The sequence below is a fragment of the Cognatiyoonia sp. genome (genome assembly GCF_965661665.1).
Classification (GTDB): Bacteria; Pseudomonadota; Alphaproteobacteria; order Rhodobacterales; family Rhodobacteraceae; genus Cognatiyoonia.
The window spans coordinates 1-84788 of the sequence record NZ_CBFIEO010000014.1 but is presented as its reverse complement, the minus strand read 5'-3'; the positions used below and the strand labels follow the sequence as shown (position 1 = coordinate 84788).

Annotated in this window: 89 protein-coding genes, 3 tRNA genes and 1 pseudogene; 37 read left to right on the top strand and 56 right to left on the bottom strand. The window is 54.3% G+C overall.

The features are described 5' to 3' along the window. Positions 1-123: 123 nt before the first annotated feature. The 5 genes from ACTF5F_RS10555 to ACTF5F_RS10535 form a co-directional block, all read right to left on the bottom strand. A complete protein-coding gene (locus ACTF5F_RS10555) occupies positions 124-1188 on the bottom strand; it encodes a hypothetical protein (RefSeq protein ID WP_438956834.1) in 1065 nt (354 codons plus the stop codon). An 11-nt stretch (positions 1189-1199) separates the two neighbouring features. Continuing rightward, the gene (locus tag ACTF5F_RS10550) at positions 1200-2330 is read right to left on the bottom strand and encodes a hypothetical protein (RefSeq protein ID WP_438956833.1); all 1131 of its coding nucleotides are present in this window, start codon (positions 2328-2330) and stop codon (positions 1200-1202) included. A 17-nt stretch (positions 2331-2347) separates the two neighbouring features. Continuing rightward, on the bottom strand, positions 2348-3931 hold the full coding sequence (locus ACTF5F_RS10545) for a glycosyl transferase (RefSeq protein ID WP_438956832.1): 1584 nt from the start codon (positions 3929-3931) through the stop codon (positions 2348-2350). 343 nt (positions 3932-4274) lie between these two features. Beyond that, positions 4275-5033 (bottom strand): ABC transporter ATP-binding protein, encoded by a 759-nt coding sequence (locus ACTF5F_RS10540; protein ID WP_438956831.1) that lies wholly within the window; start codon positions 5031-5033, stop codon positions 4275-4277. Positions 5034-5047: 14 nt separating this feature from the next. Continuing rightward, positions 5048-6565 carry a hypothetical protein gene (locus ACTF5F_RS10535; RefSeq protein ID WP_438956830.1) on the bottom strand — a complete coding sequence of 506 codons (1518 nt, stop codon included), beginning with the start codon at positions 6563-6565 and terminating at the stop codon, positions 5048-5050. Between ACTF5F_RS10535 and ACTF5F_RS10530 the strand changes: the two genes are divergently transcribed. From ACTF5F_RS10530 to ACTF5F_RS10515, 4 genes are all read left to right on the top strand, one after another. Beyond that, positions 6564-7475 carry an ABC transporter permease gene (locus tag ACTF5F_RS10530; protein ID WP_438956829.1) on the top strand — a complete coding sequence of 304 codons (912 nt, stop codon included), beginning with the start codon at positions 6564-6566 and terminating at the stop codon, positions 7473-7475. The genes ACTF5F_RS10535 and ACTF5F_RS10530 overlap by 2 nt on opposite strands. A 223-nt stretch (positions 7476-7698) precedes the next feature. Beyond that, a complete protein-coding gene (locus tag ACTF5F_RS10525) occupies positions 7699-8433 on the top strand; it encodes a sulfotransferase family 2 domain-containing protein (RefSeq protein ID WP_438956828.1) in 735 nt (244 codons plus the stop codon). A 397-nt stretch (positions 8434-8830) separates the two neighbouring features. Next, positions 8831-9607, top strand: a complete 777-nt coding sequence (locus tag ACTF5F_RS10520) for a hypothetical protein (protein WP_438956827.1) — start codon at positions 8831-8833, stop codon at positions 9605-9607. A 17-nt stretch (positions 9608-9624) separates the two neighbouring features. Further along, positions 9625-10728, top strand: coding sequence for a GSCFA domain-containing protein (locus ACTF5F_RS10515; RefSeq protein ID WP_438956826.1), 1104 nt, complete (start codon positions 9625-9627; stop codon positions 10726-10728). A gap of 32 nt (positions 10729-10760) precedes the next feature. Here ACTF5F_RS10515 and glf read toward each other — a convergent pair whose 3' ends face one another. The 4 genes from glf to ACTF5F_RS10495 all read right to left on the bottom strand — a co-directional run bounded on the left by glf (position 10761) and on the right by ACTF5F_RS10495 (position 15025). Beyond that, positions 10761-11918, bottom strand: a complete 1158-nt coding sequence (gene glf / locus ACTF5F_RS10510) for a UDP-galactopyranose mutase (RefSeq protein ID WP_438956825.1) — start codon at positions 11916-11918, stop codon at positions 10761-10763. 18 nt (positions 11919-11936) lie between these two features. After that, positions 11937-12620, bottom strand: a complete 684-nt coding sequence (locus ACTF5F_RS10505) for a sulfotransferase (protein ID WP_438956824.1) — start codon at positions 12618-12620, stop codon at positions 11937-11939. Positions 12621-12962: 342 nt separating this feature from the next. Beyond that, entirely contained in the window at positions 12963-13994 is a 1032-nt protein-coding gene (locus tag ACTF5F_RS10500; RefSeq protein ID WP_438956823.1) for a glycosyltransferase, read from the bottom strand. 443 nt (positions 13995-14437) lie between these two features. Continuing rightward, positions 14438-15025: a TetR/AcrR family transcriptional regulator gene (locus ACTF5F_RS10495; RefSeq protein ID WP_438956822.1), complete on the bottom strand. Its 588-nt coding sequence runs from the start codon at positions 15023-15025 to the stop codon at positions 14438-14440. A gap of 360 nt (positions 15026-15385) precedes the next feature. Here ACTF5F_RS10495 and ACTF5F_RS10490 point away from each other — a divergent pair, with 360 nt between their 5' ends. After that, positions 15386-16450 (top strand): DUF418 domain-containing protein, encoded by a 1065-nt coding sequence (locus tag ACTF5F_RS10490; RefSeq protein WP_438956821.1) that lies wholly within the window; start codon positions 15386-15388, stop codon positions 16448-16450. A gap of 72 nt (positions 16451-16522) precedes the next feature. Here ACTF5F_RS10490 and ACTF5F_RS10485 read toward each other — a convergent pair whose 3' ends face one another. Continuing rightward, complete coding sequence (locus tag ACTF5F_RS10485; protein ID WP_438956820.1) at positions 16523-17131, bottom strand: hypothetical protein; 609 nt, start codon at positions 17129-17131, stop codon at positions 16523-16525. 163 nt (positions 17132-17294) lie between these two features. Here ACTF5F_RS10485 and ACTF5F_RS10480 point away from each other — a divergent pair, with 163 nt between their 5' ends. Both ACTF5F_RS10480 and ACTF5F_RS10475 read left to right on the top strand, forming a co-directional pair. Beyond that, positions 17295-17717: a hypothetical protein gene (locus ACTF5F_RS10480; RefSeq protein WP_438956819.1), complete on the top strand. Its 423-nt coding sequence runs from the start codon at positions 17295-17297 to the stop codon at positions 17715-17717. Then, complete coding sequence (locus ACTF5F_RS10475; protein ID WP_438956818.1) at positions 17717-18574, top strand: alpha/beta fold hydrolase; 858 nt, start codon at positions 17717-17719, stop codon at positions 18572-18574. The genes ACTF5F_RS10480 and ACTF5F_RS10475 overlap by 1 nt, the downstream gene beginning before the upstream one ends. Here the strand turns inward: ACTF5F_RS10475 and ACTF5F_RS10470 are convergent. The 18 genes from ACTF5F_RS10470 to ACTF5F_RS10385 form a co-directional block, all read right to left on the bottom strand. Continuing rightward, positions 18540-19145: a hypothetical protein gene (locus ACTF5F_RS10470; protein WP_438956817.1), complete on the bottom strand. Its 606-nt coding sequence runs from the start codon at positions 19143-19145 to the stop codon at positions 18540-18542. The genes ACTF5F_RS10475 and ACTF5F_RS10470 overlap by 35 nt on opposite strands. Continuing rightward, positions 19114-20394, bottom strand: coding sequence for a cytochrome P450 (locus tag ACTF5F_RS10465; protein ID WP_438956816.1), 1281 nt, complete (start codon positions 20392-20394; stop codon positions 19114-19116). The genes ACTF5F_RS10470 and ACTF5F_RS10465 overlap by 32 nt, the downstream gene beginning before the upstream one ends. Next, complete coding sequence (locus ACTF5F_RS10460; protein WP_438956815.1) at positions 20352-21107, bottom strand: alpha/beta fold hydrolase; 756 nt, start codon at positions 21105-21107, stop codon at positions 20352-20354. The genes ACTF5F_RS10465 and ACTF5F_RS10460 overlap by 43 nt, the downstream gene beginning before the upstream one ends. A 2-nt stretch (positions 21108-21109) precedes the next feature. Continuing rightward, positions 21110-21943 carry a hypothetical protein gene (locus ACTF5F_RS10455; protein WP_438956814.1) on the bottom strand — a complete coding sequence of 278 codons (834 nt, stop codon included), beginning with the start codon at positions 21941-21943 and terminating at the stop codon, positions 21110-21112. 588 nt (positions 21944-22531) lie between these two features. Next, entirely contained in the window at positions 22532-23596 is a 1065-nt protein-coding gene (locus ACTF5F_RS10450; RefSeq protein ID WP_438956813.1) for a hypothetical protein, read from the bottom strand. Between the two features lie 434 nt (positions 23597-24030). Further along, positions 24031-24120, bottom strand: a tRNA-Ser gene (locus tag ACTF5F_RS10445). Positions 24121-24178: 58 nt separating this feature from the next. Next, on the bottom strand, positions 24179-24760 hold the full coding sequence (locus tag ACTF5F_RS10440) for a M35 family metallo-endopeptidase (RefSeq protein ID WP_438956812.1): 582 nt from the start codon (positions 24758-24760) through the stop codon (positions 24179-24181). A 32-nt stretch (positions 24761-24792) separates the two neighbouring features. Further along, a complete protein-coding gene (locus ACTF5F_RS10435; RefSeq protein ID WP_438956811.1) occupies positions 24793-25512 on the bottom strand; it encodes an alanyl-tRNA editing protein in 720 nt (239 codons plus the stop codon). Then, positions 25509-27782, bottom strand: a complete 2274-nt coding sequence (locus ACTF5F_RS10430; RefSeq protein ID WP_438956810.1) for a DUF3772 domain-containing protein — start codon at positions 27780-27782, stop codon at positions 25509-25511. The genes ACTF5F_RS10435 and ACTF5F_RS10430 overlap by 4 nt, the downstream gene beginning before the upstream one ends. Next, on the bottom strand, positions 27782-28816 hold the full coding sequence (locus ACTF5F_RS10425) for a cysteine synthase A (RefSeq protein WP_438956809.1): 1035 nt from the start codon (positions 28814-28816) through the stop codon (positions 27782-27784). The genes ACTF5F_RS10430 and ACTF5F_RS10425 overlap by 1 nt, the downstream gene beginning before the upstream one ends. Positions 28817-28987: 171 nt before the next feature. Then, positions 28988-29356, bottom strand: coding sequence for a TrgA family protein (locus ACTF5F_RS10420; protein ID WP_438956808.1), 369 nt, complete (start codon positions 29354-29356; stop codon positions 28988-28990). Positions 29357-29393: 37 nt separating this feature from the next. After that, positions 29394-30602 (bottom strand): class I SAM-dependent methyltransferase, encoded by a 1209-nt coding sequence (locus ACTF5F_RS10415; RefSeq protein ID WP_438956807.1) that lies wholly within the window; start codon positions 30600-30602, stop codon positions 29394-29396. A 107-nt stretch (positions 30603-30709) separates the two neighbouring features. Further along, positions 30710-32140, bottom strand: a complete 1431-nt coding sequence (locus ACTF5F_RS10410) for a cryptochrome/photolyase family protein (RefSeq protein WP_438956806.1) — start codon at positions 32138-32140, stop codon at positions 30710-30712. A 101-nt stretch (positions 32141-32241) separates the two neighbouring features. Continuing rightward, a complete protein-coding gene (locus tag ACTF5F_RS10405; protein ID WP_438956805.1) occupies positions 32242-33459 on the bottom strand; it encodes an aminotransferase class V-fold PLP-dependent enzyme in 1218 nt (405 codons plus the stop codon). A gap of 356 nt (positions 33460-33815) precedes the next feature. After that, entirely contained in the window at positions 33816-34802 is a 987-nt protein-coding gene (acuI, locus tag ACTF5F_RS10400; protein ID WP_438956804.1) for an acryloyl-CoA reductase, read from the bottom strand. Positions 34803-34859: 57 nt separating this feature from the next. After that, entirely contained in the window at positions 34860-35960 is a 1101-nt protein-coding gene (locus ACTF5F_RS10395; RefSeq protein WP_438956803.1) for a dimethylsulfoniopropionate demethylase, read from the bottom strand. Between the two features lie 22 nt (positions 35961-35982). Then, a complete protein-coding gene (locus ACTF5F_RS10390) occupies positions 35983-36693 on the bottom strand; it encodes a DUF1326 domain-containing protein (RefSeq protein ID WP_438956802.1) in 711 nt (236 codons plus the stop codon). Between the two features lie 13 nt (positions 36694-36706). Then, on the bottom strand, positions 36707-37483 hold the full coding sequence (locus ACTF5F_RS10385; protein ID WP_438956801.1) for a DUF2182 domain-containing protein: 777 nt from the start codon (positions 37481-37483) through the stop codon (positions 36707-36709). 65 nt (positions 37484-37548) lie between these two features. Between ACTF5F_RS10385 and ACTF5F_RS10380 the strand changes: the two genes are divergently transcribed. Further along, positions 37549-38304 carry a FadR/GntR family transcriptional regulator gene (locus tag ACTF5F_RS10380; protein WP_438956800.1) on the top strand — a complete coding sequence of 252 codons (756 nt, stop codon included), beginning with the start codon at positions 37549-37551 and terminating at the stop codon, positions 38302-38304. Positions 38305-38324: 20 nt separating this feature from the next. Continuing rightward, positions 38325-38672 carry a DUF4345 family protein gene (locus ACTF5F_RS10375; protein WP_438956799.1) on the top strand — a complete coding sequence of 116 codons (348 nt, stop codon included), beginning with the start codon at positions 38325-38327 and terminating at the stop codon, positions 38670-38672. A 3-nt stretch (positions 38673-38675) separates the two neighbouring features. Here ACTF5F_RS10375 and ACTF5F_RS10370 read toward each other — a convergent pair whose 3' ends face one another. Then, positions 38676-39146 carry an outer membrane protein assembly factor BamE gene (locus tag ACTF5F_RS10370; protein ID WP_438956798.1) on the bottom strand — a complete coding sequence of 157 codons (471 nt, stop codon included), beginning with the start codon at positions 39144-39146 and terminating at the stop codon, positions 38676-38678. Positions 39147-39230: 84 nt separating this feature from the next. Here ACTF5F_RS10370 and ACTF5F_RS10365 point away from each other — a divergent pair, with 84 nt between their 5' ends. The 6 genes from ACTF5F_RS10365 to ACTF5F_RS10340 all read left to right on the top strand — a co-directional run bounded on the left by ACTF5F_RS10365 (position 39231) and on the right by ACTF5F_RS10340 (position 43188). Next, entirely contained in the window at positions 39231-39791 is a 561-nt protein-coding gene (locus tag ACTF5F_RS10365; protein ID WP_438956797.1) for a YceD family protein, read from the top strand. Positions 39792-39944: 153 nt separating this feature from the next. Further along, complete coding sequence (gene rpmF / locus ACTF5F_RS10360; RefSeq protein ID WP_438956796.1) at positions 39945-40151, top strand: 50S ribosomal protein L32; 207 nt, start codon at positions 39945-39947, stop codon at positions 40149-40151. Between the two features lie 15 nt (positions 40152-40166). Continuing rightward, the gene (gene plsX, locus ACTF5F_RS10355; protein ID WP_438956795.1) at positions 40167-41264 is read left to right on the top strand and encodes a phosphate acyltransferase PlsX; all 1098 of its coding nucleotides are present in this window, start codon (positions 40167-40169) and stop codon (positions 41262-41264) included. A gap of 26 nt (positions 41265-41290) precedes the next feature. Then, positions 41291-42262: a beta-ketoacyl-ACP synthase III gene (locus ACTF5F_RS10350; protein ID WP_438956794.1), complete on the top strand. Its 972-nt coding sequence runs from the start codon at positions 41291-41293 to the stop codon at positions 42260-42262. A gap of 77 nt (positions 42263-42339) precedes the next feature. After that, on the top strand, positions 42340-42642 hold the full coding sequence (ihfA, locus tag ACTF5F_RS10345; protein ID WP_438956793.1) for an integration host factor subunit alpha: 303 nt from the start codon (positions 42340-42342) through the stop codon (positions 42640-42642). Between the two features lie 12 nt (positions 42643-42654). Continuing rightward, the gene (locus ACTF5F_RS10340) at positions 42655-43188 is read left to right on the top strand and encodes a MerR family transcriptional regulator (protein ID WP_438956835.1); all 534 of its coding nucleotides are present in this window, start codon (positions 42655-42657) and stop codon (positions 43186-43188) included. Between the two features lie 5 nt (positions 43189-43193). On the opposite strand, the pseudogene ACTF5F_RS10335 reads toward ACTF5F_RS10340, so the two are convergent. After that, positions 43194-44261 (bottom strand): annotated as a pseudogene (locus ACTF5F_RS10335) (PA0069 family radical SAM protein); the annotation flags it as partial. 148 nt (positions 44262-44409) lie between these two features. Here ACTF5F_RS10335 and ACTF5F_RS10330 point away from each other — a divergent pair. The 4 genes from ACTF5F_RS10330 to ACTF5F_RS10315 all read left to right on the top strand — a co-directional run bounded on the left by ACTF5F_RS10330 (position 44410) and on the right by ACTF5F_RS10315 (position 46390). Then, positions 44410-45114: a corrinoid protein gene (locus ACTF5F_RS10330; RefSeq protein ID WP_438956792.1), complete on the top strand. Its 705-nt coding sequence runs from the start codon at positions 44410-44412 to the stop codon at positions 45112-45114. A gap of 80 nt (positions 45115-45194) precedes the next feature. Continuing rightward, entirely contained in the window at positions 45195-45452 is a 258-nt protein-coding gene (locus ACTF5F_RS10325; protein ID WP_438956791.1) for a hypothetical protein, read from the top strand. After that, positions 45453-45728, top strand: coding sequence for a YbjQ family protein (locus ACTF5F_RS10320; protein WP_438956790.1), 276 nt, complete (start codon positions 45453-45455; stop codon positions 45726-45728). A 35-nt stretch (positions 45729-45763) separates the two neighbouring features. After that, positions 45764-46390, top strand: a complete 627-nt coding sequence (locus ACTF5F_RS10315) for a DUF1638 domain-containing protein (RefSeq protein ID WP_438956789.1) — start codon at positions 45764-45766, stop codon at positions 46388-46390. Here the strand turns inward: ACTF5F_RS10315 and ACTF5F_RS10310 are convergent. Next, positions 46377-46787, bottom strand: coding sequence for a SufE family protein (locus ACTF5F_RS10310; RefSeq protein ID WP_438956788.1), 411 nt, complete (start codon positions 46785-46787; stop codon positions 46377-46379). The genes ACTF5F_RS10315 and ACTF5F_RS10310 overlap by 14 nt on opposite strands. Before the next feature lie 119 nt (positions 46788-46906). On the opposite strand from ACTF5F_RS10310, the gene ACTF5F_RS10305 reads away from it, so the two are divergent. Further along, on the top strand, positions 46907-47392 hold the full coding sequence (locus tag ACTF5F_RS10305; protein ID WP_438956787.1) for a hypothetical protein: 486 nt from the start codon (positions 46907-46909) through the stop codon (positions 47390-47392). Here the strand turns inward: ACTF5F_RS10305 and rnd are convergent. From rnd to purM, 3 genes are all read right to left on the bottom strand, one after another. Continuing rightward, positions 47389-48549 carry a ribonuclease D gene (gene rnd / locus ACTF5F_RS10300; protein ID WP_438956786.1) on the bottom strand — a complete coding sequence of 387 codons (1161 nt, stop codon included), beginning with the start codon at positions 48547-48549 and terminating at the stop codon, positions 47389-47391. The genes ACTF5F_RS10305 and rnd overlap by 4 nt on opposite strands. Positions 48550-48638: 89 nt before the next feature. Continuing rightward, positions 48639-49244, bottom strand: a complete 606-nt coding sequence (purN, locus tag ACTF5F_RS10295) for a phosphoribosylglycinamide formyltransferase (RefSeq protein WP_438956785.1) — start codon at positions 49242-49244, stop codon at positions 48639-48641. Continuing rightward, on the bottom strand, positions 49241-50281 hold the full coding sequence (gene purM, locus ACTF5F_RS10290; protein ID WP_438956784.1) for a phosphoribosylformylglycinamidine cyclo-ligase: 1041 nt from the start codon (positions 50279-50281) through the stop codon (positions 49241-49243). Before purM ends, purN begins: the two co-directional genes overlap by 4 nt. 172 nt (positions 50282-50453) lie before the next feature. On the opposite strand from purM, the gene ACTF5F_RS10285 reads away from it, so the two are divergent. The 5 genes from ACTF5F_RS10285 to typA all read left to right on the top strand — a co-directional run bounded on the left by ACTF5F_RS10285 (position 50454) and on the right by typA (position 53673). Beyond that, on the top strand, positions 50454-50591 hold the full coding sequence (locus ACTF5F_RS10285; protein ID WP_438956783.1) for a hypothetical protein: 138 nt from the start codon (positions 50454-50456) through the stop codon (positions 50589-50591). 84 nt (positions 50592-50675) lie between these two features. Further along, a tRNA-Ile gene (locus tag ACTF5F_RS10280) sits at positions 50676-50752 on the top strand. A 188-nt stretch (positions 50753-50940) separates the two neighbouring features. Further along, on the top strand, positions 50941-51435 hold the full coding sequence (locus ACTF5F_RS10275) for a YitT family protein (RefSeq protein WP_438956782.1): 495 nt from the start codon (positions 50941-50943) through the stop codon (positions 51433-51435). Positions 51436-51443: 8 nt separating this feature from the next. Next, complete coding sequence (locus tag ACTF5F_RS10270; protein WP_438956781.1) at positions 51444-51779, top strand: DMT family transporter; 336 nt, start codon at positions 51444-51446, stop codon at positions 51777-51779. 73 nt (positions 51780-51852) lie between these two features. Then, the gene (typA, locus tag ACTF5F_RS10265) at positions 51853-53673 is read left to right on the top strand and encodes a translational GTPase TypA (protein ID WP_438956780.1); all 1821 of its coding nucleotides are present in this window, start codon (positions 51853-51855) and stop codon (positions 53671-53673) included. Here the strand turns inward: typA and ACTF5F_RS10260 are convergent. From ACTF5F_RS10260 to recA, 4 genes are all read right to left on the bottom strand, one after another. Next, a complete protein-coding gene (locus ACTF5F_RS10260; protein WP_438956779.1) occupies positions 53667-53924 on the bottom strand; it encodes an MOSC domain-containing protein in 258 nt (85 codons plus the stop codon). The genes typA and ACTF5F_RS10260 overlap by 7 nt on opposite strands. Positions 53925-54124: 200 nt before the next feature. Then, a complete protein-coding gene (locus ACTF5F_RS10255; protein WP_438956778.1) occupies positions 54125-54418 on the bottom strand; it encodes a DUF1330 domain-containing protein in 294 nt (97 codons plus the stop codon). A gap of 3 nt (positions 54419-54421) precedes the next feature. Next, on the bottom strand, positions 54422-57070 hold the full coding sequence (gene alaS / locus ACTF5F_RS10250; RefSeq protein ID WP_438956777.1) for an alanine--tRNA ligase: 2649 nt from the start codon (positions 57068-57070) through the stop codon (positions 54422-54424). Between the two features lie 125 nt (positions 57071-57195). Next, positions 57196-58284: a recombinase RecA gene (gene recA, locus ACTF5F_RS10245; protein ID WP_438956776.1), complete on the bottom strand. Its 1089-nt coding sequence runs from the start codon at positions 58282-58284 to the stop codon at positions 57196-57198. A 132-nt stretch (positions 58285-58416) separates the two neighbouring features. On the opposite strand from recA, the gene ACTF5F_RS10240 reads away from it, so the two are divergent. After that, complete coding sequence (locus ACTF5F_RS10240; protein WP_438956775.1) at positions 58417-58797, top strand: hypothetical protein; 381 nt, start codon at positions 58417-58419, stop codon at positions 58795-58797. Between the two features lie 227 nt (positions 58798-59024). On the opposite strand, the gene glpK is transcribed toward ACTF5F_RS10240, so the two are convergent. Together glpK and glpD are read right to left on the bottom strand one after the other, a co-directional pair. After that, positions 59025-60512 (bottom strand): glycerol kinase GlpK, encoded by a 1488-nt coding sequence (gene glpK / locus ACTF5F_RS10235; protein WP_438956774.1) that lies wholly within the window; start codon positions 60510-60512, stop codon positions 59025-59027. A 36-nt stretch (positions 60513-60548) separates the two neighbouring features. Continuing rightward, positions 60549-62096: a glycerol-3-phosphate dehydrogenase gene (gene glpD / locus ACTF5F_RS10230; protein WP_438956773.1), complete on the bottom strand. Its 1548-nt coding sequence runs from the start codon at positions 62094-62096 to the stop codon at positions 60549-60551. Positions 62097-62264: 168 nt separating this feature from the next. On the opposite strand from glpD, the gene ACTF5F_RS10225 reads away from it, so the two are divergent. From ACTF5F_RS10225 to ACTF5F_RS10210, 4 genes are all read left to right on the top strand, one after another. Next, on the top strand, positions 62265-63023 hold the full coding sequence (locus ACTF5F_RS10225) for a DeoR/GlpR family DNA-binding transcription regulator (protein ID WP_438956772.1): 759 nt from the start codon (positions 62265-62267) through the stop codon (positions 63021-63023). 74 nt (positions 63024-63097) lie between these two features. Further along, a complete protein-coding gene (locus ACTF5F_RS10220; RefSeq protein ID WP_438956771.1) occupies positions 63098-63805 on the top strand; it encodes an ABC transporter permease in 708 nt (235 codons plus the stop codon). Continuing rightward, positions 63798-64541, top strand: a complete 744-nt coding sequence (locus ACTF5F_RS10215) for an ATP-binding cassette domain-containing protein (RefSeq protein WP_438956770.1) — start codon at positions 63798-63800, stop codon at positions 64539-64541. Before ACTF5F_RS10220 ends, ACTF5F_RS10215 begins: the two co-directional genes overlap by 8 nt. After that, positions 64538-65332, top strand: coding sequence for a substrate-binding domain-containing protein (locus ACTF5F_RS10210; protein ID WP_438956769.1), 795 nt, complete (start codon positions 64538-64540; stop codon positions 65330-65332). Before ACTF5F_RS10215 ends, ACTF5F_RS10210 begins: the two co-directional genes overlap by 4 nt. On the opposite strand, the gene ACTF5F_RS10205 is transcribed toward ACTF5F_RS10210, so the two are convergent. Both ACTF5F_RS10205 and ACTF5F_RS10200 read right to left on the bottom strand, forming a co-directional pair. Then, positions 65329-66045 (bottom strand): RlmE family RNA methyltransferase, encoded by a 717-nt coding sequence (locus ACTF5F_RS10205; RefSeq protein WP_438956768.1) that lies wholly within the window; start codon positions 66043-66045, stop codon positions 65329-65331. The two genes, ACTF5F_RS10210 and ACTF5F_RS10205, sit on opposite strands and share 4 nt — an antisense overlap. 17 nt (positions 66046-66062) lie before the next feature. Then, on the bottom strand, positions 66063-67175 hold the full coding sequence (locus ACTF5F_RS10200; RefSeq protein WP_438956767.1) for a Ppx/GppA phosphatase family protein: 1113 nt from the start codon (positions 67173-67175) through the stop codon (positions 66063-66065). Between the two features lie 237 nt (positions 67176-67412). Between ACTF5F_RS10200 and ACTF5F_RS10195 the strand changes: the two genes are divergently transcribed. The 4 genes from ACTF5F_RS10195 to ACTF5F_RS10180 all read left to right on the top strand — a co-directional run bounded on the left by ACTF5F_RS10195 (position 67413) and on the right by ACTF5F_RS10180 (position 70918). After that, entirely contained in the window at positions 67413-67709 is a 297-nt protein-coding gene (locus tag ACTF5F_RS10195; protein ID WP_438956766.1) for a virulence factor, read from the top strand. Between the two features lie 41 nt (positions 67710-67750). Beyond that, the gene (locus ACTF5F_RS10190) at positions 67751-68692 is read left to right on the top strand and encodes a methylenetetrahydrofolate reductase (RefSeq protein WP_438956765.1); all 942 of its coding nucleotides are present in this window, start codon (positions 67751-67753) and stop codon (positions 68690-68692) included. Continuing rightward, complete coding sequence (locus tag ACTF5F_RS10185; RefSeq protein WP_438956764.1) at positions 68689-69762, top strand: methyltetrahydrofolate cobalamin methyltransferase; 1074 nt, start codon at positions 68689-68691, stop codon at positions 69760-69762. Before ACTF5F_RS10190 ends, ACTF5F_RS10185 begins: the two co-directional genes overlap by 4 nt. A gap of 190 nt (positions 69763-69952) precedes the next feature. Then, entirely contained in the window at positions 69953-70918 is a 966-nt protein-coding gene (locus tag ACTF5F_RS10180; protein WP_438956763.1) for a glucokinase, read from the top strand. On the opposite strand, the gene ACTF5F_RS10175 is transcribed toward ACTF5F_RS10180, so the two are convergent. From ACTF5F_RS10175 to guaB, 5 genes are all read right to left on the bottom strand, one after another. Next, positions 70915-71160 (bottom strand): hypothetical protein, encoded by a 246-nt coding sequence (locus tag ACTF5F_RS10175; RefSeq protein WP_438956762.1) that lies wholly within the window; start codon positions 71158-71160, stop codon positions 70915-70917. The genes ACTF5F_RS10180 and ACTF5F_RS10175 overlap by 4 nt on opposite strands. 18 nt (positions 71161-71178) lie before the next feature. Continuing rightward, positions 71179-71463, bottom strand: a complete 285-nt coding sequence (locus tag ACTF5F_RS10170) for a hypothetical protein (protein WP_438956761.1) — start codon at positions 71461-71463, stop codon at positions 71179-71181. A 199-nt stretch (positions 71464-71662) separates the two neighbouring features. Further along, the gene (locus ACTF5F_RS10165) at positions 71663-72013 is read right to left on the bottom strand and encodes a hypothetical protein (RefSeq protein ID WP_438956760.1); all 351 of its coding nucleotides are present in this window, start codon (positions 72011-72013) and stop codon (positions 71663-71665) included. A 277-nt stretch (positions 72014-72290) separates the two neighbouring features. Next, positions 72291-73457 carry an RsmB/NOP family class I SAM-dependent RNA methyltransferase gene (locus tag ACTF5F_RS10160; RefSeq protein WP_438956759.1) on the bottom strand — a complete coding sequence of 389 codons (1167 nt, stop codon included), beginning with the start codon at positions 73455-73457 and terminating at the stop codon, positions 72291-72293. Positions 73458-73462: 5 nt separating this feature from the next. Next, positions 73463-74911 (bottom strand): IMP dehydrogenase, encoded by a 1449-nt coding sequence (gene guaB / locus ACTF5F_RS10155; protein WP_438956758.1) that lies wholly within the window; start codon positions 74909-74911, stop codon positions 73463-73465. 172 nt (positions 74912-75083) lie between these two features. Here guaB and ACTF5F_RS10150 point away from each other — a divergent pair, with 172 nt between their 5' ends. The 3 genes from ACTF5F_RS10150 to ACTF5F_RS10140 all read left to right on the top strand — a co-directional run bounded on the left by ACTF5F_RS10150 (position 75084) and on the right by ACTF5F_RS10140 (position 77932). Next, positions 75084-77129 carry an ASKHA domain-containing protein gene (locus tag ACTF5F_RS10150; protein WP_438956757.1) on the top strand — a complete coding sequence of 682 codons (2046 nt, stop codon included), beginning with the start codon at positions 75084-75086 and terminating at the stop codon, positions 77127-77129. Between the two features lie 201 nt (positions 77130-77330). Further along, on the top strand, positions 77331-77834 hold the full coding sequence (locus tag ACTF5F_RS10145; RefSeq protein WP_438956756.1) for a Hint domain-containing protein: 504 nt from the start codon (positions 77331-77333) through the stop codon (positions 77832-77834). Positions 77835-77858: 24 nt separating this feature from the next. Then, positions 77859-77932, top strand: a tRNA-Gly gene (locus tag ACTF5F_RS10140). 12 nt (positions 77933-77944) lie between these two features. Here ACTF5F_RS10140 and ACTF5F_RS10135 read toward each other — a convergent pair. The 9 genes from ACTF5F_RS10135 to ACTF5F_RS10095 all read right to left on the bottom strand — a co-directional run. Beyond that, positions 77945-78157, bottom strand: a complete 213-nt coding sequence (locus ACTF5F_RS10135) for a hypothetical protein (RefSeq protein WP_438956755.1) — start codon at positions 78155-78157, stop codon at positions 77945-77947. A 5-nt stretch (positions 78158-78162) separates the two neighbouring features. Beyond that, positions 78163-78402, bottom strand: a complete 240-nt coding sequence (locus ACTF5F_RS10130) for a hypothetical protein (protein WP_438956754.1) — start codon at positions 78400-78402, stop codon at positions 78163-78165. A gap of 49 nt (positions 78403-78451) precedes the next feature. Continuing rightward, the gene (gene pgi, locus ACTF5F_RS10125) at positions 78452-80050 is read right to left on the bottom strand and encodes a glucose-6-phosphate isomerase (protein ID WP_438956753.1); all 1599 of its coding nucleotides are present in this window, start codon (positions 80048-80050) and stop codon (positions 78452-78454) included. Next, positions 80051-80722 (bottom strand): 6-phosphogluconolactonase, encoded by a 672-nt coding sequence (pgl, locus tag ACTF5F_RS10120; protein ID WP_438956752.1) that lies wholly within the window; start codon positions 80720-80722, stop codon positions 80051-80053. A gap of 4 nt (positions 80723-80726) precedes the next feature. Continuing rightward, the gene (gene zwf, locus ACTF5F_RS10115; RefSeq protein WP_438956751.1) at positions 80727-82181 is read right to left on the bottom strand and encodes a glucose-6-phosphate dehydrogenase; all 1455 of its coding nucleotides are present in this window, start codon (positions 82179-82181) and stop codon (positions 80727-80729) included. A 90-nt stretch (positions 82182-82271) separates the two neighbouring features. Then, a complete protein-coding gene (locus tag ACTF5F_RS10110) occupies positions 82272-82856 on the bottom strand; it encodes an HNH endonuclease (protein ID WP_438956750.1) in 585 nt (194 codons plus the stop codon). 153 nt (positions 82857-83009) lie between these two features. Continuing rightward, a complete protein-coding gene (locus tag ACTF5F_RS10105) occupies positions 83010-83678 on the bottom strand; it encodes an alpha/beta hydrolase (protein WP_438956749.1) in 669 nt (222 codons plus the stop codon). Continuing rightward, positions 83675-84307, bottom strand: coding sequence for a DNA-3-methyladenine glycosylase family protein (locus ACTF5F_RS10100; RefSeq protein ID WP_438956748.1), 633 nt, complete (start codon positions 84305-84307; stop codon positions 83675-83677). The genes ACTF5F_RS10105 and ACTF5F_RS10100 overlap by 4 nt, the downstream gene beginning before the upstream one ends. Next, positions 84304-84788: precorrin-6A/cobalt-precorrin-6A reductase (locus ACTF5F_RS10095; protein ID WP_438956747.1), on the bottom strand; the 485-nt coding region annotated here is incomplete at its 5' end. The genes ACTF5F_RS10095 and ACTF5F_RS10100, both read right to left, overlap by 4 nt.

The window sequence follows — 84788 nt, the reverse complement described above, 5'->3', positions numbered from 1 at the left end:
GACCGAAAAGAAGCTTGGCGATTTGATGACGATCTTCGGCTATCCGTTTGACCATTATCAGGAAGAAAGCGATGTGACACCTATCTTGCCATATCTCCAGTATCCGGCCGAAAGCCAGTCCAACTAACGTTTAAGTTTTGTTTTGGCTCTCACTTGATTTGCGCGTTTCCGGAGCTGCTTCTTATTTTCACCCATGAGCAGAATACTCATCTGAGCCATGGTATCGAAAGCCTGAAGCGTTTCTTCTGAAAAAAATCTCGAAGCTTCGAAATCCTTGTTCACGCCAATCAATTTTTCTGGCACAGCCTCCAGCGCATGAGACATTGGGGTCCCTTCGAAAAACATCTCGTCTAATTCCGCGGCGTCTTTTCTGTAGGTAGATTGAATACTTGTCACCAATTTCGGCGGCAGAGTTACTCTTTCAGACGTTTCAGCAAGCCCAGAGATCCGGAACTGCGCAACCAACGCACGTGCCACAGCAGCTGGCATGCGGCCTTTATCCTTGGAAAACCCTTGGCGCTGTAAAAGATCGTGAAACCGTCTCAAAAGCGCGATTTGCCCTGCGGTCAATGCGGAATTCGAAAGTTGTTGTGCGTTCACTTTCGTTCCCGCCTCTCCCAACATCCATTGAAAGAAATCTTCGACTACATCCCCATTCACAAGTGCATTTCTCTGGAACAATCGCAGTGAAAACTTGTTACCGAAGGTGCTCCGCCATTTTTCAAACCGAGGCGCATAATGAAACTTTTTCTTACTGCGCGTGTTCTTAAAATGGTTGCGCAAATCATCTGCAACCTTCCCAAACTTGGCCTGTTCCGAAAAGGTCGAGACCAGTTTTTCTGCATGTGGGCGTACATAAGAAATAAGTCGCAGTCGATCGATAAAATCCGGCATTTCCTGTTCTAAGGCGTGCTTCAGATCCTCAGGGTCCACAGCTTGAAACAACTCGGCAGAAATGACCCCGAAATCGCACTCACTCGCTTTGAACTCTTCGGCGACAGAAGAAAAAATGCGTGACTGGCTGCTTTGTGCCACCGCATTGGGCATGCGGTTCTGATTGAGGCTTTCGCCAGGATAAAAAACCGTCTGTCCGCTGGGCGTTGTATATCTGCCCGACCTCAATACGGATTGTAAGGCGGTTGAACCAGTTTTCGTATCACCAAGGTGAATTACAAGTGTCTTAATCATTCACAATCACTCTAATCCGCTGTCTGAAATTCTAATGACTTCAGAAAGGCGATTTGTTCGGATGCCTTTTCAGTCTTAGGCCACGCCCGAACACATTGATCTCGCGCGCTTTCAAACACCTCTTTTTCGTCAATTGGCAGTACCTTCAGGACTGAGTTCTCATCATTAAAGAACGCATTTTCTTTTCCGGAAATTTGTCCAAGTTCTATATCAATCGGATGAAAGGCATCCATAATTTGCGCGCGCATGTCAGCGCCGAAAAGCTCGATCTCATGGGAAGCAGGTAGGTCCAAGTCAGGTGTCATATCGCTTAGCACCGACCGGAACCGACCAGAAAACGGTCGTTTCAAGGTATTGTTTCCACGCCGCGCAAGCTCATAAACCCCGCGATGCAAACTATCATTTTGCCAACGTTCTTTGTACATGCCTTTTGGCAATTGAAGCTCTGCTTGAGCAATCAAATCTGCAACAGAGCCGCCCGCAGCGCGCACATCAGCGTAATTTCGGATAATCACATTTGCATCCGGTGCTGCATCAAGCCAACCTTGCAAAAGGAGCTTGTAGTTGAAATGAATGGTTGGCGCATATTCATTCAGACCGTCGCTTGAAAGCCGCGGAAGTTTGTTTCCGAACTTCAATCGTTGGCCATGCCAAGAAACAAGATACTCATCGATGCGGCGCAGGGTCAGCATCAACGTTATATCAAAATCAGAAAACAGCTTCAGAAGTCGACCGATCATTTTTGGTGAGCGTACGCTGAAATTTGAAAAGACCTCTGCTGCCAAAACGACAGTATGCGGATCAAACATTGTGATCTGTTGAGGTAACGCATTTTCCATTTGGCGGAGCGATGGCAGATTTTGGTGATACGCGGGAACTTTACGTTCATCATCCATATTTGCCATCATCCGAAACGCAAGTGCATTATGGGGTTCGCGGATATTGATGGGCAAATGGTCTTCGTCAGGATGTGGCTTAGCCAGCCCCGAAGCCAAATAGGACAGGCCTTGGAAATCTACAAAGGGGTAAAGAATTCCGGCCTTAGCCAGCACCGGAGCATTGCGCGCAAAATAGTCCTGGATCGAAGTCGATCCGACTTTGTGATGTCCAATGAATAGGACCAATTTAGGTTTTTTTGACATCCCGAACATCTTACAACTTACTCTTTTTTGGATGCGGCATCGCGCACCTCAATAGACTGGTCGAATTGCTCTCGCCAGAATGGCTCGCCGGTCAAAATGGGGTATTTATCCTGATACTCTTTCTTGAGATCAGAATAACGACAGACAAGCTGAAAAAGGTTTCGGGCCAAACGCACGCCTTCTTCAAAGGCTCGACCCTTTGAATGGCGGACCTGGTACATCTTTTTTTTGTCGGCCGAAAAAACCGTCATCTTAGAAACACCCCAGTATATTCCAAGCGCGCCCCGATTATCGCCAACGACCGATTGCTTTGCTCCGAACACTTTGAACCCGGGAATAAGGTGTCCGTTCAACGTGAGCTTCATCAGCAAGCGAAATACCGTCGGCTTCGGCTGCGTTTGGATTGCGCCCAATGTGTTTTTCTCATCTCGCTCGATCCAGGCCTCTTCACGAGTGATCGCCTTGATGGCTGCGCGTCGTTCACTCATGTCTATGTTTTCAGCAAAGAAATCAGGGCCCTGCAAAACATCTTCAACCGCCAAGTTTACGGCTGAGACTGAGGAATAATGCATCTTTGCGATGTTCTTGAGAAAAAATTTTAATGCGATGGTTGCAAGCGCCAGTGGCCCAATCTCCATCTCTTTGATCGAAAGGTGATGTGCCATGTGGCTCCGAAGATCCAAGTACCACGTCAACGGGCTTTCTTTCTCGATAAAACTTTCCTGATAGGAAACGACGCCATTCAGACGAACAATTTCAAAACAGTTCACCAAAGAAAAACTTACGTCATCGCCGCGCACGAAAAATGGAAAAGCCAAATGGTCCACCTGCGCGACAGGGAATGCGAAAAACCACCATCCACCGTATAAATGAGGCGGCATCGCCCCCGCCACGGAACACTCTATGTCGACAACATTTTTCCACTTTCGCAGATCAACACCGCCATGCAAAGGCAGACAATTCTTGAAAAACCTTGCGCCATATTCCCACAATGCCCACGGGAACTGATCTGTCGACATGGCGCCGGAAATGGCGGTCGCATCATCACAAGCATAGGCCAGAAAATTCCAAGTCCGTTCAAGCGTCTCCATTTGGATTGAAGCATCATCATCCATAAAAAGAACGTGTGATGCACCGCGATCCCGCGCTTCTAAGAAGCCACGTGTAAAACCCCCTGCCCCACCAAGGTTTGGGCTATGTAAAACATCGACGCCTTCAAGCTGCTGATCCGGCGGAATGCTTTGCCCATTATCCACAATCTGCATTTGAAGGTATTGCTTCAGATCAGAGGTCTCTCGAAAGTCGCTAAACCGTTTCGCAGCTCGCAGCACCGACTCCTCTCGTTTGAAGGTCGTCACACTTAACGTAAGATCCGGACGCCGCTTTGGTGCATCGTGGGTAGCCCAAGCCATGCGATCAATGCGTAATGATTTCTCGGTTTCTTGTGATCTAATCCGACAGCTCAAGACGCCGCAATCAGCGGTTAGGATATCACCATGTGAAAATGAAACGAACTCTTGCAGATTAAAGACCTGCGGCTGACCAGCCGTGAGTTCGGTTTCGTAAGTCCAAGACCCGCACTGCCCTGTTTTGTTGTCCAATCCAATGGATAGAAAACACGAGCCCTCTCCCTCTACGACGAGAAACAGGCTCCCTAAGTCGCACCGGGTCTGCCAAGTGCCAAGGCTGAATACATTAAACCATCCATTGAATAGAATCCAATCCCGCGGCCCAATGGAGAGCCCGCCATCAGGCCGTAGTGCAACATCCCCCCGCCGTTCAAAGAAAAGCTCATGATCAGACCAAACCCGATCTTGCGGCCAAATGAATGTTTGTAGTGTGTGCAATTCCACGTCCCGAGAAACAAAAGTCAAAAAAACTATCTAACCGGCGTCGTCAGTAAAAGGTGCCGAAGAAGACAACAATGGGCAGAGGGCTCTATCCCTATTCATCTTCAACCCGTGCGCGTCCTCGCAACCCTTCAACGACCCGCGTCACCCAAGGCGCTTTGGCGGCTTGAATGTTCTTTCGTTTCTCACTTCCTTTCGTCAGCTGATTGATATGCCCATAAAATGAAATCGCCTCTTCAATATCGTCAAAAATATGCAGTCTTTCTTCGTGAATGACCGCGCCCATCGAACAAAAAAAACGAATTTTCTTCATACCATGATCGACCATGACAATGTCAGCGTTCTCCATCCGGTCGTAGATCAGTGCACGAGACTTCATTTTGAAATTCTCATCCCCAACGGCCCCAATTTCATCAACCAGATAAATATCAAACGGAATGGCCATGGACACCGCGAGGCTCAGTCGCGACTTTTGTCCCGAAGAAAACGTGTGAAGAGGTTGCCGAAGCTGGCTCCCCAGCTCTGAAAAATCTTCGACAAATCGGATAATCTCATCCGTATCGGCCCCATAAACGCGGGCAACAAACCGGGCCGCTTGAATGCCGGTCATCATCCCATGGAAACCGCCAGAAAAACCGACAGGATAGGAAATATTCCCATCTGTCAAAATGCGCCCACGATCGATTTCTTCAACACCTGCGATTAAATCGAGCAACGTCGATTTACCTGCTCCGTTCCTACCTAAAAGGCCAACACTTTCTCCCGTCGGGAACACAGCATTCACGTGGTCAAAAATAACATGGCGACCACCCCGCGTTGGAAAGCTTTTACGCAAGTTTTCTAAGAGTATCATAATTACTCCGCGGCTCAGCGCCTATCTCTGAGGCTCAAGGCCATTAGGGCAAAGATACCCCAAAGCGCAAAACACAAACCCGCAATCAAACCCAAAATTAACCACTTCTTTGGATAATCGGCGCGTTCGGCAAGCGTCGGGTTCTTGTGTGCTGCAAGATACACCGACTGCCGGTTTGCATCAGCACGTGCCGCATAAAACGCTGCAAGAGAGTTTTCGTAAGAAGATTCAGCAAACTTGAGCTCGACATTTAGCCGTTCAAATTCAGCGATACGGTTGGACAGCACAGATCCTTCATCATCGCCCGCCGCAGCCCCTAATTTAGAGCGCTCTTCTTCAATTTGCTGCTCAATAACCTCAATCCGTGCGTTAATCTGGATTAAACGAGGATCTCTTTGGTTGGTGTCGCGACCCAAAAGGCCTTTTTCGATCTTGGCCTCCACAAGCTGCTGTGTCAGCGCGTTCAATGGCCCGGTGGTCAGCGCAATATCGGAATCGATTGACGCAATTTGATACTGATTGCGGAAATTTGTGAGCTCTCCACGCGCCGTGCGAAGTTCCGCTTCAGCCGTCTCGAGATCTTCTTGCGCATACCTCAAAACATCCTGTGTCGCGATCGAAGAGAGCTTATTAATGATACTTGTACTCTCGTTCAGAATATCCTGTGCAATCATTTGCGCCGCATCCGGGTCGAACGCCAAAACTTGCACTTCCAAAATGCTTGCAGACGTATCGTAGGACACCGACACCATCCGGTTCCAGTAGGCGGTCTGCTCTTCAATGGTCCCACCGCGCGGCATCGCAAAAATCGGATCCCCTGTCTCCCAATCAGACCCGGCACCAGTCCAAATTTCTTCGAAATCCCGATACTTACGAATAGCTGAAACAACCTCTTGGCTGGTCAAAAAATCATACAATATATCCGTGTCATTGGTGGATGTATTCGTCAAACCAAATGCTGTTCCCAATACATCCGTTGGCGAACTGTGGTCTTCTTGTCGAACCGAAAAAGCTGTGATCGATGCAAATTGAGGCACTGCCCGTTCCGTCAAATACCAAAAAGCCGCCGCAGTCGGAGAAACCACAACAATTAGAAACGACAGTAAAACTAGGAAATGACGAAACCGGATCCTGGCTTGGCTGACAGTTGGCGGGACAATTTTTGTCATTGCCATCCGCTCGCCTTGCTCTGCGGCTTTGGACGCCATTCCGGCCAAGGCTTCCTCAGGGGTATTTGCTTGACGGATTGCCCGCATCATATCCTTAGCGCGGATATCTGAATCCTCACCCAGAGCGGACTTCAGCTGTTTTCGGGTAATATTGGCGAACGGGTCAACTTGCTCAGTCTCGTCTTCGTCAGAGCGGTTGATCGAATTCCTGTTTCGGTTTCGGCCTCGCTTGCCTTTGGGCTCTTTCATATCGCTAGATGTCGTCTCTTCCGTGTCATCTTCCACCGCAGCGCCAGCGTCTTGATCTTCAGTCTGCGACGCATCTGTTTGCGCGTTGGAGCCGGTTTCTGGCTTCTGTTTCATGACCGATCAGCTCTTCCTCATTGCCGCTTACTACTTGCATACACCCCCCCTAGAGGTCAATAATACTGGGCGTTTATGTGCCAAACCAATCGAGGTCCACGTGTCGCTAAGCACTTCACAAGCCAAGCTTCGACCCGTCGCATTTCCGCGAGGGACAACATTTCGATCCATTCTGGCCCTGCTCTTGCGGGAATTTGCGACCAATAATGCGAACGCCTTTGGCGGCGTTGCTTGGGCATTCGTAAGCCCACTTGCATCGATCATTGTCGCGACCACTATTTTTTCAGCGGGCTTCAGAAACCCGCCAATTGGTGATGTCTTTGCAATTTTTTATGCAACCGGAGTCGTCCCATTTTCAATGTTCACAGCAATCAATGGCCGACTTGGAAATGCTATCAAAGAAAATCGGAGGATCCTGAAGTATCCGCGGATCTCTGTCATGGATTGCATCCTTTCAAGACTGGTCTTCGTGATACTGATACAAACCCTGGTCGGCCTAGGGATCTACGCTGCCATTTTAGGTTTTTGGGACACAAAAACCGTTCTTAATTTCCAACCCATTCTTTGCGCTATGGCGCTGGCGATATTGCTCGGTTTCGGCGTTGGTACGGTGAACGCATATTTGTTCCGCGTGATCCCAACATGGCGACATATTTGGAGCATAGCAACAACACCCCTCTTCCTTCTGTCTTGCGTGATATATTCTTTCGAACAAGTCCCGCAACCTTTCGATGCTTGGCTCATCTACAATCCGCTTGTGCACATTGTTGCGATGTCCCGCACCGGATTTTACCACGACTATCCCGCACATCATGTCGAGCCCCTCTACCCGCTCGCGGTAGGGTTAATCCTGTCGATCATAGGCCTACTTTTGCTTACCCAAGGGCGTGCGCGGCTTTTGGCCCGTTGATATAGAAGGCGCGCAACACAAAGCAGCCGTTTGCCATTTTCTTTCCGCCCTGTTACGTCGAATGTCACCTGTAGCCTGTCTTTGTGAGCGGATGTTTTCCTTTGATCAAAATTGCACAATCCGCTGGTATAAATGACATAACTCTACCTATGGCAATGGCCGTTTCACATCAGCCTTACTCTGTGGACATCATGTACCGACCTTCCGACAGGAGAATTGAAAAATGATAGTTCTACCCAACAAGGGTCTTGGTTTTATTTCCGTTACTAAATGTGCTTCAACCACGATCGAGGCGGCCCTTTCCGGAAAGAAGGGGATATTTGTTGGTGGTACAACCGGCCTTAAGCACACAAAATACCGCTTGGTCGAACGCTATATTTTGCCATTCTTGGAAATCAAAGGAGTCGAGAAACCTCACTTTTTTGCGGTTACGCGTGATCCGGCTGACCGTTTGCTTAGCTGGTACAAATATCGGCAGCGCGACCAAATTGCGAAGGCAAGCAAAAATAGCCGTATCAAACAGAATTACACAGGCGACATAACCTTTGAGGAATTCGCTTTCGGGGCGATTGGAGAAAACCCTGAACCCAAATATAAAATTGAAACGCAAAAGTCGTTCCTAATTGGGGATACGAAAGAGATAGAGGTAGGCACTTTGATCAAAGTCGAAGCCGTAGATAGTCTTTTGCCGGTTTTACTTGATGCCTTCGCTATCGAGGCGCCCACTACAATGGAACGAAAGAACATCAGTCCAACGCCCTCCAACGCAGTGATGTCAGACGAGCTACGCGCCAAGATCAATGAATCGGAAACTTTCAAGGATGATTTTGATCTCTATCAGAGCAGCGCAAGCACGCCTGAGGCTCTATTTGAAACCATCAAGACTATTCCAATTGTAAGAAAGCGCTTGCGTAAAAAACGGCGGGCAGAGCGCGCACAACTAACAAATGAGAAATAGAAAATACATGTCCGCATTTCGGTCTTAGAATACAGTGCTCCACCACATCGAAACATCTTGGAGTAATTAGCCAATGTCAGAACCAGTTAAAAAAAACTAAAGCGCAGCCCGTCAGGCTGCCTGTGTAATCGCCCGCAACATTTGGATGCATGAGTTAAAAGTTGAAAACCCAAAAGCAAGCAACGAAAATATCGATTCTGTTCGGAAAGCCGTCCGAACAGCTCAACTTGACAAAGTCATGAAAGGCGTTCGCGCCGCAAAACGCAGCGGATTAAAAATCACCAAAGTCGAGAAATCTTGATTTTGGGATCACTCCAGCAGTTTTTCGCTGCGAGAGTGTTGAGCAAGTGTCTGGGCCCGCGCGCCGCTGAACAGTAGCTTCAAGGAGCTCACATTTATGAAGAAAATTTGCATAATTGGTGATTCTCACGTTGGTGCAATGAAACTCGGCTGGGACGAGATAAGTTCAGAATACCCAGATGTCGAAATTGTGTTCTTTGCCGCGGCCCGTAGCGGAATGCGGCAACTGACAAACGACGGTTCAGTGCTGTCGATAAAGAAGGATTTACCCCGCGAAAAAGTAGAGCAGTTGGGTGGATATGGATCGATTGACATAGAAGATTTCGATGCAATCTTATGCGTCGGTATGGGACTTCTGATCCACCCCTTCGTAAAACACCAAAGAGAGCATCTTCTGCCAGGTCAAAGCACCTCCTCCAGAACACAACATTACGTTTCCGAAGACGCATATTTGGAGAGCTGGATAGAGATTTTTGAAAAATCACCGCTTCAACATGTCCTCAACGTACTAGGAAATGCGAAAGCCTCGAGCGTGTTTGTTTCGTTTAAACCTTTGGTCAGTACAGACGTTTCGAAGAAGAAAGATAAAGTCGCGAAAGCTTATATTGAGCTAGGTAAAAACAAAAAAGATCGGGACCGTTTATGGAGCATTCTGCACCGCGGAATCGAGACCGTTTTGCCTGCCTCGGCAACGTTTTTTCCACAACCCGAAGAAACGGTTCTTAACGAACTGCTTACGAAATCTAAGTACAGTGTCCGGTCAACGCGCCTCATGGCGCCAGACGAAGAACACGGAATCGACGACCACAAACATATGAACGCGTCCTATGGCGTTGCCTACATCCGAAACTTCTTGGAACAGTTTGCAGAGTAGCTGGAAAGGTCATTGTAATGAAACATCCTTACGAGTCTCTTCCATCGAAATCCTATTGGCGGACCGGGGTTGCGGAAAAAACACCGTTTGACCTTGAAGGTTTCTACACAAAGCGCTTCGAAATTTCCAAAACGGACAAGATCGCAACCGCAGGCAGCTGTTTCGCACAGCACGTAGCGCGACATATGAAAGCAAGAGGCTTTCCAATCATAGACGTTGAGCCCCCCCTGCCTCAGATGAGCACCACTTTGGCGCAAAAGTATGGTTTTGCGACATATTCCGCACGTTATGGCAACATTTACACGACCCGCCAGCTTCGCCAACTCCTCGACGATTGCCGCGCTCCTAATTACACCAATTCCGGGAAGCCGTTCCAAAAACGTGGTGCGGTGCGTGTGGAAGATATCTTCGAAAAAGACGGCCGTTACTATGACGGTTTACGACCGAACATCGAACCAAACGGCCTCGCATCTGTCAAAGAAGTGCAGGAAATGCGTCTAGCCCACCTGCGACAAGTCCGCCGAATGTTTCGGACGATGGACGTGTTTGTTTTCACTCTCGGTCTGACCGAAACCTGGGAAAACATTGAAACCGGTACCGTGTATCCTGTTTGCCCAGGCATAATAGCGGGTGAGTTCTCTGACAAGAAATATCACTTTCGCAACCTGAGCTACCAAGAAACAATTGACGATTTCAAAGTGGTCTACCGGACGCTTATGAAGATCAACCCCAAACTCAAAATACTTGTGACTGTTTCCCCTGTTCCCCTCACAGCAACTGCAAGTAGCGAACATATTTTGAGCGCCACCACCTATTCTAAATCCGTTCTAAGAGCCGTCTGCGGTGAATTGGTCGCCACATATGAAAACATCGACTACTTTCCGTCTTACGAGCTCATTACGGCCCCAATGAGCGGCGGGCAGTTTTTCGCTGAAAACCTGCGTTCTGTTCTCGACGAAGGCGTTCAAAACGTAATGAGCTATTTCTTCGCACAGCACGATCCGCATGGCAGCTCAGAGCCCGCCACCAAAAAACCGAACAACAAAGCAAGAAAACGCAAAACCGCGTCTGACGATTTGGTGTGTGAAGAAATTCTACTGGACGCGTTCAACAAGAAATAAGTGGTAAAACCAACGCGTAAAGGGTTTGCCTCTCAAAGTGGTAAAACAAGAAACGCAGGCGTAATCTCTCCAGCTTTTTTAGCCATGATATAGGCATTTGCCGTATCCAATGCCTCGCGGATCGTAACATCCATATCCAGATATCGATAGGTTCCAAGACGTCCAACAAATGTTACGTTATTGGTTTTCTGCGCAAGTGCGACATAGTCAGCCAAGAGTGCTTTTTCCTCGACTTGCCGAATAGGATAATACGGAATGTCCTTTGGGCCGGCAGCACGGGAATATTCGCGGTAGCAGACAGATCCTACATGGCTTTCCCAAGGGCTAAAATGCTTATGCTCGGTGATACGAGTGTAAGGGACGCTCTCTTCACCATAATTCATAACTGCGCACCCCTGGTAATCCCCGTCACATGAAAACTTTTCGAAATCCAGCGTCCGATAGCCCAGACGCCCCAGTTCATAATCGAAGTAACCATCAATTGGGCCAGAAAAGAACACGTGCTGATACCCATCGCACTGTGCCCGGGTGAACGTCGTGCTCAACTGTACCTCAATGTTTGGGTGGTCCAGAATCTTCGCGACCATGTCGGTGTAGCCATTTTCCGGCATACCCTGGTATTTATGGAAAAAATAGTTGTCATCGTAATTGAACCGCACGGGTAGCCGTTTCAAAATCGACGCCGGCAATTCAGAGGGATGACATCCCCATTGTTTCACGGTGTAGCCTTTGAAAAAGGCCTCATACAAATCCGCACCCAGAAAGCGCAACGCCTGCTCTTCAAAGGTTTGGGGATCTTCAATGCTCAAATCTGCCTGCTCTTGGGTTATGAACTCAAACGCTTCTTCGGGACGTAGGGTCTTGCCAAAGAATTGGTTGATAGTGTGCAGGTTGACCGGCAGGGAATACACCCCTCCACGGGTCGTGGTTTTGACACGGTTCTTATAGGCTCTAAACGTCTGAAATCTGTTTACGTAATCCCAAACCTCTTCGTCATCGGTATGAAAAATATGAGGTCCGTAAACATGCACCATAACATTTGTTTTTGGATCGCGTTCCGTATGACAGTTGCCTGCAATATGCGGCCGGCTGTCCATGACCAACACCTTATATCCCGCTGTGGCCAGTTCCCGGCCGATCACGGCACCGGACAAACCCGCCCCAACCATCAAAACCCGTTGTGTCGTCATGCTTATTCCTGACTAAAATTACTCGTAAAAATGAGTGCCACGGCGCTCATAGCCCAGCGTTTCAGCAAAAGGAAATGTGACCTCTTCTGCCATGTGATGCAGCTGTGAATTTGACGGATGCTTCCATACTTCGGCCGGGGAGATATGAATCCGCTCCCGTCGCTCTTTCAGAACGGTCGCATTTGCCGGGGGAAACAGATGCGCATCATCCCAACTCGTTTTTGCATCATGAGGCCCAACAAAAAACGAGATGTCTTCATCCAAACCTGCCCATGTCTGGATATCCGCCACCCCTTGCTTCGGTGAAAGGGTAAAGTCTTCGTACCGCATTTGCATGAACTGTTGCGGAGCAAAATCCCTCAACAAAGCCAAACGTTTCTGACGCCCTGCCCAATTCCGCGTCCGCCGGCGCAAGACCATTGGGCGTTTCAAAACTTTAGACCAACTAACCGCAACAGCGCGCGGATCACGAACAAGGTTCAAGACCTTAAGGTTGATGTCCGGTATCAAAGACAATGCAAGTGCCAGATCAACCGACTTGGAACTGTCAATTAACATCGCGCGCCCTGCCCGATCTGCAGCAACGCGATACAAGTCTCCATACAGGTCAAGAAAGTCTTTGTTATTCTGCGCCAATTTGCTCCGGACAGAGGCGCTATCCCAATTTGTATCAGCCGCCGCGTCTTTTCCATAAGCCTCCATGCCAACAGAAATGGCTTCGAGGAATTCATCCCCATTTTTTCTGTCAGCCTTGAAACAACCGAACCCCAGTAAGGGCAGTCAGGCACGCTGTGCCCGCAACTACAGTGCGAGCCCTTCATAAAGGCCTCAGGCAAATCTCGGATCTGTCCTATGTTGAAGGCTTTTTCATGTTGAGACAGCAGCATTGAAAGAAAGGTAGATCCAGACCGCCCAGCACCAGCGATATACAGCACGTCAGTCTTCATATGTTCATACCTTTGTAAGTTCCGCGCAACATCTATCTAATTCACCGAGCAACGCCCAGTCTCAAATATAAACGAACAATCGCCTGTTCAGATGTTCTTAATCAGAGTTCCCTTCAGCAACCTTTAAAACGTCCCGATGAGTTTTGCTGCGGTCATTGAGTAACCCGTCCCAAACCGCCTGACGCAGCAGCCGAAAATAGGTCCGGGCTTCTCCTTTGTGTTGCCACCCTCGAAAAACCCATTTGGGCACCACAATCAAAAGGGGAATCCAGAATGCCCAGCCTGCCGCCATACGATACAAGATCAGCAAATTCCGATGGTAATAATACACCTTCCAAAGCCGGTTAAATTTCCGATTATCCTGGCTTTCAAACGTACTACAGTCATGGTCAAATCTGATTGCGGGATGAAACACCAAACGGTATCCGCGTTGGGACAACCCCAATGTATAAATGCCGTCATCCCCGTAGATAAACAAATTCGGATCTGGCAACGCAACAGCCCGCGCCGCCTGAGCGGATACGAAAAAACCTACGAATGACGTGATATCAATGTCTGTGGGTTCGTTCGCTTCATAGTGTCCAGGCGCAATGTGAAACCCGTCTCGCCCGCCCAACCCAATCACAGTCCGGAAAAACACGACCTTGCTCCAGAACGGGTTTCGACTGGGCCTGTTCATTTCGCAAATTTCACCGTCTGGAAAAAACACCGCTGCAGCTAAGCCATCCCACCCCTTGGCTTCTGGATCCAAATCGTGAAACGTCTCCAGCGCTCCTGGCTGTGGCCGTCCATCGTCATCCATGACCACAAGCCAGTCCGAGTCATGCGCGTCCAATGCGCGCTCCAAGCCCTGAGCAAATCCCCCTGCCCCGCCTGTGTTCTTTGGGCTTAGTATTACATCTAGTCTGGGATCATCACAGCCCTGCAACCACGCCTGTGTTCCATCCGTCGACGCATTATCAACAACGACAATTGCAGCGAGAGTTTGTGCGTCTGATTCACAAAGCCGAGAAAGTGTCACCTTTAGCTTCTCTAAACGATTGAAGCTTACAACAACCGCAACAAGCCGCCGCGTTCTGATCGCTGTACCAACACTTTCCATCCTCGACCCGGCATTCTTCTGAACCATTTACTTAGCGGCGTATCTAATCCGTTTCGTCTGGGATGACCATTATGTTTGTCAAATATGCCCGTGACCGACTGACGCCTTGAATGCGGGACTGTAGTTCCGTCTCGGTCGTCTTGCCATGCTCACTCCTTCGTCCCGACAAAGCTGCCGGATCAGGAGCGGAAAATACACCTGACTCAATTGTTCAGATTTGTCGGGCCACCTCTGTTTTCGTTTGGTTGGAAAATATCGACTCCATTTGTCGGGTCGTTCCTTTTCGGACTGAACAGATATCAAAGAAAACCTGTGCCGGAACAGTTTTGAAACGACGAGCGGACATCGCCTTGGACTTGGTGTATGGTGGCCCAGTCCGCACAAAGGTCATTGGCACAGCTTGTACCGAACGACCGCCTTGAGCCTAATGCGGAATGCTGCGGCGTGCATTGAAGTCCACTTTTTCGCAACTAGGCCTCCAAACCGCTGATGATGTGCGACCGAATAGACCTTATAGCGTGTTCGCTTGGCTTGTCCGTTGACAGCCCGCGCAAGCCCAACTCCTCAAGTGCGTCGAGCGCCATGCAGGCCACAACGCGCGGATCATCATACCGTACGAAAATGCCCGATTTGGCGCCCTTATTTAGGCAACTGACCAAGACATCAATCAATCCGCTTTGATTTGCGCCGGAAATCTCGGCAATGATCGGATTTTGCAATGCCTCTGTCAGGATTTCAACGCCGAGTAACGCATTGTCAGGGCGCCCCACATAGGCTGCGTTTTGATCAATGAGCTGTTCCATTGCTGCCCGAGGATCGTCAGGATTTGACAGAAGTTTGATGAAGCCGGATAGCTCCTTTCCCTCCAAATCGGCGATAAAGGCGAGAACTGCATCCTTGCCTTTAAAATGGTTGTAGAGATTGTCCAGGCTGATCCCAGCCTGTTTGGCAATATCGCGGACGCCAGTCTGATGATAACCATGCTCCAGAAAACAAGTCACCGCAGCTTGGGTGATTTCGAGCTTGCGTGGATGGATAGAGGTTTCGGTCTCATGCAACGGCTTGACGCTCTTACGTATGGTGAATAAATCAAGAACGATCGTTCGTTCATAAAATTAGGTTTGATGTAAAGAAAAGGAAAACCATGATGTTCAAAAGCGCTAGTATCTTGGGTTTCTAGGCATGATCGGTTCCTGAGAGCTTCCAAAGCTGCTCGAGGTCTTTTCCGCAGATGGATCATGGTGGGATCTCACAGGCGCAATCTGGCTTCTTTGGTTTCTCTACTTCACTCCCGACCAAAAGTCTGACGCCTCGGATACCGCACCCTGATCTCGCCTTTGTCCCGGCTTCTTTAGATATCCGACGTCCAACGGATGCCAGACAACCAGCTAAAAACACCATTTTCAGATTTGACAGAAATGATGAAACAGACCCAGCAGTCCCCTAAAAACAACCGCCTCGAAGGCCTCGATCTGGCGCGCTTCCTGGCTTTTGTCGGCATGGTCATCGTGAATTTCAAGATCGTTATGGGAGCTGAAGGGGAGACCGGTGTTCTCAACCTGCTGACCAGTGCCCTTGAGGGGCGTGCAGCTGCTACCTTTGTTGTTCTGGCAGGCATAGGGCTAGGACTGGCGGGGCTGAAAGGGCTGGATCCGACGGTCTCTGTTACCATCAAACGTGCGTTATTCCTGCTAATAATCGGCCTTTTGAACATGATGATCTTTGAGGCTGACATCCTCCATTACTATGGGTTCTATTTTCTGTTTGGTATCTTTCTATTACCCTTGGGTGTGCCGGCGCTTTTAGGGGTTCTTTTGGGTCTCAACATTACTTTTATGGTTATGATCCTGAAGTTGAACTACGATGCAGGCTGGAACTGGGACAACTTGACCTATATTGGTCTTTGGACGCCTGTAGGCTTCATTCGCAACCTGTTCTTCAACGGTTGGCATCCGGTTATTCCGTGGCTTGGGTTTCTGCTGTTCGGCATTATTCTCAGCCGTACTTCCCTTGCCGAACGCGCAACCCAATGGAAACTGGTCCTTGGGGGTGTGATTGCCTTCGTCGTCGCTGAGGGCGTAAGCGCGTGGCTTATGGGACGGCTAGGACAGATTGACCCGGAACTCGTACTACTGGCGTCCACGGCCCCCGTGCCGCCGATGCCGCTCTATACCGTCGCGGGTCTTGGCGCTGCATGCATTGTCGTCGGGGGCTGCCTGCTGATCTCGGATCGTCTGAAGGCTTTGGAAGTTTTACATTTGCTGACCCCTGCGGGGCGGCAAACTCTGACGCTTTACATAGCCCACATTCTGGTTGGCATGGGGACGCTCGAAGCCTTGGGCATGCTAGGCGAGCAAACCGTTGCACAGGCGGTTGGGGCATCCCTCCTGTTCTGTTTCGTAGCAACGGTCTACGCACTGATCTGGGCGCGCTGGTTCAATCGTGGACCGATCGAAGCAATGATGCGAAGGCTGGCAGGCTAGCGTTGAGCGTCGGCAGCCACAATGAATGCCAGTTTCAATGCTGCCATTCATTGGAACGTTCGCAGCAAAAGCTCAACTTATTCGCATCACGGTCATTGCTGCAAGCTGCAGCGAATGAATGGTCTGGGATCCGTCGACCACTGCCGCGGTACCAGTGTCGCCTGACTTGGTTATGGCCCCGAAGTGCAAAGGTGTCGTGGTGCCATAGACCTTCAGGCAAGGTTGATTGATATCCCGCCGCTCGTTCGAGCCATCACGGTTGGCGTATTCCGCACTGAGGAAAATCCCGCCCGCAGCCGTGTAAAGCTCACTCATGCTGTCGAGGATTTCTGTGATATGACGCGGACTGCGCCGCCGGTCGGCCGCCGCTGCCAGGAACATCCTAAACTCATTGATCTGGAAGAGGATCGCCGGCTGGCGGTGCAGCGTGGTCAATAGGCCTGCGCCGGAGGCAATCTTGTTGCCACCAGAGTGATTGGCCAGCCCCGCCTCGAAGACGACCTCGTTGATGATCTCGCGCGCGTGGTTCTTGCCCGAGCCGCTGTCCGCAATGCCCACGTCAGACAGGTTCGAGCGCTGTTTGCTCTCGGTGCGATACTTCCGCCCCAATAGCGCGCCGATCGCACAGAGGCTGGCACCAAGCGACAAAATCGGCAGAGGACGCCGGGCTGTCGACAACATGTAATCGGTCAGATCCCCCACAAACCTTCGGGCACGACCAAGGCGCCCCATAGCGAAGTAGGCTGAAAATACCCCTGGGTTATCCTAATAAATGTTGATAAACCGCGGGCCCTTGTTAGTTATTTTATTTCGAAGCATTCTGGACTTATGTTAAGAGGTTTTTATGGATTTCAAATTAGCTGAACTTCCGAGCAATCCCTACAGTCTAGGGATTATTTTGAGGTTCCTTTCGAACCATCGACCCTTTGCAGAATTTGAGTTTGGCGCGACGACAAAGAGCGTGCTCTTTCAGTTGAAGGCGAATAGTTATTTTGTCTGCATTAAGAACGACCATGTCGTAGGTTATTTGGGCTGGGTTAGGTCCTCCGAGGAAAATTGCAGAGCTTGGATGGAGAATGGCGCACCACTTCTAGCACACCCTGACCCGACAGCAATCGCCGTAACTGTTTTTGCTATCGACGAAAAACGCTTTATCCTTCCCATGATACGTTATGCTAAAAAACGAGAGCCGGGCCTCACAGTGTTTTGGAAACGATATTATCAGGACGGTAGAGTTCCGTCTTCCAAAATTGTGAGTGTGGAATAATGCACGCAATTTCAGAGAGGGAAGAGACAGTTGGTGTTCTTGTTGGGGACTATCTTGTCGATGTCGTGGTTCGTATCTGGGAACCCGATGCGCCCCAGGCATCAGTCGTTTGTGTTCATGGTTTCGCAGGAACAAGTGTCGACTTTGCACCGCTTGCTGAGACGCTCGTTCAGTCTGGATACCGTGTAATCGCGCCCGACATGTTTGGGCGTGGCCAGAGTACTTTCCTGTCTGACCCACGACGGTACACTTTGCGGACGCAATTACTAGCACTCAATCTAACGAAGCGTTACCAGCTCCCAGCCAATTGTTTTCTTGGCACTTCTTGGGGGGGATTGATGGCACTTGCTCACGTGGCCTCTCTTAACTGGAACACGCATGGCGTTATTCTAAATGACTGCTCAATCAAAGCGGATCAAACCGTCGAATATTTCCGCGACAAACTGGCAGTTGAGGCAGAGATGATTTTTACGTCACGCGAAGAGGCTGAAGCTCATGTGCTGGAAACTCGTTCGATGGGTTTTCTGCAGGGCAACATGCGAAATCGGTTTCTCGATAGCCGCGTAAGGCAGGTTGTAGATGGCTGGCGAATGAACTACGATGCCGCACTCGCAGAAACCCTTCGCGCCAATAATCCATTTTCAGTAGTGGACCTATTGAAGAATGCGCCGACACCTATTTTGATGAATTTTGGCACTGAAAGCCCGTACGCAAGTGGCCCCTTAAACGATGAAATTGCAGTAGCAAACCCTAATATCACTCTCATCAAGTCAATGTCGGCCCCGCACCCACCTTCACTGATGAAGCCTGAGGAAATATTAACTATTGCTGGCTTTTTAGGGCGTTGTTTAAGCTAGTCTTCCAGCGTACGTGTCGGCACTCAATTAGGGTTACAGTTTGGAAAAATGACTTGAATGCAATTTTTGCAATGCTTTGATCTGCATTTATCTTGAACCAGAGAACGAACCTACGCTCTATCTTGTTTCGAATACGAACAATCCTGCAAATAACGAACCTACGAGGTAATGTTGGGTGGATCTTATCCACGCTTAAGGCGATCAAGTCGATTGATTTCATACCCAAAGGCGCTATCGCACAATAGAAGCTGCCGAAATGGAAAATGAAGATTTCACCCCATTTGTGTTGTCTATCAGTAACCCTGTCACAACGATTGCCTTCCGCAATGAGATACATCTTGTGCTCACCAGAGAGTGCAATGCGAACACACGCCTGACCGTTATCCTCGGAACTGATGACGGCGGTTGAACGTAATGGTTTTATAAATTCATACTCAGCGCTCTGGCAGCCAATAATTTTCTCAATGTTACGCACTACATCAACTGCCCGGACATAGCGACGCGAACCGACAAAGTTGAATTCAATAACCTCTGAGCCGCTATACATCTGCCTTCGCTTCAATGCGCTCAATCACTAGATCATTGGAAAATAGGGGTCGAAATGCGAGGGAGTATCGGAAAGCGCAGTCGGGACCTTCATTTCTAAGCAAGAAATGCTTTAAGATGAGCCTAAGCCCTATATTGAGTTCCATTTCTGCAATTCGCCGACCACCGCAGGAACGCGGACCAGATAAGAAAGGTCGGAATGAGCGTTTGGAAAGCGCTGTCCAATCAGTATGCTCCGGTCGTGCAGCGCGAAACGATAAAGGTGTAGTCCAGTACTTCGGGTCTCGATGCAAGCTGACAATAGAAACCATAATCAGTTCACCCGCCTCTAGTCTAATGCCGCGAAAACTTGATGGCGCTGCGAGTTTTCGTACAACGAACGGGATAGGAGAGAATAGTCGCAAGGTCTCATCACGGAATCCATCAAGCCGCTTATCAATTCCCGCGTTTACGTCTTCGCGAAGTGCCTGTTGGACGTCACACCCTCTGCTCAGACAATCGACCATCCACAAGAGGGTGGCTGTTGTCGTTTCAATCCCTGCAAACATGTTAGTTAAAAAATCTGTAAAAACTGTTTCCAGGGGAAATGGGTCTCCCTGCACCGAAAACCGCTTGAACATATTCATAAGTGGCGGACTTTCCTGACAGCTTTGCCACAATTTTCTGAGAATGCTGGATAATTCAATCTCGATTTCCTCCAGTTCTGATGATCCATCTGCAGCGGGAATCCACGACCGATATTGCAGCAGCTCGACCATGCGGCGCAGTTCAAGAAAGTGGCGAAGCAATATCGACGGATCAACTTCAACACCAAGCGCTGAAAAAAAGCAGCGGAGTGCTGCTCGCGATAGTGCATCTTCTAGCTGATGCGGACGACAGTTTGTGACGCGGAGAAGCTCCTCTTGATATATCTCCTGATAGGCGTGTACAGCAGTTGGCTTTCCTGCCTTGGCGTACTGTCGTTGTGTCTTTGCACGGAGATTGATCCAGTCTATCCCATTCATGTTGAAGCGGCTGGGGCCCACCGCTGATACCAATGAAAAATCCTTTTCAAATGTTATTGGATCATTGAAAACCCGTTCTATATCGTCGGCGTCATCCAGAACAAACAGCTTCCCAAGCCGATCTGACCGCTCACTGGGAGGTTTCGCTGCACGATCAAACAGTGCGATCACTAGACGGTTAAGAAATACAGAGGCCTGTCTGTCAATTGGAGTCTTATTTGACGCGCTCATGCGATGGCCTTCCAAAAACGATTGAGTGCTGATTTGCATGAAGTCGTGTGCGTGTAATGGGGCCAGTGACCGGCGTTCTCCAATATGACTGTGTTACCGCGTAGCGGGTGCACGGAGGAGCTACCCTCCAAAATTTCGGGTGGAAAATAAGGATCGTCGCCACCCATAATATTTAGGAGTGGGACGCTTCGCACACTACCTCTTGGAGGAATGGGGCAGTCTGCCAAGTTCTGATAAAGAGATGAGATTGCAAGTGGGTTTGTGAGTGATCTGTTTTCCGAAAGCCGTTTAGCTAGGTGGGCGTCCTCAGTTTCAGCTCCCGCAAGTTTCATTTGGTCCGGCAGCGTGCTGTCGGTTTTATGGTTTGCCAACTCCTGTCGGTAGTCAAGGTAGCCACGCGCTCTTAGCTGTTTCAGATTTTCGTGATAGACATCGAGGCGAGGTGTACCAATCATTATGAGCGATTGTACATTTTGCGGTGCTAGATGGGCAAGAAACCATCCGATTACGGCTCCCAGATCGTGGCCAACAATATGGGTTGGAGTTTGAAGAAAGTCTCTACCAAGGGCCGTTACGATATCTATCAAAGCAAGCTTGGTGGCGGATCCATCCAGCCACGGCATCTCAAGCAGTTCGCAACTTGTGTCCAGCTGCGATGCAAGCGGAACAAACTCTGCCGGATGTCCTGGGTAACCATGCAAAAAAACGGCCCGGCCGCTAGTAGCTTCCGGACCTCTACCATCAGGTGACATGACTAGAAACTGACTGACACACCCACGTAAGCCGTATCGCTTGTCACATCGTCAAACAAATCGCCCAAATCGTCACTGTCAGAGCGGAAGATATCACGGCGTATGCCAGCGCGAAAAGCTGTACTTTCATTCACTTCATACTCAATTCCTACATCCAGCGCGCCGTGGAACACATTTGTCGTTTCATCTACAGTGATATTCCCACCAATGTCGTCAAAGTCGTTAGCAATACCAATTAGACCTTTGTCGACAGTCAACACACCTCTGGTCAGAGCGGCGCTTGCTCTGCCGTATATACTCAGTGGGCTTCCTTGCCGTACTTCCATTGACCCTTCTGCTGAGACTTGTGGGCCAAGACCCACGAAAGAGGATGATATATCACTGTCTAAGAATACATCACCATCATCAGTGTTTGCGGAAAAACCTTTTTCCTGGGTTGTGCTTAGGGCTTCAATCCCAAGCCCTATTCGAAATTGCGCTCCAGCTGCGTCGTAGTTGCGCCCAATGTCAAAATCTACAAAGCCCGCGTCGAACTCATGCGAATAGCTAGCAACGTCGTCTTCGTCCTCTTCAGTCTCTACATTTGGAACGAAGTTGAGGCTAGATGCGCTGGCAGACCAGTCCCAGCCGGGCTGAATGTCTCGAACTACGCCAACAGATCCATAAAGTCCAATGTCACTGTCCATTACGTCTGCCGGCGCACCAAGTTTGTCTCTCGAAAATTCGGAGGAGGTGACCCCGCCCTCGACGCTGAAATTCATCTTTTCGCCATCTGCAAACGCTACTGATGACGCCGACGCCATGCTTGCGGCGCCAACTGCAATACCCGCGTTCAACTTTCGGAACGTGATCCCCATGATTTCTCCACCATCCAGCCTACTAGACAAGTAGATCCCTTTAGCCTCAGAGTAAAGGCTTTGTTACACAAATCGGGGTTTGAGCGTACTTCCCCTGCCCCAGGAAGAACTTAGCCTACCGGCTGAGTGGTGGGTATGACAAGAGCGGTGTAGCTCAGCTAGAGAACGCATCAACACCCAAAATTGTTGTCGCAAGACTTATGGGCCATGAAATCGAAGGCCAGACCTTTGGGAATTACCCTGATGTTTTGACCTGTGCTTCGTCAGGATTTTACGGAATGCCAAGTCGTTTTTGTAGCGGAGGCTCTGGTTCTCTTTTTGTTGCAGTTTAGGCGGCAGCGGCTTGGTGCTGCAACCGGCGTTTTCTGATTGTCTGTTTTTGATCTCTAGATAATTCTCTCGCAAATGATTGTTATTGCCTGAGGCAATCACTCTAAAAATGCACTAGAAGAGCGAATTGGCGCGAAATACCCTGTAAGTGTCGTGGTATCAGAAAAATCTCGTTCCCAAAGCGGACCCAGAGCATCACCACTTTCAGCCAAGTTCTTCTGACAGATACACAACTCTCTACGAACGCCTGAAGAGCTTCGCAAACTGCTTTATCCACGTCATCGTGCGCGCCTCCGTCATATGGCTCTCAAGTGCCGGCAAACGCTCTGCATTGATTTCGAAAACATCGCTAATCCAGTCTGAACGAAATTCCCGCACCGGGCGATCAGAAATGCATGCATAGTCCAAATCGTCAAACAGAACGCCATATTGATCTCGCAGCCAAAGTAGATCCGTTGAAGCGCAGTCGATGTAGTCTGCAATCTCGGCTAAGAGTTTCGGCCGCGCAAATCCAGATATGCTCCTATCCGCCTTCAGCACCTTTTTCCGCCACCTATTTCGTTCTACGAGCACGACATCATCCTGTCCCTGAAAACGCTCGAGTTGGACGGTTTGAAGTATCAGAGCTGCTTCTGCAGACATGCTCTCATTAACGGCGATTTCGACAGTATTGCCATGACGCGTCAGGCCAAGGTAGGACACCAGAAAATCTTCGACGACATCACCGGAGATGAGAGAATTTGCGTCATATTTTCGGATAAACACATTCCCTGGAAATGACGCTTCCCAAGCCTCAATTTTACCACGCCAGCTCACCGGCTGAACAGGGGGAAACGTTGCTGACTGCTTGATCCTCTGTTGTACGTAAGAGGCGTAGAACTTGGAGGGTTGCCGCACGTAGATAACGATTTTGGTTTCAGAAAAGGTTTTCTCAATCGCGTGCAAGAGCTTCTCCCGCCCGTTGTGACCGATACGCATGAACAGATGCTCGGTCGACATCACGACGATCTTGGGGGAGGTGGCGCGAATTTCTGCCTCCATAGCTTTCCAAGACTTTTGGAAAACCTGATCCGCTTTTATTTGGGAGCGCCCAATCTCATTCACCAAGAGACGTTGGCCATCTGCCTCGAAATCGAGAGGCAAGGACAAAAAGGGATGCGACTTGTTCTTGTTGCTCTTAGGGTAAAGCACACTCTGCGTCAGCAGATATGCCCGAGATTTCGCAAACCATTTCTGAAGGGCACTGGAGCCGGTCTTCGGCATGCCGACATGGAGAACCAGCTTTGGCTTGTGGGAGATCATGAAAGCACCTAAAAGATCGTTTTGGAATTATAGGTCAGGCTTTATCAGCAGAGCAACATGAAGTGGGACAGAACGGACGTTACCGGCTGAATGGCTTTAGCCGTCCGCGACCAACCATTGCAACACACTGAAGCAGTCAGTCTTCCCTTGCCGCCGCCCTGACCGTGGAGTAGCCCCTGAAAATGGTTCACCAATTAGAATAATTTTGTCGCTCAAATTGCAGTATCAGCATGTAAACAGCTGGAAAACCCGATGGGTTTGAGGCGACACTCAACACAACCGCAGGCGAATCTGGATCTTGATCGACTCTGGCCTTACCGGATTCAAGCTATAGCCACCAAGGCAAACGAAACACCAAGTGCACCCGCGCCTGTATCTACGATCCGTCAAAGTATGATTTTATCGTTTAGGTACAATTTATTATAGAAGTAACATGGCGGACAGACAGGGATTCGAACCCTGGAGACGGTTTCCCGCCTACACACTTTCCAGGCGTGCGCCTTCGACCACTCGGCCACCTGTCCGCGTGGGGGCTATTTAGCGGCGCGGCAGAGCTGTTGCAAGGGCTGGATTGCGGTTGAATTACTTTTCGGTTTCGATCCAGCGCAACCAAATGTCTTCGGCGAAATACTGATAACTGTCGGCGTTCTCAATCGCACGGTTAGGGTCGCGGATCGCCATATCACTGCATTCTGACCGGCTATAGCAGTGGTCTTCCGTCTGTGCGACAACCACGAAGTGGCTGATCTCATGAACAATGGTACCGCCCTTTGATCCGTTCTCACCATCTTCCGTTCTAGGGTTAAACGTCCGCATGTGCGGTTGATTGAAGAACGACGGGCAAATGTGGACCAAGAACGCCTCGTCCGAGAAGACATAAGCGTAAGTCTCAATCTCACAATCCTCACGGCCGACACGCCCGCATCGCGCCGTGACACCTCCGGTTCTGATGGCGCGTGCGATGCTTTTGAAATTGGCGCGGACCGTTTCTGCGGCAGCAGGCGAGTAATTCCCAAACCACTTTGAATAAAGCTCATCTTCGCGGACATTGGCGGCTGCTGTCACAGCAAGGCGCTTGGCCACCGCGACGGCAGTTTTGACGGAGGCTTCTTGCGCTTTTGAGCACCCTTCCATCCGCGCCATTGCGGGAGTGGCAAGGGTCATAGCGAGACACAGGAAACCGACGAACAGACGCATCACGCCTCTAAGGTTATATTGACACGACGGTTTTGTCGGCCTTTCTTTTCAACCTTGCCGATGCGCACATGGCCAATCTCTTTGGTGTGGCGCACGTGGGTGCCACCGCAGGGCTGCAAATCGGCGGTGTTGTCCCCTTCCCCAATACGGACAAGGCGGATCAAACCTGCGCCGCGCGGGGGTTGAACCGACATGGTCTTCACAAGAGTTGGCTGCGCGTCGAGCTCAACCTCTGTGATCTCTTCCGTCGACACCAGAAAGTCGCAGTCGATGAGGCGGTTCAGCGTGTCATTGAGCGCGTCTTTGTTCGCCGGGGCCGTTGGCATGTCGAAATCAAGTCTGCTCTTCTCCGCACCGATGGAGCCGCCTGTCACTGCCAAGGGGATGACGACCGACAAAAGATGCAGGGCTGTGTGCATACGCATGTGGCGATAGCGTCGGTCCCAGTCCAAAACCTGCATCAGCGATTGACCCACTGCGGGCAAACCAACCGGTTCGGCCGGGATGAGCACAACAGCCCCGTTAGGGCCTTTCATAGCGATCGCGATTTCGATGGAGCCGCCGTCCCAGACCAACATCCCGTTGTCGCCGGGTTGGCCGCCGGATGTCGGGTAGAAAACGGTTTGATCGACAATGATCCCACCTTCATCCGTGTGGGCGGTCACGGTCCCATCGCACTCACGCAGATATGCGTCTTCGTGAAACAGCAATTTCGTCACGACTTGTCCGCCCCAGGCGCATTCTTAAGCCAGATATCCCGCTGTGGGAATGGGATTTCGATGCCTTCGGCGGCGAACTGCTTTGCAATCTCGGTGTTCAGTTCGGACTTCACAGACATGCCGAAATTGATGTCGCGCAGAAGAGCCCGGATTTCGAAATCGAGCGAGCTTGCGCCAAAGGCTTGGAACAGCACATTTGGCTCGGGGTTATGCAGGACCATTGGGTGTGCCATTGCAATGTTTTTGAGAATTTCGCGGACCTTTTCCACATCCGTTCCATAAGCCACACCAACCGGTACGATCACGCGACCAACGGAATTGTCGCGGGTCAGGTTGGTCACTTGATTGTTCAACAGGTCTGCGTTGGGAATGATGACGTCAGAGCGGTCGAAGGTTTCTATACGAGTGGACCGGACGGAGATGTCACGGACATAACCCGCTTGCCCGTTGACCTCGATCCAATCGCCCTCGCTCACTGGCCGTTCGATCAACAGGATGATGCCAGAGACGAAGTTCGAGACGATGGTTTGCAGGCCAAAACCGATACCCACGGACAAGGCACCTGCGACTAGTGCAAGGTTGGTCAAGTCGATCCCAGCGCTGGTGATCGCGATGACAGCGGCAAGGATGATGCCCACATACCCCACGCCCGCAACGATTGCGTTACGCCCGCCAAGATCCAGCTTGGTGCGTGGCAGGACATTGTTGCGCAGCGCCGACTGTACCAATCGTGTCAGAAGGTAGCCGACGGCGAAGATAATGAGAAACCAAAGGAAGTCTGTCGGAGACAACGTCGTTTCGCCAAACGTCAGACCCGTCTGGAACCGTGTCCACACCTCGCGCAAATCTGATGAACCAGCCCCCCAGATCAGGGCAAGCACAGGCAAAGCAAGGCAGCCGAGCAAAATACCGATCAGGACCGGTGCCAGTGGCCCCGCGCCTTCATCGTCGTCTTGGCGCATCAATGACCAAAGAGCATTGACTAGTTGTTGCAAGAGCATGACGAAGCCGGTCAACGCAATCGTCATGATGAACGGCTGCAGTAGAGCCGTATAACCAGTCTTGTACCCCAGTGCCGACAGCAATGGCGCCGCCACGGCCACAATGATCGACAATGATCCAAAGAACTTGCGAAGGCGCCATGTCCCTTCCCCATCAACAAACTCGCTTGCTGGCCCTCCGATCATTTGTCCAAATCTGAAAAGAGCAACGCTCAAGACAACGACAATCGGGAAGGCAAGCACGGTGGCGTTGATGGATGGTGCGTCAACCGACGTCATGATAGCTTCAATGAGGGTGATCAAGGACAAGCCTATGCCAAAGATGATCCCAAGTTGCCTAAAGAATTGTCTAGACAGATGGTCAAAGCCCAACGGGCCTTCTGGTCCGCCTTTCGGAAAGAAAGCGGCGGACAGCCAGCGTGCCACAATAATGAGTGTACCAGCCTGACCAATGGCGCGAAGGATGTCCGTGCCGGTCGCGCTCAGCACATCAAGGCGCTGGACCCCTCCGATCACAGCCCAAAGCCCAACAAGGGGCAAGACGAGCTGCGCCAAACTTAGTAGGAAATCATAGATGGGGCGCCATTCGCTGCCGGCAATTGTGGATGAGCGTCTTAGCCTTGCGGTCCGGCGGGCAGATTGGGTCATCAACACGAAACCTACTACGATCAATCCCAATGCAACAGGCGCATTGGACTGCACGAATCCATTTTGCCACCCAACTTGCAGGCCCGACACAACCTCATTTCCAAAGATTTGCAACGCGGACCCGAAGGATTGAGTGGCGGGAAACCAGTTCACAGGATTGAGCGGCGTCATGCCGCGTGTCGTGAGCGCGGCGCGCTCCAATTCAAAGATACGGGTATCGACCTCGCGGATCAAACCATCGGCACGGGCAAACGCTTCTTGTGCGAATGCTGTTGGTGCAAATTCCTCTGCCCGCTGGCGTTCAATCAGGGCGCGGCGCAATGCGATTTGCGGGTTGCCGCCATCATCCTTGGCCGGTCCCAATGCGGCAAGCTGCGCATCCAACGTGGCAAGTCGACCGACATTAGCGTCGCGCTGTTCGGCGAACGTCTTCCGCCAGGTAATCAGATTGTTGCGCAGCCGGTTCAGCGCAAAAAGCGATGATTCGTCATTGGTGACGGTGACTTCTGCGCGTGACGCAAGATTGGTCCATTCCGCTGGCAGGTCTTGCGCATGGGCCAAAGAGGTCCATGACAGCGCAATCCAAACGATAACCAGACGGAGAAGAGGCCTGAGGTCCATTAGACGTCCTCAAAGACCGATGGTATATCGGTTTGTTCATTGGTCAGAAATTCCGGCACCGGCAGGTCTTTGCTGCGCAGGAAGTCTGGGTTGAAAATCTTAGACTGATAGCGCGTGCCGTAGTCGCACAGGATCGTCACGATGGTGTGGCCGGGGCCCATATCTTTGGCCATGCGGGTCGCACCGGCGATGTTGATACCGGTGGAGCCGCCCATCACGAGGCCCTCATCGCGCAATAGGTCGAAAACGATGTTTAGCGCTTCGGCATCAGGCACATTGCAGCAGAAATCAGGTATGAACCCTTCGAGGTTTGCCGTGATGCGCCCCTGCCCGATCCCTTCGGTGATCGAGCCGCCGGAAGATGCGAGTTCCCCCGTTGTGTAGTAGCTGTAGAGCGCGGCGCCATCGGGATCCGCCAGACCAACCTTCACGCCTTTGGGCTGTAGATAGGCCCCCATGCCTGCGACCGTGCCGCCAGACCCAGCCGCACAAATGAAGCCATCGAGCTTGCCAGCAGTTTGTTCCCAAATCTCCGGCCCTGTGGTTTCGATATGTGCTTGGCGGTTTGCGGTGTTGTCGAATTGGTTTGCCCAGATCGCGCCATGCGGCTCCGTCTTGTTGAGTTCCTCGGCGAGCCGTTGGGAGTAGCGGACATAGTTGTTTGGGTTGCGGTAGGGCGCAGCGGGCACTTGGACTAGGTTCGCACCTGCAAGGCGGATCATCTCTTTCTTTTCTTCGGACTGGGTGTCGGGGATCACGATGACGGTTTTGAAGCCCATCGACGCGCCGACCAAAGCCAAACCAATCCCCGTGTTTCCGGCTGTTCCCTCAACAATGGTGCCGCCTGGCTTGAGTGTGCCTCTTTTAATCGCATCGCGGATGATAAATAGCGCAGCGCGATCTTTGACGGACTGCCCGGGGTTCAGAAATTCAGCTTTGCCGAGGATCTCACAACCCGTCGCTTCCGACGCAGCCCTCAAGCGGATCAGTGGGGTGTTGCCAACGGCGTCGGCGAGGTCTGCTTTAATGGTCATTTGTCCCACCATTCCTTCACTCTTTGATCCTCTCTAGGTCGCCAAGTCACCTAACTCAAGACCGCTCAGAAAGGCTATCCCAACGCTCTTCAAAACCGCCTTAGGAGAACCGACTACCGAAGACTTCAGTGATCAGTCCAGCAATGATACCTCCCACCAAGGTAGAGACAATCACATCGACGGTTCCGAGTTCTTGCGCATGCTCCCAAGCCAGTTCGAAGATGCCACAATCGCCTCTAGCGGACCGTCGTAAGTCTTTCTCATCGAGCGTACGATCATCTCATAAAAAGAATAGAGCTCGATGATCCAAAACACCTTCGCAACGACGCCAGTGGTGCCGTTGCCAACGCCCGATGATACCCCGTGGCCAGCATGTTTTTCCACAACCACCCAGCCGCCCCAAAGCCCTGTTGCCACGCAAAGCGGCATCCAGAACCACGGCACGGTTCCTTCTTCAAACGGCGGTGTTGTGATGGTCGCCAGATACGCCCCTAGCGCTGCAAAACAGATTGCCTCTATGAGGCGGCCAAACGTCGGCATCCTCTCATCCTCCCGCTCTAAGCCTGTGACGGCCGTGTCAAGACGGCCGGCTTATTGTTATCTGTGTTACGTCGCAGTTTCCGCTATGAAACGTTCCCGCGCAAGAGGTGAGATAAAAGTTCCACATGCGTTTGAACCGCTCGTCAAAGCCCATTGCGGCGACCTGATCCCATTTTTCGTTAAAGATCTCGTGCCAACGGCGCAGGGTTTGGCTGTAGCTTTCGCCAAACTCGATGGATTTGACGACTTTGAGCCCGGCGTTTTCCACCGCTTCGCGCAGCTTCGTCGGACTTGGCAGCATGCCACCGGGAAAGATGTATTTCTGAATAAAGTCTGGGCGATCGACGTATGTGTCCCAGCGGTGATCCCCGACCGTGATAATTTGCAACGTCGCCTGCTTGCCTGGCTTGAGACGGTCACGCACGGTGTTGAAATATGCGGGCCAATACTTTTGCCCAACAGCCTCAAACATTTCGATGCTGGCGATGCCATCATAGACACCGGTTTCATCACGATAGTCCTGCATCTTGAGTGTCACCATGTCGGAAAGACCTGCCTTTTCGATACGATCCACGGCATAATTAAACTGTTCTTGACTGATCGTCAGGCAGGTCACCTTCAGCCCACGCTCTTTCGCGGCATATTCTGCAAAGCCGCCCCAACCACAGCCGATCTCCAACACGTGATCACCGGGCTGCGCGCCCATCTGATCGACCATACTGGCGTATTTCTGGGTTTGTGCTCTCTCAAGGCTTTCCTGACCAGTTTCGAACTTGGCCGATGAGTATGTCATCGTGTCATCCAGCCAGAGTGCGTAGAAGTCGTTGCCTAAGTCATAATGATAGCTGATGTTTTTCTTGGCCTGCCGTTTTGTATTGCTCTGCAACCAAAACCGCAGTTTTTCATAAGCGCGGACAAGCGCTTGGCCAGGGAAGCCGTCATACATGTCTTCCGCACCGTCGTGGACCATATCCATAAAGGCCATCAGGTCGGGTGTGGACCACTGTCCTTCGAGGTAGGCATCACAAAAGCCCATATCGCCTTCGCGAATGGTGCGGGCAAAAACATCGGGGTGATGGATGTGCACTTCGGCCACGTGGCCCAGCTCTTTGCCTTCGATCCGAAAGCGGCGACCGTCTTGCAAAACAATGTCCAGCCGACCCTTTTCCACGTTCTTGATCTTATCAAAAACCGGTTTGAAATAACGCGGCAGATCCGTCTGCCCCTCGGTTGACGTGTAAATCATGTTGCACCCCCTGCATTCGTGCCACGCCCAACATGAGACGCAGCTGAGTGGTAGATTAACCTTTGTTTTGACAGAGTCACGCGTTAAGTCTCACCAACGCAGCAACGTCAATTCGCGGGTTTTTCGCGCGCAGCGTAGGCATCCAGCGCGCGCATCCGACCTTCCTCTGGTGTAACAATCGGGCTTGGGTAACGGTCATCTGGCGACAGACCCCAAGAGCGTGGAATCGCGTCGAAATAAGACAGTGCGGTTTCGGTTGGTTGTCCGAACCCTTCAGTAATCCATTGCTTTTGATAACGCCCGTCGCGGTCAAACTTTTCGAGTTGTGTAACCGGATTGAAGACGCGGAAATAGGGTGCGGCGTCGGGACCGGACCCAGCAACCCATTGCCATCCCATCGCGTTACTGGCTGGATCCCAGTCGATCAGGCAATCTGCGAACCAACGTTCACCAATCTGCCAGCGGCTCATCAAGTTTTTGGTGAGGTAGGAGGCGACGATCATCCGCGCACGGTTGTGCATCACCCCTGTGACATACATCTGGCGCATTGCGGCGTCGACAAAGGGGATGCCGGTGCGGCCTTGCTTCCATGCTGTCACTTCGGCGGTGCTTTCATCGGTGTTCCAAGGAAAGGCGTCCCATTCAGGGCGCCAGTTCGCCGTGGTGATGTGCGGCGTGTGGAAGGCGAGGTGATACGCAAACTCGCGCCAGACAAGCTCTTTGAGAAAGATCTCGGCCTGATCCGCGCCGCGCCGGAACGAGGACCATCCAGCATGCCAACAGGTGGCGGGGCTGATCTCGCCGCAGGTGAGGTTCTCCGACAGGCCGCTGGTGCCGTTGACCGCCGGGAAGTCCCGCTGATCGGCATAGGACGCCACGCGGTCTTCTATGAAGGCACCCAAGCGGTCGTTCGCAGCGGCTTCGCCCACCGTGCAATGCGGCCCCAACACCGCCGCACCGCGGTTCATGGCTTTGTCCAACTGCCAATCGCCCAAGTTGTCAGAGGCGGGCCAAGCCGTTGGTGCTAGTATCTTGCTTGGTGCTGGCACGGGCGCAGGCACATCCCTGTTGCGGACGGCGCGCCACATCGGCGTGTAAACGCGATAGAAACCACCAGTTTTCGTCTCAACCGTCCAAGGCTCAAACAGCAGATGTCCGGTAAAGCTTTGCGCGGTGATGCCGTCGTCCTTCAGCGCCGCTTTCAGGGCCTTATCACGGTCTTTCGTGATCGGATCATAGGCGCGGCTCCAATAGACGGAGGTGGCCCCCGTTTCTGCGATCAAGTTACGCAACACCTGCAGCGCATCGCCCAGCCGAAGGATGAGTTTGCTGCCCTTCGATTCGAGTTGCTGGGCAAGCGATCCCACAGAAAGGCCGAGGCGAAACCGCGGGGCGGCACCCTGCCCCGCAACAACTTCATCATTGATGAAAACAGGGATGATCGGGCGCCCCGTTTCCACAGCCGCGGTTAACGCAGGATGATCGGCAAGGCGCAGATCACGACGGAACCAGAGGAGGATTGGAGCAGCGTCAGGCATTCAAAGTCTTTCTTTTCACCAGAGCTAGCCCTGCGCCGGAGGTGTCAAGCAAAACGGCGGAAATCATTGGCCCATTTTTGCATCATGCCGCCCGTGCTTGCCTAAAGTTCCTGATCCAGTGCGGCCATCAACTGATCGACCTCTGCCTTAGACGTGTAATGGGTGAACGACAGCCGTAGCACGCCGGTTGTCGGATCAAGACCCATCGCTTCTAAGGGTCGAACTGCATAGAAATCCCCTCCGCCCGCCATGATGCCGTGCTTTGCCAGTTTTGCGGCCATCTCCTCAGGGTTCGATTGAATTTGAAGCGCGACAGTCGGCGCACGGTGCGTGGCGTCGGTTGGTCCGATGACCCTGGTGGAGTTTTTGGATGACACGCAGTCGAGTAGCGGTTGCAGCAGTTCAACCTCTGCCTGCCGCATCAGATTATGCGCGACCCGTGCACCTTCGGCCCCCGTTCCACCACCGTGATGCTGAGACAGCGCGTCCATATAATCCGCCATGCCCGCGCATGCCGCTACTTGCGCGTGGTCGGGACCAGCGGGGGTAAATCGTTTCTCTAAATGATCGCCGTTGAAGAAATGGCCCTGGTTGGGAAGCTCCATCCCGAAGGCCTCACGGATCACCATCAAGCCCTGATGCGGGCCGTAGGTTTTGTAAGCGCTGAAGAGGTAGACGTCAGGACCAAGCGCCCCAACATCCACAAAACCGTGCGGCGCATAGCTGACCGCATCGACGCAGACACGCGCGCCTGCTGCGTGGGCGATCTTGGTGATTGCGGCCACATTATTGATCGCACCAAACACATTGGAACAGTGCGGAAAGACAACCAGCTTGATCGTGTCGTCGAGCAAGTTTTCCAGATCGGCAGGATCCAAGAGACCCGTCTTCGCATCAATTTTCCATTCGCGAACAGGAATGTCCGCCTCCGCCAGCCGTCGCCATGGGCCTGAATTCGCCTCATGGTCTTGGTTGGTGACGATGATCCCCTCACCCGGTTTCAACCAGCCTTTGACTGCTTGCGACAGGACGTAAGTGTTCTGTGTGGTGGATGGCCCAAAGGACAGCTCATGTGGCTGGACGCCGAGCATGGAAGACAGCCTATCGCGCGCCTCATCCATTTCATATCCACCCAAAGTGGAGGCCTCATAGGGTGCATAGGGTTGCACTTTGCGTTCCGTGTAGAATCGCGTCAGCCGATCAATGACTTGGCGGCAGGTGTAGGAGCCGCCTGCGTTTTCAAAAAAGGCTTGTCCTTGAAGCGGTGCGGCGGAAAAGGCGGGGAATTGGGCGCGGACCCAGTCGATATCAAGTGTCATACGACAGTGATAAAAGAACCGCCCCGATGCGCAAGCACCGGGGCGGCCAATTGTTTGCCCGTGCTGGGTTTATTCAGCCGGCTTCGCCATCTCGTGAATCGTACTTGGCACAAAATTCCGTTCACGACGGCTGTCGCTCAGGATGCCTTTCACCAAAGAGATGCGAGACATTATACCTCCCCTTTTATTGTTGGCTATTGGGCAACAGCTGACCACAGGAGGCTGGTATACCAAATCATAAACCGCCCAATTTTGCAGCAAAAAGGGCGGTTTTTCATTTCTTTTCAGTGCTTTGTAATAAAGGATTTATGCCTGATAAACATCGGTCATTCCGTCTTAAATTACGCTAACGCTTATCAGGCGTTCACATCAACGACCACGCGTCCGCGGACTTGGCCTTTGAGAATATCTTTGCCCAGTTGCGGCAGGTCGGCGAGCGTTGCTAGTTCAATCATCGCTTCCAGCTTGTCCATCGGCAGGTCTTTCGCGATCCGCGCCCATGCTTTTTGACGGTTCTCGAACGGCTGCATGACGGAATCGATGCCCAAAAGGTTCACGCCGCGCAACAAGAATGGAATGACGGTCGCGGGCAGCCCCGCCCCACCAGCGAGACCAACCGCAGAAACGGACGCGCCGTATTTCATTTGACCCAAGACACGCGCCAGCATGTCGCCGCCAACCGCATCCACGCAGCCGCCCCATGTTTCCGCTTCGAGTGGGCGTTTGGTTGTTTCGTTGATGTCTTCGCGCGCCACGATCTGAGTGGCTCCGAGCGATTTGAGGTAGTCAGCGGCTTCTGGGCGACCTGTCACAGCCGCAACCTCATGTCCGAGTTTGGCAAGGACCGCGGTCGCGACGGAGCCGACGCCACCAGCCGCGCCTGTCACCAGAACAGGACCGCCTTTGATGCCGTGCGCCTCTAGCACCATGACAGCCAACATCGCGGTGAACCCTGCGGTGCCGACAGCCATTGCTTGTTTCGTCGTCAAGCCATCTGGCAGAGGCACCAGCCAATCGGCCTTCACGCTTGCTTTTTGTGCGTAGCCGCCCCAGTGGACTTCGCCCACGCGCCAGCCGGTCAGGACGACCTTGTCACCAGGTTTGTAGCGGTCGTCATCTGACGCCTCGACCGTTCCTGCAAAGTCGATGCCCGGCACATGCGGGTAGTTGCGGACCAATCCGCCACCGGAACCAATGCAAAGACCGTCCTTGTAGTTGACGGTCGAATACTCGACCGCCACGATGACTTCGCCTGCCGGCAATTGATCCCGTGTGATCTGCTGAACGGAGGCGACCGGTTTCTTGTCGCCTTCCTTCTCTACAACCAATGCATTGAACGTCATTTTAATTCTCCTCTCGCGGCTTGCGCGGCGGCGCCAGATCGGGCCGCTGGTGTCAGTCTAAATCCAGAAGTTTTCGTGTACTTTCGCGGCTCGTAGGCCGTCAGAGGTTTCGACCGTCAGTTCGGTCCCATCATCCCAATGCGTGATCTTGACCATCCCGATGGCAACGACGGTGTCATAGTCAGGCGAGCGCGCTGCTGACGTCACCTGCCCCACTCGTTTGGTACCAGCCATCAGTGGCCAGATGCGGTCACACGGCGGAATGTCACCCTCAATCGAAATTGCGCGGATTTGTTGGGTCGGGCCATCTTTCGCCACGCGCAACAGAGCGTCGCGGCCAACGCAGCCGATAGCGGTTTGAGTGGAACAGAAACGCCCCAATCCACATTCATGCGGCGTGTTATCGCGGGTCATGTCGTTGCCGTAGGACAGCAAGCCCCCTTCGATCCTTTCGATCAGGTTTGGACAGCCTGCGTAGACGTCCAGATCCTTGCCCGCTTCCATAAGCGCGTTCCAGATCGGCATGCCATTCTGCGTGCCTTCGACATAAATCTCGAACCCACCTTGCTTTGAGTAGCCAGAGCGCGCGATGGCAAAGCTTTGCCCGTTGAAGTCAAACCAACCAAAGCGGAAGAATTTGATCGCGCGAATGCCGCCGCCAAAAACCCGTTCCATCAAATCATCAGCCAACGGGCCTTGGACCGCCAGCGGGGAGACGTCAGGCTCATCCACCAGCACATCAAGTCGATAACCATAGGCCATCGCCTTGATCCAAAATAGCAAATCACTGTCGGCGATTGAGACCCACCAGCGGTCCTCGCTGAGTTTGAGCGCCACGGGGTCGTTCAGCATGCCGCCTGTTTCATCGACAATGGGCACGTAATAACACTGCCCGGGAAGCATCCCGCGCAGGTCGCGCGGGGTCAGCATCTGCATCAGACGCGCGGCATCTGGACCGCGCAGTTCAACCTGACGCTCGACCGAGACATCCCAGATCTGCACAGCATGTTTGAGATGGTGGTAATCCTCAACCACAGAGCGAAACACCGTCGGCAAAAGCATACGGTTGTAAACGGTGTAGGCTTTGACGCCTGCGGCTTCGACGCCATCGGAAAACGGGGTCCGACGCAGTCTACGGGATGGGGAAATTACGGCCATCTCGCTGTCTCCACTTGAAGGTTTAGGGGTTTGGGCCTTGCCATTCGATTGGGCAAACCTCGGCCGATTTTCCGCCGAAATCCCAGACGCGTCCATAGTCGCGCACGCGGGACTTGGTGCCTTGTGCGGCAATGATGTCTGGACCCATCCAGTATTTGGAGTTTGACACCATGACAGGGTGATCAGCATCTTTGCCCGCGATCATCTCAATCTCACCTTGGATTTTGCGACCAATGTAGATGCCGCGCTTTTTGCCTTCGCGGACAATCTCCACCTTCTCGCGCTCCGCGCCGATGATCTCGCTCACGAGCATGGTGAATAGGCCGGTTGTGCCGCCTGCAGCACCGCTAAAGATTTTCAAAATGCCGTTATAAGCTTTCTGGGAGGCACGCTCATCCACGTAAGCGGCAACCTTCCAGTTGCCCTCCGCCATGCGGCCCGGGATGTCGACCAAGAGGCCGACATTGAGGCCGCCGATGTCTTCGCCCTCAAAATGCCCCTCGTCAATTGCGATGGCCATCCATGCGTGGCAGTGCCCTTCTGTCGGAGGATGCGCGCCCAATGAAACGACACAAGGACAGAACACGTTGCAGGAGCAGTTCAGGAATAGCTCACCTTTGATCTTCCATTCCGTCGGGTTCTTTTTGCGGCGCAATGGGTTGCTTTCCATGCGTTGATCGATGCGCTGGGACACGCGCATCCGGTCTGCTGGTTTTGATTTTTTTTCACCCATTTCATGACCTTTCTTAAAGTGACCAAAGGGCCAATCCGATCCCGCCAAGGATCAATCCAATTCCAATGGGCTTGGTGATACGATGCCCGAACTGTGGAAGTTTTTCCAACACCATGAAGAACGTCGCGGCCCCCATCCAAAGCAAGCTCATCACACCGCCAACAAATCCGAGGACCATAAAGCCCCAGCAACATCCGACGCAAAATGCACCAATGCCCAGGCCCATCCGCAAGCCGCCGCCAAAGCCAGTCCGCCATTGCGTGAGAAAGTAGGTCGTGGGGCTGTGGCAGACGCCGTGACAAATCTCTTTCGCGCGGGTGAACTGAAACATCCCTACCGCGATCAGCAAGGCGACCGCGAACCACACATTTGTGGGAATGCCCAGCATGTCGATCCAACCGCTGAATAGCAGCGCCAATTGAACGCCCGAAATCAAAGCCGCAAAGCCGACCCAGACAATGAAATAGCCAAGCAACACACCGGCCCACCCTACCCGTGTGCCATTGGCACTGACCATCAAGTCCTCATAAGCCCGCAAGGTTGGGACCAGTGTCGGCAGCATCATCGCGGCCATCATGATCGCCCACATCAGGAAGAGCGGCACGAAGTTTGCCATCGGCATGTACATTGACATTCGCGGGTCCATTTGGCGCATCGCATCCGCCATTGGCCCAGGACGCCCAATCCAATCTACATCCATGTCTACGCTCATCATGTAAAGCATGAGCCATGCCACCAAGATGGCAGTAAAGAACATCAGCCAGAGTGTGGATCTGATAATGTGGCTCACGGTTCCTCCATACGTGCGACTCAGCGCTTGCAAAATCATATGTCAGACAATTAAATGTCTGACAAATGAAAATCGACCCAGACAGCCCCGCCGATCTCTCGGCCCAGATTGCAAATGCCATTCGTGAAGCGATTGTGGATGGGGAGCTGCGGGTCGATGAGCGGCTTCCATCTGAGGCGGAATTGTCGGAACAGTTTGGCGTCTCCCGCCCCACGGTCCGTGAAGCGTTGAAACGGCTTGGTGCGCAAAGTCTTATCCGCACGCAGCGCGGGGCTTCCGGCGGCGCTTTCGTGAATAAGCTTACGTACTCTGAGGCGTATGGACAGCAGATCACGACGTCCACACTCCTCCTCTCCATGAATGCCGTCAGCTTTCCGACGGCCTGCGAGGCGCGCTATGCCTTGGAGCGTGCCTGTGCTCTCCTGTCGGCTGGACGTCGGACGCCCGATCACCTCGCCATCATGCGAGCCGAAGCGCACAAGCAATCGCAGCCGGGGCTGTCGGACGAAGCATTCTGCGCATCTGACGTGGCATTTCACCGTGCGTTAGTCGATGCGGCCGGCAATCCAGTTCTGTCATACCAATTGGCGGGTGCAGTAGAGGCGATGCAGCCACTCATGAACATGATCACCTTCACAGCGCGGTCGCGAGAAAAGATCGTGGCGTTGCACAGTGGAATTGTAGACGCTCTGGAAGCGCAGGATGCAGACACGGTCGACGGCCTGCTGGAAGATTTGGCGACCTACACCAATGAGTTGGCGCAAAGCGTTTTTGAAGAGCGTTCAAAGGCGCATAAGTCCAATTCCCAATTTGGCGCGTAGAAATCCAAAAGGACATATCGATGGACATCATCAACATCTTAGTCGCGCTTGTGACCATTGCCCTAGGCTGTTTTGGGTTTCTGGCCCCGCATTATACGATGGGTGCCTTGAACCTTAAAACAGATGGCTCGAACATGGGCATGAGCGAAATCCGCGCCTCGGTCGGGTGTCTTTTCGTGGCGATGGGCATTGCGTGCCTATGGTTTGGCACGGCAGCGGCCTACTTCATGCTGGGTGTTGCCTACGCGGGTGCCGCGACAGGTCGCTTGGTGTCACTCATCCTCGACAATCCACCAAAGCAGAAGGCGACCGTCTACTTCCTCGTCGAAGCGTTTGGCGCGGTTTGGTTGCTGGTGGCGAACACGTGAGGCTTACCCGTCTGAACCAAGGAATGATCCGGCGTCGAATCGTCCGATACTTCCAAGAAGCTGACGGATGAAAGTTGTGTCCCGAACTCCCGAATCTGTCACTCGGCGGGACAGTGTCACGACTTTACCGTCTTCAAGGCTAAAGCGTTCGATGTTTGACACAACGCGCGCATCGCTAAACGTGATCGCCACAACTTCACGGGTGACCTCTTCTGGCGCAAACGCGCCGAAGGTGCGGAATTGGCTGGCGACGTAGTAATACCCGCTGCCATCCAGAACACCGCCGGACGTGGGCGGGCCGACAAGGGCCTGCACGCTTTCACGGGTGTCCTGCCCGACGACGATGCGCGCAAGGTCTTCCTCAAGCGGAATGTAGCCGTGGTATTTGACGAGCGGTGTACATGCCACGATGACCAACAGTGCGGCGACCACGCCAAACCGCTTGATCATCGCTTGGATGCTTTGAATTGTCATCGCCCACCTGCCCTCTTGCCTTGGCCTACGCTGCCTTTTAACGAGGTGTACATCTGCTAACCTCGTTGTTCAAGAATGGAACATATGGTGTCTGAGCCTGCAACATACCGTTTGATCGTCAGCGATCTTTCGCAAAGCAAACCAACCCAGTTTGAGATCATCGGCGACGCTGATCTGATGGCGGAGGTCACCAAAGCGGTCGATGTGTACACAATCAAGAAACTGCGGTTCAGCGGGTCAATTGATACTCAAGGGGCAAGTGATTGGCGGCTGCAAGCCGAATTGGGCGCAACGGTCACGCAAGAATGTGTTGTGACGCTTGATCCGGTGAACACGCGCATTGATGAAAAGGTCATCCGTGAATACTTCGCCGAGGTGCCCGAGGTTAAAGGCACCGAAGTGGAAATGCCGGAGAACGATAACGTGGAACTGACACCGCGCGTCATCGACCTCAAAGCACTGATAATTGAGGCGCTCTCACTGGCCTTGCCCGCCTTCCCCCGCAAAGACGGCGCTGATCTTGGCGAAGCGGTCTTTACCGAACCGGGAAAGGCGGCGATGACGGATGAAGATGCGCGGCCATTTGCGGCTCTCGGTGGGTTGCGGGAAGCGCTTGGAAACAAGGGCTCAGAAGGTACAGACTAGCCTCTAAACAAAGGGCTTGCGGAATAAAAGAATCGCAGTATGTTCGCGGCCTCTTTGAGATACCACTCGACAGGGCCCACCGGATGGCTTAGGTGCCCGTTTAAATGAACGAAACTGGGGCAATAGCCCCCCGAAATTGACGAAGGTTGCGACATGGCTGTCCAGCAGAATAAAGTCTCCAAATCGCGCCGGAACAACCGCCGCGCACATGATGCGCTGGTCGCAGCAAACCCAAATGAATGCGACAACTGCGGTGAGCTGAAGCGCCCACACCACGTTTGCCCATCTTGCGGTCACTATGCCACACGTGAAGTTGTTGCGATGACAGACGAGATCGATTTGGACGAAGACGCGGCGTAAGCCCGTCGGTCGCAGATGTCGGACGCCGCGGGTCCATCACTGACAACGCAAACAGACGTCTCCAAAATTATTTCGGTCGACGCCATGGGCGGCGACAACGGGCCTGCAACGGTGGTTGCAGGCCTTTCTCAGTTTTTGCGCACGGCAAGTGATGCACACATCCTGTTGCACGGGCCTGAGGAACGGCTTCAAAAGCTGATCGATAAACGTGGGCTGTCGTCCCGTGTGACGATCCGGCACGCCGAGGATGTTGTCGCCATGACAGACAAACCCAGCAACGTTTTGCGACATGGCAAGAACACATCGATGTGGTCATCAGTTGAAGCGGTCCGCAATGGCGAAGCGGGCGTCTGCGTGTCTTGCGGGAACACCGGCGGGCTCATGGCGATTTCGATGATGCGGCTTCGCAAGGCAGAGGGCGTCAATCGCCCTGCCATCGCCTGCCTTTGGCCCTCCCGCAATCCGCAAGGGTTCAACGTCATGCTGGATGCGGGTGCAGACATTCGGGCGGATCAGGATGATTTGCTGACCTATGCCCTGATGGGCGCGTCCTATGCGCGGAACGCCTTCGATCTGGATCGCCCACGCATAGGATTGCTGAACGTGGGCGTTGAGGAACATAAAGGCCGCGCCGAGCTTAAGGTTGCTCATGACATCATCGGACGCTCCGCGGCTGCGGGTGCTTATGACTACGTTGGCTTCATCGAAGGTGGCGATCTGCCGTCTGATAAGATCGACGTAATCGTAACAGATGGCTTCACGGGCAACGTTGCTTTGAAGACCGGTGAAGGCACAGCCACGCTGATTTCGGAACTCTTGCGGTCTTCCTTGATGCGTAACCCAATCTCCATGCTTGGTGCCCTTTTTGCCCGTGGGTCGCTCAATCATCTGCGCAGGCGGATCGACCCGCGCAGGGTCAATGGCGGTGTCTTCCTTGGACTCAACAAAACAGTCGTCAAAAGCCACGGCAGCGCCGACGCTACAGGTATCGCAGCGGCGCTCAACCTAGCCTACCGTCTAGGACAAACCGGCTTCTCTGACAAATTGGCAGCACGGGTTGCATCCGCTGCGACACTTGCTCAAGATATAAGCACAGACATAAGCGCTGATTAAGCGCAGGCATCGGAAAGAATACGAGCATGACAAGACGGGCCGTTGTCATCGGAGTGGGTCACTATCTCCCGGAGCGCGTTGTTCCGAACTCAGAATTTGAGAAATCTCTCGATACAACCGACGAATGGATTAAATCGCGGTCGGGGATCGAGCGGCGCCATTTCGCAGCTCCGGGCGAGACGACATCAGATTTGGGCGCCAAGGCCGCGATGAAAGCACTGAAAAGCGCGGGCCTGACCGGTGAGGATGTAGACGCAATCGTCGTGGCAACATCCACCGCTGATCTTACCTTCCCCTCGGCCGCAACAATGGTGCAGGACGCGATCGGCAACACCAAAGGGTTCGCATTCGACGTTCAAGCGGTTTGCGCCGGCTTCGCCTTTGCTTTGGCTAATGCCAACGCTTTGATCGTGTCCGGTCAGGCGAACCGCGCTTTGGTAATCGGAGCGGAGACGTTCAGCCGGATCATGGATTGGACGGATCGCTCAACCTGTGTGCTCTTTGGCGACGGTGCTGGCGCGTTGGTTCTTGAGGCGCAGGAGGGCAACGGAACAGCAGATGATCGCGGCGTTTTGGCCACCGACCTCAATTCAGACGGTCGGTATAAAGAAATCCTCTATGTCGATGGGGGTGTCTCGACCCACACCACCGGCGTCCTGAAAATGCAAGGTAAAGAAGTGTTCCGCCATGCTGTCGAAAAACTGGCCGAAACAGCGCATACATCGCTCGCCAAAGTCGGGCTAACCGCTGAGGATGTGGATTGGGTGGTGCCGCATCAAGCAAACATCCGCATTATTAAATCAACGGCGAAGAAGCTTGGCGTCGACATGGACCGCGTGGTTGTGACCGTTCAAGACCACGGAAATACTTCCGCCGCGTCCATACCGTTGGCCTTGTCTGTCGGGGTGGAGAACAGCCAGATCAAACAAGGTGACTTGATTGTCACTGAAGCCATTGGCGGTGGGTTGGCGTGGGGATCCGCGATAATTCGCTGGTAACGCTCAGGTATTTCGATCACGCGATATTGACTCCGTTTTTCCCCCTGACCTATGGTTTGGGAAAATTGGGGGGAATTATGTCCGAAAAAACTCTGACGCGTATGGATTTAGCAGACGCAGTTCACACGCAAGTCGGCCTGTCCCGCAATGAAAGCGCTGAATTGGTCGAAGATGTACTGACCCATGTCTCTGACGCGCTGGTGCGCGGCGAGTCTGTGAAAATCTCCTCTTTTGGGACATTCTCCATCCGCGACAAAGCGGCTCGCATTGGCCGAAACCCAAAAACGGGCGAGGAAGTGCCAATTCATCCGCGCCGCGTTCTCACCTTCCGTCCATCGCATTTGACGAAAGATCGCGTGGCAGCAGGGAACAAGAAGTAAGGGAGACGGCACTTGGCCAAAGCCCCTGACGCATTCCGAACGATTTCAGAAGTCTCTGACGCATTGAACACGCCTGCGCATGTGCTGCGGTTCTGGGAAAGCAAGTTCAGCCAGATCAACCCCGTCAAGGGGGCCGGTGGTCGGCGGTATTACCGACCCGGCGATATTTCCTTGCTCGCGGGCATCAAGCTTCTGCTCCACGAACAAGGCATGACCATCAAAGGCGCACAAAAGCTGTTGCGCGAAAAGGGCGTGAAGCATGTGGCGGGGCTCACCGTTGCGCCGCAACTTAATGTGGTTGAGGAAAAGCCAGCTGATGTTGCTGAGCCTGATGTCAAACCGGTCGAGGACGCGCCCGTTGCGGCCTCTGCACCCAACATCGACATCGCAGCTTTGACACCCACCGCCTCGCCAAAGATACGAAAGCCACGCTGGTTCCAAGGGGATGGCCGTTTGGACGCAGACCGTGTCGCCCGCAATGCGGATGCCATTGCACCCCTGCTCGACAAATTGGCGCGCGTCAGCGCAAAGATGCGCGGCGCATAACTGCCAAACAGATCCAACTGATCGCCAACACGCTTCGGGGTACGGAATAGGCCTTTCCGAAGGCTCGGCAAATCACGTGAAAGCCCAAGTTGCGTGCATTTCAGATTGAACCGCCGGCGCATCAATTCCGCCCATTTGCCCCGCCCTGACATCCGAGTGCCAAACTCTGGATCATAGTCTTTGCCGCCGTGAAGCTCCCTAACGCGGCTCATGATCCGCTTGGCACTGTCTGGGAAATGTTCGGCGACGCAATCGCGAAAAACCTATGAGACCTCCAGAGGCAGCCGCAAGACGATACCAGACACAGCCGTCGCGCCCGCCTCTTTCGCAGCGTCGAGGATATGCGCCACCTCATAATCTGTGAGCGTTGAGATCATAGGTGAGACTATCACGCGGACGGGAATGCCAGCTTCTGTCAGTTGTCGGATTGACCGCAGCCGCGCTTTTGGGGCGGGCACGTGTGGCTCCATCACCCGCAACACATGCGGGTCGAGCGTTGTGACGGAAATACCAACGCGTACCAGATCAAGTTTTGCCAAGTCCGCCAAGATATCGATGTCGTAGGCGATCAAGGTGCCTTTCGTGACAATCCCCGCTAGATAATTGAGGTCGCGCAATACTTTCAGGATCTCGCGCATAATCCCCCTATCCTTTTCGATCGATTGATAGGGGTCTGTGTTGGTCCCAAAGGCGATCATGCCGAGGTTGTAGGATTTCGCACGCAGTTCCTTCTCCAGAAAAGCAAGTGCATCCGGCCACACGATGAACTTGGATTCGAAATCAAGACCCGGTGACAGACCCAGATAAGCGTGGCTGGATCTGGCAAAGCAGTAAACACAGCCATGCTCACACCCGCGATTGGTATTGATCGACAGATCAGGGGACGTGTTGCGGCTGATAACTTCGCGCGGTCGCTCCTCCGTCACTTCGGTGCGTCGAACGGGCAGATCCTCCTCTCGATCCCAATCATCACCCACCGCTTCCGTCAAGAAGCGGTCAAAGCGCACAGCGGGGTTCAGGCTGACCCCATGCCCGCGCAGCAGATGTGATGGCTTCACTTTGAATTCGGACATAGCCAATGAAGCGAACAATTGCAGAAACTATTCAATCTAGGTCGGTCACGTTTCTGCAATTGTCGCAATTTGTCGCGTGACACAGGGTAACTTGTCGCACTAAGAATCCAGACGTAAGAACAACCCTTTACCCCTTGTGGAGGCCGCAATGTCCGACGAAGAAGACGACATCATCCTGGCAGAACTGGACGACGAAGAACTTGTCGCGCAGATGTTTGATGACTTGTACGACGGGATGAAGGAAGAAATCGAAGAAGGCGTGAACATCCTTCTTGAGCGGAAGTGGGAACCTTACCGCATTCTGACCGAAGCACTGGTGGGCGGCATGACCATCGTCGGTAACGACTTCCGCGATGGTATCCTCTTTGTGCCAGAGGTGTTGCTGGCGGCCAACGCCATGAAAGGCGGGATGGCCATCCTGAAGCCATTGCTGGCCGAAACCGGCGCCCCGCGCGTGGGCAAAATGGTGATCGGTACCGTGAAGGGTGACATCCACGACATTGGTAAGAATCTTGTGTCCATGATGATGGAAGGGGCTGGCTTTGAAGTCGTCGACTTGGGCATCAACAACCCTGTCGAGAACTACATGGAAGCGCTGGAGACGGAGCAGCCAGACATCCTTGGTATGTCGGCCCTGCTCACCACGACGATGCCTTACATGAAGGTCGTGATTGACTCGATGGTCGAACAGGGGCTGCGCGATGACTACATCGTCCTGGTCGGTGGTGCGCCGTTAAACGAAGAGTTCGGCAAAGCCATCGGTGCGGATGCCTATTGCCGTGACGCGGCCGTCGCAGTGGAGACAGCAAAAGAGTTTGTTGCACGCAAGCACAATCAGATGGCAGCGGGCTAACCCCCCCTCACATCAATGCAATTTGGGCGGCTTGGCCGCCCTTTTTGGTTTCAGCGCCGCGGCATCCCCTTCAAATCCACATGTTTTATCATAACATTGAGTCCAGGAGTTGGGCTATACCACTTGATAGACTGATCCTGATCCTTGTCGTCGTGATTGCTGCCGCGGCGCTGACCGTTTGGGGCGGTGCCGGCCTTTTGGCCGGCTTTGCCGTTAATCCAATGATCAGTATTGGCATATTGAGCATTCGCGCTCTCGGCGCATATTTAGTTTTCCGCGTCGTTTCGGAGCGGCTCAACAACCTAGAAGAAGATCATTATGACAATATGGAGAATTGAATGATGATCACGACCACAGATACCGTTGCTCATATGGAGATTACGCAAACTATAGGCAAGGTGAGCGGCGCGCCCGTGCGATCAAAGCATATCAACACGGACATTGTTGCGTCGCTCCGCAATCTCGTGGGTGGGGAGCAGACGGGGTATTCGTCCCTACTCGCTGACGCGCGGGAACAGGCACTGGATCGTATGATTGAACAGACAGAGACTCTAGGCGCTGATGCCATCGCCGGGTTTCGGATGGAAACCTCATCGATCATGGATGTTGCGTGAGAAATCCGGGCTTACGGTACCGCTGTCCGCACGCGATGACGCTCGAAGACGCCACGCTGACAACAGACGGCCTTTCTGCAAAAGGTGAAGGTCGGATCCTGCTGTTGGCCTGTGGCGCCCTCGCCCGCGAGATCATCAACATTCAGGTCCAGCACGGGCTGGCGCACCTTGACTTGCAATGTCTACCCGCAATCTATCACAACCATCCTGAGCGGATCGTGCCTGCAGTGCGCGAAGCCGTGGCAAAGCACCGCGCGGATTATGACGACATCTTCGTGGTTTATGCAGATTGCGGGACCGGTGGGCAGTTGAAGTCAGCGTGTGACGAGCTTGGTATTAAGATGGTGGAAGGCCCGCATTGCTACAGCTTTTTCGAAGGCAACGCAGCCTTTGCAGATCGGGAGGAGATGACGTCATTCTACCTCACTGACTTTCTGGTCCGGCAATTTGACGCTTTCGTTTGGAAGCCGCTCGGCCTCGACCGGCATCCAGAGCTGCGGGATATGTATTTCGGGCATTACGAAACGCTAGTCTACCAATCTCAGATCGACGACCCTGCCCTTGTCGCCAAGGCAGAAGGCTATGCCAAACAGATGGGCCTTGCCTTTGAACACAGACCCACTGGTTACGGGGACTTGGAGGCGGTTCTTACGTCGCTTTAACAGCGATGGAGCGGATGCGCTCAATCATGGCGCGTAAACCGTTTGACCGCTGCGACGACAGGTGATCGTTCAGCCCAAGACGTCCAAGTTCGGCATGGGCATCGATGTCGTTGATGCCAGACACAGGCATGTCGTTGTAGAGCGCGGCCAGGACTGCAATCAGCCCCCGCACAATCATCGCGTCGCTGTCACCTTCAAACCGAAACTGATCGTCAGCGACGGTGGGATGCAGCCACACCTGACTGGCACAGCCGTCGACCTTGGTAGCAGGCACCTTCAGCGCGTCATCAAGTGGAGGCATCGCCTTGCCCATGTCAATCACATGGCGATAGCGATCTTCCCAATCGTCCAAAAACGCAAAGTCCTCGACAATTTCTTCAAAGGCAGCACTGGCCATCTGTCACCCCATTTTGGTCAGGACAAGATTTAGGGCCAATGCGTGCAAAGTTCCAGTGCTGGGTTTTCTTGCCGCGTGAGTTCGGCTAGGAAGTTGAGAGGGTTCGGGGAGACGAAGATATGAAAGCCACGCTACCAATATTACTGTCAGCCACAATCGTGCTGACGGGATGTGAGCGCATCTCAACCTCCCGCTTCAATCCGCTGAATTGGTTCGGCTCTGTTGAGCCAGCGGCGCCAGTTGACGCCACCACGGGCGAACTGCTGCCCCTGACGCCAGCCAATGCGGATAGCGTGATTGATGCGCGCACCCTTGCGGGGACCATCGTTTCTATGTCGGTAGAGCGGACCCCTGACGGCGCGATTGTACGCGCGACAGGCACGACAACTGCGCCCTCGCAGTTCAATGCGCAACTGGTCCCGATTGACGCAAGCGGTGGGCGGTTGACGTTGGCGATGCGGTTTGAAGCGCCTCAAAGCGTGACCTCGGCGGCCGTAGAGCCGCGCCAGATCACTGCGGCCTATGTGGTCGACAATGCTGTTCTGGCAGGTGTTCGTACCATTCAGGTCCAAGGCGCAAACAACGCCCTGTCACGGCGCCGTTAACGCGAGACGGTCACGACCTTCGCACCATCGACGGCCAAGGCCACCCGGCCTTCACAAAGCTTCAGCGCGTCTTTGCCAAACACTTCCTTGCGCCAGCCTTTGAGTGCGGCAAGGTCACGGCCGCCTGCTGCCATCACATCCAAATCTTGCGCAGATGCGATCAGCTTTTGCGCGACACCTTCCTGGTCGGCTTTTGCCTTGAGAAGAACGCGCAACATGTCGGCAATCGCAGGGTTCACCTGCAGTTTTTCACGGCTGCGGTCTGGTTTGGGCAGTTCATCACCCGGAACAGCCAATCCAGCCTTCACTGCCGTCAGGATCCCGTCCGCAATGGCGCCTTTGCGCGCTTCACGAAGCAACAGACGGGAACGACTCAGGTCCTTTTCCGTCTGTGGTTTGGTTGAAGCAAGCTCGATCAGCGCGTCGTCTTTGAACACACGGTTGCGTGGGACGTTATTGGATTGCGCGTGGTTTTCACGGAACTGCGCCAGTTCCCGCACGATTGCGAGGAAGCGGCCAGAATTCGTGCGCGTCTTGACCCGCAGCCAAGCGTCCTGCGGGTCAATCCGGTAGGTTGCCGGATCGTTGAGCACGTCCATTTCTTCCGACACCCATTTCTTACGGCCCGACTTGGCAAGTTCGGCAGACAGCACCTCGTAAATATCCCGCAGATGGGTCACGTCGGCCAAAGCATAGCTGGACTGCGCATCTGTCAGTGGGCGCCGCGACCAGTCGGTGAAACGGGATGATTTATCGAGCGACGCTTTGGCGATTTTGCGTACCAGCGTCTCATACCCCACCTGATCGCCATAGCCGCAGACCATTGCTGCCACTTGCGTGTCAAACAGCGGTGTCGGGATCACGCCTGCGTCGACATAGAAAATCTCAAGATCCTGACGGGCGGCGTGGAAAACCTTGACCACGCCCTCATCGCGGAAAAGGTCATAAAGCGGCTCCAGCGACAGATCTTTGACCAGCGGATCGACCAGCACGGCATGCTCTTCGCCCTTCGCGCCACGATAGGCTAACTGCACGAGGCACAGCTTTGAATAATACGTCCGCTCTCTCAAAAACTCAGTATCTACCGTGACGTAGTCATGCCTTGCCGCTTCGGCGCAAAACTCTGCCAAGTCCGATGTGTTTGAGATGGTTTTCATATGTGCCTGCTTTGCCTAATCTTTATGCCAACGCTGATACGCGAGCTCGCCCTTAAAGTGAAGCGATCGGCGCAATCGTTTCCGTTTGGTCAGGAAGTAATGCGATCAAGCGTCAACTGTTCCGTTTGGCCGGCCAAGAACCGCTTCAAAACAGCGGGGTACAATTCATGTTCAAAGGGCAAGACGCGCTTTGCCAAAGTGTCGGCGGTGTCATCTGGCTTGATGGCAACTTTGGCTTGGCCAAGGATCGGCCCATCATCCAGATTCGCTGTCACAAGATGGACGCTGCAGCCATGTTCCGCATCACCGGCATCCAGCGCCCGCTGATGCGTATGTAGCCCTTTGTATTTGGGGAGCAAGGAGGGATGGATGTTGAGCATCCTGCAGTCCCATTTGGAGACGAAACCCGCCGTCAGTACCCGCATGAACCCAGCCAAGCAGATTACGTCCGGCGCGGTCTTCTCCAATTCTATCTGAAGCGTATCTTCGAACGCCGCCCGGTCATTGCCAAAGTCCCGATGATCGACAGTTGCAGTGGGCACACCGAGACTTTGCGCTTTCACCAAACCACCTGCATCTGAAACGTTTGAGACAACCAAAACAGGTTCAGCGAACCCTGTGCTTTGCATGGCTTCCACCAAGGACACCATGTTGGACCCGCTGCCCGAAATCAGGATTGCGACCTTTGGCGTCAAGCGAGCTGACCTGTGTAAGAAATTTCTGGTGCGCTCGTCACACGGCCAATCCGATAGACCGTCTCGCCCTGCTCGGCCAGCAGATCAGCGAGATCATCCGCTTTTGCGGGATCGACCACAAGTACCATACCAATGCCAGCGTTGAAGGTTTTCAGCATCTCGGATGGGGCGATTCCGCCGACCTCTGACAACCAGTCAAATACGGGTGGCAACGCCCAAGATGTCAGATCAATCTCCGTCCCGCAGCCATCTGGCAGGACGCGAGGCAGGTTTTCTGTCAAACCGCCACCAGTGATATGCGCCAGCGCGTGAACGCCGCCCGACCGCACTGCCTCCAAGGCTGGTTTGACATAAAGCCGTGTCGGCGCAAGCAAAGCTTCACCAAGGCTTTCCTCCGCGAAGGGCGCTTTGTCAGACCACGCAAGACCCGACACCTCAACGATTTTGCGGACTAAAGAGTATCCGTTGGAGTGCACGCCATCAGACGCAAGCCCTAACAAGACATCGCCTTCTTTGACACATGCTGGCAGGTCCGCGCCCCGTTCCATCGCGCCGACAGCAAATCCAGCAAGGTCGAAATCCCCCGCCTCATACATGCCTGGCATTTCTGCCGTTTCTCCACCGATGAGCGCGCAGCCGGACGCCTCACAGCCCGCCGCGATGCCTTCGATGATCAGCGTGGCGCTGTCGAGGTCAAGCTTGCCCGTCGCGAAGTAATCAAGGAAGAAAAGCGGCTCCGCCCCCTGACAAACAAGGTCATTGACGCACATGGCGACAAGATCGATCCCGATACTGCCGACATTGCCTGTGTCGATGGCAATTCGAAGCTTCGTTCCCACGCCGTCGGTCGCAGCCACAAGGATCGGATCGGTGTAGCCTGCATCTTTGAGATCAAAGAGCGCGCCAAACCCGCCGAGCCCTGCCATTACGCCTGAGCGTTTGGTGCGCTTCGCGGCCGGTTTGATCCGTTCAATCAGGGTGTTTCCAGCGTCAATATCGACGCCCGCATCTGCATATGTCAGACCGTTCTTTGTCACGCCGTTTCCCCTTCCGATGTGCTGTCGCCCACCTAGCGGAACAACGGCCCCTGTGCAACCGAACCGAAGCGGGTTCGCTCACGCAATCCTCCCCGTCATGTTAAAGAGCGTTGATTGACTGTGATCGATGTTCTGCCGCCCAGTCGTCCCATAAATTCAAATGGGGGAAACTATGACCAAGAAAGTTGTAGCACTGAAGTTTGTCGCTTTAGGTCTAGCAGCTTGCGCCGAGCAAGACGCGATTATGAAGGATGGCGACGCGATAATGTCCGAAAGCATGATGTCTGACACAATGATGGCCGACAAATAAGAAATTCGCCGCGCTGGGTGATTAGTCCGGTGCGGTCACTTCCGCTTGACGAATGCTCTGGGTCTGGTACGCAAACTCCGTGGCGGGCCTGTAGCTCAATTGGTTAGAGCAGAGCGCTCATAACGCTTTGGTTGCGGGTTCAAGTCCTGCCGGGCCTACCATTCCAAATCCGCTGATTTCGGCTCGATTTGGGACAATCCCCACAAAAACCCACAATTGTCGAAAAAAAATCGGCGAGTTCACGCCTTATTTGTTAACTTCGATCGCAATTCGCAATCAATCATGGCAAAATTGTGTCACTAATTTGATACTAGAATTAATAGCGTTTTTATTGGTCTGGGGGCCGTTAATGAGTACGAAGGCCCTTCACCCGCTGTCTATTTTCGCGATTTCCTTGGCACCTGCTCCAGCCTTCGCGAAGACTAGGCAACTTGCCGACATAACAACTGTCGATCCTCTCGGGTATGAATGCATCTCTGGCGAGTATTTGGAAGAAACAGATGAGTTTGCGGCGGTTGCCTTCACGCTCTACGAAACCATCACGATCGCTTCCATGCCACCCCCTCTGGCAGCGTTCCTTAGCGGCGCCACATGCAGCGTTGGCCTCAACGCGGTGTTTAGACATGAGGCCTCACTGGGCGGCGTTGGTATTCTGGCGCTCTATCTTCAAGAAAAGAATGGCTTCCAAGCGGGCTGGAGCCAACTTATTTTCGACGCGCTCCTCTTTGGTGTCGCCTTTTTCATCCTCCCCAGCAGCTTAATCGCGTGCTCGTTGGCAGGCGCGCTTGTCACCAACACCATTGTCGGCTTCAATCACCGGCAGGACCGATACATTGCTAGGTGAACGACACAATGCCAACCCACTACATCACCCTGTTCTTCGCCATCGTGGCAGAAACGATTGGCACCACCGCGTTGCAGGCCAGTCAGCAGTTCACCAAGCCATTGCCGACGGTGATCCTGTTCATCAGCTACGGCATTTCTTTCTACCTTCTGGGCATCACACTCAAATACATGCCGGTTGGGATCATGTATGCGGTTTGGTCGGGGCTTGGGATCGTTCTGATCGCAGTCATCGGTCTTGTGATTTTTGGTCAGCGGCTCGATTTCTGGGCAGTGATTGGCATATCCCTCATCCTTGCGGGTGTGCTTGTGATTCACCTGTTATCAAACACCTCCACCCACTGACGAAATCAGGGGTGGTCAACGTCCGCAACTCAGGCTATCCGCGCCGCAACCCTCCCTTTGAAGGCACGGCCCTATGGATATCCGCAATATCGCGATCATCGCGCACGTTGACCACGGCAAGACAACACTCGTTGATGAACTGCTGAAGCAGTCCGGCGTTTACCGCGACAACGAAGCCATCACCGAACGTGTGATGGACAGCAACGACATCGAGCGTGAGCGGGGCATCACGATCCTTGCGAAATGTACTTCCGTCGAATGGAAGGGCACGCGGATCAACATCGTCGACACGCCCGGCCACGCGGACTTTGGTGGCGAGGTGGAGCGTATCCTGTCGATGGTGGACGGAGTCGTTCTGCTGGTAGACGCCGCCGAAGGCGCGATGCCGCAGACGAAGTTTGTGACCTCCAAAGCGCTGGCCCTTGGCCTGCGTCCGATTGTTGTCGTGAACAAGGTCGACAAGCCTGACGGTGACCCTGATCGGGCGTTGGATGAAGTTTTCGACCTGTTCGCAAACCTCGATGCCAGCGATGACCAACTCGACTTCCCTGCGATGTACGCCTCCGTCCGGTCTGGATGGTGTGACGCAGATCTTGATGGCACGCGTGAAAACCTCGATGCGCTCTTTGACCTCATCGTCGATCACGTCCCTGCCCCTGCGCAGATCGCGGCGCGGGATGAGCCGTTCCGTATGCTGGCAACGACGCTCTCCGCCGATCCGTTTATTGGCCGCATCCTGACGGGGCGCGTGGAGAGCGGAACGCTGAAGACCGGTGACACGATCAAAGCGATGAGCCGCGAAGGTGACCGGATTGAACAGTTTCGCGCGTCAAAAATCCTCGCCTTCCGTGGATTGATGCAGCAGCCGATTGATATGGCCGAGGCAGGCGACATCGTAACAATCGCGGGCATGACCAAGGCCACCGTGGCCGACACGCTCTGCGACGTGGCGATTGAAGAACCGATCCCCGCACAGCCGATCGACCCGCCAACGATTACCGTGACTTTCGGCATCAACGACAGCCCGTTGGCTGGACGTGATGGCAAAAAGGTTCAATCGCGCGTCATTCGCGAACGGTTGATGAAGGAGGCCGAGGTGAACGTCGCGATCAAGGTAGCCGACACGCCCGGTGGCGATGCGTTCGAGGTTTCTGGCCGTGGCGAACTTCAAATGGGTGTCTTGATCGAGAATATGCGCCGCGAAGGGTTCGAACTGTCCATCTCCCGCCCGCAGGTGATTTACACCGAGGAAAACGGTGAGCGGATGGAGCCTGTCGAAGAGGTCACCGTCGACGTCGATGACGAATACACGGGCGTCGTGGTCGAAAAACTGACCGGGCCGCGCAAAGGTGATCTGATTGAGATGCGCCCTGGCGGTGCAGGCAAGACGCGCATTGTGGCGCACGTCCCGTCCCGTGGTCTCATTGGCTATCATGGCGAGTTTCTAACCGACACACGCGGCTCCGGCGTTTTGAACCGTATCTTCCACGGCTCCACCCCGCATAAGGGCAAAATCGAAGGTCGGCGCCAAGGTGTTCTGATCTCGATGGAAAACGGCACATCCGTGGCCTTCGCACTCTGGAACCTTGAAGAGCGCGGCAAGATGTTTATCAGGGCGCAGGAGAATGTCTATCAGGGCATGATCATCGGCGAACACAGCCGAGAAAACGACCTTGAGGTAAACCCGCTCAAAGGCAAGAAGTTGACCAACGTCCGTGCGTCAGGTTCCGATGAAGCCGTGCGGTTAACGCCGCCTGTGCGGATGAGCCTTGAAGAAGCGATTGCTTATATCGATGACGACGAATTGGTGGAAGTCACGCCAAATGTCGTGCGCTTGCGTAAACGCTACCTCGACACTCATGAGCGCAAACGGATGGCGCGGGCGGCTCAGTGATTTGCTGATCCGACGTTTATATCGCCGGCTTCAATGACCCTCGCATACCGCCCGCCATGGCCGCGCATGGCATTATAGCCGCCACGCCTCAGTGATTTTTCCATCCGCGAACACGGCGGACATGGCCCTTCAATTTTGAGGATTACGCTGCCAATTCGGATAGGTGGGTTTTTCAACGCCTGAAGGTTGATGCGCGAGACTACAACGTTATGGCGAAGCGTTTCGGGGGTGACGATCGCAAGCCCTGCCAAACGGGCAATAACTTAGAGATGTTCCGCCTGCATCAGTGTCACCGCCTGTTTCCCCGCACGGCTGTCGTCCCCAACCAATCCGCTGAGCTCAATCAGCGCTAATGGCACGACCTCAATTTTCACCAGACGTACTGATCGAAGGCCAATCCACTCCACGCGCCCGGTTTGCGCATGGTTGGACATCATTTCGGCCAGTTGGCTCAGGTGTCCAACTCCTCAACAATGCAAAGCTCCCGCTGGGAGGCACCTTTTGCAAAGCTGAGCGCATCTTGGTACGCATCCGAATGATAGCAGGCGTCCGCGGCCTCAATACTGGGAAACCGGGCCACGACATTGCGCGGTCGCTCTGGGCCTTCAAGCTGCTTGCAGGCCCCGCCACGGGCGAGGAAGACACCGCCACGATCCGCAATCGCGACCGTCGCGCGCTTTGCGTATTCTGCATATGACGCTTCATCCGTGACAGTCACATGCGCGATCCAAAGTGCTGTTGGCATGGCCTATTCCCCCAATTTCGCTTTAACAGCAGCGATAGCGTCATCAGCTTTTTCTGCGCTCGCAGCGCCGCCTTGCGCCATGTCCGGCCGGCCACCGCCACCTTTGCCGCCCAAAGCCTCAACCGCTGTGCGCAGAATGTCGACCGCGTTGAACTTCTCCGTCAGATCCTTGGTCACACCCGCCGCGATGGCGGCTTTGCCGCCTGCGTCCGAGATGAGGAGGACAACGCCACTACCTACCCGCTCTTTGAACTGATCAACCAGTGCGGGCAGTTCTTTCCCAGACACGCCTGACAGAACCTGACCCATGAAGCATGTGCCATTCAAATCTTCTTGCGTTGGACCGCCAGTGCCGCCGCCGCCCATCGCAAGTTCGCGGCGCAGTTGCGCCACTTCGTTGGACAAGGCTTTGCGCTCTTCCATTAGCGCTTTCACGCGCTCCTCAACCTCGCCAATCGAGGTCTTCATGGTTTGCGCCACGGCAGACAATCTTTCTGCCTGCGTGGCAAAATGATCCAATGCCGCCTGACCCGTCAGCGCCTCGATCCGTCGCACACCTGCGCTAGAGGCGCTGTCGCTGAGTGCGACGAACGCACCAATCTCGCCCAGTTGCTTCACATGAGTACCGCCACAAAGCTCCAGACTGTAGGTGTCGCCGTCTGTACCTCTGCCAGACCCTTCGGCGATGCCCATCGACACCACGCGCACCTCGTCGCCGTATTTCTCCCCAAAGAGCGCTTGCGCGCCCATCGCGCGGGCGTCGTCCGGGGTCATGATGCGGGTTTCGACGTTAGAGTTCTGGCGGATGAGCTTGTTTACCTCCGCCTCCACCGCTTTCAATTCCTCAGGGACAACTCCCTTGTTGTGGCTAAAATCAAACCGCAACCGATCCGGCGCATTCAGAGAGCCACGTTGCGCAATGTGATCACCCAACGTGTTGCGCAGCGCCTCATTCAAGAGGTGGGTGGCGGAGTGGTTTGCTTGAATCGCAGCGCGGCGGTTCGCATCGACCGAAAGCTCCGCACCTTGGCCCTTCTTAATCTCGCCATCGCTCACCTCACCGATGTGAATGAAGACATTGGCGACCTTCTTTGTGTCCGTGACAATAACTGTCCCCGTATTGGTTTTGAGGGTACCGCTGTCACCAACCTGACCGCCGCTTTCCGCGTAGAACGGCGTCTGGTTCAGGACGACCTGCACTGTGCCTTTGGCGGCATCCTTCGCCTCACCATCCTGCACGATGGCGACGATCTGTCCTTCGGCGTTGATGGATTCGTAACCTAAGAAATCTGTAGCACCGTTCTCTTCAGCAACGTCGAACCAGATAGTGGCGTTCTCCGCCTCGCCCGTGCCGGACCATGCCGCGCGAGCTTTGGCCTTTTGCTCTGCCATTGCGGCATCGAAACCGTCGCTGTCGACACCGCGGCCCCTTTCGCGCAACGCATCTTGAGTGAGGTCGAGCGGGAATCCATAGGTGTCATAAAGCTTGAACGCCGCGTCGCCTGGAAGGTCAGCACCGTCTGGCAGGTTCGACAATTCATCATCCAAAAGCTTCAGGCCGCGATCCAAAGTCGTCTTGAACCGCACTTCTTCATTCAAAAGCGTTTCTTCAATCAGTTTCTGACCTTGACCCAGTTCCGGATAAGCCACGCCCATCTGCTGCACCAAAGCGGGCACCAGTTTGTGCATGACAGGGTATTTCGCCCCCAGTAGATGCGCATGCCGCATTGCGCGGCGCATGATCCGACGCAGCACATACCCGCGCCCTTCGTTTGAGGGCAGTACCCCTTCAGCAATCAAGAAGGACGTGGACCGCAGGTGATCGGAAATCACACGGTGATGCACGTTCTGCTCGCCATAAGGATCGGTTGAGGTCGCATGTGCGGAGGCCTCAATCAATGCCTTGAAAAGGTCCGTATCGTAGTTATCGTGGCTGCCCTGAAGCAACGCAGCGATGCGCTCCAATCCCATGCCCGTGTCGATTGATTGCATCTCCAACGGCGCCATCGACCCGTCATCGAACTGTTCGTTCTGCATGAAGACGACGTTCCAAATCTCGATGAAGCGGTCGCCGTCCTCCTCAGGCGAACCCGGAGGACCTCCCCAAATGTGATCGCCGTGGTCGTAGAAAATCTCAGTACAGGGACCACACGGACCGGTTGGCCCCATGCGCCAGAAATTGTCATCGGTTGCGATGCGAATGATTCGATCCTCGGGAACGCCGAGCTTTTTCCAGATATCGAACGCTTCATCATCCGTGTGATAAACGGTTGTCATCAGTTTCGACTTGTCGATGCCGAAATCTTTGGTCAGCAATTCCCAAGCAAACGGGATCGCTTCATTTTTGAAGTAGTCGCCAAAGCTGAAGTTGCCGAGCATCTCGAAAAACGTGTGGTGGCGCGCTGTATAGCCCACGTTATCGAGGTCGTTGTGCTTACCACCTGCCCGTACGCATTTCTGTGAGGAAGTCGCACGCTGGTAATCGCCGCTTTCCACGCCCGTAAAGCGGTTCTTGAATTGCACCATGCCAGAGTTGGTAAACATCAAAGTGGGGTCATTGCGCGGGACAAGCGGGCTTGAGGCGATGACCTCATGGTCCTGCCGTCCAAAATAATCAAGAAACGTCGAACGAATGTCGGCAAGGCTGGTCATGGCGCTTCATCCAAATGGGTCAATGTTTGAAGGCCAGAAATACCCTTGGCTCCTTAAAAGGTCCACAGGTCAAATGACAAAGGGCACCGCACGCCGCGACGCCCTTTTTGAGACTGTTTGAGCGGTTAAACTTCTACGAGCGCGTCGTCATCATTCTTATCGGGATCGTTCTGTTCCATATCGAAATCGAGGCCGTGCGCCGCGCGGATTTTATCTTCGATTTCAAGCGCCACAGAAGGGTTCTCTTTCAGGAACATCTTGGAGTTTTCACGCCCCTGTCCGATCCGCTCATCACCATAGCTGAACCAAGCGCCTGATTTCTCAACCACGCCAGCTTTCACACCAAGGTCCAACAGTTCGCCGTTCTTTGAGATGCCCTCGCCATACATAATGTCGAATTCCACCTGCTTGAACGGTGGGGCCACCTTGTTCTTAACCACTTTCACACGGGTTGCGTTGCCCACAACCTCATCGCGGTCCTTGATCGCACCAATACGGCGGATGTCGAGACGGACGGAGGAGTAGAACTTCAGCGCGTTGCCCCCTGTTGTCGTCTCAGGCGAGCCAAACATCACACCAATCTTCATCCGAATTTGGTTGATGAAAATCACCATACAGTTGGAGCGGTTGATGGAGCCTGTCAGCTTCCGCATCGCTTGCGACATCAGACGGGCATGTACGCCGACGCTGCTGTCGCCCATGTCGCCTTCAAGCTCTGATTTCGGCGTCAGCGCCGCGACGGAGTCAACTACGATTAGGTTCACCGCGCCAGAGCGTACGAGCGTATCAACAATCTCAAGCGCCTGCTCACCTGTGTCCGGCTGCGAAATCAGAAGCTCATCAAGGTTCACGCCCAACTTCTTCGCATACTGCGGATCAAGCGCGTGTTCCGCATCTACGAAGGCGCAAACGCCGCCTTTTTTCTGCTCTTCCGCCACAGCATGAAGGGTCAACGTCGTCTTACCGGAGCTTTCAGGCCCGTAAATCTCAATGATCCGGCCTTTCGGCAGGCCGCCGATACCAAGCGCGATATCGAGGCCAAGTGATCCTGTAGACGTCGCTTCAATATCTTGGAACTGGTTCTCACCGCCCAGCTTCATGATTGAGCCCTTGCCAAACTGGCGCTCAATCTGTGCAAGTGCGCTATCAAGCGCCTTTTGCTTATCGGATGTTTTCTTGTCGCTCATCGAAAGGAGTTCTGCCGTTGCTGCCATCTTTCATGTCCTTATGTCACGCCCACAACGGGGCGGCAATCACTGCTATGTTCTTTTTATGTTCTCTTTTCTTAATGAGACCAAAGCAAGAACATTTCAACTAAAATCTTCATCACTCATCATACTTCTCTGGTGGTTAACGAAGTATTGATTTTCTATGGCAACAGCGGTTTCGGGCGCAATTTTCGACAGATGCTTGTATTATTTAATAAAAAACTGGTGATCTTCGCCACGACAAAGAGCGGATCGACCACCCTACAGAGGGCTTTGATGGCACATGCGTGCATGACCGTGAGATCGCCACCGAGCCTGAAACATATGAACGTGCGGCGCTATCGACGAAGCTTGGAACGGACACTTTGGGAACTTGGCGCCCCTTCAAAACTCGAAACCTTCGCATTGATCGAGTATCTGCTCGGCCAACCCCAAAGCACGCGAGACGTGACTTTCAATGAATTTGTGCTGGAATATTTGGCCGATGATCCTGCCCCACTTGCGAATTTGGGGAAGTAATCCAATTTCCTAATTGGACAGGATGGACAGCTCGGAATCGATCACCTTTACCAATATGATATGTACCTATCCGCGCTACGGTTTCTCTCACACAAATTGGGGCGCGACATTGAAACCAACCAACACAATGTGTCGCCACCCTTAAGCGTAAACCTCGACGAAGACATCAAAGCGCGACTGCAAGACGAATGTCGCCTTAAGTTTGATCTGTGGCAAATTGCCCAGCGTCAGGAACTGAGCGTCCGCCGGATTGCATCCTGCCAACCCGAATAGCGCTGGTTGCGTATTTCTTGATCCATATTCGGCTCAAACCGCTGATCAAGCGCCCAATTCGCCGCAAACCCATCCATATCGGGATAGATCCCTGCCCGCATCCCAGCGAGCCATGCCACGCCGAGCGCTGTCGTTTCCAAGACCTTCGGGCGATCCACAGGCGCATCAAGAATGTCGGACAAAAACTGCATCGTCCAATCGGAGGCGCTCATCCCCCCATCCACACGCAACACTGAGTCCTCTGTCGCGCCGTCCCAGTCCGCATGCATTGCGTCCAAAAGCTCCCGCGTTTGGAAGCCGACGCTTTCCAGCGCTGCTTTGGCGAACTCGGCAGGGCCAGAGCCGCGTGTGAGGCCATAAATAGCGCCACGGGCGTTGGCGTCCCAATGTGGCGCTCCGATGCCGGTGAATGCCGGAACAAGGTAAAGTTCCTGCTCTGGATCGGCCTTCTCAGCCAAGGGATGCGTGTCAGCGGCCTTGGCGATGATCCCCAAACCGTCGCGCAGCCATTGCACCACCGCACCAGCGATGAAGATCGACCCTTCGAGCGCGTAGGTGGTTTTGCCATTCAAACGATAGGCGATGGTGCCGAGCAGACGGTTTTGGCTTCGAACCAGCGTTTCACCTGTATTCAAAAGCGCAAAACAGCCCGTTCCATAGGTGGATTTCAACATGCCTGGCGCAAAACAGGCTTGGCCAAGCGTTGCCGCTTGCTGATCGCCTGCGACGCCCAAAATTGGCAAGTCTGCACCAAGTATCTCAGCAGAGACTGTTCCAAAATCCGCCTCACAATCAAGCACTTCTGGCAACATTCTCATAGGGATACCGAGCCGCTCACAAATGCCTGCGTCCCAGGCATTGTCACGAATGTTAAAGAGCATAGTCCGCGCCGCGTTGGTGGCATCGGTGACGTGCCGTGCACCATTGGTGAACTTCCAGATGAGATAGCAATCAACTGTGCCAAACAACAGATAGCCCGCTTCGGCATCCGCGCGTGCGCCATCTACGTTGTCGAGGATCCATTTCACTTTGGTGGAAGAGAAATAGGGATCGAGCAAAAGCCCTGTCTTTTCCGTGATTTCCGCTTCTAAGCTATCATTCTTTAGCTCCTGACATATATCCGACGTACGGCGGTCCTGCCAAACGATCGCGTTGTGAACAGCCTCCCCGGTGCGCTTGTCCCACACGATTGTAGTTTCGCGCTGGTTGGTGATGCCGATGCCTTGAATGTCCGAGGGATGAAGCCCCGCTTTATCAATCGCGCCTTTGGCCGTTGCGACGGTCGTGGTCCACAGGTCGTTGGCCACATGTTCAACCCAGCCGGATTTGGGGAAATGCTGATCAAATTCCTGCTGCGCAATCGCGACAATCGACATGTCCTTGTCGAACACGATCCCGCGGCTGGAAGTGGTGCCCTGATCAATCGCCAGAATATAGGTCATAGCGTTTCTCTCCCCGATAATTTTGAGCAGACTAGGTTATTGTTGGCTCCGCATGAAGTCATCAATTCGCGCGATCTGGTCTTTGGTCAGGCGCAGACCCAGCTTGCTGCGACGCCAGATGACATCTTCCGCCGTTTGCGCGTATTCCTTGTCCATCAGCCACATCACTTCAGCAGCACTCAGATCAGCGCCGAACATCTCCCCCAAATCAGCCGCAGATTTAGCTTTGCCCAGCACCTCCTCCGCTTCGGTGCCATAGGCACGGAACAGCCGTTTGGCCCAGCGACCGTTGAGGAACGAATATTTATCTTGCAGATCATCGATACGCGCGTTCACCTTGCTCACGGGGAAATCACCGCCGGGCAAGGGAACCTTTGCCGTCCATTCGCCCTGCCCGCCGACATGCGGCTTCAGCTTTTCCAGCACGGCTTCGGCAAGCTTGCGGTAGGTCGTGATCTTGCCGCCAAAGACGTTCAGAAGCACGGGTCCGTTAGTGTCGAGCGACAAAACATAGTCGCGTGTCGCCGCCGTAGCTGATTTTGCTCCGTCGTCGTAAAGCGGACGCACACCTGAATAGGTCCAAACGATATCGTCGCGTGTGATCGTCTGGGTGAAATAGTTGTTGGCGAATTCGATCAGGTAGTCCTGCTCTTCCTCTGTCGCCGTCGGTTCCTTGGACAGATCGTCATGTTCGGCGTCCGTGGTGCCAATTAGCGTGAAATCCGTCTCATAGGGAATTGCAAAGATGATCCGCCCATCCTCACCTTGGAAAAAATATGCCTTGTCATGGTCGAACAGCCGCTTTGTCACGATGTGGGAACCGCGGACCAAACGAATGCCTTCAGTGCTGTTCAGCCGCACGGTGTTTTTGACGATATCCTCAACCCAAGGGCCGCCCGCATTGACCAACCCACGCGCGGTCACAGTCTCGATACCATCCGGTCCTTCCATCGTGATAGACCAGTGATCGCCCTCACGTTCAGCGGACACGACTTTGGTGCGGGTCATGATCAGTGCGCCGCGTTCTTCCGCATCCCGCGCATTCAGGACGACAAGCCGCGAGTCTTCCACCCAGCAGTCGGAATATTCGTAAGCTAGTTTGAACTTGGACTTCAGTGCCTTGCCCACGGGGTTCGTCGGCAGATGCAACGTCCGCGTTTGCGGCAGGCTCTTCCACCCACCGAGATTGTCATAAAGTGCCAGACCAAGCCGGATCAGCCACGACGGCCGGCGGCCTTTCATCCATGGCATAACGGTGGAGAGAAGCTTGGATGTCGGGGTTTCCCCCTCAAACCGCATGTCTTTGTGATATGGCAGCACAAATCGCATCGGCCAACTGATGTGCGGCATGGCTTTGAGCAACAGCTCGCGCTCAATCAAGGCTTTGCGGACAAGGCCAATCTCAAAAAACTCAAGATAGCGCAGACCGCCATGGAACAGCTTGGTTGATGCCGATGACGTCTTGGAGGCGAGGTCATCCATCTCTGCCAGCGCCACGCGCAACCCGCGGCCTTGCGCGTCCCGTGCGATGCCAACGCCGTTGATACCGCCGCCAATGACAAAAAGATCGAAGTCTGTGCTCATCATCTTCTCCAATACTGGCACAGCGCTAACCTGCGGATTTCGGTAGTGAAAGCCGAAACCAGAAAGATGTTCGGTTTTTATTGCACGAACTCAAAACGAATATTAAATTACTGATAAAATATATGAGTTGAACGCCTTAAACGCTCGCGGAACATCCAAAGCGAACCCATGACTGATATCAATCGCCACGACTATATCCTAGCCCGTGCCAGACAGAACGGTTCCGTACAAGCGAACATTCTTGCACAGGACTTGAATGTCGCCGTTCAAACGATCCGCCGCGACCTGCGGCAGATGTCACAAGCGGGGCTTTTGGAACGGGTGCATGGTGGTGCCGTGCTGCCCTCTGGCGTTGCGAATATCGGGTATGACGAGCGGCGGTCTTTGCAACGCGATTTCAAACGGCGCATTGCGAAAGCCGCCGCAGGACTGATCCCTGACAATGCCTCGCTATTTCTCAACATTGGCACAACAACCGAAGCCGTTGCTCAAGCCCTGCTCAATCATCGTAATCTGATGGTGGTGACCAACAACCTGAACGTGGCAAACATTTTGGCCCCGCATCCATCCTGCGAAGTCATCGTGTCAGGCGGTCGCCTGCGGCGGTCGGACGGCGGGCTGACAGGCGACCTTGCAGCCGTGGCGATCCAGCGGTTCAAGGTCGACATCGCAGTTGTTGGCGCCTCCGCCATCGACCCTGACGGCGATCTGCTCGACTTCGATGCTGAAGAGGTACGCGTGAGCCAAAAAATCATGCAAGCTGCGCGGTCTACGATTGTCGTTGGGGACAGTAGCAAGTTCACACGCAAAGCCCCCGTCCGTATCGCATCCCTTGCGGAAGCAGATCACTTCGTGACCAATGCTCTGCAGTCTGAACAGCTGGCCATGGCCTGTCAGGATTGGGGCACGCAGATCCACCTCGCCTGAACAAAATTGCTTTACCGTGTAGTTTGCCCCTCACGCTTGGCCGATAATTCGCTATGGTCGCGGCTGGAGGGCCAATGACCAGCTTCACGGACGCATTTGCACAAGCATTCTTGCTGATCTCGACCGGCAACACCGATCTTGTTGAGATCGTGCTGCTGTCTTTGCGCGTGTCTTTGGTCGCTTTACTTGTGGCTTGTCTGCTGAGTTTCCCCATCGGGGCGGCCTTGGCCATTTCGCGCTTTCCGGGGCGACAGGCGATCATCCTTTTCTTCAACGCCGCGATGGGCCTGCCGCCTGTGGTCGTGGGGCTGACGCTTTATCTGCTGTTCAGCCAAGCCGGTCCGCTGAGCGTGCTTGAACTTCTCTACACACCCACTGCCATGATTATCGCACAGGTTGTGCTGATCGTGCCGATCATCATCTCCCTCACGCGGGGCACGGTGTCGGACCTCTTGCTGGAACACGGTGAAACTCTTCGCGCGATGCGGGCGTCGCGGGCCCAGCAGGTGATGACGCTCTTGCGGGAAGCGCACCCTGCACTGTTGACCACCGCTGTCGCGGGACTTGGTCGTGCGTTCGCAGAGGTGGGCGCCGTGATGATCGTCGGCGGCAACATAAATCACGTGACCCGTGTGATGACGACGTCTATCGCACTGGAGACGTCGCGCGGGGAATTGGCGATGGCATTGGCGCTTGGCATGATCTTGTTATTGATCGCGCTTTGCACCAATGCAGCGGTCTTCGCACTTGGACCACGACAGCGGGAGATGGCGCATGTCTGACACAGCTCACATCGTCCCGTTTCCGGGGCAAGCCCAACACGCTGAGCCTGCTCTGACGCTCTCAAACATCGGCCTCACGCATGAGGGTGCGCCGCTATTAAATGGCGTGACCGCCACAGTATCAAAATCGGGCGTGACCGGCCTGCTTGGTCCAAACGGCGCGGGTAAATCGCTCCTCTTGCGCACGATCATGTCGCTGATCGCACCCACGCAAGGTAGCGTGACGATTGCAGAGGATATTGGCGCACCAAGCCTTGTCTTTCAGAAGCCGGTGCTTTTGCGCCGCTCCGTGCGTGCCAACCTGATCCATGCTTTGAAGGTCGCAGGCATGCCGCGGAGAGATCGCCCCGGTATTCTGGCGGAACTGCTTGTTGCCGCAAACCTCACACGCTTGGCCGAAAATCCCGCGCGGAGCTTGTCCGGTGGTGAACAACAGCGGCTTGCCATCGTGCGCGCGTTGGCAGCGTCACCAAAACTACTGCTTTTGGACGAACCCACGGCGAGCCTTGATCCAACCGCAACCAAAGCAATTGAGGATTTGTTGAAGCCCATCGCGGCCAAGGGCGTCAAAGTCGTCCTCGTGACGCATGACCAAGCTCAAGCCGCGCGTTTGTGCGATGACATCATTTTTCTGCACAAAGGCACCGTTTTGGAACACTCACCGGCAGAGGCGTTTTTTAAGGCGCCGGCAACAGAAATCGCCAAAGCCTATCTATCGGGTGACCTTCTTCTATGATTCGTGCCCTGTTCCTGCTTTTGGCGACGCCCGTCTGCGCCGATCCGTTAATCCTGCAATCGACCACGTCGACGCAGAACTCTGGCCTCTATGACGCGATACTGCCGGAGTTTACGGCGAAGACCGGCGTTGAGGTCAGTGTTGTCGCGGTTGGGACGGGTCAGGCCCTGAAGAATGCGCAACACTGCGACGGTGACTTGCTCATCGTTCACGCGCGGGAGTCGGAGGAAGCATTTGTTGAGGCGGGCTTTGGTACCTCTCGGTCCGATCTGATGTATAACGACTTTATCTTTGTGGGACCTGCCGCCGATCCGGCTGGATTGACAGGGGCCAGAACCGTTGCCACTGCGCTTGCCAAAATTGCGGATACCGAAAGCCGCTTTATGTCGCGCGGCGATGACAGCGGGACGCATAAGGCGGAATTGAAGCTATGGGCGGCAACCTCCATTGATCCGACGATCTTCAGCGGCGCATGGTATTTGGAGACAGGCGCCGGTATGGGTGCGACGCTCAACACAGCGCGCGGGCTCAACGCCTATGTGATGACCGACCGCGCGACGTGGTTGCGATTTGGGAATAAGGGCGATTTCAGGGTTCTGTTCGAAGGCGATCCACTGCTGTTCAATCAGTATGGCGTTGTGCGCATCTCCCACGATCACTGCCCAAAGCTAGACCAAGAGGGTGCGGATCAATTGGCCGACTGGCTATTGGGGGTTGACGGACAGGCCGCGATTGCGGGCTACAGCGTGGCGGGCGAACGGTTGTTCTTTCCGAACGCAGACGCGCCTTAACCCCTGAAGCCTGTTGCGACGACGAATTTTTCCGAACTGTCAGAACGGGACGATGGCGGCTTTACGTTCGCCACTTTGGTGAACCGTTGCTTGAGGAGCTTTTGTAACTCACCCTCAGCGCCACCTGCCAAAACTTTGGCGACAAATGTGCCGCCCTCTTCCAAGACGTCGAAAGCAAAATAGGCGGCTGTTTCACACAGCGCGATGATCCGCAGGTGATCGGTCTGCTTATGGCCAGATGCGCTGGCCGCCATGTCGGACATAACCACATCAGCTTTGCCGCCCAGCAACTCTTTGACCTTCTGATCTGCGTCGTCTTCCATAAAGTCGAGTTGGTGGATTTCGGCTCCTGCAATCGGCTCCACCTCTTGCAGGTCGATGCCCAAGACGAGGCCCTGCGCCTTTGACTTCCGAGAGCCCAGAGCATTGACCCGCTTCACCGCCACCTGACACCATCCCCCGGGAGCGCAGCCCAGATCGACAACCCGCGCACCTGGCACGAGGAAGCGGAATTTGCCATCAAGCTCCATAATCTTGAAGGCTGCGCGCCCGCGATACCCTTCTTTCTGGGCGCGTTTCACATAAGGGTCGTTCAACTGCCGTTGCAGCCAAAGGGTCGAGCTCATCTTTCGGCCACGGGCGGATTTCACCTTCACCGTCAGATCGCGCTGACCGCGCCCGCTGTTATTTTTTGTGCCGGGTTTCTTTGCCATCGTCTCAGGTCGTCACATCAAAATGGGGCGTCTTCAAGCACGCCGTCGGCGGACATCTGCGCATAAAGAAGCCCTTCCCTAAGGCCGCGATCGGCCACTGACAAGCGGTCCGTCGGCCACAGCCGCATCAACGCCTGCAAAATCGCTGAACCTGACATAATCAGCGCCTGTCTATCCCTACCGATCCGTGGGTCAGCGCGGCGGCCGGTGGGGCCAAGTGACAGGTATCCGTGGATCACATCGTCAATCTGATCCGACGTCATCCGCAGACCGTCCACCTTGGTCCGGTCATAACGTTTCAGCCCCAGATGTGATGCAGCAACGGTGGTCACCGTCCCGCTTGTCCCAACAATCTGGAAGTTTTCTTTCGCCTGCTCCGCCGCATAGGGTGAAAAGTCAGCGAGGTTTTCTTCAAAGAACCAACTCATCAACGCGAACCGCGCCGCATCGTCCTCCACATCGCTGAACTGATCGCGCAGCGTTGCGACGCCCAGAGGCACAGAAATCCAGTCCACCACTTTTGCAGCCGCAAACGGACCCGGATCGGTCTTGAACCCCGCATGGAGCCGCATGATCGCCCGTGGGCGTTCGCGTTTGGGCACGTTAGTGAGGTCGACCCAGACAAGTTCAGTCGATCCGCCACCAATATCGACGACCAACAACTGCTCCGTCTTCGTGCTGACGAGCGGCGCGCAGGAAACGACAGCCAGTTGCGCCTCCTCCTCCGGCTCAATGATTTCAAGGTTGAGACCCGTTTCTCTCCGCACCTGAGCGACGAAAGAGGCACCATTTTTGGCGCGGCGGCACGCCTCAGTCGCCACAAGGCGCATGTGCTCGACCCCGTGACGCTCCAGCTTTTGGCGGCAAATGCGCATCGCGCTGATTGTACGGTTCATGGAGGCACGAGATAGGTTACCACTGGCTTCCAGCCCTTGGCCCAGCTGCACAGCTTTCGAGAAGCTATCTATCACATGAAACTGACTGCCCTTAGGTTGGGCAATCAACATACGACAGCTATTGGTGCCAAGATCCAAAGCCGCATAAAGCATCTCTGGATTTGGCTCTTTTGGCGCGGGAGTCTCGACCGCTTTGGGAAACGCGCCCGCACCTTTGGGACGCTTGGGCGACATCCGTCAGCCCTCCAATTTTTAAGTTAGGACCAAGGTAGGCCGCGACGCCAGGTGTTGCAAGCTTTGTCGAACGTCCTGCACGGTCTTCATGAAAAATTCGGCAGTGGCTTTGGGCGCGCTAAATGCAACACATACGCTTAGTCGCTCATGTTCCGCTTCATGTCGAAAAACGACATTGATGGACGCATGGCGATGCTAGAAGGGCTTATCTCGCGTGATGCGGTTTGGAGGGAATCAATGGCTGATGTGACCATCGTTTATTGGCGCGATATGCCGGCACAGGTGATCGTCGGCAAGGGCCGCCGTGGCACCAAACGCCCCTTGCCAGAACGCTTTGAGCAAGCCATTGACCGTGCCGCGATGAAATCTGGCGCAGCAGAAAGCGATGCTTATCTAGAAGGCTTCCGCAAAGCAGAGCCGTTCGCCGTCGATGGCGCGGATGAAGATGTCGCAACTGCGCAGGTTGCCCGCATTGAAGAAGAATACGACCAAAGCAAACTCAAGGCGTTGATCGCCAACGATGGTTGGGCGTGAAGACGCCCCAAACTCCCGCTAACCGCCTGAAGGAGGCGCTGATGTCATTGTTGCCATTCAAAAAGAAGCAAGCCCCCGTTGAAGCCCCGTTCAATCCAGAGCTTGAAGCCTTCTTGAAGGATTACTCCATTGAAATGATGCCCCGCACGGCGGAAAAGGTGGACGATTTCACTACGCTGCTGCCATCTGGCACGCGGGTCTACATCGCGCATATCGAAGGCACCCCGATTAAGGATATGGTCGCCACAGCCAAACGTTTGTCAGCTGACGGCTACAACGTCATGCCCCACTTCCCTGCCCGCATCATCAAAGATGAAGCCACGCTCGGCGATTGGATCGCGCGCTATCAAGGCGAAGCGGGCGTTGAGCAGGCGCTGCTCCTCGCCGGTGGTGTTGCCACTCCGCATGGCGATTTTGAGAGCTCCGTGCAGCTCTTGGAAACGGGGCTCTTTGGCAAAGCGGGCTTTAAGCACCTTCATGTCGCAGGCCACCCGGAAGGCAACAAAGACATCGACCCTGATGGCTCTGACAAGAACGTCATGGACGCGCTGCTGTGGAAGCAGAAGTTTTCCGAAACCTCCGACGCACAAATGGCGCTTGCCACGCAGTTCGCGTTTGAGGCGGGACCGATCATCGAATGGGCCAATGCGATCAAGGCTGCTGGCGTGGATATTCCGATCCACATCGGCATCGCAGGTCCAGCAAAGCTACAAACACTGATCAAATTCGCCATTGCGTGCGGCGTCGGCCCGTCGCTGAAGGTTCTGCAAAAACGAGCAATGGACGTGACCAAGCTACTGCTGCCTTATGAACCGACCGAGATTCTGACAGAGCTTGCCGCGCATAAGGCCGCAAACCCAGACTTTAACATCACCAATGTCCACTTCTTCCCGCTTGGCGGGATCAAGACAAACGCAAAATGGGCCATCGCCCACGGTGGGACGTCGACCGTCCCTGCAAACCCAACGAAAGAAGCCGTATGACACGCACCATCGTCGAATCCAAAACCAAGACCGCGATCATTGGTTTTGACCAGCCGTTCACAGTGATTGGCGAACGGATCAACCCAACAGGCCGAAAGGTTTTGAATGAAGAGTTGGAGCGCGGTGATTTCAGCCGCGTGGAAGCGGACGCTTTGGCGCAGGTGGCCGCGGGTGCGACGATCCTCGATATAAACTCTGGCGCTGTCTTCTCCAACAAGATGGCCGAAGACCCGCGATATGCCGACAACAACTTCGTTGAGCCGACGTTGATGAAGGAATTGGTGGAAAAGGTGCAAGCCGTCACCGATTGCCCGCTGTGCATCGATAGTTCGGTTCCAGGCGCGTTGGAGAACGGCCTCGCGGCTGCCGAAGGCCGCCCGCTCTTGAACTCTGTGACAGGTGAGGAAGAGCGGCTGGAGATGGTTCTGCCATTGGTCGCAAAATACAACGTGCCTGTTGTGGCGATTTCAAACGACGATACAGGCATCTCAGAGGACCCAGACGTGCGGTTCGCTGTTGCCAAGAAGATCGTCGAACGCGCTGCGGATTTCGGCATCCCTGCACATGACATCGTTGTTGACCCACTGGTCATGCCAATTGGCGCTATGGGCACAGCTGGGCTTCAGGTGTTCACCCTTGTACGACGTTTGCGTGAGGAACTGGGCGTGAACACGACCTGCGGCGCCTCCAACATCTCTTTTGGTCTGCCAAACCGCCACGGCATCAACAACGCTTTCCTGCCAATGGCGATGACCGCTGGGATGACCTCCGCTATCATGAACCCTGTGGCGCTGCCCATTGGGCCAAAGAAGATTGCGGAGAAGAAGGCAGAGGTCGAGGCCGCTGGTGTGATTTTGCCCGAAGGCATGGATGATGCGGCGTTTGTGACGCTGTTCGGCATGGGCTCCACCAAGCCGAAAGCAGGTAAAGAGATGGAAGCGATCCGCGCGGCCAACTTCCTGACCAACAACGACGAAGGCGGTGGGGAGTGGATCAAGTTTAACCGCGCGCCCGCCAAACCCGGTGAGGGGCGCGAACGCGGCGGACGCCGCCGACGCCGCGCTTCCTAACCATTGAAACGGGCCCGCTTCGGCGGGCCTTTTTGTTTCTTGCGTTCGAAACGAGGGACAATGGCACCACTAGACCCGATTGCACGAAAAAAGACTGTCAGCGCTAACATTTTTTGCGCTGGTCCCTTGGAGTGTAGACAGAAATCATCCTATTACACCCACGAGTCGCGTTAAACGATTAGGATGCACCATGGCAAACTCGCCTAAAAACATGAGCCTTGTCGCCGACATTGGTGGCACAAATACGCGCGTGGCGTTGGCGCAAGGTCATGCCGTGATGGAAGGCTCCATCGCCCGCTATCGAAACGCAGACTATTCCAACCTTTCAGACATTCTTGAAGCCTACATCGCCGACCGAGATACCAGAGTGTCAGCAGCTTGTGTTGCCATCGCGGGCCCTGTTCGCGATGGCCGCGCGGAGATGACGAATCTGTCTTGGGTGTTCGACTGTGACGCTTTGCGAGCCGCGACAGGAGCCGACCGCACTGCTATTCTGAATGACCTGCAAGCGCAGGGCTATGCGCTCTCTCACGTGCCGCAAAAGAACATCGCGCAGATCATTGTCGGTGAAACAAATGGGAAGCCATCCTCCGCACTAGTGATCGGCCTCGGGACAGGCGTGAACATCGCCTCTGTCCTGCAAACCGAAAACGGGCTCTTCAGCCCACCGGCAGAGGCAGGTCACATCTCCCTGCCCGTCTATCATCCTGATGATTTGGACTTGGCAGACTTCATCGCCATAGAGCACGGCTTTGCCGCTGTCGAAGATGCGCTGTCAGGCCGAGGATTGGAGCACCTATATGCCTTCCACGCCGCCCAAACCAGCCAAACCGTCGACATCCGCGCGGCAGAGGTGATGGAGCGGATCAAGGCTGGCGATGATGAGATCGCTCAGCAGGCAGGCCGACACTATGTGCGCAGTTTGGGTGGGTTCTGTGGCGATATGGCTCTCGTCCATTTGCCGTTTGGTGGGATCTACCTTGTCGGCGGTGTGGCGCGTGCCATCGCGCCTTACCTGAAGCAATTCGACTTTGAAAAAGCATTCAAGGCTAAGGGTCGATTTGAGGACTTTCTGACAGAGTTTAGCGTCAGCTTGGTCGAAGATGACTACGCCGCCCTCACAGGCTGCGCGGCCTTTATAGACCCCAACGGCTAGTGCAACTGCTGCCTGACGGTGTTTGTAAGCTGGTTGAGCGAGAAGGGTTTGGGCAAGAACACGGAGTTTGGCATGGTCTGCCCTTCATTCTCAATAGCATCATCCGCATAGCCTGACACAAAAAACACTTTTATCTTTGGACGCTTTTCCAACGCTTCCCGAACCCACGTGGGCCCATCTTTGCCTAGCATAATGACATCCGTAACAAAGAGTTCCACTTCGAGATCAGGATCATCGAGCATATTGAGGGCGGTTTCGGCTCAGTCGGCTTCGGGGATGGTATAGCCCCGCAATTGTAGCGCGCGGGAGCCGAACGACCGCACCGGTGCCACATCCTCGACCAACAACACGACGCCATCACCGCGCTTTGTCACGTGCTCATCATGATCGATCAAGATGAGCGCTTTGGTCGCCACAGGCATATCGTGGGCAGGCAGCAAAATCCGAAATGTGGTTCCATAACTAACTTCGGTTTCTGCGAAGACAAAGCCGCCAGTTTGCTTGACGATCCCGTAGACCTTCGACAGTCCCAGCCCGTCCGGCAAGCTGCATGATCTTGCCTAACCCAAGTGGTACCTTTCCAAATATGTCTTAGGTAGACTTTGTGCGCGAATCGATCAACTCTCGACAGGCTTCGTTCATGTAAAGAATCGCGTTGCTAGGCCCGACAGTCAGCATGGGCAGCGTGAGCGCGTCCGCCGCTCGAAATTTCTCTTTCTCGCCCACGGCGGCCTGATCCAAACGCTACAAGAGCGTGTTTTCACCGAACTGAACGACGGACAGACGAAACACCCCGTCGCGTGTTCTGATTTCCTCTCGCGCGGCCCCAAAACTCGTCGCTCGCATTTGCAACCGAAACATCAAGGTTTCCGGACTGGCCAAGATGGTAGCAAAGGCTGAGGTCAAAAGCCCATCTTCAACAGAGCCAAATCGGTCAACCACAGCCGAGTTTGAGTATTTTATTTCCTCCTCCTCATCCGTCAGCAAGGCCGCATCCGGCTCGTGCGTGACGACCGATTCAATCGCGCGATCGAGAGAAAACTGACGCTCTTCCTTTTCAATCTTTGCCCGTTCTTGACGAAAATCGTGCAACATTATCAGCGAAAAGAAACAAAACAACGTGACAGAAACGATTTTGGAGCCAGTTTGGAACAGTACATTATTGACCATCATAGCCATGAGAAAAGAGACAAACGCCTCCAAAAAACACGAGTCAAGCCGACGCGCCGTTGCCGCATTTAGCTGCTCATAATCGTGACATCTTCCAACCTTTGTCTAGACGCCGACCCCAAACTTTCGGTGGTTCGCCTCGCTAATCCGTGTGACTTTAAATTCTGGTTAACGACAATTTGTCTAACCCCCTTGCCGCGCATCAAATTCGTTGCAACACGCAAAAGTAGAAACCATCCGTTTCCGCGCTGGGGTACATCAATTTCTCGTTCACCACACGGAATTCGGGATGCACCTCTAGAAAACTTTCGATCGTCTCGTCGTTCTCATCCTGGAACACAGAACAGGTCGCATAAATGAGTGTGCCATCTGGGTGCACATATTGGACCGCATCTTTCAACACCGACCGTTGCGTCGCTTGATAGGCCTTCAAGTCATCTTGCGTCAGGCGCCACTTGGCGTCTGGGTTTCGACGCCATGTGCCCGAGCCACTGCAGGGCGCATCACAAAGGACGACTTCAAAAGGCACATCTTTTGGCAATTCTGTAGCAGTCGAACAAACAATTTGCGCCCCAGCACGCTTTGCCCTTACCGGAATGTCTTTCATCCGATCAGGCGCGATATCATGCGCGGTAACGTTCGAGCGTGTCTGAGCCGCGATAGCGAGCGATTTGCCCCCACCTCCGGCGCAATAATCCAGAACACGCTGCCCCTCTTGCAAAGGCCATTCCAACACAGCCGCTTGGGAGGAGGCATCCTGCACCTCAACCAGTCCTTCGAGATAGGCTTTGCTTTGCGCCACGCGGCGGGGGTTGGAGGTAACGATCAAGGCTGTCGGAACGTTTGGGTGACGTTCAGCTGCGATATCATCCGACAAAAGGCAGTCGATTGCGCTCTCGGGCGTGGTCTTGGCCATGTTAACGCGCAGGCACACAGGCGCACGCTCCCGCTGGCTTTCTGCCGCAGCCTTTGCGCCATCGCCCAAGGCGGCGCACCACAGCGGCCACATCCAATCGGGGATGTCCAAGCGCTCGGCGTCGGTTGCAGGGGGATGACCGCCTGCGACCTCAGCTGCGGTCAGTTTCTTGGGCGCATAGCCTTCGCCGTGAAAGACGTCGTTCTCAGAAATACCGTCTTGTCGGAGCAACCCAAGGATCAGCCGCCGGCCATCGTCCCCACCCCCGAACGCAGCACAGCTGCGCTTGCAACGCAGGACGACGAACACATGGTCGCGGACGGCGGCGCGGTCTTTTGAGCCAGCAAAGCGGTTGGAACGCGCCCAAGCAGTCAACGCCTTCTCAGCAGCCACGCCGTCTTGGATGTGATCCAAAACCTCAATCGCCGCTGCGTATCGCGCTGCTGGCGTCATCGGTTTTAGCCAACCCTGTAGTTGGGGCTTTCGCGGGTAATCTGAACGTCGTGGACGTGGCTTTCTTTCAAGCCTGCTCCTGTGATCTTCACAAAGCTCGCGTTCTTACGCATCTCTTCCACAGTGGCATTTCCAGTATAGCCCATCGCCGCCTTCAGACCGCCAACAAGTTGATGTATCACGGTGCCCGCAGAGCCTTTGTAGGGCACCTGCCCTTCGATACCTTCCGGCACCAATTTGTCGGTTGCCGCGTCCTTCTGGAAATACCGATCTGCAGAGCCGCGCGCCATTGCGCCCATACTGCCCATCCCGCGATAGGCTTTGAAGGACCGACCTTGATAAAGGATGACTTCCCCTGGGCTTTCGTCAGTGCCTGCAATCATCGAACCCACCATCGCGCAGGAAGCACCTGCCGCAATCGCTTTTGCAAAATCGCCGGAGAATTTGATACCGCCGTCCGCAATTACCGGCGTATCACCTGCCGCGGCCACGCTGTCCATGATCGCTGTCAGCTGCGGCACGCCCACACCGGCGACCATCCGTGTGGTGCAAATAGACCCTGGTCCGATACCAACCTTCACGGCGTCAGCACCTGCACCGATCAGCGCTTTTGTTGCTTCGCCCGTTGCCACGTTACCGGCCACCACTTGAACCTGATTGCTAAGCCCCTTGGCCCGCTCAACCGCTTTCGCCACGCCTTCGGAATGCCCATGCGCCGTGTCGACGACAAGCATGTCGACACCAGCATCGACCAGCGCCTGACTGCGTTCGTACCCTGCATCGCCAACGCCCGTCGCAGCAGCGACCCGCAAGCGGCCCAACTCGTCCTTGCAGGCCATCGGGTTCAACACCGCTTGCTCACTATCTTTCAGCGTCAACAGCCCCGTAAGTTTGCCATCACCATCAGTGATCAACAGCTTCTCGATCCGGCGCGCCTGCATCAGGCTGCGCGCTTCATCAAGGTCGGCCGGTTCTTGCATCACAGCCAGATTGTCAGACGTCATCATTGCATGAACCGGCGTGCTGTCGTCCTGCGCAAACCGCATGTCGCGGTTGGTGACGATCCCTTCAACGCGACCACCCTCACCCACGACAGGGAAGCCTGTAATGCGATACCTCTCCATCAGTTCCTTCGCGTCAGCTAGCATCTGATTCCGCGTCAGCGTGACTGGATTATAGACCGTGCCAGACACAAACCGCTTCACGCGCCGGATCTCTTTCGCCTGCTGATCGATGTCGAGGTTTTTATGCACCACGCCCATGCCGCCCGCCTGCGCCATCGCAATGGCCATCCGGCTTTCGGTCACGGTGTCCATGGCAGAGGACAAGAGCGGGATATTCAGGCCGATGCTCTTAGTGACAAAGGTGCGCGTATCCGCCGTGGACGGCAGCACAGCCGAGGCTGCGGGCACAAGCAATACATCGTCAAAGGTGAGCGCCTCGCGAATCTCCATAACCGTCTCCTTGGGCTGGCATCGTTTGGCGCGTCGGTATTGCACGGAACGCGCCAAACCTAAACCCCAAAACGCAGAATCTAATGCCGTTCTGCAAGATCATTATGACGCGATCTGGCCTTCACTCCTCGGCTCAGCCAAGTATCTTACGCAAAAAGGTTAGTGCGCACGTATGTCCAAAGACCCACTCGTCATTTTCACACCCTCCGGCAAACGCGGGCATTTTCCCGTTGGTACGCCCATCCTCACAGCCGCCCGCAAGCTGGGCGTTGATCTGGACAGTGCTTGTGGCGGACGCGGGATTTGTTCGAAATGTCAGGTCACACCGTCTTATGGTGAGTTTTCAAAACACGGCGTTACCGTCGCCAAAGACGCGCTGTCCGAATGGAACACGGTGGAGGATCGATACAACGAAAAGCGCGGCCTGATATCCGGCCGTAGGTTGGGCTGTCAGGCAAAGGTTCAGGGTGACATCGTTGTGGACGTCCCCGCTGAAAGCCAAGTCCACAAACAGGTGGTCCGCAAGCGGGCGGAAGCCCGCGACATTGTCGTGAACCCGTCGACGCGGCTCTATTATGTCGAAGTGCAAGAACCCGACATGCACGACCCGTCTGGCGATCTAGAGCGGTTGATCACAGCTCTGCGCAAAGAATGGGAGCTGCCAGAGCTTGAAGCTGATCTTTCCGTGCTCAAGGCCCTGCAGCCTGTATTGCGCAAAGGCGAATGGAAAGTGACCTGTGCGGTGCATTTGGGCGATGACACCTTCAGCCCGCGCATCATGCAAATCTGGCCTGGGTACTATGAGGGCAGCATTTACGGGCTTGCTGTTGACCTCGGTTCAACGACCATCGCCGCGCACCTCTGCGATCTTGGCAGTGGAGAGGTTGTGGCCTCTTCCGGCATCATGAACCCGCAAATCCGCTTTGGCGAAGACCTGATGAGCCGCGTGAGCTATGGCATGATGAACGCCTCCGGCGCGGATGAGATGACGGACGCGGTGCTCGAGGGGATGAACGCGCTCTTCGTGCAAATTGCGGCAGAGGCGGAGATTGATCGCAATCTCATTCTGGATGCGGTGTTTGTCTGCAACCCAGTCATGCACCACCTCTTACTTGGGATTGATCCGTTTGAACTCGGCCAAGCCCCGTTCGCTTTGACCACATCGGACGCGCTCGCCCTCCGCGCTGTGGAATTGGGGCTGAACTTGCACCCTGCCGCACGGGTTTATGTGCTGCCTTGTATCGCGGGGCATGTCGGGGCAGATGCGGCGGCTGTTGCACTGTCCGAAGCACCAGACAAATCCGAAGACTTGGTGCTGGTCGTCGACGTCGGCACAAACGCGGAAATACTGTTGGGCAACAAGGAAAAAGTGCTTGCCTGTTCCTCCCCTACGGGACCAGCCTTTGAAGGGGCGCAAATTTCTTCCGGCCAGCGGGCGGCACCGGGGGCGATTGAACGGATCGTGATTGATCCAGTGACCAAAGAACCGCACTTCAAGGTTATAGGTTGCGATCTCTGGTCGGATGAGGACGGTTTCGCGGCAGAGACGGCAGCGACAGGCATCACGGGCATCTGCGGGTCTGGCATCATCGAAGCGGTGGCAGAGATGCGGCTTGCGGGGATTGTCGACGGTCCCGGTCTAATCGGATCAGCTGAGCAGACAGGGACAGATCGGTGTTTTCCCGAAGGCCGCACCAACTCCTTCCTGATCCACGATGGGACAGCGGATGGCGGCCCCAGAATCACCGTCACGAACGTGGATATCCGTCAGATTCAAATGGCCAAAGCTGCGCTCTATTCCGGCGCTCGTCTTTTGATGGATAAGTTCGGCGTTGATAAGGTCGACCGCGTGGTCTTGGCGGGAGCGTTCGGTGCTCACATCAGCCCGAAACATGCGATGGTTCTGGGTATGATCCCCGATGCCCCATTTGAGAACGTGACGAGCGCAGGCAACGCGGCTGGCACAGGCGCGCGGATCGCGCTTCTCAACACCGATGCTCGGAAGGACATCGAGGAAACCGTTAGAAACATTCATAAAATTGAAACGGCGATTGAGCCACGCTTTCAGGAACACTTTGTGAATGCCTCAGCAATTCCCAACTCGGCCGAACCATTCCCGATCCTCAACAGCCTCGTCGATTTGCCGGATGTAAATCACAACCAAGGCGGGGGCGATAAGTCTGAGGGACGGCGCCGTCGGCGGAAACGCGCAAGCTGAAGCGGCATTCCGTTACTAAATGCAACGCTTTTCTCTAATTTTGTTCAAATTGCGCCAACTTTTGCCTTGGCTTGGCCGCATAGGGAACACGACTCCCCAGTAATTTTTGATCAGAATAGACGTCGTCCGCCGAATTCATGACCGGCCCTGACACCCGTTTCGCGATGGGAGTCGCGGTGTTGGAGTTAGAGGTTAGACAAAGTGCGTCTAAGAATTGAGACAACTGCCGTCCATCAGGATGATTGCGCCGACCAGTCGCTGGCCGGTGCGAAAGCTGTGTCCGAATACCCCACAAAGCGAGATGCAGCGCCTTGCTTTGCGACCGGCACGAAGCTGATCACACTGACAGGCGAAAAACAGGTCGAAGAGATCGCTTTTGGTGACAAAGTTCTGACCGCGGACAATGGTTTCAAACCCGTGGCCTGGACCGGTCGTCGGACCATGACTTCGGAAGACCTAAGTTCTTACCCGCAACTGCGCCCCATTCGGATTTCAAAAGGTGTCTTTGGCAACAGCCGCCCGCTCACGATCTCCCCGCAGCACGGATTGATTATTCGGCACAATGGCACCGAACAATTGGTTCGGGCGCACCAGATTGCCGACATGTTTGGCCCGCAGGCCGCCGCTATCTTCGAAAAATGCCAGCACACACAGCGGCTGCAGATTCCCTCGCCGCCTGATCAAACGACAGTTGACCAACGCTAGCGTTGCGGCCTATCCATCCCCCATGCGGGTATGGTGAAAAGGTATCACGCGAGCTTCCCAAGCTTAAGTTACGGGTTCGATTCCCGTTACCCGCTCCAACTCCAACGGCCTTAGAAATAGAACAGCGCAAGCGCCATCATTGTGCCGATTGGCCATGATAGAGGCACGATGCGTTTACGCATGGAGGCCCATTTGTTGTCTTCACTGCCAAACATCCCACGCACAAATATAAAAAGGAAGGTGAATACGAAGGCAGCACCGAAAAGGATCGCAGCGTGCGCCAATTCATGTTCAATCGGCAGGGACAGCGTTATTGCGGACAAAAGCTTTACCGCGCCTGCACCAAAAGCCCCAAAGCAAAGCCGCCCAACCCGACAATGAAGACAACTTCCACCGCACCGATCTGAACGTAAAGGTCCACAGCGTCTGCGAAGACCGCTGCTTTCACACCAAAAATAGCGAGCAAAAGGTAAATCAACCAATTCGGGATTTTGGATGACCGCGCATCCAATATGGCAGCAGCAACGAGCACGGCCAAAACCGCGTAATGTATCATCTCAATAGTCACGGGTTTGTCCTGCTATTCTTTTCGCAGAACGCGATCCGATCAAGGGCGGTCAGACACCATGCTTTTGCAGATAATCCACAAGTGCGGCTGTAGAGCCATCTTTTCCATCTGCCGTTTCATTGCCTTCGACGACAGGCTGTAAGGCAGTAGCAAGCTCTTTCCCCAGCTCAACGCCCCATTGGTCGTAGGAATTGATACCCAGAACAACCCCTTCGACAAAGACGCGGTGCTCATAAAGCGCGATGATCTGCCCAAACACGAAAGGCGTCAGTTTGGGATATGTGAGCGTGACCGACGGACGGTTGCCGGGGAAAACGCGGTGGCGGGCCTGCCGCTCCAACTCATCCCCTTCGAATGTGCCAGCAACTTTCGCGCGGGCTTCATCTAACGTGCGGCCGCGCATCAAAGCCTCTGACTGGGCGAGGCAGTTTGCGACGAGCAATTGGTGCTGATGATGCAGTTCATCTTCGTGACCACGCGCTGCGACCAAGAATTCGCAAGGGATGACTCGCGTGCCTTGGTGGATCAGCTGATAAAATGCATGTTGCCCATTCGTGCCGGGTTCACCCCACACAACAGGGCCGGACGGCACAGACAAGTCAGCACCGTCCATGCTCACGCCTTTGCCGTTACTCTCCATCTCCAGCTGTTGAAGATAAGCGGGTAAGCGGCTGAGATTGTTGTCATAAGGCAGAACCGCGCGCGTGGCGTGACGACACACCTGATTGTGCCAGATACCGACCAACGCAAGCAGCGCAGGCATGTTTTCATCCCAAGCAGCGGCTTGGAAATGGCGATCCATCGCTTGCCCACCGCGCAGGAAGGATTTGAATGCGTCGGGCCCAATGGCGATCATCAGGGATAGGCCAATCGGTCCCCACATCGAATAGCGCCCACCAACCCAGTCTTCGAAGCCAAACACCCGCTCTGATGCGATGCCAAATGCGGTTATTTTGTCTTCTGCGGTTGAAAGTGCGGCGAATTGGTCACCAGGGGTGTCTACAGCCTCGCCCATCCACGCCAAAGCGGTGCGGGCGTTGGTCATCGTCTCAATTGTTGTGAAAGTCTTGGAGGCTACAATCACCAGCGTCGTCGCTGGATCACATTTGCGCAGCGTGTCCGCGATATCTGCGGGATCGACGTTGCTGACAAAGTGGCAGCACGGACCGTCGTGATAGGGCGCCAAAGCCAGCACCGCCATCGCCGGACCAAGATCCGATCCACCGATACCAATGTTGATCACATCGGTAATCTTCCCACCTTGCCCTGTAAAGCTGCCGTCCCGAACCGAAGCAGCAAAAGCACTCATTCGGTCCAGCGTTTGTAGGACGCTAGGCATAACGTCATCTTCATCGACCATAACTGGCCCGCCATCGAGGTTGCGCAGGGCTGTGTGCAACACCGCGCGACCCTCCGTCTCATTGATCTTCGCACCCGCGAACATCTGATCGCGCTTTTCCGCTACACCTGCCGCGTCCAGCAAATCAATCAAGAGCGCGCGGCCTTCTGCATTGATATTGGTCTTGGCGTAATCCAAACGCATGTCGTTGATCTCGACGCTGAACGCTTCCGCACGCGCCTCATCGACGAGCATTTCGAACCGTTGGTCTTTGACCGTTCCAAAATGAGCTTTCAGATCACTCCACATTCACGCATCCGCCCAATGCACTGTTGATCCTAACAAAATTTTGGATACTGGCGCAGCTTCTGCAGATAAAGTCTTGGCCCGCTCCAACGCCTCCCGCTTCTCCGCACCCACGATCACAATATGTCGGTGCGCCGCCTCATTCAGAACCTTAGCTGATAAAGTAATCCGCGGTTCCGGCGCCCCCGGCGCGCGCATGGCAACAAGCAGATCATCGCCTGTGAGCGCCTCATTCAAGCGATCCGCTTCTGGAAAGATCGATGCTGTGTGCATGTCTGCACCCATACCCAAAACCACAACGGTCAGGGGCAAGTGGCCCGAAAGGTTTTTCGCCAAATCGCCCAGCTTCTCTTCAGGCTTCGGCGCATCTGCATAAAGCGGGATATAGGTGGCCACCGCAGCATTGGCGATCAGCAACCGCTCCCGCAGCAGTTTTGTGTTTGACCTGTCAGAATCCTCCGGCACCCAACGTTCATCGGTCAGCAGGACGCCAACTTTCGCCCAGTCTAGGTCCGCTTTGCAAAGCACATCAAACATGGGGCCAGGCGTCGTCCCACCCGGCACCGCAAGCGTTGCGCGACCTTCGTCAGAAATACCTTCTCGCAATTGATGCGCAACCAACGCCGCAAGCGTGGTCATCATCGTTGCTTTGTCATAGTATTGGGTAAACTTCAATTCCCTACCCTTTGATTTCACGCCACTTTCGGCCATCACGATGCACTAAGAGCATCGCATCCTCGGGGCCGTTTGAGCCCCGCTCATAGGTCTTGGGCACATCGTTGCGGCTTTCCCATCCTTCTATAATCGGATCGGTCCAGCGCCACGCTGCCTCAACCTCGTCACCGCGCATGAAGAGCGTCTGGTTGCCACGAATGACGTCCATAATCAGGCGCTCGTATGCGTCCGGCACATCGTCGGCATCTGTTCCCAAGGCTTCCGCAAAGGTCATATCAAGCGGCACATCAATCAAACGCATCCCGCCTGGACCCGGTTCCTTGATCGTCACCTGCAAATCCATACCCTCATTCGGCTGTAGCCGGATGGACAGGATGTTACGGTGCCGAGCTGAGTCTTCTGGAAAGATCGAATGGCCGAGGTCTTTGAACACGACAGTGATCTCCGATACCCGCGCGCTCATGGCTTTGCCTGTGCGCAGATAAAATGGTACGCTGGACCAGCGCCAGTTGGCAATCTCACACTTCAACGCGACAAAGCTTTCGGTGAAACTCTTAGGATTTTCAGCATGCTCACGGTAACTCTTTAAGTCACCCTTGCCCTCATACTGCCCGCGCACGATGTTGTGCGGCTCCACAGGTTCTAGGGCACGAATAACCTTCAGCTTCTCATCGCGAACGGCATCTGCACCAAACTGGCTCGGTGGCTCCATCGCAATTAGGCACAAAAGCTGCATCAGGTGGTTCTGTACCATGTCCCGCATCGCGCCCGATTTGTCGTAATAGGCCCCGCGCCCGCCAACATCGACCGTCTCCGCCACGGTGATCTGGATGTGATCGACGTAGTGGTTGTTCCAAAGCGGCTCGAACAGGACATTGCCAAAGCGTACGGCCATCAGGTTTTGCACCGTCTCTTTGCCAAGGTAGTGGTCGATCCGGTAGATTTGTTCTTCTTTGAAGAACTTGGCAAGCGTCGCGTTCAACGCCTTTGCCGACACCAAATCGCGACCAAAGGGTTTTTCCACAACAACGCGACAGTCATCGTCCGCGATCCCATATTTCTCAAGCCGCTCCGCCAGATCGCCGAACAGTCCGGGTCCGACAGAGAAATAGAACGCGCGGATCACCCTATCGCGCATCAGTTTGGCAAGATCTTCCCAGCCGCCGTCACCCCGCGCGTCAATCGACACGTAGTCCAGATGCTCTAAAAACGCCTCAATCGTTTTGGTGTCGGATTTCTCCTCACCGCCAAATTCCGCAATCGCGTCGCGGATCATTTCGCGATATCCAGCACGTTCGAAATCTGTGCGCGCCGCACCAATAATGCGGGATCCATCCGGCATCTGCCCTGCGCGGAACCGCCGGTACAAGCCGGGCAGGATTTTGCGACGCGCAAGATCACCGGTGCCCCCGAAAATGATCAAATCAAATGGATCAACTGGAATGACGCGTGCGACCATGAAGCCCTCCGGGTTGCGTTAGCGCTAACGCCCGCGTTTTAGCAAACTCACCTGATGAGTCCAGACGCGTTTTACAAAATCTCTTGGCGTTTATGCCTCGAGCTCTGCATCCCAATACAGGAAATCCATCCAGCTTTCATGCAAGTAATTTGGCGGGAACTTTCGTCCCATGTTCATCAGCTGCCCCGCTTCGGGCTGACGCGGTGGCCTTTGCAGCTCCATTGAGGTTTGCTTGAGCAGCTTGCTGCCTTTTTTCAGGTTACAGGGACTACAAGCTGCAACAACGTTTTCCCATGATGTGATACCGCCCTTGGCGCGGGGCACGACATGGTCAAAGGTCAGATCACCCTTGGCCCCGCAATACTGGCACTTGAATTCATCCCTCAAAAACAGATTAAAGCGCGTAAAGGCCACGCGCTTTTGAGGTTTCACATAGTCTTTCAGGACAACAACGCTGGGTATCCTGATCGTGGTACTGGGGCTGTGAACCACCTCGTCATATTCGCTGACGATATCGACGCGGTCGAGCCACGCGGCTTTCACCGCATCCTGCCAAGGCCAAAGCGACAGCGGGTAATAGGACAAGGGACGATAGTCCGCATTCAGAACCAAAGCTGGGCAATGCCTTAACGCACTCGGTTCCCTAACAAATTCCGTTCTGAAGTCGCCATCCATGGCCAAAATTTCCCCTACTCTGTACCGCGAGGCTCAGAGCGGGTGTCCCGCTCAGGGCCGCTTAAGACTTACTATATCTGGTGCTTGCGGAAGGACAACCACCGAATGTAGTCGTCTTTGTCGCAGCCATTGCTTTACCCAAGTGGACGGGCTTCAGCCCAACCCCAAACGGTCCCGCATGAAGGCCAAGGCCACTTGCAACCCGTCGGGTGCGATGCCGTGGCCGGTGCCTTTCATGATTTGGGCATAGACCTCTTTCCAGCCTGCTTCTTGCAGCGCTTCAGCAGCTTGCGGAAGGGATTGCGGTGGGACGACATCGTCTTGGTCGCCGTGGATCAAAAGAATCGGCGGGCGACATTGCAGTTCGTCGGCTAAGAGCTCTGGTTCCAGCAGGCGGCCAGAAAAGGCGACGATCCCCGCAACCTCATCTTCGCGCCGTGGCAATACATGCAAGGCCATCATCGTGCCTTGGGAAAAGCCGAGCACCATGACCTGTTCCGGCAACAGGTCTTCGTCGACCATCACGCCGTCCAAAAAAGCGTTCAAATCATCGGCTGCGCGACGAAGGCCCATCGCGGCTTCTTCCTCCGACGATCCATCAATCCAAGGGATCGGGAACCATTGATAGCCCATCGGCGCACCGGCACATGCCTCTGGCGCGTCGGGCGCGAGGAAGAGCGTGTCCGGCATGTGTTCGGCCAAAGGATCAGCCAGCCCCAAAAGGTCGGCCCCATTGGCCCCGTATCCGTGCAAAAAGACGACGCAGGATCGAAGCTCGCCTGAAAGTGGCTTTTTGCGGCCAGCGTTGAGTGCGCGTGTCATCTGATCCCTTCCCGTGATTTCATGTGAGCGTAGTAGGCCCAGAGCAGCCGCGCTGCAACCGATCGCCATGGCGACCAAGCTTCCGCCATGATCCGCAGCTCTTTCTCCTTCGGGCGTTCTGGCAGGTCGAGCAGCATCCGAGCCCCTTCTTGCAACGCAAGATCACCCGGCGCAAAAACATCCGCGCGACCGAGGGAGAAAATGGCGTAAATCTCCGCCGTCCAGACACCGATGCCCGGCACTTCGGTCAGTGTTTCAATGACGGCTCCTGTTGGTGCTGTGCGCAGATCAAAATAGTCAATCTCCGCCGCCGCAAGCGCGCAAGCATAGCGTGCTTTCTGTCGGCTGAGGCCGAGCGCCCGCATCTCGTCCTCCGACTTTTGCGCAATTGCTGTGGCTGTATGTGCCTCCGCCGCTTCCAATTTCGCCCAAATCGCATTGGCAGAGGCGACGCTGACCTGTTGGCTTACAATCGCGTTCAGAAGCTCTGAAAATCCGTCAGGCTTCCTACGCAATGGGAGTGGACCCACTTGTTCCAATGCATCCGCAAAGCGTAAGTCGCTATTAGCAAGCCACGCTGCGCCTTCAAGGACGCAAGCATCGGTTTCGATAATTCGACCCACATTCATCGCGCGACCCAGTCGACAGCATCCTCTACACTGCGCAGGATGTGCGCGTCGGGTAATGGGGGTCGTTTCAACATCAACACAGGGATGGACAGGTTTCGGGCTGCGATCAGCTTTGTCTCACTTTGCTTCCCACCAGCGTTCTTCACCACGATCCAATCGACATTGAGGTCTTTGAAAAGCTGTTCTTCGTGCTCCACCATAAATGGTGGTCGGCCGACCAAATACTCACCGCCGTCGAATGGGAAAGGTTTGCTGGGCGGGTCGATCTGGCGACAGATGACTCGGCAACCCCTAAGGTTTGAGAAACGGTCCAGCGTTTGCCGCCCCGTGCCCAAGAAAACAGTTTGGCCCTTTGTGATGTGGTTGGCCGCATCCTCTTCCGCCGTGATCTCCGTCCAGCGGTCCCCTTCAGACGCCTTCCACGGCGGACGTTCCAAAATCGCGTGACGCAGGCCTCGCGCCTGACAAATAGCGGCGGTCC

Coding starts and splice junctions, on each gene's coding strand:
- ACTF5F_RS10555 (WP_438956834.1), bottom strand. CDS start 1,188: ATGATTAAGACACTTGTAATTCACCTTGGTGATACGAAAACTGGTTCA.
- ACTF5F_RS10550 (WP_438956833.1), bottom strand. CDS start 2,330: ATGTCAAAAAAACCTAAATTGGTCCTATTCATTGGACATCACAAAGTC.
- ACTF5F_RS10540 (WP_438956831.1), bottom strand. CDS start 5,033: ATGATACTCTTAGAAAACTTGCGTAAAAGCTTTCCAACGCGGGGTGGT.
- ACTF5F_RS10530 (WP_438956829.1), top strand. CDS start 6,564: ATGACCGATCAGCTCTTCCTCATTGCCGCTTACTACTTGCATACACCC.
- ACTF5F_RS10535 (WP_438956830.1), bottom strand. CDS start 6,565: ATGAAACAGAAGCCAGAAACCGGCTCCAACGCGCAAACAGATGCGTCG.
- ACTF5F_RS10525 (WP_438956828.1), top strand. CDS start 7,699: ATGATAGTTCTACCCAACAAGGGTCTTGGTTTTATTTCCGTTACTAAA.
- ACTF5F_RS10520 (WP_438956827.1), top strand. CDS start 8,831: ATGAAGAAAATTTGCATAATTGGTGATTCTCACGTTGGTGCAATGAAA.
- ACTF5F_RS10515 (WP_438956826.1), top strand. CDS start 9,625: ATGAAACATCCTTACGAGTCTCTTCCATCGAAATCCTATTGGCGGACC.
- glf (WP_438956825.1), bottom strand. CDS start 11,918: ATGACGACACAACGGGTTTTGATGGTTGGGGCGGGTTTGTCCGGTGCC.
- ACTF5F_RS10505 (WP_438956824.1), bottom strand. CDS start 12,620: ATGGAGGCTTATGGAAAAGACGCGGCGGCTGATACAAATTGGGATAGC.
- ACTF5F_RS10500 (WP_438956823.1), bottom strand. CDS start 13,994: ATGGTTCAGAAGAATGCCGGGTCGAGGATGGAAAGTGTTGGTACAGCG.
- ACTF5F_RS10490 (WP_438956821.1), top strand. CDS start 15,386: ATGATGAAACAGACCCAGCAGTCCCCTAAAAACAACCGCCTCGAAGGC.
- ACTF5F_RS10485 (WP_438956820.1), bottom strand. CDS start 17,131: ATGTTGTCGACAGCCCGGCGTCCTCTGCCGATTTTGTCGCTTGGTGCC.
- ACTF5F_RS10480 (WP_438956819.1), top strand. CDS start 17,295: ATGGATTTCAAATTAGCTGAACTTCCGAGCAATCCCTACAGTCTAGGG.
- ACTF5F_RS10475 (WP_438956818.1), top strand. CDS start 17,717: ATGCACGCAATTTCAGAGAGGGAAGAGACAGTTGGTGTTCTTGTTGGG.
- ACTF5F_RS10465 (WP_438956816.1), bottom strand. CDS start 20,394: ATGCAAATCAGCACTCAATCGTTTTTGGAAGGCCATCGCATGAGCGCG.
- ACTF5F_RS10460 (WP_438956815.1), bottom strand. CDS start 21,107: ATGTCACCTGATGGTAGAGGTCCGGAAGCTACTAGCGGCCGGGCCGTT.
- ACTF5F_RS10450 (WP_438956813.1), bottom strand. CDS start 23,596: ATGATCTCCCACAAGCCAAAGCTGGTTCTCCATGTCGGCATGCCGAAG.
- ACTF5F_RS10440 (WP_438956812.1), bottom strand. CDS start 24,760: ATGACCCTTGCCACTCCCGCAATGGCGCGGATGGAAGGGTGCTCAAAA.
- ACTF5F_RS10430 (WP_438956810.1), bottom strand. CDS start 27,782: ATGGACCTCAGGCCTCTTCTCCGTCTGGTTATCGTTTGGATTGCGCTG.
- ACTF5F_RS10425 (WP_438956809.1), bottom strand. CDS start 28,816: ATGACCATTAAAGCAGACCTCGCCGACGCCGTTGGCAACACCCCACTG.
- ACTF5F_RS10420 (WP_438956808.1), bottom strand. CDS start 29,356: ATGCCGACGTTTGGCCGCCTCATAGAGGCAATCTGTTTTGCAGCGCTA.
- ACTF5F_RS10415 (WP_438956807.1), bottom strand. CDS start 30,602: ATGATTTACACGTCAACCGAGGGGCAGACGGATCTGCCGCGTTATTTC.
- ACTF5F_RS10410 (WP_438956806.1), bottom strand. CDS start 32,140: ATGCCTGACGCTGCTCCAATCCTCCTCTGGTTCCGTCGTGATCTGCGC.
- ACTF5F_RS10405 (WP_438956805.1), bottom strand. CDS start 33,459: ATGACACTTGATATCGACTGGGTCCGCGCCCAATTCCCCGCCTTTTCC.
- acuI (WP_438956804.1), bottom strand. CDS start 34,802: ATGACGTTCAATGCATTGGTTGTAGAGAAGGAAGGCGACAAGAAACCG.
- ACTF5F_RS10395 (WP_438956803.1), bottom strand. CDS start 35,960: ATGGCCGTAATTTCCCCATCCCGTAGACTGCGTCGGACCCCGTTTTCC.
- ACTF5F_RS10390 (WP_438956802.1), bottom strand. CDS start 36,693: ATGGGTGAAAAAAAATCAAAACCAGCAGACCGGATGCGCGTGTCCCAG.
- ACTF5F_RS10380 (WP_438956800.1), top strand. CDS start 37,549: ATGAAAATCGACCCAGACAGCCCCGCCGATCTCTCGGCCCAGATTGCA.
- ACTF5F_RS10375 (WP_438956799.1), top strand. CDS start 38,325: ATGGACATCATCAACATCTTAGTCGCGCTTGTGACCATTGCCCTAGGC.
- ACTF5F_RS10370 (WP_438956798.1), bottom strand. CDS start 39,146: ATGACAATTCAAAGCATCCAAGCGATGATCAAGCGGTTTGGCGTGGTC.
- ACTF5F_RS10365 (WP_438956797.1), top strand. CDS start 39,231: ATGGTGTCTGAGCCTGCAACATACCGTTTGATCGTCAGCGATCTTTCG.
- rpmF (WP_438956796.1), top strand. CDS start 39,945: ATGGCTGTCCAGCAGAATAAAGTCTCCAAATCGCGCCGGAACAACCGC.
- plsX (WP_438956795.1), top strand. CDS start 40,167: ATGTCGGACGCCGCGGGTCCATCACTGACAACGCAAACAGACGTCTCC.
- ACTF5F_RS10350 (WP_438956794.1), top strand. CDS start 41,291: ATGACAAGACGGGCCGTTGTCATCGGAGTGGGTCACTATCTCCCGGAG.
- ihfA (WP_438956793.1), top strand. CDS start 42,340: ATGTCCGAAAAAACTCTGACGCGTATGGATTTAGCAGACGCAGTTCAC.
- ACTF5F_RS10330 (WP_438956792.1), top strand. CDS start 44,410: ATGTCCGACGAAGAAGACGACATCATCCTGGCAGAACTGGACGACGAA.
- ACTF5F_RS10325 (WP_438956791.1), top strand. CDS start 45,195: ATGTTTTATCATAACATTGAGTCCAGGAGTTGGGCTATACCACTTGAT.
- ACTF5F_RS10320 (WP_438956790.1), top strand. CDS start 45,453: ATGATGATCACGACCACAGATACCGTTGCTCATATGGAGATTACGCAA.
- ACTF5F_RS10315 (WP_438956789.1), top strand. CDS start 45,764: ATGACGCTCGAAGACGCCACGCTGACAACAGACGGCCTTTCTGCAAAA.
- ACTF5F_RS10310 (WP_438956788.1), bottom strand. CDS start 46,787: ATGGCCAGTGCTGCCTTTGAAGAAATTGTCGAGGACTTTGCGTTTTTG.
- ACTF5F_RS10305 (WP_438956787.1), top strand. CDS start 46,907: ATGAAAGCCACGCTACCAATATTACTGTCAGCCACAATCGTGCTGACG.
- rnd (WP_438956786.1), bottom strand. CDS start 48,549: ATGAAAACCATCTCAAACACATCGGACTTGGCAGAGTTTTGCGCCGAA.
- ACTF5F_RS10285 (WP_438956783.1), top strand. CDS start 50,454: ATGACCAAGAAAGTTGTAGCACTGAAGTTTGTCGCTTTAGGTCTAGCA.
- ACTF5F_RS10275 (WP_438956782.1), top strand. CDS start 50,941: ATGAGTACGAAGGCCCTTCACCCGCTGTCTATTTTCGCGATTTCCTTG.
- ACTF5F_RS10270 (WP_438956781.1), top strand. CDS start 51,444: ATGCCAACCCACTACATCACCCTGTTCTTCGCCATCGTGGCAGAAACG.
- typA (WP_438956780.1), top strand. CDS start 51,853: ATGGATATCCGCAATATCGCGATCATCGCGCACGTTGACCACGGCAAG.
- ACTF5F_RS10255 (WP_438956778.1), bottom strand. CDS start 54,418: ATGCCAACAGCACTTTGGATCGCGCATGTGACTGTCACGGATGAAGCG.
- alaS (WP_438956777.1), bottom strand. CDS start 57,070: ATGACCAGCCTTGCCGACATTCGTTCGACGTTTCTTGATTATTTTGGA.
- recA (WP_438956776.1), bottom strand. CDS start 58,284: ATGGCAGCAACGGCAGAACTCCTTTCGATGAGCGACAAGAAAACATCC.
- glpK (WP_438956774.1), bottom strand. CDS start 60,512: ATGACCTATATTCTGGCGATTGATCAGGGCACCACTTCCAGCCGCGGG.
- glpD (WP_438956773.1), bottom strand. CDS start 62,096: ATGAGCACAGACTTCGATCTTTTTGTCATTGGCGGCGGTATCAACGGC.
- ACTF5F_RS10225 (WP_438956772.1), top strand. CDS start 62,265: ATGACTGATATCAATCGCCACGACTATATCCTAGCCCGTGCCAGACAG.
- ACTF5F_RS10220 (WP_438956771.1), top strand. CDS start 63,098: ATGACCAGCTTCACGGACGCATTTGCACAAGCATTCTTGCTGATCTCG.
- ACTF5F_RS10215 (WP_438956770.1), top strand. CDS start 63,798: ATGTCTGACACAGCTCACATCGTCCCGTTTCCGGGGCAAGCCCAACAC.
- ACTF5F_RS10210 (WP_438956769.1), top strand. CDS start 64,538: ATGATTCGTGCCCTGTTCCTGCTTTTGGCGACGCCCGTCTGCGCCGAT.
- ACTF5F_RS10205 (WP_438956768.1), bottom strand. CDS start 66,045: ATGGCAAAGAAACCCGGCACAAAAAATAACAGCGGGCGCGGTCAGCGC.
- ACTF5F_RS10200 (WP_438956767.1), bottom strand. CDS start 67,175: ATGTCGCCCAAGCGTCCCAAAGGTGCGGGCGCGTTTCCCAAAGCGGTC.
- ACTF5F_RS10195 (WP_438956766.1), top strand. CDS start 67,413: ATGGCTGATGTGACCATCGTTTATTGGCGCGATATGCCGGCACAGGTG.
- ACTF5F_RS10190 (WP_438956765.1), top strand. CDS start 67,751: ATGTCATTGTTGCCATTCAAAAAGAAGCAAGCCCCCGTTGAAGCCCCG.
- ACTF5F_RS10185 (WP_438956764.1), top strand. CDS start 68,689: ATGACACGCACCATCGTCGAATCCAAAACCAAGACCGCGATCATTGGT.
- ACTF5F_RS10180 (WP_438956763.1), top strand. CDS start 69,953: ATGGCAAACTCGCCTAAAAACATGAGCCTTGTCGCCGACATTGGTGGC.
- ACTF5F_RS10175 (WP_438956762.1), bottom strand. CDS start 71,160: ATGCTCGATGATCCTGATCTCGAAGTGGAACTCTTTGTTACGGATGTC.
- ACTF5F_RS10165 (WP_438956760.1), bottom strand. CDS start 72,013: ATGTTGCACGATTTTCGTCAAGAACGGGCAAAGATTGAAAAGGAAGAG.
- ACTF5F_RS10160 (WP_438956759.1), bottom strand. CDS start 73,457: ATGACGCCAGCAGCGCGATACGCAGCGGCGATTGAGGTTTTGGATCAC.
- guaB (WP_438956758.1), bottom strand. CDS start 74,911: ATGGAGATTCGCGAGGCGCTCACCTTTGACGATGTATTGCTTGTGCCC.
- ACTF5F_RS10150 (WP_438956757.1), top strand. CDS start 75,084: ATGTCCAAAGACCCACTCGTCATTTTCACACCCTCCGGCAAACGCGGG.
- pgi (WP_438956753.1), bottom strand. CDS start 80,050: ATGTGGAGTGATCTGAAAGCTCATTTTGGAACGGTCAAAGACCAACGG.
- zwf (WP_438956751.1), bottom strand. CDS start 82,181: ATGGTCGCACGCGTCATTCCAGTTGATCCATTTGATTTGATCATTTTC.
- ACTF5F_RS10110 (WP_438956750.1), bottom strand. CDS start 82,856: ATGGATGGCGACTTCAGAACGGAATTTGTTAGGGAACCGAGTGCGTTA.
- ACTF5F_RS10105 (WP_438956749.1), bottom strand. CDS start 83,678: ATGACACGCGCACTCAACGCTGGCCGCAAAAAGCCACTTTCAGGCGAG.
- ACTF5F_RS10100 (WP_438956748.1), bottom strand. CDS start 84,307: ATGAATGTGGGTCGAATTATCGAAACCGATGCTTGCGTCCTTGAAGGC.